Source organism: Allopusillimonas ginsengisoli, from assembly GCF_004153455.1.
Lineage (GTDB): Bacteria > Pseudomonadota > Gammaproteobacteria > Burkholderiales > Burkholderiaceae_B > Allopusillimonas > Allopusillimonas ginsengisoli.
The window spans coordinates 115,344-208,312 of sequence record NZ_SDQE01000007.1 but is presented as its reverse complement, the minus strand read 5'-3'; the positions used below and the strand labels follow the sequence as shown (position 1 = coordinate 208,312).

Annotated in this window: 88 protein-coding genes and 4 pseudogenes (1 of these 92 only partly in view); 63 read left to right on the top strand and 29 right to left on the bottom strand. The window is 56.6% G+C overall.

Annotated features, from left to right (window positions below; genetic code table 11):
- Positions 1-95: 95 nt before the first annotated feature.
- The 3 genes and pseudogenes from ERE07_RS14120 to ERE07_RS14110 form a co-directional block, all read right to left on the bottom strand.
- On the bottom strand, positions 96-857 hold the full coding sequence (locus tag ERE07_RS14120; RefSeq protein ID WP_130009664.1) for a hypothetical protein: 762 nt from the start codon (positions 855-857) through the stop codon (positions 96-98).
- Between the two features lie 83 nt (positions 858-940).
- A pseudogene (locus ERE07_RS14115) lies at positions 941-1,516 on the bottom strand (PIN domain-containing protein).
- Positions 1,513-1,980: a helix-turn-helix domain-containing protein gene (locus ERE07_RS14110; protein WP_130009663.1), complete on the bottom strand. Its 468-nt coding sequence runs from the start codon at positions 1,978-1,980 to the stop codon at positions 1,513-1,515. The pseudogene ERE07_RS14115 and the gene ERE07_RS14110 overlap by 4 nt, the downstream one beginning before the upstream one ends.
- 432 nt (positions 1,981-2,412) lie before the next feature.
- Here ERE07_RS14110 and ERE07_RS14105 point away from each other — a divergent pair, with 432 nt between their 5' ends.
- The 12 genes and pseudogenes from ERE07_RS14105 to ERE07_RS14050 all read left to right on the top strand — a co-directional run bounded on the left by ERE07_RS14105 (position 2,413) and on the right by ERE07_RS14050 (position 14,606).
- The gene (locus ERE07_RS14105; protein ID WP_425330981.1) at positions 2,413-2,769 is read left to right on the top strand and encodes an Arm DNA-binding domain-containing protein; all 357 of its coding nucleotides are present in this window, start codon (positions 2,413-2,415) and stop codon (positions 2,767-2,769) included.
- Between the two features lie 206 nt (positions 2,770-2,975).
- Positions 2,976-3,224 (top strand): FitA-like ribbon-helix-helix domain-containing protein, encoded by a 249-nt coding sequence (locus ERE07_RS14100; protein ID WP_130009662.1) that lies wholly within the window; start codon positions 2,976-2,978, stop codon positions 3,222-3,224.
- 123 nt (positions 3,225-3,347) lie between these two features.
- A pseudogene (locus ERE07_RS14095) lies at positions 3,348-3,470 on the top strand (DUF2274 domain-containing protein); the annotation flags it as partial.
- A gap of 329 nt (positions 3,471-3,799) precedes the next feature.
- Entirely contained in the window at positions 3,800-4,918 is a 1,119-nt protein-coding gene (gene fic, locus ERE07_RS14090) for a protein adenylyltransferase Fic (RefSeq protein ID WP_130009661.1), read from the top strand.
- Between the two features lie 992 nt (positions 4,919-5,910).
- Positions 5,911-6,807 carry a LysR family transcriptional regulator gene (locus tag ERE07_RS14085; protein ID WP_130009660.1) on the top strand — a complete coding sequence of 299 codons (897 nt, stop codon included), beginning with the start codon at positions 5,911-5,913 and terminating at the stop codon, positions 6,805-6,807.
- A 144-nt stretch (positions 6,808-6,951) separates the two neighbouring features.
- On the top strand, positions 6,952-7,971 hold the full coding sequence (locus tag ERE07_RS14080; RefSeq protein ID WP_130009659.1) for a succinylglutamate desuccinylase/aspartoacylase family protein: 1,020 nt from the start codon (positions 6,952-6,954) through the stop codon (positions 7,969-7,971).
- Between the two features lie 40 nt (positions 7,972-8,011).
- Positions 8,012-9,595 (top strand): ABC transporter substrate-binding protein, encoded by a 1,584-nt coding sequence (locus ERE07_RS14075; protein ID WP_130009658.1) that lies wholly within the window; start codon positions 8,012-8,014, stop codon positions 9,593-9,595.
- Between the two features lie 31 nt (positions 9,596-9,626).
- Positions 9,627-10,562, top strand: a complete 936-nt coding sequence (locus tag ERE07_RS14070; RefSeq protein WP_130009657.1) for an ABC transporter permease — start codon at positions 9,627-9,629, stop codon at positions 10,560-10,562.
- A 13-nt stretch (positions 10,563-10,575) separates the two neighbouring features.
- Positions 10,576-11,478, top strand: coding sequence for an ABC transporter permease (locus tag ERE07_RS14065; protein WP_245153717.1), 903 nt, complete (start codon positions 10,576-10,578; stop codon positions 11,476-11,478).
- 32 nt (positions 11,479-11,510) lie between these two features.
- Positions 11,511-12,533 carry an ABC transporter ATP-binding protein gene (locus ERE07_RS14060; protein WP_425330984.1) on the top strand — a complete coding sequence of 341 codons (1,023 nt, stop codon included), beginning with the start codon at positions 11,511-11,513 and terminating at the stop codon, positions 12,531-12,533.
- A complete protein-coding gene (locus tag ERE07_RS14055; protein WP_130009655.1) occupies positions 12,530-13,516 on the top strand; it encodes an ABC transporter ATP-binding protein in 987 nt (328 codons plus the stop codon). The genes ERE07_RS14060 and ERE07_RS14055 overlap by 4 nt, the downstream gene beginning before the upstream one ends.
- A 244-nt stretch (positions 13,517-13,760) precedes the next feature.
- A complete protein-coding gene (locus tag ERE07_RS14050) occupies positions 13,761-14,606 on the top strand; it encodes an MBL fold metallo-hydrolase (RefSeq protein ID WP_245153716.1) in 846 nt (281 codons plus the stop codon).
- 18 nt (positions 14,607-14,624) lie between these two features.
- Here ERE07_RS14050 and ERE07_RS14045 read toward each other — a convergent pair whose 3' ends face one another.
- Positions 14,625-16,991, bottom strand: a complete 2,367-nt coding sequence (locus ERE07_RS14045) for a phosphoketolase family protein (protein ID WP_130009653.1) — start codon at positions 16,989-16,991, stop codon at positions 14,625-14,627.
- A 446-nt stretch (positions 16,992-17,437) separates the two neighbouring features.
- Here ERE07_RS14045 and ERE07_RS14040 point away from each other — a divergent pair, with 446 nt between their 5' ends.
- Positions 17,438-18,619 (top strand): acetate/propionate family kinase, encoded by a 1,182-nt coding sequence (locus ERE07_RS14040; protein ID WP_130009652.1) that lies wholly within the window; start codon positions 17,438-17,440, stop codon positions 18,617-18,619.
- A gap of 141 nt (positions 18,620-18,760) precedes the next feature.
- Here ERE07_RS14040 and ERE07_RS14035 read toward each other — a convergent pair.
- The 3 genes and pseudogenes from ERE07_RS14035 to ERE07_RS14025 all read right to left on the bottom strand — a co-directional run.
- Positions 18,761-18,856, bottom strand: a pseudogene (locus tag ERE07_RS14035) (DUF1641 domain-containing protein); the annotation flags it as partial.
- Between the two features lie 26 nt (positions 18,857-18,882).
- Positions 18,883-19,731 carry a DJ-1/PfpI family protein gene (locus ERE07_RS14030; protein WP_130009651.1) on the bottom strand — a complete coding sequence of 283 codons (849 nt, stop codon included), beginning with the start codon at positions 19,729-19,731 and terminating at the stop codon, positions 18,883-18,885.
- Positions 19,728-21,839 carry a TonB-dependent siderophore receptor gene (locus tag ERE07_RS14025; RefSeq protein WP_130009650.1) on the bottom strand — a complete coding sequence of 704 codons (2,112 nt, stop codon included), beginning with the start codon at positions 21,837-21,839 and terminating at the stop codon, positions 19,728-19,730. Before ERE07_RS14025 ends, ERE07_RS14030 begins: the two co-directional genes overlap by 4 nt.
- Positions 21,840-22,030: 191 nt before the next feature.
- On the opposite strand from ERE07_RS14025, the gene ERE07_RS14020 reads away from it, so the two are divergent.
- From ERE07_RS14020 to ERE07_RS14000, 5 genes are all read left to right on the top strand, one after another.
- The gene (locus ERE07_RS14020; protein ID WP_130009649.1) at positions 22,031-23,008 is read left to right on the top strand and encodes a GlxA family transcriptional regulator; all 978 of its coding nucleotides are present in this window, start codon (positions 22,031-22,033) and stop codon (positions 23,006-23,008) included.
- A gap of 276 nt (positions 23,009-23,284) precedes the next feature.
- A complete protein-coding gene (locus tag ERE07_RS14015) occupies positions 23,285-23,878 on the top strand; it encodes a TetR/AcrR family transcriptional regulator (protein ID WP_130009648.1) in 594 nt (197 codons plus the stop codon).
- Positions 23,879-24,519: 641 nt separating this feature from the next.
- Positions 24,520-25,296, top strand: coding sequence for an MlaA family lipoprotein (locus ERE07_RS21720; RefSeq protein ID WP_167670906.1), 777 nt, complete (start codon positions 24,520-24,522; stop codon positions 25,294-25,296).
- Between the two features lie 348 nt (positions 25,297-25,644).
- Positions 25,645-26,124, top strand: coding sequence for a carboxymuconolactone decarboxylase family protein (locus ERE07_RS14005; protein WP_130009646.1), 480 nt, complete (start codon positions 25,645-25,647; stop codon positions 26,122-26,124).
- A 72-nt stretch (positions 26,125-26,196) separates the two neighbouring features.
- Positions 26,197-27,114: an MBL fold metallo-hydrolase gene (locus tag ERE07_RS14000; protein WP_130009645.1), complete on the top strand. Its 918-nt coding sequence runs from the start codon at positions 26,197-26,199 to the stop codon at positions 27,112-27,114.
- Positions 27,115-27,160: 46 nt separating this feature from the next.
- On the opposite strand, the gene ERE07_RS13995 is transcribed toward ERE07_RS14000, so the two are convergent.
- The gene (locus tag ERE07_RS13995) at positions 27,161-27,856 is read right to left on the bottom strand and encodes a sigma-70 family RNA polymerase sigma factor (protein ID WP_130009644.1); all 696 of its coding nucleotides are present in this window, start codon (positions 27,854-27,856) and stop codon (positions 27,161-27,163) included.
- Positions 27,857-27,952: 96 nt separating this feature from the next.
- Positions 27,953-28,648, bottom strand: a complete 696-nt coding sequence (locus ERE07_RS13990; RefSeq protein WP_245153714.1) for a TetR/AcrR family transcriptional regulator — start codon at positions 28,646-28,648, stop codon at positions 27,953-27,955.
- A gap of 158 nt (positions 28,649-28,806) precedes the next feature.
- Here ERE07_RS13990 and ERE07_RS13985 point away from each other — a divergent pair, with 158 nt between their 5' ends.
- The 7 genes from ERE07_RS13985 to ERE07_RS13955 all read left to right on the top strand — a co-directional run bounded on the left by ERE07_RS13985 (position 28,807) and on the right by ERE07_RS13955 (position 35,211).
- Positions 28,807-29,607, top strand: coding sequence for a DeoR/GlpR family DNA-binding transcription regulator (locus ERE07_RS13985; protein WP_167670905.1), 801 nt, complete (start codon positions 28,807-28,809; stop codon positions 29,605-29,607).
- Positions 29,608-29,935: 328 nt separating this feature from the next.
- Positions 29,936-30,658, top strand: a complete 723-nt coding sequence (locus tag ERE07_RS13980) for an HpcH/HpaI aldolase family protein (protein WP_167670903.1) — start codon at positions 29,936-29,938, stop codon at positions 30,656-30,658.
- Positions 30,659-30,672: 14 nt separating this feature from the next.
- Positions 30,673-32,130, top strand: a complete 1,458-nt coding sequence (locus ERE07_RS13975; RefSeq protein ID WP_130009641.1) for a xylulokinase — start codon at positions 30,673-30,675, stop codon at positions 32,128-32,130.
- On the top strand, positions 32,127-32,810 hold the full coding sequence (locus ERE07_RS13970) for an amino acid ABC transporter permease (protein ID WP_130009640.1): 684 nt from the start codon (positions 32,127-32,129) through the stop codon (positions 32,808-32,810). The genes ERE07_RS13975 and ERE07_RS13970 overlap by 4 nt, the downstream gene beginning before the upstream one ends.
- The gene (locus tag ERE07_RS13965; RefSeq protein WP_167670902.1) at positions 32,810-33,451 is read left to right on the top strand and encodes an amino acid ABC transporter permease; all 642 of its coding nucleotides are present in this window, start codon (positions 32,810-32,812) and stop codon (positions 33,449-33,451) included. The genes ERE07_RS13970 and ERE07_RS13965 overlap by 1 nt, the downstream gene beginning before the upstream one ends.
- Before the next feature lie 129 nt (positions 33,452-33,580).
- Entirely contained in the window at positions 33,581-34,381 is an 801-nt protein-coding gene (locus ERE07_RS13960; protein ID WP_130009638.1) for a transporter substrate-binding domain-containing protein, read from the top strand.
- A gap of 104 nt (positions 34,382-34,485) precedes the next feature.
- Positions 34,486-35,211, top strand: a complete 726-nt coding sequence (locus ERE07_RS13955; protein WP_134762183.1) for an amino acid ABC transporter ATP-binding protein — start codon at positions 34,486-34,488, stop codon at positions 35,209-35,211.
- 41 nt (positions 35,212-35,252) lie between these two features.
- Here the strand turns inward: ERE07_RS13955 and ERE07_RS13950 are convergent, their stop codons facing one another.
- Complete coding sequence (locus ERE07_RS13950) at positions 35,253-35,894, bottom strand: TetR/AcrR family transcriptional regulator (protein WP_130009636.1); 642 nt, start codon at positions 35,892-35,894, stop codon at positions 35,253-35,255.
- Positions 35,895-36,011: 117 nt separating this feature from the next.
- Between ERE07_RS13950 and ERE07_RS13945 the strand changes: the two are divergent.
- The 5 genes and pseudogenes from ERE07_RS13945 to ERE07_RS13925 form a co-directional block, all read left to right on the top strand.
- A pseudogene (locus ERE07_RS13945) lies at positions 36,012-36,398 on the top strand (O-methyltransferase); the annotation flags it as partial.
- A gap of 11 nt (positions 36,399-36,409) precedes the next feature.
- Positions 36,410-37,147 (top strand): GntR family transcriptional regulator, encoded by a 738-nt coding sequence (locus ERE07_RS13940; RefSeq protein ID WP_245153713.1) that lies wholly within the window; start codon positions 36,410-36,412, stop codon positions 37,145-37,147.
- Positions 37,148-37,273: 126 nt separating this feature from the next.
- The gene (locus ERE07_RS13935) at positions 37,274-38,605 is read left to right on the top strand and encodes an NTP/NDP exchange transporter (protein ID WP_130009634.1); all 1,332 of its coding nucleotides are present in this window, start codon (positions 37,274-37,276) and stop codon (positions 38,603-38,605) included.
- 22 nt (positions 38,606-38,627) lie between these two features.
- Positions 38,628-39,569, top strand: coding sequence for an aldo/keto reductase (locus tag ERE07_RS13930; protein WP_130009633.1), 942 nt, complete (start codon positions 38,628-38,630; stop codon positions 39,567-39,569).
- 143 nt (positions 39,570-39,712) lie between these two features.
- Positions 39,713-40,765 carry a ketopantoate reductase family protein gene (locus tag ERE07_RS13925; RefSeq protein ID WP_130009632.1) on the top strand — a complete coding sequence of 351 codons (1,053 nt, stop codon included), beginning with the start codon at positions 39,713-39,715 and terminating at the stop codon, positions 40,763-40,765.
- 122 nt (positions 40,766-40,887) lie between these two features.
- Here the strand turns inward: ERE07_RS13925 and ERE07_RS13920 are convergent, their stop codons facing one another.
- Positions 40,888-41,715, bottom strand: coding sequence for an AraC family transcriptional regulator (locus tag ERE07_RS13920; RefSeq protein WP_130009631.1), 828 nt, complete (start codon positions 41,713-41,715; stop codon positions 40,888-40,890).
- 142 nt (positions 41,716-41,857) lie between these two features.
- Here ERE07_RS13920 and ERE07_RS13915 point away from each other — a divergent pair, with 142 nt between their 5' ends.
- Entirely contained in the window at positions 41,858-42,802 is a 945-nt protein-coding gene (locus tag ERE07_RS13915; protein ID WP_130009677.1) for an alpha/beta fold hydrolase, read from the top strand.
- Between the two features lie 19 nt (positions 42,803-42,821).
- Here the strand turns inward: ERE07_RS13915 and ERE07_RS13910 are convergent, their stop codons facing one another.
- From ERE07_RS13910 to ERE07_RS13900, 3 genes are all read right to left on the bottom strand, one after another.
- Positions 42,822-43,622, bottom strand: a complete 801-nt coding sequence (locus tag ERE07_RS13910; RefSeq protein ID WP_130009630.1) for an outer membrane protein — start codon at positions 43,620-43,622, stop codon at positions 42,822-42,824.
- 93 nt (positions 43,623-43,715) lie between these two features.
- A complete protein-coding gene (locus ERE07_RS13905) occupies positions 43,716-45,884 on the bottom strand; it encodes a sulfatase-like hydrolase/transferase (RefSeq protein WP_130009629.1) in 2,169 nt (722 codons plus the stop codon).
- A 173-nt stretch (positions 45,885-46,057) separates the two neighbouring features.
- Positions 46,058-47,863, bottom strand: coding sequence for an ABC transporter ATP-binding protein/permease (locus ERE07_RS13900; protein ID WP_130009628.1), 1,806 nt, complete (start codon positions 47,861-47,863; stop codon positions 46,058-46,060).
- A 195-nt stretch (positions 47,864-48,058) separates the two neighbouring features.
- Between ERE07_RS13900 and ERE07_RS13895 the strand changes: the two genes are divergently transcribed.
- A complete protein-coding gene (locus tag ERE07_RS13895) occupies positions 48,059-48,688 on the top strand; it encodes a hypothetical protein (protein ID WP_130009627.1) in 630 nt (209 codons plus the stop codon).
- On the opposite strand, the gene ERE07_RS13890 is transcribed toward ERE07_RS13895, so the two are convergent.
- Positions 48,685-49,668, bottom strand: a complete 984-nt coding sequence (locus ERE07_RS13890; RefSeq protein ID WP_130009626.1) for a bile acid:sodium symporter family protein — start codon at positions 49,666-49,668, stop codon at positions 48,685-48,687. The genes ERE07_RS13895 and ERE07_RS13890 overlap by 4 nt on opposite strands.
- 93 nt (positions 49,669-49,761) lie before the next feature.
- Between ERE07_RS13890 and ERE07_RS13885 the strand changes: the two genes are divergently transcribed.
- The 7 genes from ERE07_RS13885 (at position 49,762) to ERE07_RS13855 (ending at position 55,328) form a co-directional block, all read left to right on the top strand.
- Complete coding sequence (locus ERE07_RS13885) at positions 49,762-50,577, top strand: AraC family transcriptional regulator (protein WP_209021150.1); 816 nt, start codon at positions 49,762-49,764, stop codon at positions 50,575-50,577.
- A gap of 50 nt (positions 50,578-50,627) precedes the next feature.
- Positions 50,628-50,831 carry a hypothetical protein gene (locus ERE07_RS13880; RefSeq protein WP_130009625.1) on the top strand — a complete coding sequence of 68 codons (204 nt, stop codon included), beginning with the start codon at positions 50,628-50,630 and terminating at the stop codon, positions 50,829-50,831.
- 28 nt (positions 50,832-50,859) lie between these two features.
- The gene (locus tag ERE07_RS13875; RefSeq protein ID WP_130009624.1) at positions 50,860-51,540 is read left to right on the top strand and encodes a DNA-3-methyladenine glycosylase family protein; all 681 of its coding nucleotides are present in this window, start codon (positions 50,860-50,862) and stop codon (positions 51,538-51,540) included.
- Positions 51,537-52,433, top strand: a complete 897-nt coding sequence (locus ERE07_RS13870; RefSeq protein WP_245153711.1) for a LysR family transcriptional regulator — start codon at positions 51,537-51,539, stop codon at positions 52,431-52,433. Before ERE07_RS13875 ends, ERE07_RS13870 begins: the two co-directional genes overlap by 4 nt.
- A gap of 206 nt (positions 52,434-52,639) precedes the next feature.
- Entirely contained in the window at positions 52,640-53,410 is a 771-nt protein-coding gene (locus ERE07_RS13865; protein WP_130009623.1) for an aldolase, read from the top strand.
- 216 nt (positions 53,411-53,626) lie between these two features.
- Positions 53,627-54,889, top strand: a complete 1,263-nt coding sequence (locus tag ERE07_RS13860) for an MFS transporter (RefSeq protein ID WP_130009675.1) — start codon at positions 53,627-53,629, stop codon at positions 54,887-54,889.
- Between the two features lie 145 nt (positions 54,890-55,034).
- Positions 55,035-55,328, top strand: coding sequence for an I78 family peptidase inhibitor (locus ERE07_RS13855; protein ID WP_130009622.1), 294 nt, complete (start codon positions 55,035-55,037; stop codon positions 55,326-55,328).
- Between the two features lie 87 nt (positions 55,329-55,415).
- On the opposite strand, the gene ERE07_RS13850 is transcribed toward ERE07_RS13855, so the two are convergent.
- Positions 55,416-55,865, bottom strand: coding sequence for an Lrp/AsnC family transcriptional regulator (locus ERE07_RS13850; RefSeq protein WP_130009621.1), 450 nt, complete (start codon positions 55,863-55,865; stop codon positions 55,416-55,418).
- A 140-nt stretch (positions 55,866-56,005) separates the two neighbouring features.
- Between ERE07_RS13850 and ERE07_RS13845 the strand changes: the two genes are divergently transcribed.
- Genes ERE07_RS13845 through ERE07_RS13835 form a run of 3 tightly spaced genes read left to right on the top strand, consistent with a single transcriptional unit; the run spans position 56,006 to position 59,140 of the window.
- A complete protein-coding gene (locus ERE07_RS13845; protein ID WP_130009620.1) occupies positions 56,006-56,911 on the top strand; it encodes a DMT family transporter in 906 nt (301 codons plus the stop codon).
- 59 nt (positions 56,912-56,970) lie between these two features.
- Positions 56,971-58,632: an acyl-CoA synthetase gene (locus ERE07_RS13840; RefSeq protein ID WP_130009619.1), complete on the top strand. Its 1,662-nt coding sequence runs from the start codon at positions 56,971-56,973 to the stop codon at positions 58,630-58,632.
- A gap of 25 nt (positions 58,633-58,657) precedes the next feature.
- A complete protein-coding gene (locus ERE07_RS13835) occupies positions 58,658-59,140 on the top strand; it encodes a YajQ family cyclic di-GMP-binding protein (RefSeq protein ID WP_130009618.1) in 483 nt (160 codons plus the stop codon).
- Here ERE07_RS13835 and ERE07_RS13830 read toward each other — a convergent pair.
- Both ERE07_RS13830 and ERE07_RS13825 read right to left on the bottom strand, forming a co-directional pair.
- Positions 59,137-59,898, bottom strand: a complete 762-nt coding sequence (locus ERE07_RS13830; protein WP_130009617.1) for an ABC transporter permease — start codon at positions 59,896-59,898, stop codon at positions 59,137-59,139. The two genes, ERE07_RS13835 and ERE07_RS13830, sit on opposite strands and share 4 nt — an antisense overlap.
- Positions 59,899-59,947: 49 nt before the next feature.
- Positions 59,948-60,874: an ABC transporter ATP-binding protein gene (locus tag ERE07_RS13825; RefSeq protein ID WP_130009616.1), complete on the bottom strand. Its 927-nt coding sequence runs from the start codon at positions 60,872-60,874 to the stop codon at positions 59,948-59,950.
- Positions 60,875-60,968: 94 nt separating this feature from the next.
- Between ERE07_RS13825 and ERE07_RS13820 the strand changes: the two genes are divergently transcribed.
- The 6 genes from ERE07_RS13820 to ERE07_RS13795 all read left to right on the top strand — a co-directional run bounded on the left by ERE07_RS13820 (position 60,969) and on the right by ERE07_RS13795 (position 67,572).
- Complete coding sequence (locus tag ERE07_RS13820; RefSeq protein ID WP_130009615.1) at positions 60,969-62,495, top strand: NAD(P)H-hydrate dehydratase; 1,527 nt, start codon at positions 60,969-60,971, stop codon at positions 62,493-62,495.
- A 91-nt stretch (positions 62,496-62,586) separates the two neighbouring features.
- The gene (locus ERE07_RS13815) at positions 62,587-63,438 is read left to right on the top strand and encodes an HAD family hydrolase (protein ID WP_130009614.1); all 852 of its coding nucleotides are present in this window, start codon (positions 62,587-62,589) and stop codon (positions 63,436-63,438) included.
- Entirely contained in the window at positions 63,438-63,977 is a 540-nt protein-coding gene (gene tadA, locus ERE07_RS13810; RefSeq protein ID WP_130009613.1) for a tRNA adenosine(34) deaminase TadA, read from the top strand. Before ERE07_RS13815 ends, tadA begins: the two co-directional genes overlap by 1 nt.
- Positions 63,978-64,256: 279 nt before the next feature.
- Complete coding sequence (locus ERE07_RS13805; protein ID WP_130009612.1) at positions 64,257-65,282, top strand: LD-carboxypeptidase; 1,026 nt, start codon at positions 64,257-64,259, stop codon at positions 65,280-65,282.
- Between the two features lie 78 nt (positions 65,283-65,360).
- Complete coding sequence (locus ERE07_RS13800; protein ID WP_130009611.1) at positions 65,361-66,962, top strand: ABC-F family ATPase; 1,602 nt, start codon at positions 65,361-65,363, stop codon at positions 66,960-66,962.
- Positions 66,963-66,972: 10 nt separating this feature from the next.
- The gene (locus ERE07_RS13795) at positions 66,973-67,572 is read left to right on the top strand and encodes an IMPACT family protein (RefSeq protein WP_245153710.1); all 600 of its coding nucleotides are present in this window, start codon (positions 66,973-66,975) and stop codon (positions 67,570-67,572) included.
- 114 nt (positions 67,573-67,686) lie between these two features.
- Here ERE07_RS13795 and trxA read toward each other — a convergent pair whose 3' ends face one another.
- Both trxA and ERE07_RS13785 read right to left on the bottom strand, forming a co-directional pair.
- Complete coding sequence (gene trxA, locus ERE07_RS13790; protein ID WP_130009610.1) at positions 67,687-68,070, bottom strand: thioredoxin; 384 nt, start codon at positions 68,068-68,070, stop codon at positions 67,687-67,689.
- Between the two features lie 114 nt (positions 68,071-68,184).
- A complete protein-coding gene (locus ERE07_RS13785) occupies positions 68,185-69,477 on the bottom strand; it encodes an NCS2 family permease (RefSeq protein ID WP_130009609.1) in 1,293 nt (430 codons plus the stop codon).
- Between the two features lie 101 nt (positions 69,478-69,578).
- Here ERE07_RS13785 and tsaD point away from each other — a divergent pair, with 101 nt between their 5' ends.
- Positions 69,579-70,643 (top strand): tRNA (adenosine(37)-N6)-threonylcarbamoyltransferase complex transferase subunit TsaD, encoded by a 1,065-nt coding sequence (gene tsaD / locus ERE07_RS13780; RefSeq protein WP_130009608.1) that lies wholly within the window; start codon positions 69,579-69,581, stop codon positions 70,641-70,643.
- A gap of 10 nt (positions 70,644-70,653) precedes the next feature.
- Here the strand turns inward: tsaD and plsY are convergent, their stop codons facing one another.
- Positions 70,654-71,334 (bottom strand): glycerol-3-phosphate 1-O-acyltransferase PlsY, encoded by a 681-nt coding sequence (gene plsY, locus ERE07_RS13775; protein WP_130009607.1) that lies wholly within the window; start codon positions 71,332-71,334, stop codon positions 70,654-70,656.
- A gap of 137 nt (positions 71,335-71,471) precedes the next feature.
- Between plsY and surE the strand changes: the two genes are divergently transcribed.
- From surE to rlmD, 6 genes are all read left to right on the top strand, one after another.
- A complete protein-coding gene (gene surE, locus ERE07_RS13770; RefSeq protein ID WP_130009606.1) occupies positions 71,472-72,230 on the top strand; it encodes a 5'/3'-nucleotidase SurE in 759 nt (252 codons plus the stop codon).
- Positions 72,231-72,460: 230 nt separating this feature from the next.
- Positions 72,461-73,153, top strand: a complete 693-nt coding sequence (locus tag ERE07_RS13760) for a protein-L-isoaspartate(D-aspartate) O-methyltransferase (protein WP_342366246.1) — start codon at positions 72,461-72,463, stop codon at positions 73,151-73,153.
- A 15-nt stretch (positions 73,154-73,168) separates the two neighbouring features.
- Positions 73,169-73,981, top strand: coding sequence for a peptidoglycan DD-metalloendopeptidase family protein (locus ERE07_RS13755; protein ID WP_130009605.1), 813 nt, complete (start codon positions 73,169-73,171; stop codon positions 73,979-73,981).
- Positions 73,978-74,775, top strand: coding sequence for a 3'-5' exonuclease (locus tag ERE07_RS13750; protein WP_130009604.1), 798 nt, complete (start codon positions 73,978-73,980; stop codon positions 74,773-74,775). The genes ERE07_RS13755 and ERE07_RS13750 overlap by 4 nt, the downstream gene beginning before the upstream one ends.
- Positions 74,776-74,859: 84 nt before the next feature.
- A complete protein-coding gene (locus ERE07_RS13745) occupies positions 74,860-75,534 on the top strand; it encodes a hypothetical protein (protein ID WP_130009603.1) in 675 nt (224 codons plus the stop codon).
- A 154-nt stretch (positions 75,535-75,688) separates the two neighbouring features.
- Positions 75,689-77,005 (top strand): 23S rRNA (uracil(1939)-C(5))-methyltransferase RlmD, encoded by a 1,317-nt coding sequence (gene rlmD, locus ERE07_RS13740; protein WP_130009602.1) that lies wholly within the window; start codon positions 75,689-75,691, stop codon positions 77,003-77,005.
- A gap of 52 nt (positions 77,006-77,057) precedes the next feature.
- On the opposite strand, the gene argH is transcribed toward rlmD, so the two are convergent.
- A complete protein-coding gene (gene argH / locus ERE07_RS13735) occupies positions 77,058-78,479 on the bottom strand; it encodes an argininosuccinate lyase (RefSeq protein WP_130009601.1) in 1,422 nt (473 codons plus the stop codon).
- 89 nt (positions 78,480-78,568) lie between these two features.
- On the opposite strand from argH, the gene ERE07_RS13730 reads away from it, so the two are divergent.
- From ERE07_RS13730 to ERE07_RS13720, 3 genes are read left to right on the top strand one after another with little or no spacing between them, the layout of a single operon-like run.
- Positions 78,569-79,852 carry a mechanosensitive ion channel family protein gene (locus ERE07_RS13730; RefSeq protein ID WP_130009600.1) on the top strand — a complete coding sequence of 428 codons (1,284 nt, stop codon included), beginning with the start codon at positions 78,569-78,571 and terminating at the stop codon, positions 79,850-79,852.
- Positions 79,853-79,900: 48 nt separating this feature from the next.
- Positions 79,901-80,239, top strand: coding sequence for a P-II family nitrogen regulator (locus tag ERE07_RS13725; protein ID WP_130009599.1), 339 nt, complete (start codon positions 79,901-79,903; stop codon positions 80,237-80,239).
- 10 nt (positions 80,240-80,249) lie between these two features.
- Positions 80,250-80,810: a YaeQ family protein gene (locus tag ERE07_RS13720; RefSeq protein ID WP_130009598.1), complete on the top strand. Its 561-nt coding sequence runs from the start codon at positions 80,250-80,252 to the stop codon at positions 80,808-80,810.
- Between the two features lie 74 nt (positions 80,811-80,884).
- Here the strand turns inward: ERE07_RS13720 and ERE07_RS13715 are convergent, their stop codons facing one another.
- On the bottom strand, positions 80,885-81,484 hold the full coding sequence (locus ERE07_RS13715) for a chorismate--pyruvate lyase family protein (protein ID WP_425330983.1): 600 nt from the start codon (positions 81,482-81,484) through the stop codon (positions 80,885-80,887).
- A gap of 142 nt (positions 81,485-81,626) precedes the next feature.
- On the opposite strand from ERE07_RS13715, the gene ERE07_RS13710 reads away from it, so the two are divergent.
- Positions 81,627-82,361, top strand: coding sequence for a pseudouridine synthase (locus tag ERE07_RS13710; protein WP_130009596.1), 735 nt, complete (start codon positions 81,627-81,629; stop codon positions 82,359-82,361).
- 7 nt (positions 82,362-82,368) lie between these two features.
- On the opposite strand, the gene ERE07_RS13705 is transcribed toward ERE07_RS13710, so the two are convergent.
- A complete protein-coding gene (locus ERE07_RS13705; protein ID WP_130009595.1) occupies positions 82,369-83,223 on the bottom strand; it encodes a 23S rRNA (adenine(2030)-N(6))-methyltransferase RlmJ in 855 nt (284 codons plus the stop codon).
- 12 nt (positions 83,224-83,235) lie between these two features.
- Complete coding sequence (gene ugpQ / locus ERE07_RS13700) at positions 83,236-83,994, bottom strand: glycerophosphodiester phosphodiesterase (protein WP_130009594.1); 759 nt, start codon at positions 83,992-83,994, stop codon at positions 83,236-83,238.
- Between the two features lie 171 nt (positions 83,995-84,165).
- Here ugpQ and ERE07_RS13695 point away from each other — a divergent pair, with 171 nt between their 5' ends.
- Positions 84,166-86,130 carry a SurA N-terminal domain-containing protein gene (locus tag ERE07_RS13695; protein ID WP_130009593.1) on the top strand — a complete coding sequence of 655 codons (1,965 nt, stop codon included), beginning with the start codon at positions 84,166-84,168 and terminating at the stop codon, positions 86,128-86,130.
- Between the two features lie 107 nt (positions 86,131-86,237).
- Here the strand turns inward: ERE07_RS13695 and ERE07_RS13690 are convergent, their stop codons facing one another.
- The 3 genes from ERE07_RS13690 to ERE07_RS13680 are packed head-to-tail and all read right to left on the bottom strand — an operon-like array spanning position 86,238 to position 89,016.
- Positions 86,238-87,539 carry a TRAP transporter large permease gene (locus tag ERE07_RS13690; RefSeq protein ID WP_130009592.1) on the bottom strand — a complete coding sequence of 434 codons (1,302 nt, stop codon included), beginning with the start codon at positions 87,537-87,539 and terminating at the stop codon, positions 86,238-86,240.
- Positions 87,532-88,035, bottom strand: a complete 504-nt coding sequence (locus tag ERE07_RS13685; protein ID WP_130009591.1) for a TRAP transporter small permease — start codon at positions 88,033-88,035, stop codon at positions 87,532-87,534. The genes ERE07_RS13690 and ERE07_RS13685 overlap by 8 nt, the downstream gene beginning before the upstream one ends.
- Positions 88,036-88,041: 6 nt before the next feature.
- Complete coding sequence (locus ERE07_RS13680) at positions 88,042-89,016, bottom strand: TRAP transporter substrate-binding protein (protein WP_130009590.1); 975 nt, start codon at positions 89,014-89,016, stop codon at positions 88,042-88,044.
- 352 nt (positions 89,017-89,368) lie between these two features.
- On the opposite strand from ERE07_RS13680, the gene ERE07_RS13675 reads away from it, so the two are divergent.
- Genes ERE07_RS13675 through ERE07_RS13665 form a run of 3 tightly spaced genes read left to right on the top strand, consistent with a single transcriptional unit; the run spans position 89,369 to position 91,354 of the window.
- Positions 89,369-90,232 (top strand): peptidoglycan DD-metalloendopeptidase family protein, encoded by an 864-nt coding sequence (locus tag ERE07_RS13675; protein ID WP_130009589.1) that lies wholly within the window; start codon positions 89,369-89,371, stop codon positions 90,230-90,232.
- Between the two features lie 16 nt (positions 90,233-90,248).
- Positions 90,249-90,986, top strand: a complete 738-nt coding sequence (locus ERE07_RS13670; RefSeq protein WP_130009588.1) for an AzlC family ABC transporter permease — start codon at positions 90,249-90,251, stop codon at positions 90,984-90,986.
- A gap of 8 nt (positions 90,987-90,994) precedes the next feature.
- Positions 90,995-91,354 (top strand): AzlD domain-containing protein, encoded by a 360-nt coding sequence (locus ERE07_RS13665; protein ID WP_245153708.1) that lies wholly within the window; start codon positions 90,995-90,997, stop codon positions 91,352-91,354.
- On the opposite strand, the gene ERE07_RS13660 is transcribed toward ERE07_RS13665, so the two are convergent.
- Positions 91,344-92,969, bottom strand: the 3' portion of a protein-coding gene (locus tag ERE07_RS13660; RefSeq protein ID WP_130009587.1) for a RelA/SpoT family protein. The gene runs 645 nt beyond the window's last position; 1,626 of the gene's 2,271 nt are visible here — the last part of the coding sequence; the start codon falls outside the window, past its right edge; the stop codon is at positions 91,344-91,346. The two genes, ERE07_RS13665 and ERE07_RS13660, sit on opposite strands and share 11 nt — an antisense overlap.

The following is a 92,969-nucleotide window of genomic DNA, read 5'->3' as shown; positions in this document are numbered from 1 at the left end:
TCTGCCCACGTACAAAGCGAGTCAGATCGACCAGCTCCTGCCGCACAACTGGCAACCCGCTACGGCCTGATCAACAACGCCTGCATCAGCAGGAGTCAAGGTGTGTTCGCCGGAACCTTACTCTCAACGAGATGATTAATCACGTCGTTTGCCGTTGGCTTTGTGGCAAGCAATTTAGCTGTATCTGAACTGTGATCATCTTTTGCTGGGATCATATCTTTGATGGAAAATTCAACGATATCTCGGAATTCATGGCTCGTTTTTAACGCTGCTTGCAAGCCGTCTTTTCTGAACTGGCCTTTGCCGTAGAGAGATTCAATCAACAGAAATGAGTAGCGAAAGGAGTTGATGAATTCCTGTGCCTCAAGAGCCTTCCGAGCGCTTCCTACAAGGGTCGCTTCAAACCTTGGACCGTCGCATTTCTCGGCGGCCATGATGGCGCGCGTGAACATATCGAAAGGGAGTGGCAACGCGGGATTATTTCGGCCCATCGAAAAGCTCTTTATCGTGATTCGGGCTTCTTCCTCAGGTGTTTCACCTTCATATTTAGCATTGATCTCGTCTGTGATGAGCTCAATGTCATAGATACACTCGAGAAATGTGGCAGCGTCGTCAAGTTGGCGCTTCACAAATATCATGCGGTGATCGCGTCCGGTTATTGTCGCCGCGACCTCGCCTTTGTTAGATCGCTGGAGCTGAGGTGCATATTCGAGAGGTTGTTTCTCAAACGTGAGTTCAAGGGCTTTGGCGTAACCAGTCTCGTCGATGATTCGGAGCTTCCCGCCCTGCACGGGGATTTCCCAATGGTCATCGATGATGATCTTGCGCTTGAATGGAACCGTATAGCGGATTCTCATAGGCTCTTAGCCTTCAGACTGTATCAAGCTGGCCCAGCGAAGAAAAGTCAGCGGAAAGGGATTAGTCATGCCGGGCTGCACCGTTAGAGGATTGAGCGGTAAGTGGCCAAGGCTTTGGTTGTCTGAACCAGTCCCTGCCGAAACAAAATTTCCAGATAGTGATCAACGTCGATAGGTGGAGTCTTGAGCTGAGCACGTTGACGTTGCGCAGCGGCCACTACCGCTGCAGCATCAAGATCGAAGAGATTCTCAACAAACTCGTCCGGATGCTGAGACTCCACTCCGTAGGAAGCGAGTACGTCCGTTGGAAAGTCCCGCTGGTTGAAGGTCACGATCACGCTGGCACTGCAGCGGATGGCCGCGGCCAGAACATGGCGGTCGTCGGGATCGGGCAGAGTCAGCCCGGCGATGAGATCTTCATACTCATCCACCAAGCCATCGGGGATTGCGCGATCCATCAAGTCTGAAGTGCGGTCTACCTGCGAACGTGTCAGATCGGACCTGTTGAGCAGTAGATTGCGTTTCTACTCCTCATGAATGTCGCGACTCCAGCGGGCACGGAATCGTCCCGACAGCCCTAGCCACATTAGAAAGTCGCGCAGCGGCGCAGGATAGAGAACGCAGGCATCGAAGATGGCAGTGAAGGGGGAGCGCCTCATTCGTACCCCATGCCTGATTCCTGAGCCTGGCGAGCGAGTTCGGCCATGGCTTCTTCGCTAGCGCGGTCACGTGCATCCTTGTACTGCATCAGGTCTGCAAACCGCACTCGGCGGTGTTTCCCTGTTCGATGGAACGGCAGCACACCATCCTCTAGTAGCTTGACCAGATGAGGGCGGGAGACGTTGAGCATGTCTGCGGCCTCCTGTGTCGTCAACTCCGCATGGACGGGCACGACTTTCACGGCATTGCCGTCGGCTAACTCAGCCAGGATATCGACGAGCAAACGCAGCGCGGAGGTGGGCAACTCCACCTGATGAGCTTGGTTTCGATCATCGAAGATCTGGATGTGTTGCGTTTCGAAGTGCGTTGCCAAGTAGGCCGCCAAGGCGCGCTGACCCTGCACAGCTGCCTGAACTTCCCGTTCGGCGGGCAGCGTTATCTTGGTTTGGGCGGTGGTGGTCATGGCTAGTTCCTGGGCTGTGAAGCAATCTGAGGAACTATCATATTCGAAATAAACGAAAAACGCAATAAACGAAAGGAGGCCGGGCTGTGGCTGAGTTAGATCGTTATGGCCTAGTTGCGTGAGCAAGCTTTTTCGACTCAATGGACGCTTACGGAAGGCAACCGATGCTGCTGCTCAACTGAGTCAATGACGAGAGAGCCGATTGGCTGTCCATGGTATTTTTCGTGGTATTGGTTGAAATGGCTATTTCAATTATTTGATTCAAAACATATTTTTATTCCTATTTATAATCGAGTGGGAGTGATACCGCGTCTGGCATAGCCAGGCACGACACGGCATAAAAAGCATCTAAGCCCGCGTAATTGCGGGCTTTTTTGTAATCTCGTCTGGCAGGGTCTGGCAACAGAAGGAAGCGCCAAGCACCGTTTGAGCATGGCATTAAAGCTGGTGGCCGTCACGCCTGCCGGGGCGGTGACGTTCCGCTACAACTACTCGCTCAACGGAAGGCAGGAAACCATCACCTTTGGTCGCTACGGCGTCGGTGGCATCACTTTGGCAGAAGCCCGAGAGCAGTTGGGTGACGCGAAGAGGATGGTTGCGGCGGGCAAGTCGTCAGCCAAGGAGAAGGCCCGCGACAAGACGCGTGTAAAAGATGCAGAGACGTTCGGTGCCTGGGCTAAAAGGTGGCTGCGCGGCTACCAGATGGCCGACTCCACCCGCGACATGCGCCGCTCAGTCTATGAGCGCGACGTGACGCGAAATTTGCCAATCAGAAGCTGCTGGAGATGAGCGGCGGTAGTTGCGCCGCAAAAACCAGCACCTGCACCGACGCTTGCGTCGAGTGAACTGGCACGTCGCAAAGCCAAGCTGCAAGTAGAGTTGAACACTAAGAAAGAAGAGCCGAATCAGCGTACGGAGCGTGGTGTTTAGGCCTTGATATACTTGAATGCAGTTTGCATAATTGATTTCACGGCAATCAAATAAAGCTTGTATACATGAGAACACTAACGATCAGGAATGTGCCGGAAGAGGTGTATCGAGCCATTCGGGTTAGGGCAGCGCAGAACGGCCGTACATTGCAAGCCGAGATGTGCGACATATTCACTACCGCCGTGAAACCGGAAGGCCGGGTAAAGCTGGGTGACTTGCTGGCAAGCTTCGGGCGCGAGGTGAAATTGACCGACGAAGAAATGGCGGTTTTTGACCCTTACCATTCACCCGCCCGCACAGCGAGTTTCGAATGATTTTGCTGGATACAAGCGTCATATCGGAGCAGTTTCGAGCTGTACCCGATGTGACAACATCGAACATCATGTGTTGCCGGTATTTACCGTTTCCGCTCACCGGACTACATCGTGGATCGACTGTTCGGCGCGGCTGTGGACGCGATGACGCTGATCCTACATATGCTCGATGCGTTCATGGCGGGGGATCGAGGGTTTAGGCGGGGTAGGGGAGTCGATGTCCGATCATATGCGCCGAAGGGGTGAGAGTTTGAAAAACTGTCCGTTGCCGTATCCAGACTACGACTGGTTGAATGACAGAGCGCTGGCTGACCGATACTCGCATACGGGTCATTCCAAAGGATTCGTTCGAAAAAGCTCTCGTCAGGATCCTTGTGTCGATTAAACGCTTCTACGGGAGTGCTTATCATGTTATTGAAAGCATGATTTAGTGACATGTTAGGGGTTCATGTCTTTGAGAGCGGCATACATTCAGCATGTGTCGCTATTTTATTAAATTGAGAACATGAGTCGTTGACGTGTCGCTGGCGACGACGTAAGCTGGAAACGTGTCGCTAAAATGGTATTTTTGCATCATGGATGATATTGCACTTGCTTGGCATCCCGAGCAACCCCACAATCAGTTGCCAGCATTGCCGCCAGTGCAGGAACTGGAGACCCGGCCCGTGCTCAAGGCCTGCATCGAGGCCCGTGCCGCGTTGGCCGAACTCAAGCAGGCGGCCGAGTTGATTCCCAACCAGGCGATGCTGATCAACACCATTCCGTTGCTGGAGGCTAAAGACAGCTCGGAAATCGAGAACATTGTCACCACAACCGACCAACTGTTCCAATATGCGCAGGGCCACGACAAAGCCGATCCGGCTACCAAAGAGGCGCTGCGTTACCGCACCGCATTGCATCAAGGCTTTCGGTCGCTCAAGACGCGGCCGTTGTGTACCGCTACCGCCGTGGATGTCTGTCGCACTCTCAAGGGGGTGGACATGGACATCCGTCGCACGCCGGGCACCCAGCTCGCGAACGACCGCACGGGCCAGGTGGTCTATACCCCGCCTGAAGGCGAGGCCCGTTTGCGTGAGATGCTGGCCAACTGGGAGCGCTTTCTACACAATCAGACCGACCTGGACCCGTTGATCCGCATGGCCGTGGGCCACTACCAGTTCGAGGCCATACACCCGTTTACCGACGGCAACGGTCGTACCGGTCGCGTGCTCAATATCCTTTATCTCATCCAGGAAGAGCTGTTGAATCTGCCGATCCTGTACCTTAGTCGCCATGTGATCGCCAACAAGGCCGACTACTATCGCATGCTGCTCGGTGTCACGCGAGATGGCGCCTGGGAACCCTGGCTGCTTTTCATGCTGCAGGCCGTCGCCGACACGTCCAAATGGACCACGGGCAAGATCGCAGCCATTCGCGGGCTGGCCGAACACACCACCGAGTACGTGCGCACACGCCTGCCCAAGATCTATACCCGCGAATTGGTGGATGTCATCTTTGAGCAACCCTATTGCCGCATCGGAAATCTGGTGGACAAAGGAATAGCCCAACGCCAGGCCGCTTCGCGCTACCTGCACGAGCTGGTCAGCCTGGGCGTGCTGCGCGAAATGCCGTTTGGCAAGGAAAAGCTCTTCATCCATCCGAAGCTGATGCAATTGCTCGGTCAGGACAACAACGACTTCCAGCCCTACGTCTGAAGGTTGCGGTACGGCAGTCGCTTTTGGTGAGCGGCCCAAGGTTTGAATTTATCCAGAAAAGGTCACTCTGGATGGTCTTTTAGACGGTCGTCAAACGCAACATCTTGCGAGGGTGCGTCGCCTGCGGTTGGCTGGTTTTGCCGCTGAGGGTTTGCATGGGCACCTGCGTGGAGTCTATGTCTAGGAAGAGTTGAGTGCATCACATCGAGAGGTACTCGGCCATGAAACGTGTCTGTTTTTTAGCGGGTAAAACCGCGCTTGGGACGTTTCGGGTGAGCCCGGCGGATAACTACTGAGCACTCTTGCGGCGGCAGTGCTGGTACTGACTGGCTGCGGTAAAAAAGGATGTCGGAACCAAACACTGCGACGTGTGTCCCGGCTGCGTTTCAGTCTGCATTGAACGAGATGCGTAGCGAAGCGAATCATCAACAACTAGGCTGCCACGTCACGCGTCCGCCGCTTGATTCTCACAGTCGACAAGCACGACTCAAGAGATCAACGCACGGATCAGTGGCTGTTCCCGGGAAACGAACTACAAGAACCGAAGGCTTCTCAAAGAAAAAGGTCCTCTGGCGCTAAAGCGCACATTTTGTTCTGATATACACCACAAAACCAGAACCGCTAAAAGCACGGAAGAGGTTGTAATCGCCTTTTCATCAGAGAGCCCGCATTTAGGCCAGGTACTGGTATCGGCTCAATTGAAAACAACTCACCTGCTTGAGATCGGTCCTGCCGGTGTGCAGCAGGTATGGCTAAGGAAAAAAAAGAACACGAGCGTTCTGAGAGGGCGCAGAGCAAAAGCATCTCTGGCCGCCGCATAACAATGCCTTGCCCATTGCTTAATGATCAAGTTGTCAGTACGCAGCTAGGACAAAGTCCTTTGGCAGTCCGCCAGCTTCACTTGGTAATTACGTCAGTTTAACGGACTACAATAGGGTCCACGAAGACTCAATTACACAATTTTAACGGTCACGTGTAGTACCTCACTAATCATGGAACTTCGACACCTACGCTACTTCATCGTCGTTGCCGAGCACGGGAGCGTTCGGGTTGCATCGAGCCATCTACATATCTCTCAGCCTGCAATTTCTCGTCAGATCCACGATCTGGAAGAAGAGCTTGGCGTGCAACTGTTTGATCGCACAACGCGAGGTCTGCGTTTGACGAAGGCTGGCGGGCACTATCTGATCGAAGCACGTCGCGCCTTGGCCATGATCGACGCCGCCGGTAAGTCCACGCAGATGGTCGCCCGCGGGCGGTTGGGAAGGCTAAGTATCGGGTTGGTTGAAATCGCGGCCTGGGAAGGTTTTGTACCGCTAGCCCTCGGCGAGTTCCAAAAGAACTATGGTCAAGTCTACCTGCAGTTGCACCCCGTAACGACCCCCGAACAACTGCTAATGATCGAGAACGGGACATTGGATGGAGGCTTTGTCTATGCCTTTGATCCGTTGCCGGAAGACTTCGAGTCTGTGATGCTGGCTCGGCATGATGTTGTGCTGGCAACACCTCTGAATTGGCGCGAAAGAGTATCTTCCCATCCGTCGATTCGCAGCCTGGTCAACGAGCCGTTCGTGACTTTCCAACGGCCAGTCTATCCAACCTATTATGATCGGCTGCTCAATGCATGTTCTCAGACGGGGCTGACGATGCGCATCGTACAGGAAGTGGGCAGTGAGGCTGCCGTACTTTCGCTGGTGTCAGCCGGTATCGGTATTGCCATCGTTAACTCGTGCAACCGATGGCGCGCGCCATCGCGTGTCCGTTTTCTGGAATTGGAGGATCTTTCGGTTCCATTGCCGTTGTCTTTCGTGTACCTGCGATCAAATTCCAATCCGGCATTGGTGCGTTTTGTGGAAACACTCAAAGAAGCCTTGCAGCCTCGCGGTTGATGGTTCTGAATCACCATTTTCCCGTGATGCCTCGGAGGCATCAGGTAATTCAGAAAACGGCATTGGCGGTTTAAGACTGCGTCGGATATCTTTGGCTATCGGTGCGCTTTACTGCGCGAAATCGAAATTCAAAAGGTGTTCCACATGTCGTCTATGTCTTCAAACTCGCTGATCACCACCGACGTTGACTACGATCAGGGGGGCTATCAGGCGGGATATTTGCGTCTGCCGTATTCACATGACCGTTCGGGTTATGGGTTCATACCTATTCCAATAGCTGTGCTTAAGCAGGGTGAAGGCCCGACTGTGTTGTTAACCGGCGGCAATCACGGCGATGAATATGAGGGGCCCGTGGCCCTGATGAAGCTAATCCGTAGAATGCCAGATCTGCAGATATCTGGAAGAATAATTGTCATTCCCGGGCTGAATTTTCCGGCGTTGCTCAACGGGTCAAGAACTTCGCCTATCGATAATGCTAATCTGAATCGCGTATTCCCTGGCAAGCGCAACGGCTCGCTTACCGAAATGATTGCTCATTACGCGGACACGGTCTTGTTTCCCATGGCCGATTTCGTATTCGACATACATGCGGGAGGCTTGTCCACAAATTATTTGCCAACGGTGCTCGCCTACCCGCCTCTCGACCCTGTGCGTCGCGAAACTTATCGGAAAATTGTGCAGGCGTTCGGGGCACCGCGCGTGATGATCATGGATATGCTCGGTGAAGATCGTACCTATGGTGCTGCGGTGGAGCGCCAGGACACCTACTTTTTGTGCGGCGAGTTTGGCGGTCATGCGACGTGTAGCGTCGAGGGCACGCGGATCGTCGAGCAAGGCCTGGAGCGCATGATGCATGCGCTCGGTGTACTTAACTCGAGGGCACCGCTTGCTCCAACACTAGGAAATCGTCTTTTGAAAGTCGAAGGTGCAGAGCACTATATCTTTGCTCCCGTGGCTGGCATCTTTGAGCCTGCTTTTACCCTGGGCGATGAGGTGGTAGCCGGCCAGCTCGCTGGTCGAATTCATGATCCGCGCCGTCCGCAAGCCGTGCCGGTGGAGATCTTCTTTAAAGCAGCCGGGCTAATTATCTGCACCCGTACTCTTGCTAGTGTCGAACCTGGCGATTGCCTGGGCCACTTGGCCTCGGATACTGATTGGCCCTGATTCAGCGGGCCGCAACCTTTTTTCTTTCCTGAGAGCTGACATGATCAAAACTATTATTACCGGACTTGTGTCGTTATTGGTCGCGGCTAACTGCGCTTTCGCAGCCTCTTCAAGTGTGTTGCCGGCCAAAATTCTGCGTTTCGTGCCGCAAGCCGATCTCAAGGTGCTGGATCCTATGTACACCACCAACTACGTAACTCGGAACTTCGGATATATGGTGTATGACACGCTGTTTTCCCAGGATGCCCAGGGCGTGCCACAGCCGCAGATGGTAGAGAAGTATGCAAAATCGCAGGATGGCCGGCGCTGGACTTTTACCCTGCGCCCCGGACTAGAATTTCAGGACGGCAGCGCTTTGACATCGGCGGACTGTATCGCGTCGCTCAAGCGCTGGGCGACGAAAGACAGCTATGGTGGTGCAATGATGGCAGCCGGAGCGAAATGGGAGTCGATCGATGATCATACCTTCACGCTTACACTGGACAAGCCGTTCGGACTGGTCCTGGAGGCGCTGTCCAAGGTTTCCAGTTATGCACCATTCATCATGTCGGAGAAGGCCATTACGGCCGCAGGTATCGGACCAGTAACCGACATCAACAGCAGTGGGCCTTACATTTTCAAACGTGATGAGTGGGCCCCTGGTAATAAGGTTGTATTCGTGCGCAATCCGCACTACGTTGGACGCAGCGATCCGCCCAGCTATCTCGCCGGTAATAAGTCTGCTTCCAACGACAGGGTGGAATGGCTAATTTTGCCTGATGCAAACTCTGCGTCAGCGGCGCTGATGAGTGGAGAAGTGGACGTGCTGGAGCTCGTGCCACCCGACAACGTTCCCTCGCTACGAACTGATCCCGATGTGAAGGTGGGCACCGGAGGTGCCTATCAAGCTAGCCTTATTGTCAATCAGCTACATCCGCCTTTCAATAATGCACAAGCTCGGCAGGCGATGCTCTACGCGGTCAATCAAGAAGCGTTCATGGCTGGGATGGGGTACGGAAAAGACATGCGGCTAAAGCATTGTTCGAGTTTCTTCATTTGCGGCGCGGCCAATGACACGAATGCGGGGTCTGAACCCTTCCAGAAGCCTAATATAGAAAAAGCCAGACAGTTACTAGTCGAATCGGGCTACAAGGGTGAAAAAGTAGTAGTCCTGGTACCTACTGACTATGCGAATCTCAATAGTGCGGCGCTGATTACCATTCAGACCATGAAACAGGTCGGATTCAAGGTCGATGCGCAGTCGATGGATTGGGCGACGATCGTATCGCGCCGTGTCAAAAAGGTCGCTCCTGAGGAAGGAGGATGGAGTGCCTACGCGACTTTTGCTGTGGCGTCGAGCGTAGACTCGCCCTTGAGTAATTTTATGTTAGGTGCTAGGTGTGGAAACAGCATGCCGGGCTGGCCCTGTGATGAAGAGCTGGATGCTTTGAGAGCGGCGTGGGTCCGCGCTACAGACTCGGTCACGCGCAAGGATGCGTTGGATAGGTTTCAGCGTCGTGCGTTCGAGGTGGTGCCCTATATACCCTTAGGTCAATATTCTGGTGTTTTTGCCGTGCGCAAGGTGATCAAGAATTACGACGCGTTGCATTACGACGTGCCGACACTCTGGCGGCTTGGTAAGTAACGGCCCACGCACTTGTAATCAGGACACTAGCATGAACTACGTATTGCGTCGCATATTGGCAACCATTCCTGTAATGGCCGTTGTAGCTATCCTAGTTTTTCTGCTTATTCATCTCTCGCCGGGGGACCCCGCGGCACAAATCGCGGGAGACACCGCTAGCGCTGCAGATATCGCGACGTTGCGCGCAGGGCTGGGGCTTGATCAACCGTTGTGGCAGCAGTTCTTTCAGTGGGCTTGGCATACGGCGACAGGAAATTTCGGTACGTCTCTTTTTACGAAAGTGCCAGTTAATGAGTTGTTGGCCTCCAGATTAGGGCCGACATTATCCATCACTGTAGTCACTACTTTCTTGGCGGTTGTCGTGGGCATTCCTCTGGGTGTCGTAGCCGCATATCGCGCTGGTACCTGGATTGATCGGATAGTTATGCTTTTTTCCGTATTGGCGTTTTCCGTTCCAGGCTTTCTGGTTGGTTATTTTTTAATCTACACCATGGCAGTCCATGTGCACTGGTTTCCCGTGCAGGGCTATGTGCCCTTTGATCAGAATCCCATGGCGTGGTTTCGCAGCCTGGTATTGCCGTGCGTCAATCTTGCTTTGATCTATGTGGCTCTCATTACCCGCATGACGCGAGCCACAGTGCTCGAAGTACTGAATGAGGACTACATACGCACGGCGCGCGCCAAGGGGCTGGGTGTGCTCGCGGTATTGAGTCATGCGCTGCGCAATGCGGCCGTACCTATCGCGACCACGGTGGGTGCCGGGATTGCGCTGCTGATCGGGGGAGTGGTGGTCACTGAGACGGTATTTGCCATTCCGGGTCTGGGCAGATTGGTGATTGATTCGGTACAGCGTCGTGACTATCCAGTGATCCAGAGCGTCCTGTTCATTTCAGCTGGTGTGTATGTCCTAATCAATCTGCTGATCGATTTGAGCTACGGCTTGTTTGATCCGCGTATCAAAAACTGAGTGGGTTTTCACAATGACCAACACTTCGTCGATTGCCCAAACCATGACACTAATAATACCCGAACCGGAAGATGAACCCTTTGTGCCGGCCCGTTGGCATTGGGCACGCAAGCGTCCGACGCTAATTATCGGTGTGCTTATTTTGGTCCTCATTGCGGCGCTGACAATCGCCGCGCCGTGGCTCTCCAACTACGATCCACGAGACATGGACCCGCTGGCACGCCTGCAACACCCGTCGACCGAACACTGGCTCGGTACAGACGCACTAGGCCGAGACGTGTTTAGCCGCGCCATCTGGGGCGGTCGTGTGTCAATGATCGTTGGGCTGTCGGTGGCTATCCTTACCACGGTACTGGGTGTACTGCTGGGATTACTCGCGAGCTTCGTGCGTTGTACCGACGTATTTGTAATGCGATTGATGGATGGATTGATGGCGATTCCCGGCATTCTGCTTGCAATCGCATTGATGGCAATCATGCAGCCCAATCTGACTACTGTTATAGCCGCCATCACCATTCCAGAAATTCCTCGTATGGTACGGCTGGTACGTTCGCTTGCACTAACGCTGCGCGAACAGCAGTATGTCGAGGCAGCTCATGCCGTCGGCACACGCTTGCCGATGATTCTGGCTCGCCATGTCTTGCCGAACATGATTGCGCCGTTGGTCGTTCAGGCTACTTTCGTGGCTGCGTCAGCGGTGCTGATCGAAGCAGCGCTATCGTTTCTCGGCGTTGGCGTCCCGGCACAGACACCAAGTTGGGGGAACATGATTGCCGAAGGCCGCAATTTCATAGCCGTGGACTTTCATCTCATTCTGTATCCGGGAATCTTGCTGGCTACGACGGTGCTGGCAATCAACCTGCTCGGTGACGGCATGCGCGATGCGCTTGATCCACGTTTATCACGTCAACTGTAAAGCTGGGAGCTTTCGTTATGACACTGTCCTTAATGCCTCGGCCTCCACTCGTTAACGGCGAACCGCTGCTCGAAGTTCTGAACCTGCACACGAGTTTCGATACATTGACCGGGCCCGCACGGGCGGTTGATGGAGTTTCCTACACTGTACGCTCAGGCCAAACGCTGGGCGTAGTCGGTGAGTCTGGATGCGGCAAGAGTGTTACAGCGATGTCCATTCTACGCCTGCTGGCCACACCCCCGGCCCGCATTCGCGGCGAAGTCCGACTGCGCGGCACCGAGTTGCTGAGTCTGAGCGAAAAAGAGATGCGCCGGATTCGCGGCAATCGTATCTCGATGATTTTTCAGGAGCCGATGACCTCATTGAATCCTGTTTTGTCGATCGGGCGGCAAATTGCCGAGACTGTGCAGGTACATCAGGGCGCAGGCCACGCCGAGGCGATCGGGCGCGCCATCGAGATGCTGCGTCTGGTACAGATCCCAGAACCGGAACGACGCGTCAATGAGTATCCCCATCAGCTCTCCGGTGGCATGCGTCAACGTGTGATGATCGCGCTGGCACTAGCCTGTAATCCAGAGGTGTTGATTGCGGACGAGCCGACTACCGCACTCGATGTGACGATCCAGGCACAGATCCTCGACTTGATCCGCAGGCTACGTCAGGAGCTTGGAATGGGGGTGGTGATGATCACCCACGATCTCGGGGTGGTCGCGGAAAACTGCGATCGTGTTGCCGTAATGTACGCTGGGCGCAAAGTTGAGGAGGCTTCAGTGTTCGACTTGTTCGACCGACCACTGCATCCTTATACCCGTGCTTTGATGAAGTCCATGCCTTCCATGAGTGTCAACAGCCGGCGCCTGACTGAGATTCCGGGCATGGTTCCTTCCCCACAAGAGCCACGGCATGGTTGTTCGTTTGCAGCCCGCTGCGCCTATGCGGATGATCTCTGTCGCAGTGCGATACCTCAACTCACGATGCCGGGCGACGACCATGCCGTAGCGTGCTTCGCGGTCGAGGATGGCCGCATTAATCTGAAAGAGAGCGTCACTGCATGACCACATCCAAACAACCATTGCTCAGAGTCGAGAACCTCAAGAAGCACTATCTCTTTCCTCGGCAGTGGCTGGGTAAATCGCGAGCTCCGATCCAAGCGGTGAGTGGCGTCTCATTCGACGTCGCCTCAGGTGAAACCTTGTCCCTCGTTGGCGAATCTGGTTGCGGCAAAACAACCACAGCTAAATGCGTGATGCGATTGGTCGAACCGACCTCGGGTTCGGTGCGACTGGCAGGTCAAGAGTTGCTGGTATTAAGCGACGAGGAAATGCGAGCACATCGACGCGATATACAGATCATTTTCCAGGATCCGTACGCGTCGCTCAGTCCTCGCCTTTCGGCGGGCAATATCGTTGCCGAGCCTTTGAAAAATTTTGGGCGAATGTCTCGTCCCGAGCAGCGCGAGCGGGTTGAATGGCTATTTAGCAAAGTCGGGCTGCGCCCTGAAGCGGTAACCAAGTATCCACATGAGTTTTCAGGCGGCCAGCGACAGCGCTTGGGTATTGCGCGTGCGCTTGCGGTGAATCCCAAGCTCATCGTTTGTGATGAGCCTGTGTCGGCGCTTGACGTGTCGGTTCAGGCTCAGGTTGTGAACCTGCTGATGGACCTTCAGGCTGAATTCGGGATTGCCTATCTGTTCGTGGCGCATGATCTTGCGGTGGTTCGGCACATCAGCCATCGCGTGGCGGTCATGTATCTTGGCCATATTGTGGAGACTACGGATCGCGATACTCTGTTTTCGGCTGCCCTGCATCCATATACAGAAGTTTTGCTTTCGGCCGCTCCTGTGCCAGATCCGCGTAAACCGGCCGTGCGCATATTGCTGAATGGCGATCCGCCGAGCCCCGCGAACCCGCCATCAGGTTGCTGTTTTCACACACGTTGCCCTCTGGCGAGGGATATCTGTAAGACAACAGTTCCTCCACTGACAAAGCGCCCTTCTTCTAACGGTGTAGAGCATCTGGTTGCTTGTCATTTCCGGTAGTTGATTCTGTGCGATGCTATATAAACTCTATTTTCAGTTGATACAGTCGTCAAAGTCCGCCACCATTTCTGCTGGCATTAGCCCGCAATTTATTAGTGAACGATAAATCATGAGATTCCGCCCGCTTTGCCTGTGTGCGTCTATCTTCGCAGCGGCATCTGAGCACTGCGTAGTACCCTCGGCGCCAACCATTGCTAACTCCGTAACACCATTGCTACGCACGCAGGCACCCGGTTTTTATCGGATGGCACTTGGCGATTTTGTCGTGACGGCGCTGTCCGACGGTACTGTTTCTCTTGCACTCGACAAAGTGCTGAATAACATCACGCAAGCGCAGATCCAAACCTTGATAACGCGCAATTTTCAATCGTTGCCGGTCGAGGTATCGATCAATGCCTTTCTCATCGATACCGGAACTCGCGTCGTGTTGGTAGATACCGGCGCTGGAGAGTTGTTCGCTTCACGAGGGGGAGGAGGGCAACTGCTTGCCAATCTTCGTGCTGCTGGTTATCAGCCAGGGCAAATCAACGATGTGTTATTAACCCATGTGCATGCCGATCACTCCGGCGGCTTGGTGATTGATGAAAAAATAGTATTTCCCAACGCGGTCGTTCACGTGCATCAGGCCGAGCTCGATCATTGGTCTGATGCTCAAGCCGAGGCAAATGCGCCAGCGTATCAGCAGCACTCTTTTCCACAGGGGCGCGCCTCGATGGCGCCCTATCATATTTCTGGCAAAGTGGCGCCCTTCAATGGTGCAACCGAACTTTTTCCCGGGATTCGGACTATTGAGGCACCGGGCCACACACCGGGCCATACCTTTTATTCGGTGGAGAGCAAAGGGCAAAGGCTGGTTATATGGGGCGACACGGTTCATTTCGCCCCGATCCAGCTTGCCGACCCGTCCGTTACCATTCAGTTCGACAGCGATGCCGAGCGCGCGCGGACGCAACGCGAATCGGCTTTGGCCGACGCGGCACGGCAAAGATATATGGTTGCCGCGGCGCACATTTCGTTCCCAGGACTCGGCCACATTCGGCATATGGGAACGGAGTATGAGTGGGTGCCGGTGAGTTATAGCGCCGCTTAGTTCTAGTGACGGTGGGGTTTATTTTCCCGCGTCCCATTTCCATTCTTGAATCTCGGGCATGTCTTCTCCATGCTGGCGAATGTATTGGGAGTGTGTGTTGAGTTTGTGCACCATCACCTCACGCAAGTTGTCAGCCTCGATGCCCAGGCCTGCAACGTAATCCAGGACATCGCACACCAGATGGAACCGATCCAGGCGATTTAGCACGGTCATGTCAAAGGGTGTCGTGGTGCTCCCTTCTTCCTGGTAGCCGCGTACGTGGATGTTGTCGTGGTTCGTGCTGCGGTAGGTCAGACGGTGAATCGTCCAGGGATAGCCGTGATAGGCGAAGACAACGGGACGATCCGCCGTGAACAACGCATCGAATTGCTCACGAGGCAGCCCGTGTGGGTGTACCTCGGCCGGCAGCAGCGTCATCAGATCGACCACGTTGATCACGCGAATTTTCAGCTTTGGAAGGTGTTCGCGCAGAATACCTACGGCAGCCAGCGTTTCAAGCGTTGGGACGTCACCTGCGCAGGCAAGAACAATATCGGGCTCGTCTGCCTCATCGTTGGAGGCCCATTCCCATTTTCCCAGACCCCGTGCGCAATGTGCCTGCGCGGCATCGAGCGACAGCCATTGATGAGAGGGTTGTTTGCCCGCGACGACGATATTGATGAGATTGCATGTGCTCAGGATGTGACGCGTGGTCCACAGCAGTGTGTTGGCGTCAGGCGGTAGATACACTCTTACGATGCCGGGTTTCTTGTTAAGCGCCACATCGATGAACCCTGGATCCTGATGGCTGAACCCGTTGTGGTCCTGCCGCCATACGTGGCTGGTCAGCAGGTAATTCAGAGAGGCAATAGGTTTACGCCAGGGCAAGTCGCTGCATGCATCCAGCCATTTCGCATGTTGGTTGAACATGGAATCGACGATATGAATAAAAGCCTCATAGCACGAGAACATGCCATGACGCCCAGTCAACAGATAGCCCTCCAGCCAACCCTGGCACGTGGTTTCTGACAAGACCTCGAGTACTCGGCCCTCGGGACTCAGGTCTGTGTCCTCGGGAAGCATCTGGGCCATCCAGGCGCGAGAACTTTCGGTAATGACCGCGTCAAGCCGGTTCGACGTGGTTTCGTCCGGACCCACCAGGCGAAAGTTGCGCTGGGAGGCATTGGCTCGAACCACGCCCGCAAGGTACTGCCCCATGATTCGCGTTGACTCGGCCGTCGCTTCGCCGGGCGAGGGTACCTTCAGCGCAAACTCATTCAGTTCAGGCAGAATCAGCGGTTTGTACAGCAGTCCTCCATTGGCGTGAGGATTGGCGCTCATGCGCCGGTTGCCCTTGGGCGCCAGGGCCCGTAATTCCGGCCGCAGACGTCCGGCCTCGTCGAATAGCTCTTCCGGACGATAGCTACGCATCCATTGTTCCAGCAGCCGCAAGTGATCCTTGGACTTGGCTAAGTTGGCCAAAGGCACCTGGTGAGAACGCCAGAAGCCTTCTGTTTTGAGTCCATCCACTTCCTTCGGCCCAGTCCAGCCTTTGGGGCTGCGCAGGATGATCATGGGCCATGCCGGGCGAGTTATCTCGGCCCTATTGCGTGCACTCTGCTGTATGGCCTGTATGCGCGCCAGGCTCTCGTCAAGGGCGGAAGCCATGTCTTGATGCATGGTCAGCGGATCGCTACCTTCTACGAAAATCGGATGGTAGCCATAGCCCTTGAACAGATTACCCAACTCGTCATGAGCGATGCGGGCCAAGATGGCAGGATTGGCAATCTTGTAACCGTTCAAGTGCAGAATGGGGAGCACCGCTCCATCATTGCGGGGGTTCAGAAACTTGTTTGAATGCCACGATGCCGCCAAGGCCCCGGTTTCGGCCTCGCCGTCACCCACTACGCAGGCAACGATGAGATCGGGATTGTCGAACGCGGCACCATAGGCGTGGCTAAGCGAATACCCCAGTTCTCCGCCCTCGTTGATCGAGCCGGGAACATCCGGCGCAACATGGCTGGGAATGCCGCCTGGAAACGAGAACTGGCGAAACAGGGCTAGCATTCCCGCCTCGTTCTGCGGCACGGCGGGATAGACTTCGCTGTATGTCCCTTCCAGCCAAGTGTTGGCGACGATGGCCGGGCCGCCATGTCCTGGGCCGCAGACGTAGATCATATCGATGTCATGCTTCTGAATGGCGCGATTCAGGTGTACATAGATGAAGTTCAGGCCGGGAGAGGTTCCCCAATGGCCAAGCAGCCTGGGCTTGACATGATCGATAGTCAGCGGTTGCCTGAGCAAGGGATTATCCAGGAGATAGATTTGACCTACCGAAAGGAAGTTCGCCGCCCTCCAGTAGGCATCCAGCAATTGCAGATCCTGACGCTTACTTGGTGAAGTCATGTCGATCTCTCCATTACGCTCAGGGAGTTGGGCGGTCCATGCAGACGAATCGTTGAGCGACGAAGGCGCTTGCATCAGAAAGGTCTTGTCAGCGTGAGTTCGCCAGGGCGCCCTGGTGGTAGTATGCAGTATCTCCCCCGGGCGTAGTTGAAATGCATGGGCTATCGGCAATCGCGCCCCACAAGTTTGATTCTTGCATATCGCAAAGCACTTTAAGAAGCGTTCTTTTGTAAACCTGACACAGATCAACTCATCACGCTATGCTGAGCCTCTGGAAAGAGGGGGGAGGGCAGCCGGGTATGTCTTGCGCATCAATGCAAACAGCTTAAAGATCATGCTGTCATCGGCATGTGTCATGTGGCGTCGGCATCGGAGCGCGCCGGCAAACCGTGAATTGCTAAGCGGCCAGCGGTCTCACTCGCGCTCGCCGCCTTCAAGGTGCGCACATGACGGACATATTGCTTGTGGTCAATGCCGGAAGCTCGAGCCTGAAGTTTCAGGTCTATCGACTTCCAACAGCAACCTCATTGGCGTTCGCCTATGGTGGGCAGATATCGGGAATTGGTGGTTTAGAGCCTACTTTTCGCGTGAAGGCCGAGAACGGGGCCATTCTGGTCGATGACGCGGTGCCCTCGATCGACGCGGCTGATCTGCGCCTGGCGCAGGACTTGTTGTTGAGTTGGTTGCGCCGCAAAATAGACCGTGCGCCGATTGCAGTGGGGCATCGAATCGTTCACGGTGGGCCGCGCTATGCTCAGAGCGTTATCCTCGATGACGAGGTTCTCGGGGAACTGGAGACACTGGCGCCTTTGGCGCCCCTGCATCAGCACAACAACCTCGCACCGGTCCGTGTCATCAGGGCGCTGTGGCCGCATGTCAGGCAGGTCGCGTGTTTCGACACGGCGTTTCACAAAGGACATAGCCAGGTTGTGCAGCGCTTTGCCATACCCCAGTATCTGCACGAGCAGGGTATACGCCGCTATGGTTTCCATGGGCTGTCCTATGACTATATCGCGCAGAGGCTACGGCACGATTGGCCCGAAGTCGCCCGCGGCAGGGTGATCGTGGCGCATTTGGGGGCTGGCGCATCGGCGTGCGCCATGATAGATGGCCGCAGTGTGGACAGCACAATGGGCTTCACTGCGCTGGATGGTCTGCCGATGAGCACGCGTCCCGGACGGCTGGACCCGGGCGTGGTGTTATGGATGCTGAAACAGGGATACACCCCTGAGCAAGTTCAGCATCTTCTCTATAACGAGTCAGGCCTCAAGGGCCTGTCGGGGCTGAGCGGTGATATCCGGGATCTGCTGGCCTCGGCGTCGGGCGCTGCAAAGCTCGCCGTGGACTATTTTATTTATCGCGTCGCGGAAAGCCTGGCAGGCCTGTGCGTGGCGAGCCGCGGTCTTGACGCGCTGGTTTTTACCGCAGGTATCGGGGAGAACTCGCCAGTGATCCGCGCCGGCATCTGTGAGCAGTTGAGCTGGATGGGAATCACAATCGACGCCGCAAGCAATGTCGCCGATGCGTGCTGTATTTCAGCCTCAAATAGCGCCATCGCCGTGTATGTGCTGGCGACAAACGAAGAGGTGGTCATTGCTCGCCAGACGCTCGACAGAATAACGGAATAGGCGTTTCCGGTTCGGACTGGCGTCTGGTTCGCCCTTTAACATCACGTGGGGAGGATGCGCCCGGACCTGAGCCGGCCCGTTGAATCACCGCCGGAATCTTCCGATGAGAACGGCAACACACTCATGCCAGGCACGCGCTATTCAGTCTTTGGTGTAGTCCAGGCCGTCATGCGCAAGCCCTTTCCCCAGCACTCCTGCCATAGCCAACATAAAAGCCAGGCCGCGCCTGACATCCGGTTCGCATTGTCCCTAATTTGTTGTTTTTACCCGATCCGCTGAATAGGAAGGCCCTTTTTAGCGGTTGCCGCCACCAATTCATCGACCTTGGTCGTGAAGTCCTCGAGCAGGTGGGTCATGTCAGCGACCACTTTTGCGGGAGCTGTCTTGACTGATCCAGCATTGAACGGCGGCTGGGGATCATACTCGGCCATGAGCTGGGTACATTCAGCATAAAAACGGCTGCGCAGTTCCGCCACCATGGCAAGAGCGAAGTCCAGTCCGGCGGTCACGCCAGCGCCTGTGAAGCGGTTGCGGTCTCGCACGACGCGGGCATCAATGGGGATAGCGCCGAATCCCGATAGGGCATCTCTGCATGACCAGTGCGAGGTCGCCTTATAGCCGTCCAACAATCCAGCCGCGCCGAGTACCAGCGACCCCGAGCATACACTTGTGATGTACTTCGCCCGCGCACCCCTGTCAGCCATGAAGGCGAGGGTGTCGGGATCGGACGCTGCGGCAAGTGTGCCGTCCGTGCCACCCGGCGTGAACAGTACGGTAAGGTCGCGGGGGCAGGTGTCGAAGGTCGCGGTCGGCAAGATTGTCACGTCTGCGTCGCTGGTCACCGGATCAAGCGACTTCGCGACGAGATAGATTTTTGCTCCCATGAGCGACGCAAACATGCTTTGTGGCCCGATGAGATCCATGATGGTCATCCCTGGGTAGATGAGCATCCCTATCTGTTCGTCCCCTGTCCAATGCGCCACGCTATCGGGCGCATACACATAGGGCTCGCCAGTAGCGGACGATATCGCCTTGGTATTAGCGGTGGCCGCCGCGGATAAAGGGCTAAGCAGCGCCATTAGAACCAGATTGCGACGGTCGGTATCAATCATATTTCTACCTTTAAGGTTAAATAGACAGAACGTGGTTGGATTGGCATCACAACCGGGAAGGAAAGGTATTGGTAGGGGGCGTAGGCGTGACGGTTTGCCAGGTTCACGCCAGAGAGCGTGATCGTGTATTTGTCGAAGGTATATGCCGCCTGTGCGTCAACGAGCGCGTAGCCCGGAGTGGTAACCGTGTTCGGCAGGGTGAGCCCGCGAGCGCTGAATGCGGTGATGCCCGCTCCGAACGATAGCCCTTGGGCAGGCCCGCTCAGCACGCGATACCTGGCAGCAATACGCCCGCTATGTTTTGGCACACGCGGCAGTGTGTCGCCCATCGGAATGGCATTGTTCTTGGTTACTTCGGCGCGAGTGTATGCATAATTCAGGAGCAGGGAGAAGGCCGGTACGGGTTCCCAGACCAGGTCCGTCTCAAAGCCACGCGCTCGCTGCTGGCCGCTCTGGATCGAATAGAGCAGATTGGTCGGATCAGGCGTGGCGACGTTATTGCGTGTTTGCTCGAATACCGCGATCGTGCCAGACACGCCGATGTCCTCGAGCGCCAGCTTCAGACCACCCTCGATATTGCGCGAGGTCTCCGGCTTTGGGGGCTCGAGCCCGATATAGCTGAATGCGCCCCGAAATCCGGTCGCATAAGCGGCATATGCCGCGACGCCAGGTACGAGGTCGAAGCTCGCTCCAATTCTTGGGGAGACGTGGTGATAGGTTTCGTTGGTTCCTTGCTCTCTTTCGCGGAGATGAAGTTGGGTGTAACGCAGCGAACCGGTCAGGTGCAGTCGACCGTAAGTCGCCTGGTCCTGCAAGTAGGCCGCGGTCGTCTGGTAGCGGTTGGTCTGGGTGAGGTTGACAGGCGTTGGTACACCGAACTTGAGGTCGTAGGCCGGACTGGCCAGGTCTATCGAACCGACGGGGACGCCATCGAATCTCATATCGCTCGCAAAGTTGGTGTGGTCATAGCTGGCGCCCGCAAGTATTTCGTGGTAACCCCCCAGCACGTCGACCTTCGCCAACACATTGACGTCAAGCGCGCTTTCCGACGTGGTGGTCAGTAAGTTGAGAGGAAGAATGGGATAAGTAGTCGGCGTAGCCGGATTGGGAGGGTAGAGTTCTGGATAGATGAAGCTGCCGTATTCAGGAACCCTGCTGTTGTAGTAGCGGCCCGTGGCAGCCAGCCGCAAACTATTGCTGAACTCGTGCCGGAGCTTGACGGTTGCCAGTTGACTGTCGTTTTGGGTGCGCGGTTGACCAACCGGCGCACCGGGAAAGGCGTAGCGGTCAAGCTCGCCAGCCAATGCTTGGGCAGCGGGCAAGCCTGAGTATTCAAGCTGGCTGCTGTGGTTGAACTGTCCCTGAACTTGCAGAACCGTTTTGGGAGCGAGCTGGAACGATAGGCTGGGCTGCACTGACCATCGCTCCCCCTTAACCTTATCGATCCAGCTTCCATTGCGTTGATACTCGCCCGCAATGCGCGCATTGGTCGTCGAGGTCAACGGTCCGGTCAGATCGAAGTAGGGGTTGACGGTTCCTTGGCTTCCGGTGCGGATCGCTACATACCCGCCAGCCTCATCCTCCGGTTTTTCGGACTCGATATTGATGAGACCTCCCAGAGGCGATCCCTGGCCGCCGCCATACAGGGTTGAGGTGGGTCCCTTGAGCACGTTGATCCGCTTGATGCCGACAAGACTTGTCGGGCTGTTGGCGGCGCCCGAGCTGTACATGGGCAATCCGTCCATATAGATCTCGGCGGGAAAGCCTCTCACGATAGGCGCGACAAAGAGATTCTCTTCTGGCTGGCTGGGAGTCACGCCTGACACATTCACGAGGGCGTCGGACAGGGTGCGGGCGTCCTGCGCCGCGATCAAGGCATGAGGAAGCACCTGCACCGACTGTGGCACTTCGATCAAGGGCGTATCGGTGCGCGTCGCGGAGCTGGAATCGAGCTCGGTGATCGAGGCCGAAAAGTGATATCTGGCGCCGGTGACTTTGATCGCCGACAGGGTCGTCGTATCGACAGCGGAGATAGTCTCCTGCGCATGCAGGGGAGCGCCCAATGCTGCGAACGAAGCGACAGCGACGGTCGCCAATCTATTCATCATGCGTGACTCGGCATCATGCATGCGCTGGGCACTTTCTCTGAACTTGCGAGGCCTGTCGGTGTCAAGTTGGAAAAAGGCGAGGAGTGAATGCACAAGGAAGAGTTCATGGCGCTTTACTTACTTTTAAAAACAGGTTCAGTTTAGCGATGCCTCTCTTGGCATAAATGACAATAGAAAGCTAATATCTGCCAATGTCAAAACCACACAATATTGCGATCCTTGTGTTTCCTGATTGTCAGGTGCTCGACGTTACCGGCCCGGCTGCAGTGTTCGAGGCGGGCAACTTTGCACTAGGCAACGCCTACTACAAAGTCCACATTCTTGCTGCGAAACGTGGTGCAATCCAGACCAGCAGTTCCGTCACGCTGATGGCGCACTCCATCACTGATCTGTCGCCGCATTCCGTTGACACTTTGCTGATTGCCGGCGGAAACGCCATCGGTCTCGAGTCCCTGGCGGCTGACGAACGGGTGCGTAAATGGGCGATGTTGGTCAGCAAGAAGGCACGCCGGTACGGCTCCGTCTGCACGGGTTCGTTCGCACTTGCACACTTTGGCCTTCTCGATGGAAAACGTGTCGCCACGCATTGGTCGGCCTGCGCCGATCTGGCGGCGCGATGGCCGGATGCCGATGTCGATCAGCAGTCACTCTTCGTTAACGATGGGCGGCTCTGGACCTCTGCAGGCGTCACCACTGGGATAGACATGAGTCTCGAAATGGTCGCGTCAGACCTCGGCAATGCTGTGGCCAATGCCGTCGCCAAGCGCCTCGTGCTTTACGCGCGCCGGCCCGGCTATCAGTCGCAGTTCAGCCCGGTGTTAAGCGCGCAATCCCACGCGGATGCGCCGTTCGCTGCGCTTGTCCACTGGATGCGGGAAAATCTCACGAAGCAGCTGGATGTACCGCGTCTGGCTGAAAAGGTCTTCATGTCCGAGCGCACATTCGTGCGTCACTTTATTAAAAGCATAGGCGAGACACCTGCGCGTTTTGTAGAAACGTTGAGGTTGGACGAGGCTCGCAGCCTGCTCGCGACGGGTATGACGATTAAGGAAATCGCGGCGCGAACTGGCTACTCCACCGGTGCGCAGCTCTCGAAAGCGTTCGACCGGCGTTTTGGCATGACCCCGCAGCTTTTCAGGCAGTTGCATTGTCACAGCGGTCGTGAATAGCTGGACGTTGTGGCTGGTCAGGGATTTTGTTAGAACGTTGTGACACTCGCGCCGAATCTATATACACATAGCACTTATCCAGCTTGAGTTTTGCGGACACTGCCGCCGTGCGTTCATCCCTGTCATCCTTATGCCGCGTGTGGAATTGGATAGGCAAATAAGGGTGCGATGACTGAATCAGCGTGGATAGCGATGTTGCGCTTAACTGGGCAGGTCAACCAGGAGTGCATTTCATCTGGCATACACTAAGGAAAAATTCCGTAGGAGTTCTCGTTGATGCAATCCTCCAGTTCGACAAAGACTCGCCGTCGCGGGCCTGAACTCGACGAGGCGATTATTGAAGCTGCCTGGGCCGAACTCGCGGAGCATGGGTATGCGGGTTTGACGATGGAAACCGTGGCGACGCGTGCTCGCACGAGTCGCTCTGTGCTTGCGCGACGTTGGAATGGAAAAGCGCTGCTGGCCATTGCGGCAATCCAGTGGCAGTTAGCCAAACACCCGCTCGATGTTCCGGATCGGGGCAGTGTGCGCAAGGAGCTCTTGGAATATCTCGATCGCCTCAGCGATCTTATACCGTTTCTTGACGTTGTTTTCTCAGTATCACTGAATAAGGCTTTTCGCGAGACGTACGCCTCGCCGCAGGCCCTGCGCAAGGCGTTGAATGAGGGCCGGCCCCCCGACTTAGGCGTGATCTTGAGCCGAGGCGTGGCGCGCGGTGAAATTGATCCAGCTAAGCTTATTGCGCCAATTGAATCGCTTTTAAGCGATCTCATCCGCCACCATGTGCTGATGAACCGATCAGCTCCGTCGAAGCGCTTGCGCGCCAACTGGGTCGACGCGATTTTCCTGCCACTTGTACGGACGGGCTGACGCATACGACAGTGATGATTTGGCGTACATGATGCGCAAATTCTCCGATGCACTCCAGAACAATCCCGCAGTGATATCGCCATGTCATCGGCCAGTCACAAATAAGACGCATATATGTATCTTGACGAATGACTGAATTACTCATTAAGATACGTCAATGTATCCTAATGTGGAGCTTCAGTATGAATCGATTGACCCTTGTACGCGCATGCTCAGGCCGCTCTACACAACCCAGTATTGTTCGGGTATTGCATGGCCTCGCGACCGGGACGGCGGTTCACGGCGCGGATAGTGATCGGTTCTCCACCGACTTGGCGGGAGCAGTACGGACGTCGTCCGTCATCCAGGCGATCACTGAAAGCGAACCGAGCCCGATTGCCAATGCTTACGGCAATTCCAGTGTTTTCCCGCCTTGGTTGAGTAGCTCCACTTCGAGATTGATCCAATTCCTCGTACTCGCTGCGATCGTTCTGGGTAACACTGCATGCGCTAGCAACGCCGTCAGGCATCAGACCCCAGCCGATTCATCGGTGACGCGATCCTCACCTGAATTGTCGCTTACCGATTCAGCAGACCACGCTTTGGCGCTCGTCACCTTTTCAACGAATAGCCTTGCGCCGCCAGATGAGGCTTCTGACGGCATGACGACCCCAGCAATGCGCGATGGCGGGCAGGCGCTCGATGCGAGCCAGGCCATCAGCAAAGCGGATTGGCCTCCACCAGCGATCAGCACATCGGGTGCGCCAGACGCCGCCTCGGCAGTGGCGGTTAATCTTGACGAAAGCGCTGAAATAGATGGTGATGACCGCTACGCCATGAGAGTCAATGACCCATGGGAGGGGTATAACCGTCGGATGTACAAGTTCAACTCGAAAGTCGACAAATACATCGCGCGCCCGGTTGGCGTGGCTTACGACACGGTGGTGCCGGATGTCGTGCAGCGACACGTAACGTCCGTATTCGCAAACCTGGAGGAGCCCCGGACCTTGATTAACCAGCTTCTGCAGGGTCGACCGATCGGCGCTGCCAGGACGCTTGGTCGCTTTGTTGTCAACACTACCGCGGGCGTTGGGGGCATCTTCGATCCGGCGAGCAAGCTGGAGCTTCATCGCGCCAACGAAGATCTGGGTCAGACACTGGCCGTCTGGGGGTGGAAGGACTCAAGGTTTTTCGTCGCGCCGCTTATGGGACCCAAGACAGTACGAGACGCCATTAGTGGATTTGGCGACTCTCCATTGAACCCTACGGGATACATCGACGATAAGGGGATCAGCATGGCCGTCACGATTATAAAGATAGGCAGCATGCGTTCCGCCGCTTTGCCGTTGGAAAAGATGCGCGCAGAGGCGTTGGATGAGTATTCGTTTGTGCGCGATGCGTGGATGCAAAGGCGCAGCCACCAGATTAACGAGAAGTGATCGGCGTGATTCAACTGAGTTCGTTGCCTGCAATCAATCTGGTTACTTTCCCGTGTCCCATTTTTATTCGTGAATCCCGGGCGTGTCGCCTCCATACTCGCCAATGAACGGAGAGTGTGCGTTGAGCGCGTGCACCATAGATCTACGCAAGATGTCTGTTTCGATGATCTGGCCTGATACGTAACGTTAAGCAAGTTCCCCGCTTTGGTGCGTATCAGGCAACACTGTGAGCCCGTCCGCAGGTCTACCGCCTCGCCCCCTTGCTGCCTACGATGACGACATGCGGCCTACTGCCGTGACCAGTTCCCTCCAACCAGGGTGCTGCCCTCATCATCATCAGGAGCAATCATGACACAGCGCATCAACTACATTCAACAATCCCCTGAGCTGTTCAAGAAGTTCATGGACTTCAGCAATACGCTGAAGAACAGCACTATCGAGACGTCAATCCGCGATCTGGTGTCCATTCGCGCTTCTCAATTGAACGGCTGCGGGTTTTGCCTCGACATGCACGTAAAAGAAGCACGCATTCACGGAGAACGGGAGCTACGTATTCATCACGTGGCAACGTGGCGCGAATCCTCGCTCTTTGCGCCACGCGAACGGGCTGCGCTGGCCTGGGCTGAGGTACTGACCAAGCTGCCTGAACATGGCGTAGCGGACGACCTCTACGAGCGCGTACGCACTCAATTGAGCGAAAAAGAACTGTCCGATCTGACTTTCGATGTCATGGCCATCAATGCCTGGAATCGTGCAAATGTTGCATTCAAGACCGTACCGGGATCGGCTGATAAGGCATTCGGCCTGGACAAAGCCAACCTCGCCTGACCGGCCATCTGCTGCCAGTTCGCAGGCTGGTTTGGCCCGTGCAATCGGGCCGTCTCTCTGGAGGATTTCATAATGTTAAACGTAGAAAACACCATACAAACCGTCGAATCGGAATATGACGAGCTGGTTCCCTCGCGTTACGCGGTGCGGATCGGCGAGATTGATGTGCTGGTGGTCAGCGATGGAGTGCTTTCGCTGCCGACCGCGACGATGGCCACCAATGCCGACCCGGCTGATCGGGCGACCTGGCTGGATGAAATGTTTCTGCCGCCCGATGCGTTTGGCTGGCCGCTGAATGTGCTTGTGGCGCGCAGCGGAGACCAGAACATACTCATCGACGCTGGACTGGGCGTGGAATACCCGGACTTCCCGCGGGCGGGGCAGTTGCCCTTGCGGCTAGCGGCTGCCGGCATTGATCTTGGGTCCATCACCGACATAGTGATTACCCATATGCACATGGACCATGTTGGCGGGCTGCTTGTCGACGGCGTGAAAGAACGCTTGCGTCCGGACTTGCGGATTCATGTGGCTGCCGCTGAGGTGAAGTTTTGGGCGTCGCCGGATTTTTCCCATACCTCCATGCCTTCTCCAGTGCCGAACGTGCTTCGGTCTGCCGCCAGGCGCTTCCTGGACGAATACCGCAGCCAACTGCGGGTGTTCGACCAGGAGTACGAAGTGGCGCCGGGAGTGGTTGTGTGTCGCACAGGCGGTCACACCCCGGGACACAGCGTCGTCCGCGTGGAGTCTGGTGGTGATCGATTGACGTTTGCAGGCGATGCCGTGTTCCCGGTCGGGTTTGACCACCCCGACTGGCATAACGGTTTCGAGCACGACCCCGAAGAAGCCGTACGTGTCCGGGTGAGCCTTTTACAGGAACTGGCTGCGACCGGCGGGCTCCTGGTGGCGACTCATCTGCCGTTTCCATCTGTAGGCCGGGTGGCAGTCGACGGCGCCGCTTTTCGTTGGGTGCCGGTCTTCTGGGAATACTGACCGCTGATGGGGCAGGGTAGAACAAAACAGCACGCCCGTATTCGTCCTATGAACCACCTTGTTCTGTGAAGGGCGCTGTCTGTTCGCCCCTGCCACCCATCAGCACAGCATCTTCGGCCAGGAACGCACTGATTTCATCGGGGCTTCCTCGATGGAGTGCCTGGACGAATAGACTAAGCAGATAGTGATAGGTTTCCTGAGACACAGTAAAGCGCGGCTGTTCGCCGCGCAACTGTATCTTTGCACGGCTTACCAGTTGCCGGCATGCCACTTGATTTTTATGCAGCGTTTTAGCTATCTGGTCGTAATCGGTATCAAAAATCTCGTGCATGAGAAAGGCCGCGCGTGCTTCGTGCGAGAGTCGTTCCAGCAAGGCCAGGTATGCCATTGACATATCATCCGCGCGCTCGTTGATTTCTTGGGGCGTTGCGGGCAATTCTGTCATCTGAGATCCGCGCCGCCATAATTCTGAACAGCATTCACGCTGGATCTTGAGGGTACGCAATCTATCAATGCACAACCTTCTGGTGACCGAGACCAGCCAAGCTTCCTCATTGTCGATCTTTGGCCCGGCAGCCTCGTTCCATCTGAGCCAGGCATCCTGAACGACGTCTTCGGCGTCGGCGAGTGATCCGAGCATGCGGCAGGCAATTTTTTCCAGTCGCCGGCGAAGTCGATTGAAAGTGTGGCTATCGGCGCCTGTAGCTCGCCTATTTGTGACACCTGAAGGGATGCTGGACATGGGGAGTTTTCCTTCAAAAATCAAACATAGGCACTGAGCTGTGCGACAAATATAAATGACCAGTCGTCTTTAAATGGAGTAAAAAAACTAGATAAATCACTCCAGAATGAGCGGTAATGTCGTGTTGAGAAAACGCTGAAACGAATTGCTATTGCGTTCTACCTTGGTCCGCAATGCCGCGCCTTCCCAGCTTTCTATGATGATCGCGGCCAGCTTGTGCGCGTCTCGCTGTTTGGAAACGCCCGTTTTGCTGGAGGCTTCTCCTATGCAAAAGGCTAACGCAGCTTCCCATTTTCCCAGAATATGCGCCAAGGTTGCTCGTACTTCGTTGCTGTTATTGGCCAGCTCCAGGGAGAGGTTCCCTATGAGACAGCCTATTGCGAACTGATTCAACGCGTGTTCGTCCACAAGTAGTTCAAAAAAACGTTTAATGCGCGCCAAGGGTTTTATGCGTGCGTCATACAGTACGGGACCCAGACGATTTTCAATATCAGTCCAATATGCTTGCAATATGGCAGATGCAAATGATTCCTTGCTATCGAAATAACTGTAGAAGGATCCCTTGGGAATGTTCGCCGCAGCCGCTATGTCTTGAACGCCACACGCATGGAACCCGACCTTATGCACCAGGCGCCCGCCGTCGGTGAGAAGGCGGTTGAGAATCTCTGGATTGGGACGTCTGGACATAGTGTAATCTGATGATTGGTAGTGATAAATATAAATGACCAGTCGATTATCGTCAATGATTTTTTTTTGTGAAATGGATGGCGATCGGAAAAGCCAGTAGCACAAGCTTGAATTTTACTTGTTCTTTGATGGGCTCGGTTTCAATCTACTTGCGTCCCAGTATTTGCGCCAGGTTGAGTTTCTTGCTGCCATATTGTGAGCCTACAGATGCCGCGCATATACTTTGCGGGACTACAAAAAGCAAAAGGTCAGGTAATTTGTTTATGAACCAATCAACGAGTTTCCCACCCGCCGCATCGGAACTGCTTCCGCGTCAGCTGGACATTGTGCAGTGCGCCAAGCAGCATGGTTTTGTGACAATCGATGCCTTGGCTGAACGCCTGGGAGTTACGACCCAGACGATCCGCAGGGATATCAATTATCTATGCAGCCAGGGCATTTTGTCGCGCTTTCATGGGGGGGCGGCCTTCCGTTCAAGCATTGTGAATTTGCCGTATGAAACCCGGCGCGACTCCCTTTCTCGCGAGAAGACACGAATAGCGATGGCGGTTGCAGCGGAAGTTCGTGATGAAACATCCGTCTTCATAGACATCGGCACGACCGCCGAGGCGGTGGCAATGCAGTTGGTGAAAAAGCGAAATATGAGGGTTGTCACCAACAATCTGAACGTGGTCGATATTATGCGCGCCAGTGAGGGTGTGGAAATCATCGTGAGTGGTGGAAGCGTACGGGTGGCTGATAGGGCATTGGCAGGGGTTGCTACCGCCGATTTCATCCGACAATTTCATCTTGATTATGCTGTTTTGGGTGTCGTGGCCATATCCCGATCCGGTGATATTCTGGATTTCACGATGGAGGAGGAGCCGGTTACTCAAGCGATTCTTGGCTGTGCACGTAATGCTTACGTAGTGGCTGACCACAGCAAATTCGATCGTAATGCCATGGTCAAAGTTGCGCATGTGTCTCAAGCTTCCGCTGTCGTTACGGACGCATTGCCTGATGAAGGGGAATGGCTGCGTTGCCTGTCTGATGCTGGGGCGCGGGTGATTGTGGCGCCGATGTGAGGATCTGCCTTTCGTTCATGTAGCCGACAGCTTTCCAATTTGTTGGCGGCAGCCCTTGCGGCCTTAGCTTAGCGCCGCAAGGGTTTTTTACTTTTCATGGTTGATGGGCAATTAAATGAATCAATTTGTCCATTGGTGACTACACCTAATTACACCATCTGAATGTTCATTTAAATTCATATATGTTCAGAAATGAATAAAAATATGACGTTCTCGTTGGTATTCGATCTTTTCGTCAATCAATAAGATAATTTGTGTACTTGAAGGTGACATGATGATGTGGATGCGTAGTGAGGTCCTGACTGGGGCGTTATACGGAGGTGCCTGGTTGAGTCTCGGGTCCGCCATAACTGCGGAGATCGCCGGACAGGCTGGATATGATTGGCTGCTGATTGACATGGAGCACGGCTGCGGCGACTACAGTGACTTGATGCATCAAATGCAGGCGCTGGGCGCCTCGTCCAGTGGGACCATCGTGCGTGTACCCAAGGCAGAAGCAAGCATTTTCAAGCGCGTGCTGGATATGGGGCCTGCTGGCTTGATGGTGCCTAACGTAACATCCCCGGAGTTGGCCAGGCAGATTGTGGATATGGCCCGGGTTCATCCCATGGGCAACCGAGGCGTTGCCCAGACCACCCGTGCAAGCGGTTATGGTGCGGTGTATGAGCAATACATCTCGAGTGTGAACGACGGTTTGCTCATCGTCGCGCAGATTGAGTCGCGACAGGCCATGGATCAGATCGAAGATATTGCGGCTGTTGATGGCATTGATGTCTTGTTTGTTGGACCTTTGGATCTGAGTATTGATTTGGGGGTGAGTCACGACAGTCCGGAATATCTGGCGGCGATCCACAAGGTTGCCGTGGTAGCTAAAAGTCACGGGAAGATTGCGGGGGTTCTGGTACGAAATGATCAGCAGGCAACCGCTTACCGCGATTTGGGTTATTCATTCATTGCGATGGGCTCGGACCGTGGCCAGGTGATCAGTGGCATGAAGCAAAATGCCAGTTTTTTCAACAGAATGCGAAGTGGCGCCAGCCACGCGGCCTGAAGGTAAGAGTACTTGTGAACGCGCTCTCTTTCTTGGCCATCGACCTAGGCACTCAAAGCCTACGCTTCAGCGTTATCGACAGCACGGGCGGGCGACTGTGGGAATGGTCGGCGCCGGTCGAGTCGTTCATCAAGGGTGATATTTTTGAACAGTCTTCTCAGCAATGGGCCGCTCTTTTGGATGAGGGGTTGTACAAGGCCGGACGTGAGGGGTTGAGGCCGGATGCGATAGCCGTTGCCGCGCCGTTGGCTGGTTATGTTGCATTGAGTCAGGACGGTCAGGCCTTGACGCCGGCAGCCATGTATCCGGATAAACGTAGTTCGTCCTATTTGGGTCAGGTTGAAGAAATCGTCGCTGGTCATTCCGGTGCGAATCCGTACGGCTTGCGCGCTTATATCCCGGATCCTCTGCCACATTATCTGCGTATACGAGATCAGTCGCCTGAAGTTTTTGCACGCATGCGGCATCTGCTGGACGCCACGGGATGGATCAATTGGTATTTGACAGGCTGCCATACTCTCAATTACTACACCGCACTCCGTCTCTATGACAATGCCGTACGCGAAACGCTAGGTGTGCGGGACGGAGTCTTCGGTGATTTGGTCGGGATAGGCGCGATCATTGGCCCACTGGGGGCCGATCTTTGCGAGCGATATAGATTGCCTCCGGCTCCTGTCGTTGCAGCGACGTTCGACAGCAAGACGGCCTATATCGGCAGCGGCATCAAGGATCCTGGCGACGCGCTGGATCTGTCTGGCACCGTCACATCATTCGGCGTTCTCTCCACCACACCGCTTTCCGATTCAAAGCGAAGAGTATATTCAGTGCCATTTTCTTCCGGTGCATTTCTGGCCCGAGGATCGACGGCGTCCTCTGGTGGAACCCTGGAATGGGCCCGCAAAGAGCTTTTCTCAGATAGCTTTGAAGTTATTGACGAAGAAATAAGCAAGACGCAAGCGAGGATAGACAGTCCGATTTTCCTGCCTTATCTCGCTGGTGAACGTACTCCTTTATGGAATCCGTATGCGCGTGGGGCTATGCTCGGCTTGTCGCTGGATGCCAGCAGCCGCGGCATGATGGCAAGAGCGGTTTATGAGGGCCTTGCATACTCTTTGTTGCACATTATTCGGTCGCTAAAAGATCAGCAGGTCGAGGTTAACCGCGCCATCGTTGCAGGCGGACTGGCTCGTAACGATGTTCTTTGCCAGATCAAGGCAAACGTACTGGGTTTGCCACTGACTCGTTTTCAGGACAACGAGCTGACGACGATAGGGCTGTGTGTCATTGCCGGCCTGGCGTTAGGTGCATGGCCGGATCGCGCCGCAGCGGCCCGTGCTTGTTCAACAAGCGACAGGATTTTCACACCTGAAATGTCTGAGCACGAAATCCATTGCGTTAATTTTCGCCGCTACCTCGAGTTTGCTTCTGCGCTGGAGCCTACGTTCATCCCTCAAGGCCGGGAGGGGGTATGAACTACAACTTTCAATACAGGGAGATTTGGCAAAACTGGGATCAGTTACTAAACGGCGTTGTGACGACGTTGCAGCTCTCTGCATCCGCCATGGTGATCGGGCTTGCGATTGCGATTATCTGCGCCGTACTGCGCATGACATCGTCCAGGTCATTAGGGTGGCTTGTGACGTTCTATGTCGAACTCATCCGAAATACCCCTTTGCTTGTTCAGGGATTTCTCATTTTCTTTGGACTGCCATGGCTTGGGCTGCGTCTGGATTCGAACACTGCTGCGTTGATCGCACTTTCGGTCAACGTAGGGGCCTATGCCACCGAGATCGTACGTGCGGGCCTGGAGTCGGTCTCGAAAGGTCAAATCGAGGCGGGCCAGGCCCTGGGCATGACTCGTTGGCAGATCTTTTTGAAGATTGAGTTGTTTCAAGCCCTCGCCGCTGTCTTTCCTTCGATAAGCAGCCAGTTCATTCTGTTGCTGTTGGCGTCTTCATTGATGTCGACTATAGGCGCCTCCGAGTTGACCGGCGCGGCGAATGACATCCAGTCACGCTCTTTCAGAAGCTTTGAAGTCTATATCGTGGCGACGGCGCTGTATTTTGTGATGGCCGTTGCGTTTTCAGGCCTTTTTTCGCTCATCGAAAGGTGGATCTTTCAGGCCCGTAACCTGTCCAGGAGCAAATCCTGATGCGCGCATTTGAATGGCTCGATATGGCATCGTTGGTACTGGCCTTGCGCTGGACGGTTTTGCTGTCTGTCATCGGCATCTTAGGGGGCGGCACGCTGGGCTTGATCGTTGCGCTTGGCAGGACCTCCAGCGGTCGAATGCTCCGCATAGTGTGCTTGTTATATATCCGCATATTTCAAAGTACTCCGCTGTTGATGCAGTTGTTCCTGGTTTACTTCGGCATCAGCATATTGGGCGTTTCCGTGGACCCCTTGACAGCTGCGGCGCTCGCCCTGTCACTGAATGCGGCGGCGTTTCTAGGAGAAATATGGAGGGGCTGCATCGAATCTGTTCCGCGTGGGCAAGATGAAGCCGCTCAGGCACTGGCGCTGAGATCCTGGCAACGGGTATTTCTGATTGTGCTTCCGCAAGCGGTGAGAATTGCAATTCCTCCCACCGTGGTTTATCTGGTGCAGCTGATCAAGAACACGTCATTGGCATCCATCATTGGCTTTGTTGAGTTGACGCGCACGGGCCAGATCATCAACAACGCGACATTTCAACCCTTTCTTGTGTTTTCGCTTGTGGCCTTGTTGTATTTTGTTTTGTGTTGGCCGATTTCCCGGTATAGCCGGAAGCTGGAGCTTCGCTTCGCGAAGTGATGGGACGCGGAGCCATATACGCTGAGTTTTTAGTATCGATGTCACATGAAACCAGGCGTCGATTCACGGTGCCCAGCAGCCCAAATCAACAAAATGGCAACTGGGATTTCAATTCTGGAGGAGCTAGCAATGAATCTGAGATTACTAAAAAAAGCCCTATCGGGCGTGGTTCTGATGATGGGTTTGGCGGTTGCCGCGCAGGCGCAGGCAGAGGTCACGGTGGATGATATTGTAAGTCGGGGCAAGCTGCGTGCCGGCATGTTGGTTGACCTTCCGCCATTTGGGGTCACAACGGCAGATGGGAAGCCGGATGGACTTGATGCGGATGTCGCACGGTTGATGGCCAAGTACCTGGGAGTTGAACTGGAAATTGTGCCGGTGACCGGGCCAAACAGAATCCCTTATCTGCTCACCAATAAAGTGGATGTGTTGACAGCGACCTTTGGCATCACGCCGGAACGCGCTAAGCAGGTAATGTTCTCAATTCCTTACAGCCAGCTTGAAATGATTGTCATGGGCCCAAAGAGCCTTGAGATGAATTCCTATGAGGATACCGCAGGACACACCATTGCGACTCCGCGTGCCAGTACATCCGACATTCCTTTGACTAAGTATGCGCCCAAGACAGCGAAAATTCTTCGCCTGGATGATGACGCGACCGCTGCACAAGCTTTATTGTCTGGACAGGCTGAGGCGTTGGGGACAAATCAGCTTATATTGGCGCAGCTTGCCAAAGACAACCCCAAGTTGGAACTCGAGAAGAAATTCACGCTCGCACGGCAGTTTCAAGGGGTGACGCTGAGACGAGGTGATTACGACCTGCTGCAATGGACGAACACCTTTATTTACGCCATCAAGAACAGTGGCGAGCTGGACACGATTACCCAAAAATGGCTTGACACCCCTCTACCCGAATTGCCGACATTCTGAGTGAATACTGGATAGCGGTGACATCGTGTCTCTGGATGTCATCCCATCAAGTACGGTTGCCATCCTGGGCGAATCGCCAACATGTAGAAACTCGAGGAGGCTGTATGGTCAGAATCAGTGGATTGCAAAAATGGTTCGGGAAGTATCAAGCACTGAGGAACATCAATCTGGATGTTGCGAAGGGTGAGCGCATTGTCATTTGTGGTCCATCCGGATCAGGGAAATCCACGCTGATTCGCTGTATCAATCGTCTGGAGTCCTGGAAGGAAGGCGAGATCACTGTCGACGGGGTTACGCTGAGCGATGAGCAGCATGTGATTGATGAGGTTCGTAAAGAGGTGGGAATGGTGTTTCAGCATTTCAATCTCTTTGCGCACTTGACCATCTTGCAGAATTGCATGTTGGCGCCCATGTGGGTCAAAAAAGTGCCGCGAAAGCAGGCACGTGAACTCGCCATGTATTACTTGGATAAGGTTCGAATCCCAGAACAGGCAGACAAGTATCCCAATCAGTTGTCAGGGGGGCAGCAACAGCGGGTAGCGATCGCGCGCGCCTTATGCATGCAGCCTCGCGTCATGCTATTTGACGAACCAACATCCGCCCTGGATCCAGAGATGGTAAAGGAGGTTCTGGATACCATGGTCGGCCTAGCGATGGAAGGAATGACCATGCTGTGCGTTACCCACGAAATGGGTTTCGCTAAACAGGTTGCAGACCGCGTAATATTTATGGACCGCGGGGAGATTGTCGAGATGAATAAGCCTGACGAATTCTTTTCGGCGCCACAGCATAGGCGTACCAGGGAGTTTCTGGGAAAGATCCTACATTGATTTTTTAGCATACTGGCTCTTCTGTCAGTGTGCTGGTACTTTTACCTGGCCGCCGCTTCCTCCAGCCCTTTCAGATAACCACAAAACATATCGGCCATGGCGTTGGAATAGGCCCGAATTTCCGCTGGGGTGCGGCGGCTTTCCGAAAAGTGCTTGCCGACTTTGCTGAGCGTTGTGGTGATCAGGTCGCCCGCCAATGCGCGGGTGCGTTTTGATGCGTGAGGCAGCACTTCCTGCATGAAAACAGTCATCGCCCGATCTGATGACGAACGTGCAGCCTGCGCTTCGGGGGCGTCGCGATAGAGCGGGGCAGCATCATTGAGCGCCACACGCATTTCGGCTTCATCGCACTCCGATTGAATAAAGGCGTGAACCAGTGAACGCAGCCTTTCGAATGGCGGCTTGCGCATATCCTCAAGAATGTCGCGCAACATATCAGCCGTCTGCTGCCACTCGTCGCTTTGTAGACGAAACAGAATGGCCGCCTTGTTCGGAAAGTACTGGTACACCGAGCCAACGCTGACGCCCGCTCTTTCCGCTACCCGTGCTGTGGTAAAGCGGTTTGCCCCTTCTTTCGCCAAAACCTGAGCAGCGGCTTGCAGAATTGCTGCGACGAGCTCGGTTGAACGCGCCTGTTGGGGCTGTTTTCGTGAAGCGATTTGCAGGCTTTGGCGATTGTTCATGACAGTGTGATGGCAGGAAGGTAAATGCGAATAGCGAATGCGACGATTTGATCGTATTCTTTTATTGTGATGAATTAATCGCATTTTAACTGTAAGGCCGAAAGACACACAACCATGACCCTGCACTTGGCCGCTGACCTGCGCGACAATGGTGGCGGACGGCTGATCACCAGTGAGTTTGAACCCTCAAAAGTGGCGCGTGTAGCGGCGCATCTGGTCGACGCTGGCCTCAGTGATCTCGTGGAAATCCGTGAAGGAGACGCACTCAAGACGCTGAGCGTCAATCTTCCCGAGACGATCGATTTTCTACTGCTTGATGGGGCCAAGGCACTCTACAACGATATCTTGAATCTACTGGAAAGCCATCTTAAACCGGGTGCCCTCATTGTGGCGGACAATGCCGACTACAGCCCCGATTATCTGGCGCGGGTGCGCACGCCCAACGGGGGCTATCTGTCAACACCATTTGCGGAAGATGTCGAGTTATCGTTGCGGGTCAAGTGAGATGGATATGCATGTTTTATTTGATTTGCCCGTTTTTTTACCAGACAATGCTCAAGAGTCGAATTACAGGCGATTGCGGGGGAGGGCCGATGGGGGTTGCTATGCGTGTGGCGCAAGACCAAACTTTGCTCAAGGAGCGCGCTGCGAATGCAATGCGTGAAGCCATCATGAGCGGCGTATTGGCACCAGGCCAGAAGCTGGTGGAGCGAGCGTTGTGCGAGCAGCTGGAAGTCAGTCGATCCTGTGTGCGTGAAGCATTGCAGCATTTGCAAAGCGAAGGGCTTATCAAGATCATCCCGCACAAGGGTCCGGAAGTGGCCGCTATCTCCAAAGAAGAGGTGATGCAGCTATATGCGGTTAGAAGGAAACTCGAGGGCCTGGTTGGGGCCAGCTTCTGCGACAACGCCACATCCGAAGAAAAAGATCAGTTACGAAATCATGTAAAAATGTTTTCCAGATATTTCGACCAGCCAGACAACCCCGATCTTCTCCGCTTGAAAAATGAGTTTTACGGCATCCTCATCAAAGGAGCCGGTAACGAGGTAGCTGGCGCCATGCTGCGTCAGCTCAATAACAGGGTAACGATGCTGCGTCGCATCTCCATGACTCAACCGGGCCGTCTTCGCAAGACCATTAAAGAATTGGAGGCCATTGTGGCCGCCATTGATCTGGGCGAGCCTAAAAAAGTCGAAAGGCTTTGTGAGCAACATGTGCACAATTCCGCCCAAAATCTCCTGCGCACTTTATGAGTGCGCGTCGATAGTTCAGGGGGAGCCACCATCCCCTGATTCTTGACGTACTACGAGTTAGATGCGCAAGGCCCTCATGCGGCGCCAATTCGGTTACGATTGACGTGAAACCTAATGGGGCGACGCATGGCTATAACATTCCAGCGCGTGTTCAATGTTCGTCGCGCAGAAGTGCTGCCGGTGGCCTTCGCGATTGCGTTCTTCTTTTGCGTTCTGACTGCGTTGATGATGCTCCGGCCTGCGCGTGAAGCGCTGGGTATGCGGGGTGGGCTGGATACTGTCCGATGGCTGTTTGTCGGTACCGCGATTGCAACACTGCTGGTCAACCCAGTATTTAGCACCCTGGTCAGCCGATTTCGGCGGATAGTATTTATTTCCGCTACCTATCTGTTTTTTGCAGCCAGCCTGGCCGTATTCTATCTGCTGATAGTGTTGACGCCTGAAGTTATCGGCCTGGTTACCGGGCAGGTTTTTTACGTCTGGTTCAGCGTCTTCAATTTGTTTTCGTCCATGGTTTTCTGGGCGCTCATGTCGGACAGGTTCTCCCTGGAGCAGAGCAAGAGGTTCTTCGCGTTGATTGCCGTGGGCGGAACCTTGGGCGCCATTTTCGGACCCTGGCTTGCTTCTGTGCTGGCAGCTCCGCTGGGTACTGCTTCCTTGCTGCTGGTCTCCAGCGGCTTTTTGATACTGGCGCTATGCATGGCCGGTGCGTTGGTACGAGTTCAACCTGCACAGGCAACGCAGGGCACAGATGGCCGTTCTTCCAGCGTATCCGTGGCCGACGATGGTGTTATTGGCGGTGGCGCATGGGATGGCATCAAGGCAGTATTCCAGTCAAGGTATTTGTTGGGTATTGCCGCCTACGTGGTAATTCTGGCCATCATGGCAACCTTTCTTTACTTTATACGTTTGCAAATGGTGGCTGCGCTGGGTGATGAAGTGGATCGGCGTACAACGCTGTTCGCTCAAATCGATTTGATCACGCAGGTTGCAACGTTGGTGATTCAGGTGTTGGTGTCAGGCCATTTAATGAAACGTCTGGGCGTTCATATTACCTTGGCATTGCTTCCGATCACCGCGCTTTTTGGTTTTGTGGGCCTTGCGCTAGTAGGCTCATTAGCCGCCTTGATCGTGTTCGAATCAGCCTTCAGGGCGGTTCAGCGCGCGATTATGCGTCCGGCTCGAGAAACCTTATTCACCGTAGTCAGTCCAGAGGAAAAGTACAAGGCCAAAGCGTTTGTTGACACCTTTGTTTATCGTGCCGGCGACGTCACAGGCGCTCAGTTGGAGGGCGCGTTGGGCCGCCTGGGCATAGGCCTGGCGGCAGTGGCTAGTGTTGCTGTACCTCTTGCAATGGTCTGGGCAGCGCTGGCGCTTTGGCTCGGTCGCACGCAGCAAAGAATGGCTGCTCCAGACCTTCCTTCGCAGATGGCCAGGGATTTACCTTCTTCACTTTGAACCAGGATAAAGGACTTCCATCATGATGACTCGTCGCAATTACTTAAAGCTATGTGTGGCGGTTGGCGCGGGATCCACGCTCGCGCCAGGCCTGCTGTGGGCGTCTCAAACGGGTGCTTTGATTACACGTCCCATCCCGTCCTCCGGTCAGCGGTTGCCGGTAGTAGGTTTGGGCAGTTCCGCGACATTCTCCAGCGCGGCGGGTGGCGAGGACGTTCAGGCGTTAACGCAGGTGTTTCGCGCTTTTGTCGAACAGGGTGGATCCGTCTTCGATACGGCGCCCAGTTACGGTGCGTCTGAAGCAGTGTCCGGAAAAATCGTCAATGAGCTCGGCATCAAAGACAAAATCTTCTGGGCTACCAAGCTGAACGTGGCTGGATTTGGAGGCGGGAAAGCGGATGTTGGGCACGCCCGGGCCCAGATCGAAGCGTCATTCAAAGCGATCGACAACCCTGTCATCGATTTGATTCAGGTGCACAATCTCGGCGATCTGGGCACCCAGTTGCCGGTTCTGAAGGCGCTGCGTGAAGAGCAACGAATTCGCTATATGGGCGTGACGACAACGTTTCCGCGTCAGTACGAACAGTTGGAAAAAGTGATGCGCGAAGAGCCCCTGGATTTTATTGGCGTGGATTATGCAATTGATAACCGCGTTATGGAAGAGCGTATTCTGCCGTTGGCGGCAGACCGCGGCATTGGGGTTTTGGTGTACGCGCCATTTGGCCGCACGCGGTTGTGGAGCCTGGTCAAAGGGCATGATGTGCCAGCCTGGGCCACCGAGTTGGGTATCCGTTCGTGGGCGCAATTTTTCCTCAAGTTCGTGATCTCTCACCCAGCGGTGACGTGCGCAACGCCTGCCACCAGCCGCCCCAGGAATGTGATCGACAATATGGGAGCCGCTTTTGGAGACTTGCCGGATGCGGCGACACGCGAACGCATGGCGGCGTATATACAGGCGCTTTGATCTTGTAAGGTTGCAAGGTGTGCAAGGCCATCGTCCTGGGCGCTTTCTGTCGTCAGGGCTCCCAACCATCCCAGTTATGGCATTATTGCGGCCAAAGCACTGTCTACTGCATTGTGGGTGAATGCTGAGTAGTGCTAAACGCTATGATCTACTGTTACGCGGGCGTTGGAGGCTGCATGGACAATATGGGTATACAGAATAAAACCAAAATTTGTGTGATTGGGGCAGGAGCTATAGGCGCCTACCTTGGCGTGCGATTGGCACACAGCGGCGCTCAGGTCAGCGTCGTGGCTCGCGGCAAAACTTTGGAATCCATTCTCGCGCGCGGCTGGGTGCTGGAGGATGGGGGAGAGCGGTTGGTGGCGAAGGTGCAGGCTGCATCGGATGCGCGTGAGTTTGGTCCGCAGGATATTGTCATTATCTCGGTCAAGGCATATGCGTTATCGGATATTGCATCGATGGTCCCGTCGCTTTGTCACGCCGATACGATTGTCATCCCGGCCATTAATGGCATCCCGTGGTGGTTCACGGACGGGCTCAGCAACAGCGAGCGGCTGCCTCGTCTTGAATCCCTTGATCCTCAAGGAGCCATTGCCAGCGCAATTGAAGCCAGCCGTATCATCGGCTGTGTGGTCTATGCGTCCTGCTACAGCCCGGAGCCAGGCGTTTCGCACCATAGTTCCGGCGAACGACTGGTATTTGGGGAAATCGGTCGGTGTCCGGATGCCTTGAACTCGAACAGATTGGACCGTGTGGTATCTCGGTTCAATGCAGCCGGCCTCAAAGCCGAAGGCACACAGGCCATTCGACAGGCGGTGTGGGAAAAGCTGCTGGGCAATGTCTGCTTCAACCCCATAAGTATGCTCACGGGTTCGCCGACAGATCTGATGATAGAAGATTCTGCGACTTATCATTTATTTGTTGCAATGATGGAAGAGGTCATAGCGGTAGGCGCGGCACTGGATATCCCTGTCGAGATGACTCCGCAGCAGCGTCTCGCCATCACACGCAAACTGGGTGGCATAAAAACCTCTATGCTGCAGGACACAGAAGCAGGCCGCCCGGTAGAAGTAGAAGCGATTGTCGGTGCCTTTGTTGAGCTGGCCGAAAGGCTGAAAATGCCTACGCCAATCGCCTCAACAATCTACGCGCTGGCACATATGCGTGCCAAGACACTAAAACTGCTCAAAGAATGAAAGGCCTCTTTGCCGAGAGTATGGGGCCTCGATACGGGTAGCCCGACTCGATAGCGTTGTGCATTGTGTATATAGCGCAGGGTGATTTGATCCCTGCGCTGACATCGGAGCTCAGGGCAGCTCTACTCACACTGCCCCAAACGCCACTGCCTTGGCGACATTCCCGTCTGCGCCTTGAATGCCCGCGATAGCGCAGCCTCGCTACTGTAGCCCACCTCTTGAAGAATGAGTTTCAACGGTTGGCCCTTGAGCAGGGACTGTTGAGCCAGCCCAATTCGCCATCGCTGCAGATACACACCTGGTGTGCAACCGACGCTGTCCCGGAACACATTGGCAAATACACTGCGTGACATGCCAGCGCGGGCGGCGAGGGCATCAAGCGACCATTCCCGTTCGGGGTTGTCGTGCATGGCCACCAAGGCGTTGCGCAGACGGGGATGCGACAAACCCGCCAGCATGCCGGCCTGAGTCTGCCCTTGCTCCATGAGATGCCTGAGCACCTGGATCAGCAGGACCTCGAAAAGGCGATCAAGCACTGCCTGGCGTCCGCAATTCTGCTTGAATGCCTCATCGAACAGCAGCGACAGCACGCCGTCAGCGCCCTCCAGTTCGTCCAGAGGCAGGCAACTGACGGGTGGAAGTGCTGCGCAGATGGGATTGGCGGCGCCGCCGCCGAAACTCAAATGCGCACAGGCAAAATCAGCACCGTGTTCGGAATCGGTGACGAAGCGATGCGCCATCGGTCGCGGATAAAGCAGCAGGCTGGGCCGAGTTACCTGCAGCGCCATGATGCCGCCGTGATGCACCTCCACTTTTCCGCGCTGAATCAAATGCAGTTGGCCTGTCGTACCATTACCGTCCAGTTCATTCACTCCGCATAAGGCGCCGGTATGAAAAACATGCGCACTGACTGAGAAGTGTTCCAGTAGTGCGGCAAGGCGGTCAGTCATGAAAATACTCAGGGTTAAGTTATTAGGACTAATTGATCCCAATCGTATCATGTTAGGGCGCATAGTTACTCCTGTCAGCCGCAATCACTTTTTTGTTTTTATGTCGGCTGCACCCCTCACAACTTTCAACAGGAGAATACTCATGAATGTCTTCAAACGCACGCTGGCGCTTCCCGTTCTTGCCTTGGGCGTTTCAGCGCCAGGCCAAGCTGCGCCATCGGATCCAGCCGTACTCAATACTCAGATCGTGATGACTGAAAGCACCATCACCACAAACGACGGTGTCCGGCTGTACTACAAGGATTGGGGCCCGCGTGACGGTCAGGTCGTCACGTTCAGCCACGGCTGGCCGCTGAACTCGGACAGTTGGGAATCGCAAATGATCTTTCTGGCCTCTCAGGGTTATCGCGTCGTGGCGCATGATCGACGTGGCCACGGCCGCTCCAGCCAACCCTGGCATGGCAACGACATGAATCATTATGCGGACGACCTGGACACGGTGATCAAGGCATTGGATTTGAAGGACGTGACTTTGGTTGGCTTTTCCACGGGTGGCGGCGAGGTTGCACGCTATATCGGTCGCCACGGTACGAGCCGTGTAAAAAAGGCTGTGCTCGTCAGTGCGGTGCCGCCGCTGATGCTGAAAACACCTGACAATCCTGGCGGACTTCCACTTGAAGTGTTTGATGGTTTGCGCAAGGCATCACTGGAGAATCGCTCTCAGCTGTATCTGGATCTGGCTTCAGGACCTTTCTTCGGCTTTAATCGCCCCGGTGCGAAGCCTTCTCAAGGTTTGATCCAATCGTTCTGGGTGCAGGGCATGCAGGCTGGTCACAAAAACACCTACGATTCCATTGCGGCTTTTTCAGCGACTGATTTTCGAGAGGATCTGAAGAAGTTTGATGTGCCCACGCTGGTAATTCACGGCGACGACGACCAGGTGGTGCCGATCGACGCTGCCGCGCGAGCATCAGCGCAACTGATCAAAGACGCTACGTTGATCGTTTATCCCAACGCACCTCATGGCCTGACGGATACGCACAAAGATAAGCTCAATCAGGATCTGCTTGACTTCCTGTCGCGCTGAGCAAATCTGGCCTGCAGACTTAAAACTTGTATTGCAGGCCCGCGACAAACAGATTGTATTTCTGGTGCCCAAGATCCACGTGCCACGGTGCAGTGGGCAGGTGCACACCGGGGTAGTCCGTTGCGCCAAATTTATAGTCTGTCGCGTTGATTGACAGATATCTGTATTCCGCAAACAGGCGGACGTTTTTGGATATCTGCCCCTTGAAACCCGCTTTCAGTTGCATGGCAAACGCCGTATCTGACGCGTCCGGATCGGAGTTGAAGTGGTTGATGCCGGGTTCCGAGGGGTTCGCAGAGTCTGATCCTTTGATGGACAGTCTGGCCATGCCGGCGCCTATACCGATATAGGGAAACACCTTGTCGGAGTAGGGCGTTTGAAAGGTCGCAATCGCGTTGGCCAAAAAGACGCCGGCCGTCATGGGGATGGTTACATACTGTGTGCCTAGGGCACGCGGCTTGACCGGCATCACGCCTGTGGGCGAATGCTTTCCGATGTAGATGCCTTCAAGCTCCGCGGCGGGTTTCAGGCCCCATGCCGAACCGCCAAAATCCCAGCGCTTCCATTCGTAACCTGCTTGAGCGCCGCCCAGTGAAACATGGGTGCTATTTCCGGTGGAGCCACTAGCATTGATGGGCAGCGACCGCGTGGCGTTAAGGTGAACCGCTCCTCTTTGCTGCAGGGTTGCGCCAAGCGAAGCGCCGACTCCGCCGAACACGCCCACGTAGATGCCCTGATCATTTATCGTTTCCGCTGCCAGGCTCGAACCAGCGACCGCTGAGCCTATGGCCAAGGACAAGATACTTTTCGAATTCCACATGTTTTTCCCCGCGAGTGCTTGTCGTGCGGCAATGATTTGCCTTTTATTGTGCTGAATAGATCAGGCGCAGGGGTGCTGCGCCTGACAGGCGTCTCAAGTGGCAGCCGGCCTGCAGTCTTTGCCCAGGTTCTGCTGGATTATTTTCAGATCGGCATTGTCCGTCATGCCATCGTGGTTAAAGTCGTACCAGCTGGAATGACCGCCGTTGGTGGTGTGAAAGTGCTTCCAGTTCTCGATATCAGTGTCATCGACGACGAGATCAAGATTGCCATCCCCTGGGCATTCTATGTTGCTGGCCAGCAGTGCGTCCAGGCTGGATACCAGCGCCGCGTAATGTCGCTGCTGTTCAGGCGTCAGGTGTTTGCGGCTCAAAAGATTGTTGGGCGCATTGTCCAGTTTGGGAAGTGGTGTAGCTTCATTGATTTCGTAGAACTCATCGGTGGATTCCAGTTGGCCGCTGGCGCAGTTCAGGCGCTCGATACGCACCAGCTTGAACTGATCATCGCGTAGCGCTTTCTGAGAGTCCGGGAGGATATCGACTGGGTCGTCTCCTTGCGATACCAGATACTCATTGACCTCGCAGCAGTTTTTCAGCCCCGTGCTGCCTGCGACTCCGTCAGGACCGTACCAGATTCCGCCCTGATCTGAGCACACGCCTTCCTGCGGAAATACCTGCACGCAAACATTGGACGATGGAATGACGCAGGGCGGGGCCGGTTCGGCGTTGATGGACGCAATATTGTTCCCCATTTCGGTGTAGTTGGTGCTGCGGATGCTTGCACGATCAGGTTCGGTCAGATAGGGCAAAACCGGCTGTGCGTCCAGCCCTCGTGCCTTGGGCACAGTCTGTTGGACATCGATGCCGGCAAGCTCTCCAAACAGGCTGAACATATCCGCGGAATTCACCATGTGGGGAATATCGCGGTTTGGCTCTCTCACCATGGGACCGGCAACGATCAAGGGCACCCATACGCCCGTCTGATAGGGGAAGCCTTTGGCGCGCGTGGGATTGAAGGGCGCTTTTACACTTGGCGCATAGGTGCCGTTGTCGCCGATGATAATGACGACGGTATTGGTGTCTTCGGGTCGATAATCCAGGGTGCCGTCGTCATTATGTCGCGCAAGACCTGTCTCCACGAGCAGGCGACCTATTTCTTTGTCCATTGCTTCGAGCATCTGGTTCGTCAGCACGCGCTGCTCCTGGGCATCGGTGCACGTATAAGTGCCCGTCTCGGTCGATCCAGCGGGCAGCAGTGAAACCGGAGGAGGTTGCACGGGGGTGTGGATGGCGGAGTAGCCGAGGCTGAGCATCCAGGGCTGGTCAGGTGCCTGCTGATTGATCCAGCGGACAGCCGCATTGGTTTCAGTCGTGGACCGATACCCGCGGCTGCGCGCATCGGCGACGGGCACAACCTCAACACTGCCATCAGGCTGGTTGATAATCAGCTCGCTGGTGTAATAGCCATTTTGGGTGCCAAACCCAAGATAGGAGGGCGGTGTCGCGTGACAGGACTGGCCAGGATCAAAGATGCCGCCGCCTTCCAGGCAAATACGTCCAGGCGTTGTGAATTTCGCTGTGGACATTGCTGTGCAAGTACCGTTGGGTTGGTAGCATGCGCCCGCATCGGCGCCGTTTGCAGGATCATCCTGGGTGTTGGGGACGAAGCCGCAGCCATAAACGCCGGGGGCGCCCACGCCGCCAGCTGTCGTGTCGATGGGGTATGGGCCGCCGTCCAGATAGCCTTCAAAATAATCCCATCCCAATGCGTGCATGACACCGTCGCCCAATGGGTTGTTGTCAGCGTTGAGATTCGAACCAGAAAGATGCATCTTGCCAATCACTGCATTGGCGTATCCTTTTTCTTTCAGGACATTTGGGGTCGTGATTTCGTAGGGAGATACCTGGGAATTCGCGAGATCAAGCGCAACAATCGCGTTTTTTATATTTGTCCGGAAGGGATAGCGCCCCTGAAAGTACGTGGCCCTGCCCGGCGAGCATGTGGGCATGGACCAGGCATTGCGAAAACGCACGCCCGCATGGGCAATGGCATCAATATTCGGCGTTTGGGCGGGCGTAATCCCGCCATACCCAAACACAGGCAATTGATCAACGCCCAAATCATCCAGCACAACAAAGAGAATATTGGGCCGTTGAGGATCCGGCTGCGGATCGTTCGACGCAGTATGGTGACTGCTGTCGCATGCGCTTAGGGTGAGCGCGGCAAAGGTGACAGCGAGCGCAGTTGAGAGCGTCTTGTACACAGGAGTCTCCAGTGGCGCTTTCAACAGTCTGTACCGCTGTCGAGGCACTGCTGCATCGAAACAGTGCCTACCCAGCTAGCGTGTGCGCCTGATTTTAATTGTAAGTTTCGGAGAAAATCGTAACATAAGTTTTACAACAGGTGCCAGCTATTTTGCCCTTTCGGCGTTTGCACTCACGGCGAAAATTCCCAACGTCCAGTCTTGTCGCCGGCCAATACCAGCTGGTTCGTGTGGTGTTTGAGCAACGTGCTGCGGTGTCCGACGCTGGCCAGCATCAGTTGGGGCAAGCGTAGCAGCACGAGTCGATACATCGCTGCTTCCAGGCCTTCGTCCAGCGCTGAGGTGGCTTCGTCCAGCAAGGCGGCTTTGGGCTGCAAGAGCAGCAGGCGTCCAAATGCAAGGCGTTGCTGTTCTCCCAGTGAGAGTATGCGGCTCCAATCGGCGATTTCGTCCAAACGCTCAGCCAGGTGTCCCAACTGAATGTCATTGAGTATTTCGTAGACGGAGCCATCGCTATCCGTTGGCGTATTTTGCACGTTCGATGATAGTTGCGGGTAATACAAGGCGCTGCGCAGGGTGCCCAGGGGCAGATAGGGTTTCTGGGCAAGGAACAAGGTGTCGTGTTCGGGGCGGTAGATATCACCCGTGCAGTAAGGCCACAATCCGGCGATCGATCGCAACAGGGTTGTCTTGCCTGCGCCAGAGGGTCCGCGTATCAGCAGTGGTGCGCCCGGGACAATCTCCAGATTCAATCCTTGCAGAATCAAATCACCGTTAGGCGTCGTCACCGTCAGGTTGCGAGCGGCAAGTCGATCCCCGTGTTCGTGCAGATTTGGGCTCGGCAGTTGCTGGACCTGTCCGATTGCGCGAGTAAAGCCGCTCAGTCGATTGAGGGTTGCGCGGTAGGTAGCGAACGCATCATAAGCGTTACGAAAAAATGAAAGATTGTCCTGAAGTTGGCCAAAAGCCTGTGCCGTCTGCATCAGATCTCCCAGGCTGATTTGCCTGGAAAAGAAGCGCGGTGCTTGAAGAATGAATGGGAAAACCACTGCAGCCTGAGTAATCGAAAAGTTGAACCCAAGAAACTTGAGGGATCGGTGCACGATGGCCCAGGCATTGCTGATGACATGAGCAAAGCGAGTACGAAGTATCGCGCCTTCTACTTTCTCTCCGGCGTAGAACGCGATGCTCTCTGCGTATTCACGAAGCCGCACCAGTGCGTATCGATAGTCGGCATTGAAGCGTTCGTTCAGGAAATTCAGCTGGATCAGCGGCCGGCCTATCCAGATCGCAAAAACCGTTGCGGTGATCACATAGATAAACACCAGGAACACCATGCCGCGAGGAATTTCAATGCTGCCGATGGCGACGGGGCCGGATAGCGTCCAAAGTATCAATGTGAAGGCGAAGGTGGATACCAGGGCATTGACAACGCCTAGCGACAACGTCAACGAGCCTTGCACGAAGTCGGAGACATCCTGCTGTATGCGCTGGTCAGGATTGTCTACCGGGGAGGGGAGATACTGCGTACGGTAATAGGATTGCCCGTCAATCCATTGGGTCAGCAGTTTTTCGTTAAGCCACACCCGCCAGCGAATGATGAAAGCCTGCTGAAGATAGAAGTCGAGCAAGGAACGCAGCACATGAGTTACTGCCAGCAGTCCGAATAACGCCATGGCAGTCCAGAATTCATGCTCATCCAGACGCTGTAGAGCGGTGTACATGGTGTTGTACCAATTTGAAAACAACACCTGCAGTCGCACTGCGCACAGCGTAAGTAACAGCATGAGCGCCAGTACGGCGAGTGGGCGCCAGTCGCGCCGAGGAGAAAAGTACCCGGCGGACAAACGCCAGAATTGTCGGCCCCATGCCGTAAAACGTGTCAGTATCCATACAACAGGTATCGCGACCGCCAGGGTAATACCATATGCCTGGGCTACCCATATGCCGCTTTCGGTCAACGTATTGTTCCAGTTCATCACATTTACTTGCTGTCTTTTTGTTAAAAGCTCTAAAGACAGAATGCTATGGAAAATAGTTCAAAGAAATGATTGGTTTTTTTCCTCAGTCTGCGGTGTCGTCCGGCACCAGTCCAGGCGTAGAATGATTGCTGGCGCGTCACAGGATTAGCGCGCCTCAGCATGTCGCTCCAGACGTATATAGGCGGGATCAATATGAAAAAATATTTCAAGGCGATGAGAGCACTTTGCCTGATGGCTGCTGGAGCAGGGCTAGCGGTGTTGTCAGGCTGCACGCCGATGATGGCTGGTCAAGTGGCCGAGGCGGGCTATACCGCCGCAAAAAACACCTTAGGCGTGGGCGATCTGTCGTCAAGGGGGGCCGAAGAAAGGCAAGGACGATTGCAGGCCATCATGAACGCCATCGACATCGGCCAGGATGTGAAACCCGTGCTGGAACAAATGGGAGAGCCACCCAAGATCAAGTCGGGCAATGCCTACGGCTATACATGCTACGAGTATCCGTCCGTGTATTCGGCGGAAGAGGCTGCGGTCATTGTCGCTCAACAGGACAAAGTCGTTTTCTATGGCAGCTCGCGATGCAGCAATGAAATGCAAGATGCCAATTTCAGGAGAGACGGCAAGTATATGGAGAGCAAACTCCCGCAGGCCGTCGAGCGTACAGACACAGCGTCGCCACAGCCGGAGGCGAGCACCAAGGTCGCGCCGTCGCAGCCAGAAGACCACAATCGGGCCGAGCCGCCTAAGGCAAGCGGATCTGGGCTGCCGCAGTTGGGTGAGCAGACGGAGACTGAATACCCGGGTAGCGAGCCGGCTGCAGATTAAGCCGCGCTTGTGGCGCTCGCTCTGCGCCTGAGATAGTTTTGAGCCAGCACGACACAGACCATAAGTTGGATCTGATGAAAGATGATCAATGGCAACAAGGCCGGGCCGATGGCGCTGCTGTTGAACAGCACCTGCGCCATGGGCACGCCGGTCGCCATGCTTTTCTTGGAACCGCAAAAGACAATTGTGATTTCATCTTCGGTGTTGAATTGAAAGTGGCGGGCCAGCGAGGTCGTGGCGTAAAGCACCAGCGCCAGCAGTGCGCAGCATACGACTGTCAGGATGAGCAGCGACGTTACCGGTACTGTTTGCCATAGACCACCGGTCACTGACGCGCTGAACGCCGTGTAGACGACCAGAAGTATCGAGGTCTGATCTACGTTTGCCAGGCGGAAACGGTTGCGGTCCACCCAGTTTCCAATCCAAGGCCGCAAGAAGTGGCCTGCCAGGAAAGGCAGCAGAATCTGAACACTGATGTTCGCAATGGCATCGACGGTGGACGCAGCGCCCGCATCGGTTTTCAGGAACAAGCTCAAGAGTAGGGGCGTGAGTCCGATCCCGATCAGACTGGACGCGGATGCGCTGCAGACCGCGGCTGGAATGTTGCCGCGCGCGATGGCGGTAAAGGCGATGGCCGACTGGACTGTTCCGGGCAGTACGCACAGGTAGATGACGCCCACGTACAGCGGCTCACCCAGCAAAGGCTCCAGCACGGGTTTGAGTGCATAAGCAATGCAGGGGAACATGATGAAGGTGGAGGCAAACACCATCAGATGCAGGCGCCAGTGGGTGGCGCCTGCAACGATGGCTGGCCGGGACAGCTTGGCGCCATGCAAGAAGAACAGCAAGGCAATCGCCAGGCTGGTGATCCGTTCGAAGATGAATGCGCCCTGGCCGTGTGCAGGGAACAAGGTCGCTGCGACGACGATGGCAATAAGAATCAAAGTGAAATTGTCGAAGAGCAGGCGCAGGCGACTCATTAGGGCTGAACTCACAGAGTGTGGAAGAGCGGTTGTGGGAAGAGCGGGCAAAGGTTAACCTATGGTCGTGCGGTTGTTTAGCGCTGAACGGAAATGAAATATCGCCAAAAGGACACGAAACTGGATGCGTTTGCGCAATTGAAGGCGCTCAAGAGCTTGCCCAGGCCACTATATGGGCAAGCTTTGGCCTTGCCCAATACTGCGATCGGCCGCCGCCATAGCCATCCGTGGGAGCAATTGTCCTATGCAACCCAGGGGGTCATCGAGGTGATTACTGCAGCGGGGCGGTTTGTCGCGCCCCCTCACCGCGCCATATGGATTCCAGCCGGTGTGCCGCATGGCGTTAAATGCTACAAGGGCACTGAAATCCGCAGCCTGTATATCGACAGCAATCTGATGCCAGCCTCGTCGACCGGCTGCCGGGTAGTGGTGGTCAGCCCCTTGCTTCGTGAGCTGATACGCGCGTTCAGCGCAGCACCGATAGCGTACGATGAACATGGGCCGGATGGGAGGTTGGCCCGTGTGCTGCTGGATCAATTGGCAATCGCGCATGACGCCAAATTGGCGCTGCCCTGGCCCAAGGATTCCCGGTTGCGAAAATTGTGCAGCAGCCTGCAGGCGCAGCCGGCCAACCGCAAATCGTTGTTGAAATTCAGTACTGAGCTGGGTGCGTCCGCCAAGACGCTGAGTCGGCTGTTCCAGCAGCAAACTGGCTTGAGCTTCCGGCAGTGGCGACAGCGTTTGCGTATGCTCAGCGCGTTGCCGATGCTCGAGCGCGGAGATCGGGTTACCGATGTTGCGTTGGCGTGCGGCTACGAAAGCATGTCTGCGTTTGTCGCCGCGTTTGGCGAGCAGATGGGAGTTACGCCCGGCGAGTTTTTTTCAGAGTACCGTTCCTTGCCCGAGTGAGGCGTGGCTTTGCGTTATGATGCCTGAGTCACGCATAGAGGAGCGACGTCATGGCAAAAAAGAATAGTCAGGAACCGGATCCGGACGAAGTCGCACTGATTCAATGGTGTACAGAAGTCGAGGAGTTATTCGTTCAGGCAGGCGCAACACGCAAAGAGGCCCAGCAACATATCGAAGACGAAGCCGACTGGTTTACTGATATGTTTTATGAGGGGCTGACGCCCGCCGAGGTGGCAAAAGCCGCACTGAACTGAACTGCAATCAGCGAGGCTTATGGAACGCATGCGGACGAGAATACTGGCCGACCTATCCGCCGATGCCTATTGCCGTGCCGCGGCATTTCTCGCGGCGCAGGATGAAGACTGGGCACGACATATCGCGGCTATTGGCCCCTGTCGTCATGAGTCCCGACCGGGTAGAGAGCCCTACGAAGCGCTTGTACGCGCTGTTGTCTACCAGCAATTGCATGCTAAAGCGGCCGAGGCCATTCTCGGGAGATTGCTTTCCTTGTACCCCGGCGATACATTCCCGGCTCCGCGACAATTGCTGGCAAGCGATCCTGAGCAGCAGCGCGCCTGCGGCTTGTCCAATGCGAAACTGGCCGCTGTACGTGGTATTGCACAGGCGGCAGAAGAAGGCATAGTGCCGTCGCTGGTCCAGGCCTTGGCCATGACGGATGACACGCTCATCGAGCGCTTGGTTTCTTTGCGTGGCGTCGGACGCTGGACGGTGGAGATGTTCCTGATTTATTCGCTGGAGCGCTCGGATATTTTGCCGGTTGGCGATCTGGGCGTGCGCGAAGGATACCGTCGGCTCAAAGGGTTGGATAAGGCGCCCGCGCCTAAGCAGATGCAGGAAATAGGCCGGGCCTGGAGTCCGCATCGAACCGTAGCCGCCTGGTATTTGTGGCGGCTGCCTGTGTCGACAGGAACGACTGCCCCCATGCCTGGGCAGCGTCGATGACTGGACGAGGTGGCGATATGGACAGCCTGGATAGGCAGCTCAGATATTTTCTCAAGATTGCACAGTTTTCTTCGCTTTCCAAAGCGGCGGAGGAGCTCGACGTAAGCCAGTCAGGGCTGAGCCGTCAGTTGTCCGTGCTCGAAGCGTATCTGGGAAAGCCGATTTTCGCGCGCACGGGGCGCGGGGTTGCACTGACCGGGGCGGGAGAGAAACTGGCCGAAGTTGTAGGGCCGGCATACGACAGCATCGATCAGATTCTGGATACTCTCAGGGAAAGAGAGGGCATTACCGAGGGCAGTCTGCGGATAGCGACTATTCATACACTGAGCTATTACTTTGTCTCAGACCTTCTGGCGCGCTTTATCACGCAGCATGAACGCGTCAATCTGTCAGTCATGGCGCGCAGCTCCCCAGATGTGGTGGACCTTGTGGAAAAAGGCAAAGCCGACATCGGGTTTGTCTACGATTCTGCTGTTGCGTCTGACATGCTGGATTCGGTGGTTCTGCTCGAGGATGAGATGTGCCTTATGGTGCAGGCGGGTCGTTTGTCCGAGGATCTGGTGTTGAATCTTGACGCCTGTCCTTTGCAGCTGGTGGGTTTTCCTGAGCACTATGCGCTGCGGCGCATGCTGAAAAACGCGGGGTTGGACGACAGGGTCGTGGCCGAGGCTGAAACCATTGATTCCATGTTGCGCCTGGTGTCGCTCGGTGTCGGTGCCTGCATCCTGCCGGTATCGATGCCGTCGCGCCTGCTGGCTGATTATGGTTTGGTCAAGGTAGGTCTGGCATCCCCAGGATTGCGCCGCCGCGTCGTTGCGATTGTGCGGTGCGACACGCCAACACCATCGTTGGCACGTGAACTCCTAGAGATGGCTGTGACGCACCGACCCTAAGCAGGGTCGGGTACAGGCTCCGTTTCCGGTACCGAGCCATTTTTTGGCCAGATGGCTGTTTGCCCTCCGGCCTGCATACCTGTTATCACTTTTGCTTCATGGTTCTTTCCGTGGACGCTTCCTAGAATTGACGCATGTCAAGAAAATACCGCCATCCGGCTTTTCGGTCGACGTCGGAGGCTGTTTTTTAAATAGGAAGCCATCAGATGAATGCACCATTGCGATCCAAAGATTATTTCGACAACCGAGCAACCGCGGAGATGCGCCAGCACCTTCGTCCGGTACAGCGCACCGTTCAGGAGACGCTGGCCTATACCTGTAGGATTCTAGCCGCAACAGGCCAGGAAGCGGGTCTTGCTGGCCAGATCAGTGCGAGGTCGGACACGCCCGGCGCCTATTGGACGCTGCGCTTTGGTCTTGGGTTCGATGAGGCGTCAGCAGCGGACTTTATAGAGGTGGGCCCGGACCTCGAGACGTTGCAAGGCGAGGGCATGGCCAACCCGGCAACACGATTTCACCTGTGGGTTTATAAAGAGCGCCCAGACGTTAACGCCATTATTCATGCGCATTCCCCCTGGGTATCCGCATTGGTTGCTGCGCGACAGCCGCTTGTCATCGCTCAGATGGACATGACCCCGTTTCATGACGACTGCGCATTTCTCGCGGATTGGCCGGGCGTTCCCATTGCAGACCAAGAGGGCGTGCTGATCTCAGAGGCATTGGGTCGAAAGCGTTCCATCATTCTTGCGCATCATGGTTATCTGACTACCGGAACCACCGTTGAGGAAGCCACCTATCTGTCTGTTTACCTTGAACGCGCCGCTCGCATGCAAACACGTGCGCGAGTGTATGGCGAACTGACACCCGTGCCGGATGACCTGGCTAAAGAGGCGCATGACTATCTGCTTAAGCCTTCCATCGTCAAAGGGACCTTTGACTATTGGTGCCGCCAGATCGACAGGGATCAACGCCTGTAAATGATCGCAGCATAAGCCACCATGCGGCCAGATTGCATGGTGCAGGGAGCAGGCTGCGCACCGGAAAAGATCATTGGTGAGCGGCCTTCCAGCAATAAGAAAACCAGTCTACGGACCGAGGAGACAGTAGTGAAAACGCAATCCAACAAGCAGGGTGCTGGGACGGGACGCGAACGTTCATCCCCAAAACATTATGTGACGGCCGGTGTTGCCAGCATGATGGGCACGACAATCGAATGGTATGACTTTTTCCTGTATGGCACTGCCGCCGCGCTTATTTTCAACAAGATATTTTTTCCAGCCTTCGATCCACTTACAGGCACGCTGGCTGCATTCGCAACTTATTCCGTAGGGTTTTTTGCTCGTCCTTTGGGCGGGATTGTCTTCGGGCATTTCGGCGATAGGGTAGGACGAAAATCCATGTTGCTGATCACCTTGATGCTGATGGGCATTCCCACCATATTGATAGGCTTGATTCCCTCTTATGACAGCATTGGGTATTGGGCGGCGGTGCTGCTCGTGCTCTGCAGGCTGCTTCAGGGCATCGCGGTGGGCGGAGAGTGGGGAGGCGCTGTATTGATGGCTGTCGAGCATGCGCCGGAGGGCAAAAAGGGATTCTTTGGTAGCCTGCCTCAAGCGGGGGTCGCGCCTGGCCTGATCCTGTCCTCACTGGCCATGGCAGCCGTTGCGGCGCTCCCCGAGGAGGATATGCTGACCTGGGGGTGGAGGATTCCTTTCCTGGCCAGTGTTGTGCTCTTGCTGATCGGATGGTTCATCCGCGTGAAGGTTGCCGAGTCTCCGGACTTCGAAGCGATGCAGCATGCGGGCAAGAAGGCCGACGTACCTTTGAAGGTCGTGCTTACACAGCATCCGCGCAGCGTCTTTGTTGTGATTGGCGCCCGTCTGGCGGAAGTGACATGGTTCTATACAGTGGTGACGTTTGCACTGGCCTACGCAACAGGTACGCTGGGTATTCCCAAAACAGTCGTGCTGGACGCCATTATTTGGGGTGCCTGTGTGGCATTCATTACTATGCCACTTTGCGGGATGCTGGGCGATCGAATCGGACATAAATGGGTGTTCATGATAGGCACAATCGGAATAGGTGTGTTCAGTACCTATTTCTTTGATCTGCTCGCAACCGGAAACGCTTCCATGATTACGCTGGCCATGGTAATTGCCATTGGCGGTGTGTATGCGTCACTGTACGGCCCCGAGGGCAGTCTGTTCTCCCAGCAATTTCCGCCCGAGATCCGTTACAGTGGAATATCACTGGCGGTGCAAGTGTCCGGCGCAATCGGAGGCGGTCTGGCTCCGCTGGTTGCGACGTGGCTGCTGGCTGTTGGGGACGGCAGCCCGCGATATGTTGTCTGGTATCTTTCGGGGCTTGGTATTGTGGCCATGTTCAGCGCCTGGCGCATGCGCTCAAATGACATCGCGGTGAGCGCTCCCGCAACCTTATCCGGTAGCCGTGTATAAAACATCGACTTTCCCCTTCTGCAGTGCGCCGCCAACCGTCAGGCCTATCAGGAAATCGAATTGAGGAATGATTTTTGCTGAACACTTGCCAGAAGAACGCTTTCTGTTGCGGTTATTGCACGCATTTTTACAAGAGGGGATCATCATGTTCAAGCGTAGTTTGTTGGCGGTCGTGGTATCTGGCAGCCTGGCCGCCTGTGTGGCTCCCACGCAGTCCTCAGCCCCCACCACCCCCGGTGTTTGCTCGACCGAGCGCACCAGTTCGATTCAGGGGCATCATATTTCCCCGGAGCTGGAGCAGAAGGCCGAGCAGTTGAGCGGTGCTAGTACCGTTCGCGTCTTGCGGCCTGGGCAGGTGATTACGCGCGAATATCGTGCTGATCGGCTGAATCTGCAGCTTGATTCATACGATGTGGTGGTGCGGGTGCACTGCGGATAAACACGTTCGACATCGCCGGGACGGGCAGCAAACACACTGTGAGCGCCGTCTACAAAATCAGCGGGCGGCTCAGCCGCCCACGATTATTCATTGTCTTCCGGGTGTCAAAGGCGGCAGCCGCCGTGACACCGTTGTCGCCTTGACGATGGCGGTATTGGTCTGCGCGCGATCTGTCAGGGTGTCCAGGATCGCGTCCAGCTGCTCCATGGATTTGACAGCCAGGCGCGCCACGAAGCAGTCTTCTCCTGTCACTTTGTCGCACTCCGTAAATTGCGGTGTTTCTGCGATAAGGCGTTCGACGGCGTGCAACTGACCGGGGAGCGGGCGAATCCGGACGATAGCCTGGAGCAAATAGTTGAAGGCGCGCGGATCAATGGTTACGGTGTATCCCGTGAGCACACCGCGCTCTTCCAGGCGCTTGAGCCGTTCTGCCACGCTGGGCGATGAAAGGCCCGACAGGCGTGACAACGCCTTGAGCGACAGCCGAGCGTCTTTCATTAGCGCGGTTATTAAAACCTGATCGATGTCGTCTGTCATGAATGTCCTTTTATCTGACTAATGAATGTGCTAGGTTGCCTTCGTTAAAAAAGAAAATAGCTGATCCGGCCTAATAATAGCGCTGGAGTGATTGTCGTGAAAGAGCCAAAATACACGCTCTGAAACAGGAGCGATACATCATGGATTACGAAATCCGTAGAGGTTCTTTCGACATGGCGGCTGCCATGTTGGTGTCGGGCACCATAGGCTGGTTCGTACTGATGTCGGGGCAGCCCGTGCTGGATGTCGTATTCTGGCGCTGCGTTTTCGGTGCGCTCACCTTGCTGGCCATTTGCGCGGTCATGGGCATGCTGCGCGCAGATGCCATCAGCTTGGCGGGCTTTGGGTTGGCTGTTGTCAGCGGTGTCGCCATCGTCGGCAACTGGGTGTTGTTGTTCGCGGCCTATTCGCGCGCATCCATCGGCATCGCCACAGCGGTATACAACACGCAGCCTTTCATGCTGGTGGCGCTGGGCGCGCTTTTTTTGGGCGAACGCATTAGTTTGACGAAAATGGCCTGGCTCGCCTTGGCTTTTCTGGGCATGCTTGCCATTACCCAAGATCATGGCTCGCCAGTATACGGCGAGGGTAATTATCTCTTTGGTGTTGTGCTTTCCCTGGGCGCGGCATTCCTGTATGCCGTCGCGGCATTGCTGGTCAAGCGTTTGTCGGGCACGCCTCCCCATCTGATCGCATTGATCCAGGTATGTACCGGCATACTGCTGTTGGCGCCGTTCGCCCACCTCGGCGCTGGCCTGACCTTGCCGGTATCGGCATGGCTGAGTCTCGTCACCCTGGGCGTGCTACATACGGGGCTCATGTATGTCCTTCTTTATAGTGCCATACAGCGCCTGCCCACAGCGCTCACAGGTGCCTTGTCATTCATCTATCCTATCGTCGCTATTCTGGTTGATTGGGCAGCCTTCGGGCAACGGCTGGAATGGTTGCAGTGGCTGGGTGTCGCCCTGATTCTGCTCGCCGCAGGCGCCATGCGGCAGGGTTGGACTTTCTCTTGGTTCAGTCGTCTGACTCGTGCGGCCAGATAGTGTGGCTAGCGGATTTGTTGAGGGGAGGCTATTATTTTCCAAACAATCAGGAGACCACTATGTCCGGCATTTTCGACCAGGATCTACCCCAGACCCCTGCCAACTACGCTGCAATTTCCCCGTTGTCGTTTATCGAGCGCAGCGCCCAAGTCTATCCCGACGCGCTGGCGGTCATCCATGGCCAGGGCCCGTCGGCGCTGCGTCGCAGTTGGTCGGAAGTCTATGGCCGCTGCCGCCGTCTGGCCAGCGCCTTGGCGCAAGAAGGCATAGGAAAAGGCGATACCGTCGCGGTCATGCTGCCCAACACGCCACCCATGGTGGAGGCGCATTTCGGCATCCCTATGCTCGGGGCGGTGCTCAACGCACTGAATACCCGGCTGGATGCCGAAATGATCGCTTTCATGCTGGATCATGGAGAATCCAAGGCGGTTATTGTGGACACAGAGTTTGCGCCGGTCATGCGCAAGGCGCTTGAGCTGCGCAAATCGCCGCATCCCATCATGGTCATTGACGTGGTCGATGCGCTGTATGAAGGAGAGAACGAGTCCATCGGCAGCATTGAGTATGAACAGTTTCTTGCTGCCGGCGATCCCGAGTTCGCCTGGCGTCTGCCCGACGATGAATGGGATGCCATTACACTGAACTACACTAGCGGCACGACCGGCAACCCCAAGGGCGTTGTGTACCACCATCGCGGCGCAGCGACCGCGGCAATTTCCAATATCCTCGAGTGGGACATGCCCAAGCATGCGGTCTACCTGTGGACACTGCCCATGTTTCATTGCAATGGCTGGTGCTTTCCATGGGCTGTGGCGGCCCGCGCCGGTGTCAATGTATGTTTGCGCAAGGTAGAGGCCAAAGCCATTCTTGACGCCATTCGTGTCCACGGCGTCACGCACTACTGTGGCGCGCCCATTGTCCATAGCCTGTTGGTCAATGCGCCCGAATCCATGAAGCAAGGTATCGCGCCCGGCGTAAAAGCGATGGTCGCGGGCGCGGCGCCGCCGGCATCCATGATAGAAGGCATGGAGCGCATGGGTTTCGACCTGTTGCATGTATATGGGCTAACCGAGGTCTATGGCCCGGCGACTGTGTGTGCCAAGCACGCGGCCTGGGACGATCTGGATATTGGCGAGCGCGCCCGCCTCAATTCCCGCCAGGGGGTCACCTATCATCTGGAACGTGGCATCAGCGTCATGAACCCCGAAACAATGCTGCCTGTTCCTGCCGATGGCGAAACGATGGGCGAGATCATGTTCCGTGGCAATATCACCATGAAGGGATACCTGAAAAACCCCAAGGCGACTCAGGAAGCCTTGAGTGGTGGCTGGTTTCACAGCGGTGATCTGGCTGTGATGGATCCTGATGGCTATGTCAAGATCAAGGATCGCAGCAAGGATATTATTATTTCCGGCGGAGAGAACATTTCGTCTATCGAGGTCGAAGACGTGCTGTACCGGCATCCTCACGTCCTGGCTGCGGCCGTTGTGGCGCGGCCGGATGCGCGTTGGGGCGAAACGCCTTGTGCCTTTATCGAACTCAAAGAGGGCTCCCACGCGAGTCCCGAAGAAATCATCGCGCATTGCAAGAAACACCTGGCCAGCTTCAAGGCGCCCAAGACTGTCGTGTTTTGCGAATTGCCCAAGACGTCAACCGGAAAGATCCAGAAGTTCGCCTTGCGCAAGCAGGCCGAGGCGCTGGCAGAGGCTTCGACGCAGTAAATTTTTTTAACTATCTGGAGGATACATGCCCTCGTTTGACGTTGTTTCCGAAGTCGATAAGCATGAGCTCAGCAATGCTGTGGATCAAGCGAATCGTGAGCTTTCTACCCGTTTCGACTTTAAAGGCACGCAGGCCAGCTTCGAGCTCGAAGGTTATGTCGTAACGCAGTCCGCACCCAGCGTATTTCAGCTTAATCAAATGCTGGACATACTGCGGGGGCGCTTGTCTGCGCGCAGCATCGATGTGCGCTGTCTGGACGTCGGGGAGCCGCTGGAGAATCTGTCGGGAGCGCGCCGCAAGGTTACCGTGCGCCAGGGGATAGAGCAGGCAGTTTCCAAAAAACTGATTGCTGCGCTCAAGGCTGACAAACTCAAGGTCGAAGCACAGATAAACGGAGACAAGCTGCGCGTCAGCGGCAAGAAACGCGATGATCTGCAATCGGCGATGGCATTGCTGCGCAAGACAGATGTTGAACTGCCCCTGCAGTTCAACAACTTCAGGGATTAAGCTTTGAGCTTGTAGCCTGTCTTGAATATCCAGCCGACCAATACCACACAGGCCGCCAGGAAAAACAATGTCATTGCCAGGCTTACCATCAGGCTTACGTCGGCAACGCCAAAAAAGCTCCAGCGAAATCCGCTGATCAGATACACGACCGGATTGAGCAGCGTGACTTTTTGCCAGAACGGGGGCAGCATATCTATCGAGTAGAAGCTGCCACCCAGGAAGGTAAGAGGGGTCACGATAAGCAGCGGGACCAGCTGCAGCTTTTCAAAGCCATCGGCCCAGATGCCGATAATGAAGCCGAACAAGCTGAATGTCAGGGCCGTGAGAATAAGGAAGGCCAGCATCCAAACTGGGTGATCTATGCGCAGCGGCACAAAGAACTCGGCCGTAATCAGGATGATGGCTGCAAGGATCAGCGATTTGGTGGCTGCGGCTCCCACATACGCAATAGTGATTTCCAGATAGGACAGCGGTGCGGAGAGAATTTCGTAGATGGTGCCGGTGAATTTCGGAAAATAAATGCCGAAAGAGGCATTGGAAATACTTTGCGTCAGCAGCGACAGCATGACAAGGCCGGGTACGATAAACGCGCCGTAGCTGATGCCGCCGATTTCGGTGATGCGATTGCCAATGGCCGCGCCGAACACGACAAAATACAGCGATGTTGAGATGACCGGCGCAATAATGCTTTGGAGCAGTGTGCGCCAGGTGCGGGCCATTTCGAATACATAGATTGCGCGCATGGCATGAAAGTTCATCTGTCGCTCCGAGAAAGGCCGGTGTTGCTGAGTGCGGTGAAGATGGGATTCAAGATGGGTCTCGCAGGAGGTTGACGAAAATATCTTCCAGCGAACTCTGCGTGGTATGTAGATCGCAAAAGGGCACGTTGGACCGCTCCAGCGCCTGGAATAGCGCGGCAATGTCGTTATGCTCCTGCCGTGCATCGTAGGTAAATGTGATTTCCTTGCCGCCAGGGGCAAGCGTCAACTGGTAGCTGCTCAGCGTATCGGGCAAGGCATCCAGCGGCTGGCGCAATTGCAGGATGAGCTGTTTTTTGCCCAATTTGTGCATGAGCTCGGCCTTGTTTTCGACCAGAATGATTTCCCCGTGGTTGATCACCCCCACGCGATCAGCCATTTCTTCGGCCTCTTCGATGTAGTGGGTGGTCAGGATGATGGTGACGCCGGTTTCGCGAAGCTTGCGAACCAATCCCCACATGTCCTTGCGCAGCGATACATCCACGCCGGCAGTGGGTTCGTCCAGAAACAGTATCTGCGGCTCGTGGGCCAGTGCCTTGGCGATCAGCACACGCCGCTTCATGCCGCCCGACAGGGTGATGAGCTTGTTGTTGCGCTTGTCCCATAGCGAAAGCGAACGCAATACCTTTTCGATATGGGCGGGATTTGGCGATTTGCCAAACAGGCCGCGGCTAAAGCTGACCGTGGCCCAAACGGATTCAAAAGCGTCTGTGGTGAGTTCTTGGGGCACCAGGCCAATTTTGGCTCGTGCGGCCCTGTAGTCCCGGATGATATCGTGCCCATCGGCCACCACTGTGCCCCCCGTGGGGTTGACCAGCCCACAGATGATGCTGATAAGTGTGGTCTTCCCAGCCCCGTTGGGGCCGAGCAATGCAAAGATTTCGCCTCGCTGGATTTCAAGATTGATATTACGAAGCGCCTGGAACCCGGACGCGTAGGTTTTATCCAGGCCGTTGACGGAGATGACTGGCTGCATGGGTGATTTTCCTGTGGCTCTGCGGCACAATAGCATATTCACCATCAGCCATGAAGGCCGCCGTTCCCGCCCGGGGGCCGCGGGGCGTACTACCATGACCACAGCAGCAGGCTTGCGCCACGCAACCCGTGGCGCGCCGAATGAACTCTCTCACGATGCAAACCTTGATGCACTGCTTACGCCGCAACAAATGTCAGCGGCGGATCAGGCCGCCATCGCCGCTGGCCTGAGCGGCGGCGCCTTGATGGAGGCCGCCGGCGCGGCCGTTGCCAACGAGGTTGCGCGCAATTGGCCCCGGTCCTCGGTGTTGATCCTATGTGGTCCAGGCAACAACGGGGGAGACGGCTTCGTCGCGGCCAGGCATTTAAAGGCTGCTGGCTGGTCAGTGCGGCTCGCCTTGTTGGGCGATCGCAATATGCTTTCGGGCGACGCCGCAGAACAGGCTGGACGCTGGCAGGGGCCGATAGAGCCGATATCTGACGCCTTGCTCAAGGGCGTTGATATTGTCATTGATGCCCTGTTCGGGGCAGGGTTGTCGCGCCCGGTTCAAGGAGTCGTAGCAGAGTTGCTCAATGCTGTTGCAAGCCAGGGGCTGCCGGTTTGCGCCATCGATCTACCCAGCGGCGTGAACGGGGCATCCGGCGAGGTCATGGGCGCAGCCTTGCCCGCCCAGCTAACGGTTACTTTTTTTCGCAAGAAACCTGGTCATGTCCTGGAGCCGGGACGCAGTCTTTGCGGGCGGGTATTTGTCGCTCAGATCGGCATCTCGGCGTCAGTCCTGACAGGCATCAAGCCCCTGGTGTACGAAAACAAGCCGCGGCTCTGGCTGCATGCCTATCCGTGGTTACCCGTCGACACACACAAATACAAAAGAGGACACGCGCTGGTCGTAGGGGGCCGTCTCATGACAGGCGCCGCCAGGCTGGCGGCGGTGGCCTGCGCCCGCACAGGCGCAGGGCTGGTCACGATTGCCGCGCCCATGGCCACTTGGGCGGTGTATGCATCCGCCCTTACCAGCGTCATGGTTCATCCCATCAAGGAGAACGGCTCGCTCGAGGACATCCTTGCCGATCCCCGCATCAATGTCGTGGCCATTGGTCCGGGTGCGGGAATATCCGATCTTACTCGCAAGCATGTCTTGCAGGCGCTTGCTGGCGACCGGTCGGTGGTGCTGGATGCAGACGCCATCAGCGTGTTTTCCACGGATGCACAGTCGCTGTTTGGCGCCATTCAGGGGCCTTGCGTGCTCACACCCCACGAAGGCGAGTTCAACCGCATCTTTCCTTCAGAAGGCAGCAAGCTGGACCGTGCGCGCAGCGCTGCTCGTCAGAGCGGGGCGGTCGTTGTGCTCAAGGGGCCTGACACCGTCATTGCCTGCCCGGATGGGCGTGCCGTGATCAATACCAATGCGCCTCCCGAGCTCGCAACGGGCGGAACGGGCGACGTCCTGGCCGGCATGGTTGCGGGTTTGCTGGCGCAGGGCATGGATGCATTTCTGGCTGCTTGCGCAGCCGTGTGGATGCACGGCGAAGCCGCGCGCCTGTTCGGGCCGGGGCTCATTTCCCAAGACCTTCCGCAGATCATTCCGCGCGTGCTTAGGCGCCTGAAACGGCACGCCTGAGGCGGCCACGCGGATACACGCGTTACACTCCTGTTGTTTACCCTATCCTGGCCGGATGCCAGCGAGCGCCGGCCTATCCAGAGATATACACATGTCCGATGTTATTGCACTAGTATTTGATTTCGACGATACGCTCGCCCCAGACAGCACGTCCGGTTTTCTGGCCGATATTGGCGTGGACGTGGAACAATTCTGGGCAAATGATGTAGGCCCCTTGCTGAACGAGCACGACTGGGATCCCGTTCCCGCTTATCTCTACCAGATGATAGAACTCTCGCGCGCGGGAACTCACGGGCCGATCACTCAGGAGCGTTTGCAGGATTGGGGGCGGCGCCTGCCGCTTCATTCAGGGGTAGAAAGCCTTTTCAACCGGTTGCGCACGATGGTTCGCGAACACCACCCGCAGGTCCAGCTTGAGTTTTACCTGATTACAAGCGGCATTGGTGATGTTGCGCGCAGTACTCCGATCGCCCGGGAGTTCACGGACATCTGGGCCTCCGAGTTTGTCTACGAGCCTCGTCAAGGCGGCATCCATTTCCCGCGACGGATCGTCAGCTTTACCGACAAAACCCGTTATCTGTTCCACATCCAGAAGGGCATTATTGGTGTTCATTCGCGCAGCAAGCCTTTCGAGGTCAATCGCAAGGTTCCTCCCGAAAAGCTGCGCGTTCCCTTCGAACAGATGATATTCGTGGGCGATGGCTATACCGATATTCCTTGTTTTTCATTGATACGGCGCTCGGGTGGCGTAGCCTTCGGTGTGTGGGATCCTCGCCACCGCGACAAGCGTAGCAGGGCCTGGGGCTTCATCCAGGAAGGTAGGGTTTCCAACCTGAATCAGGCTCGCTACGATGACGAGGCCGAACTGTATCAATGGCTGGAAGAGGCCGTGGAAAGTCTGGCGGGCCGCATTGCGCTGAACAGTCGGATCTATCGTGGTTGATGGCCGTGTCGCAGCAGAACTTTCCTGATCCACACCCGGCAGAAGGGCAGGGCGGCGAATCGGCGGCTTTTACCGAGAAAGATGCCGCCTTCATGCGACTTGCGCTGGCCCAGGCTGAGCGCGCCCGCGAAGCTGGCGAGGTGCCTGTGGGCGCAGTCATCGTCGACGTGGCTGGCCAAGTAATCGGTCAAGGATATAACCGCACCATTACCGATAACGATCCTACCGCGCACGCGGAGATCGTGGCCTTGCGCCAGGCTGCGGCCGCTGCCGGTAATTATCGGCTTCCCGGCGCTCGCTTGTACGTGACGCTGGAGCCTTGCGTGATGTGTTTGGGGGCCATGATGCACGCAAGGCTGGAGCACGTGATCTTTGGCGCGCAGGATCCCAAAACCGGGGCCTGTGGCGGCGTGGTCAGTCTGCATCACGAGCAGCGGTTGAACCACCATACGCAGGTTGCAGGCGGACTGCTGGCTCAACCGTGCGGCGATATCCTGCGACAGTTCTTTCGCGCGCGCCGCCAGCAGTCGCAAGGCTAGCAGGCACACAAGGCAGGCAAGGCAGGCAAGACAGGCAAGACAGGCAAGACAGGCAAGACAGGCAAGACAGGCAAGACAGGCAAGACAGGGCAAGACAGGCAAGACAGGGCAAGGCAATGCAATGCAAGGCAAGGCAGGCCAGGGCAAGGCAGGCAAGCCAGGCGCCGGCTTTTCCTGCCCACGGCCATAGACATGAAGGGCAGGCCGATTGGTCTTTCCAGGCCTTGTATTACTATACGTCTGTTTTTTTCATTACATTCATTTCAATTGAATCGGGCCATGGCAAGAGCACAGCGCAGTAAACGAGCACAACACGTCGATGAGCATTCTCATGACCATGGCGATGGTATCGATGACGGTAGCGGGCATGTGTCGACGCCCCATGGCGCCCGTCATGCGCATCGTCACACGGCGCCGTCCGGCATTTACCTGATCTCGCCCTCTGGCGCTGTGGCCGATCCCAAAACGCTGGACAAGGCGCGGCTGCGGCTGGCCAAACAGGGGTTTCGCACAGCTGTGGATCGTACCGCGCTGGCCGTACATGAGCGTTTTGCGGGAACAGACAAACAACGGCTTGCTGCCATCACCCGCGCACTCAAGCAGAAGCATCCCATCGTCATGGCCACGCGCGGAGGCTATGGCTTGAGCCGTCTGCTGCCGCTCATAGACTGGGATGCGGTTGCCGAAAGCGGCAAGATTTTTATCGGCCAAAGCGATTTCACTGCCTTCAATCTGGCACTGCTGGCTCGTACCGGCGCCTCCAGTTATGCGGGGCCAACGGCCGTATTTGATTTCGGTGGATCGAAAATGGACGAACTCACCGCTGCGCTGTTTGGCGAAGCGATGCGAGGCGAACTGGAGGTTCTTGGGTTCGAATCGCCGGATTCCGACCCCGTAGACGCGCGCGGCGTGTTGTGGGGGGGCAACCTGGCCATGGTGGCGTCGCTGATCGGCACGCCCTATATGCCTAAGGTGCGTGGTGGTATTTTATTCCTGGAAGATGTCGCGGAGCACCCTTTTCGCGTGGAGCGCATGCTGCTTCAACTGTTCCACGCCGGCATTTTGCAGCGCCAAAAGGCCATTGTGCTTGGCCGCTTTACCGAATACCGTCTCGGCCAGAATGACAATGGCTACGACATGCCTTCGGTCGTCGCGTGGCTGAGAGCCAATGTCGGTGTTCCGGTTGTGACGGGACTGCCATATGGGCATGTCAAGGTCAAGGCCACGCTGCCAGTGGGGCGCAAAGTCGGGATTGCCACGGAACAGGGCATGGCGCATTTGGTGCTGGACGAACACCCCCATTGAACTGCAGGTGCCAGCAGGGTTGCGCGCGGCTTGTTAAACTTATCTGTTTAACTGACTACTTAACGCGAATACATCCCTGTGATCTCCACTGCGAACCTAACCATACAATTCGGTCCCAAACCGCTCTTCGAGAACGTCAGTGTCAAGTTCGGCGAAGGCAATCGCTATGGCTTGATCGGCGCCAACGGATCGGGCAAGTCCACCTTCATGAAAATCATCGGTGGCGACCTGGAGCCCAGTGCAGGCAACGTCTCACTGGAACCAGGTGTGCGTCTGGGCAAGCTGCGCCAGGACCAATTCGCATATGAAGACGAGCGGGTGCTTGATGTCGTGATGATGGGCCACGAGGAAATGTGGCAGGTCATGGCCGAACGGGACGCCATCTACGCCAATCCCGATGCCTCGGAAGAAGACTACATGCGGGCGGCCGACCTTGAGGCCAAGTTTGCCGAATACGACGGCTATACGGCCGAGGCCCGGGCCGGGGAGCTGTTGCTTGGGCTGGAGTTTCCGGTGGAGCAGCACAGCCTGCCCATGAGCGAGATCGCGCCGGGCTGGAAGCTGCGTGTATTGCTGGCACAGGCGCTATTTTCCAATCCGGATGTGCTGCTGCTCGACGAGCCCACCAATAACCTCGATATCAATACGATACGCTGGCTGGAAGACGTGCTCAACGGCTACCAGAGCACAATGATCATCATCAGCCATGATCGGCACTTCCTGAATCAGGTGTGCACACATATGGCCGATCTCGACTATCGGGAACTGCGCATCTATCCCGGCAATTACGACGACTATATGCTGGCGTCGACACAGGCCAGGGAGAGACTGAGCGCCGCCAATGCCAAGGCCAAGGAACGCGTTGCGGAACTGCAGGATTTCGTGCGCCGGTTCTCTGCCAATAAATCCAAGGCGCGCCAGGCTACCTCGCGCCTCAAGCAGATTGATCGCATCAAGGCCGAAGCAGTTGAGGTCAAGCCTTCGTCCCGCCAGAATCCCTATATTCGTTTCGAACAGTCCAAGGTATTGCACCGCCTGGCTGTCACGGTAGAAGCCATTTCCAAGTCTTACGACAAGCCCGTCATCAAGTCTTTCTCCGCCATGATAGAGGCTGGGCAGAAGGTCGCCATTATTGGCGCCAATGGCGTTGGCAAGACTACCTTGCTGCGCATGCTGGCACTTGATCTCCAGCCCGACAGCGGCAGTGTCAAATGGTCCGAGAGCGCCGATCTGGGCTACATGGCGCAAGATGTCTCGGATCAATTCGAGTCCAGCAAAAACCTGTTCGATTGGCTTGCCGATTACCGGCAGGCGGGCGATGATGACCAGGCTATGCGCTCCGTCATGGGCAGGCTGCTGTTTTCAGGCGATGAAATCAGCAAAGAGGTGCGCGTGCTTTCGGGCGGCGAAAAAAACCGCCTGAGTTTCGGGCGCCTGATGCTGGGCCGGCACAACATCATGCTGCTGGACGAACCTACAAACCACCTGGACATGGAGTCGATAGAGTCGCTGCAATTCGCGCTTGAGCTGTACAAGGGTACCTTGGTGTTTGTATCGCACGACCGTGAATTTGTATCAGGGCTGGCTACGCGTGTGATTGAAATCATGCCCGATGGACAAATCCTGGATTACCAAGGCAGCTACGACGACTATCTCTCTTCCAGGGGCATAGCGGCCTGAGGCCGGTGGTGTGACGGGGCTCTATACGCTCGCAGGCCTGGCAACGCACCAGGAGGACATCCGCAAGAGCCGTTTTGTGGCCATGGCGGATGGCGTGCAAACCCCCGAGGATGCCTTGCGGTTCATTGCCACGTATGGTGTCCCAGACGCCACGCACAACTGCTGGGCCTATCGCATAGGGCAGGCGTACCGTTTCAACGATGATGGTGAACCAGGCGGAACGGCGGGGCGGCCCATCCTGCAGGCAATAGAAGGCCTGCAGTGCGATCGGATTGTGGTGTTGGTCGTGCGCTGGTTCGGCGGCATCAAGCTCGGTGCCGGTGGGCTGGTTCGCGCTTATGGCGGTACCGCGGCCCAGTGCCTGCGCCGCGCCGACAAGATAGCAATTGTGGATGAAGTCCTGGTGGATTGCCATTGCGGCTTTGCCGACATGGCCGTGGCGCGTACACGTCTGCTGACACGGGGCGCGCGCCTGGTCGGTGAAACCTTTGATGAGGCTGGCGTCCGGTGGCAGCTCGCTATCGTACGCGATCAGGAACCCGAACTGGCCAGGCTATTCACCAATCTGACGCGGGGTCAGGGCCGGTGGCAGTGCAAGCCGCAAGACTGAGCGATGGTGTCCTGGTCCTGAAAATCTGTACAGGTTTATGCCGACGCCTGGCCAGGGCGTTGATGCGCCATTTGGCTCCGCGCCCGCAGTGAGCGCGTGCATCTACCCGGGTAATTATTGCGGTGGTTGCTCGTCTTCGTCCTTTTGCGCGGCGATTTCTGCATGTACCTTGGCCATGTCCAGGCCTTTGACCTGGGCAATCAATTCGTCCAGCTGGGATGACGAAAGCGCGCCAGCCTGGGAAAACAGCAGTACCTGTTCGCGAAACACCATCAGTGTCGGGATGGAGCGTATGTTCAAGGCAGCGGCGAGTTCCTGCTGCTCCTCGGTATTGACCTTGGCGAAGGTAATATCGCCGTGTTGTTCCGCCGCACTGTCGAAGACTGGCGCAAAGTTGCGGCATGGGCCGCACCAGGGCGCCCAAAAGTCGATGATCAGAGGCTGACCATCTTCTATTGCGGACTGAAAACTGTCTTTGTCGAGATCAATGGTACTCATATATGCCCCTAAAAATAGAAAAAGCGGCCCGCATTAGCCGCTTGTTCTTGATAGTTTGAAACACCAGTGTAGCGTCTTTGAGCAGCTTGTGCAGGCGCCGGGGCGCCTGCCCGATCAATCGGGAAAGAAGGCATATTTGATGACAAACAGCACCGCAACCAGCAGCGTGGCAGAGTGAATTTGACGAAAACGCCCTGTCACCGCCTTGAGCACGACGTAACTGATGAAACCGAAAGCCAAGCCGTTGGCAATGGAATAGGTAAATGGCATGGCAATGGCCGTCAAGGCTGCCGGGGTCGACTCGGTGACGTCGTCCCAGTCGATATGCGTGATTTCGCGCAGCATCAGGCCAGCAACATAGAGGAGGGCTGGCGCAGTGGCGTAGGCAGGTACTGCGCCAGCCAGCGGGGCCAGAAACAGCGACAGCAGAAACAAGATGGCGATGGTCAGCGCGGTCAGCCCGGTGCGTCCGCCGGCCTGGACGCCGGAGGCGCTTTCCACATAAGCGGTTGTGCTGCTGGTACCCAGAAAGGAACCGGCCACGATGGCGGAACTGTCTGCCAGCAGCGCGCGGCCCAGGCGATTGGGCTTGCCTTCCTGGATCAGTCCGGCGCGGGTTGCAACGCCTATCATGGTGCCGGTCGCATCGAAGACCTCGACCAGTACAAACACCAGAATGACATGAACAAAACCCGTGTTCAAGGCGCCCATGATATCGAGCTGCAGAAACGTTGGGGCAAGGCTGGGGGGCGCAGAAAAGATGCCGTAGAATTCGCTGTTGCCGGTAAGAATGGAGAGCACTGTGACGACCAGAATGCCGATAAGTATGGCGCCCCGTATTTTCAGCGCATCCAGCCCCGCGATAATGAAAAAGCCCAGCATGGCAAACAGGGCCGGCGCGGAGGTGAGATCGCCCAGCCCGATTTTGGTGGCTGGATTGGCGACAACAATGCCCGAGCTACCCAAGGCAATGATAGCCAGGAACAGACCAATCCCCGCAGCGATGGCCGAACGCAAGGACTTGGGTATGCCGGCAATCAGCCAGGCACGGATTCCGGTAACCGTCAGAATCACAAATATCACGCCCGAAATAAAGACCGCGCCCAACGCTTGCTGCCAGCTGTAACCCATGCTGCCCACCACCGTGAAGGCAAAGAATGCGTTCAGCCCCATGCCCGGCGCCATGCCAATGGGCCAGTTGGCGAGAAAGGCCATGATCAGCGTGCCCAGCGCCGCGGCAAGGCAGGTGGCGACAAACACGGCGCTCTTGTCCATGCCTGTTGTCGACAGGATGTCAGGATTGACGAAAATAATGTAGGACATGGTCAGGAACGTCGTCAGGCCGGCCAGTATTTCCGTTCTCACAGTCGTTCCGTGCGCTTGCAGCTGGAATAGGCGCTCTAGCATAGGTCTTCCCCGATATTGCATTGATTTTTTCTTGTGTACGTCCGGATAGGGACGCACAGTGGATTCTAAGACGGTTTCGCGGCTGGTTGTAAACTGTGGCAATGAATATTATTGGTTTTGAAAGCTCCTGCGACGAGACCGGTGTCGCCCTGGTCAGTACAGAAAAAGGTCTTCTGTCGCATGCACTGCATACGCAAATCGCCATGCACCGTGAATATGGCGGCGTGGTGCCCGAACTCGCCTCGCGCGATCACATCAGGCGTGTGTTGCCGCTCACCCGGCAGGTGCTGGATGAAGCTGGCCTGACGATGGATCAGATTGATGCCGTTGCCTATACGGCCGGGCCAGGCCTGGCCGGGGCCTTGCTGGTTGGCGCGAGTGTGGCCCAGTCTTTTGCGTGGGCGCGTGACCTGCCGGCCATTCCCATCCACCATCTTGAGGGCCATCTCCTATCGCCGCTGCTGGCGGAGCCCAGGCCACAGTTTCCCTTTGTTGCCTTGCTGGTGTCGGGCGGCCATACACAACTGATGCGGGTCGACGGAGTGGGTGCCTATGAGTTGTTGGGCGAAACGCTCGACGATGCGGCGGGCGAAGCCTTCGACAAAACAGCGAAACTGATGGGGTTGGGCTATCCTGGCGGCCCTGCCTTGTCCAAGTTGGCCGAGCGGGGTGACGCGGCCAGCTTCGATTTGCCTCGTCCCATGCTGCATAGCGGTGATCTGGATTTCAGCTTCAGCGGTCTGAAAACTGCGGTATTGACGCGCCTGAAATCGATCGAGAAGCGCTCGGGTCATCTGGAGCCACAACAACAGGCCGATCTGGCTGCGGCAACCCAAGCCGCCATTGTCGATGTGCTGGCAGAAAAATCACTCAAGGCGATGAAGCGGACTGGCTTCAAGCGCTTGGTCGTGGCGGGGGGCGTCGGCGCGAATCGTCTGTTGCGCGATCGCCTGGTCCTGGCCATGAAGAAAATGGGTGGCGAGGTGTTTTTTCCGCCTCTTGATTTATGTACAGACAATGGCGCGATGATTGCCTATGCGGCGGCTTGTCGGGTGCAGGCTGGCCTGGTGGATCTGGCCAGCGGGGACCACGCCTTTACCGTGCGGCCACGGTGGGATCTGCAGGAGATAAGCCAGGGCAGGGCAGAAGGCGAGGCTCACGCCTGAGCGTGCGACCTTATTTGTGGCGTTCACGCCGGATGGGTTTGGTTTTTTGGGGCGGTGTGTGCTTGTCAGCGGCGCCGCCGATACGGCTTTCTTTTCCTTGCAACAGGCGGCTGATATTGGCTTTGTGGCGGAACAGCAGGATGATGCTGATGGCGGTGATGGCAATCATCAGCGATGGCTCGAGCGGCCATGCCACGTTGCCGCCGAGTACATAGAACAGCGGGGCGAAAATCGCGGCGCAGATGGACGACAACGATGAGTAGCGCATAGCGTACGCGACGATCGCCCAGGTTGCCGCGGTAGCCAGGGCGAGCCACACGTTGATGCCCACCAAGACCCCCAGTGCCGTGGCGACGCCTTTTCCGCCCTTGAAGCCCAGAAATAGCGGGAAAACATGCCCCAGGAAAACAGCGACGGCGCAGAGTGCGACAACCGCCATCGGCAGTTGAGCTTGCTCGCTCAGGCGGTTGGCCAGAAACACCGCCAGCCAGCCTTTTGCAGCGTCGCCCAGCAAAGTAAGCGCTGCGGCTGTTTTGTTGCCTGTCCGCAACACATTGGTGGCGCCCGGGTTGCGTGACCCAAAGCTGCGGGGATCGGCCAGACCCATGGCTCGGCTTACGACCACAGCAAACGGGATAGAGCCGATCAGGTAAGAGGCGGCGATAAGTGCAAGCGCGATGATGATGGACATATTCGAAGTTTTATGAGAGCGTCAATGGGAACTGCGAGTTCCTGGAGGGTGCAGCAGGATTCTAACCAGTGCAACCCAAAATACCAAAACGACCGGGTACAATTCGCTACGTTCGGTTGAGTTTTCCTGGAAGGGCAATGCGCATACTGGTATCCAATGATGATGGCTATAACGCCCCGGGGCTCGAAGCCCTGGTGGGTGCCCTGAAAGGGCTGGGCGATGTCACGGTGGTCGCGCCCGAAACCAATTGCAGCGGGTCTTCGAATTCACTGACGCTGAATAGGCCTTTGTGGGTGAGGCAGGCCAGCAATGGCTTTTACTACGTCAACGGTACGCCGTCCGACTGCGTGCATATCGCACTGACGGGGTTGCTCGATTTTCGCCCGGATCTGGTCGTATCAGGCATCAACAATGGAGCCAACATGGGCGAGGATACCCTGTACTCCGGCACAGTCGCTGCGGCAACCGAAGGCTATCTGTTCGGCATTCCGTCGATTGCGTTTTCGCTGGTACGCAAGGGCTGGGAGCATATCGAATCCGCCGCCGAGATCGCCCGCAAGGTGGTTGAGCGTCAAACCAGCGAACCCCTCACCGGCCATTTTTTGCTGAACGTCAATATTCCCGCCGTACCTGTCCAGGCCATCCAGGAAATTCGCGTAACGCGTCTGGGCAAGCGGCACCCTTCCGAGCCTGTGGTCAAAACCAAAACGCCGTACGGCGATCCTGTCTATTGGATCGGGCCAGTGGGCAGCGTGTCCGATTCGTCGGCCGACACCGATTTTGGTGCCATTGAACAGAACGCGGTTTCCATCACTCCGCTGCGCTTCGATCTTACCCATTACGATCAGCTGGACTTGGTGCGCGACTGGGCGGAGCCCCTATGCGCAAACCCGTAGCACCTTCGCCTTTTGCCACTGGCACTCGCAACCGTTTCGGACATTCCAGGCTGGGCGGCGGCGTGTCTGCAAGCAACAGCAATACACGCATCGTCAAGGCGGGGCAGCTGGAAACAGAAAACAGCAATATTGCGCAGCGCAGCAAACCGACGCGGACAGTGGATGCCGCTTCAGGTGCCCGTCATATCGGTGCAGTCCCGGGAGCGCATCCCCGTCACGGCGCCAGCGCGGTGCGCCAGGCGGTTCAAGGCGTTACAAGCCGCGCCGCTGGCAATCTCGGGCTCAATTCCGACCGCCTGCGCGCCAGCATGATCGAGCGGCTGCGCAGGCAAGGCATTCAGGATGAGCGCGTGCTCAACGCCATGCAGGCGGTTCCACGTCACATTTTTGTAGACGAAGGGCTTGCCAGCCGCGCCTACGAAGATGCCGCATTGCCTATCGGGCATGGCCAGACGATCTCCCAACCGTGGGTGGTGGCGCGCATGATCGCCGCCGTGTGCGAAAATCGAGTTCCGGTTAAAGTACTGGAAGTGGGTGCGGGTTGCGGCTACCAAACAGCCGTACTCGCCCAGTTTGTCAAAGAGGTCCATGCTATCGAACGTATTCGGGGGCTCTACGAACCAGCTCGCGATCGTCTCAGGGCGCTCAGGCTCATGGCGCGTGTGCGGCTGATATACGGAGATGGCATGGCAGGATTACCCGGCGTGGCACCTTTCGACGCGATCGTCGTTGCTGCTGCTGGTATTAAAATTCCCCAAGGATTGCTGGAACAGCTTGCCATTGGGGGCCGTTTGATTGCTCCAGAAGGCACGACGGCACAACGATTGATTCTTATCGAGCGTACGGGCGCTGCCAATTGGCGCCGTGTTGAGCTCGAGTCAGTGCGTTTTGTGCCGCTGCGCTCTGGGGTACAGCCGTACTAAGAACAGGAGAGCCTTATGCACGCGGAGACTGCAACGTCTGACGTGACTTTGACATTAAATAACAATTCCAGGCCGGCATTACGCAGTCTTGCGCTGGTCGTTTTGGTTTCTGCGGCGCTGCTGGCAGGATGCGCCTCCAAGACGCGTGCACCGATCACCGACCTGTCTGACGGCCAAGCCGGCGCTTCGCAGGCGGCCACGGGCGCCATGTATACCGTACAGCCGGGCGATACGCTGTACAAGATCGCTACCGCCAACAACATGGACGTTGGCGAGCTGGCTCGGTTGAACAATATCGGCAATAGCAACGTGCTGCGTGTCGGTCAGCAGCTTCGTCTGGACAGCGCTGGCCCTGCGCCCACCGCCCCGGCCCCCGCGCCGGATAGTGGCACCGCCACGCCGCTGCCGGTCACCCCTGTGACGCCGGCCGAACCGACCGCGACCGCCCGGGCCAGCGACTCCAATCTGATCAGTTGGGGTTGGCCTGCGTCCGGAGATATCATCCAAAGTTTCAACACCAACACCAAAGGCATAGATATTTCAGGGACTATCGGCAATCCGGTCTATGCCGCTGCCGATGGCAATGTGATGTATGCCGGCAACGGTGTTCGTGGCTTGGGCAATCTCATTCTGCTCGGCCATGGCGACGGGTTCGTAACCGCCTACGCGCACAATGACCAGTTGCTGGTCAAAACGGGGCAACAGGTCAAGAAAGGCGACAAGATCGCAGCCCTGGGGCAAACGGACACCAGTTCCCCACGATTGCACTTCGAGATTCGCCGTCGCGGTACGCCGGTCAACCCGCTTTCCTACCTGCCTACCCGATGACGCCGGTTCTGGTCTTTGATCTCGAAACCATACCTGACGCAGACGGCCTGCGCCGGTTGAACCCCCAATGGGGGCCGGACATGTCCGATACCGAGATTATCGAGGCGGCGATTGCTGCGCGCCTCGAATCGCATGGGAACGACTTTTTGCCCTTGCATCTGCATAAGGTCGCGGTCGTCGGCTGTGTTTTTCGCGACGATCAGGGGTTTCGGGTCAAGACACTGGGCAGCGCGGATGATCCCGAACCTGTACTGCTTTCGGGTTTTTTCAAGACCATAGAGCGCTACACGCCCAGGCTCGTCAGCTGGAATGGATCCGGCTTCGACCTGCCTGTGTTGCATTATCGCAGTCTCATTCACGGCATTCCCGCGCCCCGGTATTGGGATATGGGTGAAGATGACCGCGACTTCAAGTTCAACAACTACATCAGCCGATACCATAATCGCCATGTCGATCTGATGGATGTACTAGCCAAATACAACGGGCGCGCCAACGCACCGATGGACGATCTGGCCAAACTGTGTGGCTTTCCGGGCAAGCTTGGCATGGATGGAGGCCAGGTGTGGCGGGCCTGGTCAGAAGGCAAGGCAGACGAGGTCCGGGCGTATTGCGAAACCGATGTGGTCAATACGTGGTTGGTCTATTGCCGGTTCCGCCTGTTGCGCGGTGAGCTCGATCGTGTTGCCTACGAGTCCGAGGTCGCTTTGGTGCGGGACACGCTGCGGGATAGCGATGCGGCGCATTGGCAAGAATACCTGGCGGCGTGGGATAACCTCCCTTCTGCAATCAGCTGAAAGAAATCGCGTGCGCATTGAAACAAGACCGAAATGGCTTGGCTTGCATACTGAAGGCTCCTTAAACAAGCAAAGGATCTCCTCATGCAAGCCAACCGTTTTTCTTCCTCCGCAAAAATTGCCGTACTGACCGCGGCGCTGGCGTTTGGCGGATCCGCCTTCGCCGCCTCGAATCAGGCTGCCGGCGCGTCCGCGGCCTCGACAGCATCCGCCACTTCGGCCGCCGCAGCTGGCCAGGCTTCTTCCACGGATGCAACCCCCCATGTCCGTCATAAGCAGGATCGTCATCATCGCGGCATGCACAAGCGTATGCGTGATGTTGGCATGTGGGTGCCTGGCTATGGCCCGCTCGACAAGCCATTTGTCGCGTCATTGTCGTTGACCGATTCGCAGAATAAGCTCATTGACGACGCGCGCGCCGCGCAGGACGAGGCCCGCAAGTCGCGTCGCGAGGGCATGAAGGAAGGCCACAAGTCACGGATAGATCAGGCTAAAGCTGGCAAGATAGACCCCAAGGCCGCGCTCGCCAAACGGGAATCCGCACAGGAGCAAGCGCAGGCCCAGCGTACCAAGCTGGACGAAAAGTGGCTGGCTGTCTGGGATGCGCTAGACGACACACAGCAGGATAAGGTCGCGCAATATTTTGCGGAACGCGCGGAAAAATTCGCAAAGCGCGCTGAAGCACGCAAGCAGCATCGCGCCGAACGCAAGGCGGGCGAGGCCAAAACACCTGAAGCCGCTGCGTCGGTAGCGTCATGAGTTACTTCTGAAACACGTGTAGCGGTCCGGGTGCCCGCTATACTGGGCCCATGCTTGGCAGCATGGGTTTTTTTTCGTCGCAGGCCCGTGCAGAACGAGGCGAGGGCGAGTGCGGGGTTAAAATTCGGGCCTGCCTGATTTGGACACCTGACTCATGACACTGGAAGTACTGGATATAGAATCTCTGGATCTCGAAGCGCGAGGGATAGCGCGTCGAGAAGGAAAAGTCGTTTTTGTCGACGGGGCCTTGCCCGGAGAGCGCGTGCTGGCGCGTATGGGGCGCAGCAAACCTTCCTACGATACCGCCAGGGTGGAACGCATCTTGCGGACCTCCTCGCAGCGGGTGGATCCTCCCTGCCCATACTTCGGCGTATGCGGCGGCTGCGCGATGCAACACTTGGAACCTGCTGCACAGGTGGCCGTCAAACAGCGCGTGCTCGAAGATGCATTGGCGCACATTGGCAAGCTGCGTTCTCAGCGCATATTGCCCCCCATGCATGGCCCGGCCTTAGGATATCGTTATCGCGCCCGCTTGTCCGTGCGTCTGGTCAGAAAGAAGGGTGGTGTGCTGGTGGGTTTCAGAGAGCGTCGTGGCAGTTATGTGGCCGACATGGCCAGTTGCCTCGTATTGCCGCCCCATGTGTCAGACATGTTGATGCCTTTGCGGCACTTGATCGCTACATTGTCCAAACCAGACCGCATCCCCCAAATAGAACTTGCTGTGGGTGATACGGTCACTGCTTTGCTGATGCGGCATATGGAGCCCCTGCTCGACAGCGATATTGATTTGCTGCGCGATTTTGCCCAGGCCCACAACGTCTGTTGGTGGCTGCAGCCCAAAGGCCCCGACACCGTTCACCCGCTCGATCCGGAGGATGTGGACAGGCTGGCGTATGCCTTGCCTGAATTCGGCCTGCGCATGCCGTATCGTCCCACGGATTTTACGCAAGTCAACCACGCAATCAATCAGGTGCTTGTGTCCAAGGCCTTGAGCTTGCTGGACGTCCAGCCTCAGGATCGCGTGGCAGACCTGTTTTGCGGTCTGGGTAACTTCACCTTGCCGCTCGCAACCCGTGCTGCGCAGGTCACTGGCGTGGAGGGCAGCGCAGCCCTGACCGACAGGGCATCGGACGCGGCAAAACGACACGGCCTGCAAGACAAGACGCGCTTTGCCACCCTGAATCTGTTTGAGGTGGACGTCGCATGGCTGCGCGGTCTTGGGCATTTTGACCGCATGCTGATTGATCCCCCCAGGGAAGGGGCCGAAGCCGTCGCGCGCGCGCTGGTGGCCTTGACGCCCGATGAGCGTCCGCGCCGCATCGTCTATGTTTCCTGTAGCCCCGGCACGTTGGCGCGGGATGCAGGCATACTGGTCAACGAAGGCAGCTACAGTCTGGCGGGTGCAGGCGTGGTCAACATGTTCCCGCACACGGGCCATGTCGAGTCAATAGCGGTGTTCGAAGCCGTTTAATGCGCGGCAATGCAATGTGGCCGTGGCGAGGCCGCCACGGCCGCACTGCGGTTTAGCCGCCGGTTTTCGCCAGCACCTGTTCGGCTTCTATCCGAACGCGCTCCGGTGCGGTGCCGCCGATATGGCGCCTGGCGGCAACGGAACCTTCAAGGGTAAGCACCTGGTGAATGTCTGCTTCGATGGAAGGGTGGAATTCCTGGAGTTCAGCCACGGACAGGTCTGCCAGATCGCAGCCTTTGTCTTCGCAGGCCCGCACTGCATGGGCCACGGTTTCGTGTGCATCGCGAAAGGGCACGCCTTTCTTGACAAGATAGTCGGCCAGGTCGGTGGCGGTTGCAAAGCCTTGCAGCGCCGCTGATCGCATGGCATCGGCATTGACCCGGATGCCGCCAATCATGTCGACAAAGATGGTGAGCGTGTCGCGGATGGTGTCCGCCGAATCGAACAACCCTTCCTTGTCTTCCTGGTTGTCTTTGTTGTAGGCCAATGGCTGGCCTTTCATGAGCGTGAGCAAGGCGATCAGATGTCCATTGACCCGCCCTGTCTTGCCACGGGCGAGCTCAGGAACGTCTGGGTTTTTCTTTTGCGGCATGATCGAGCTACCGGTACAGAAACGGTCGGCCAGGTCGATGAATCCGACACGTGGGCTCATCCAGAGCACGAGTTCTTCCGACAGGCGGGAGATATGTGTCATGATGAGTGCGGCCGCTGCGCAGAACTCAATCGCGAAGTCGCGATCGGAAACCGCATCCAGCGAGTTGCGGCAGACTTCGTCAAACCCCAGGGACGCGGCGACGCGTTCACGGTCGATAGGATAGGAAGTGCCCGCCAGCGCGGCTGCGCCCAGGGGCAGGCGGTTGGTGCGCTTGCGGCAATCGGCAAGTCGCTCGGCGTCACGGCCGAACATTTCGGCATAGGCAAGCAGGTGATGGCCGAAAGTCACCGGCTGTGCAACCTGCAGGTGTGTAAAGCCGGGAAGAATCGTATCGGCATGTTCCAGCGCGAGCGTGGCCAGGCGATGGCGCAGTTGGCGCAGCAGATCCAGCGCGATATCGATCTCGCTGCGCAGCCACAAGCGTATGTCTGTTGCAACCTGATCGTTACGCGAACGACCCGTGTGAAGTCGCTTGCCGGCGTCGCCGATGAGCTCCACCAGCCTTTTTTCAATGTTCAGGTGCACATCTTCAAGGTCGAGCGACCACTGAAAATCGCCTTGGTTGATCTCGTCGAGGATGGCGGCCATGCCTTCTTCGATGGCCGCTTTGTCATCGGCACTGATAATGCCGATGGCAGCCAGCATATCGGCATGAGCCAGGGAGCCCTGAATGTCGAATACCGCGAGGCGTTTGTCGAAGTCGACAGAGGCGGTATAGCGTTTGACCAGGTCGGACACTGGCTCTGAAAAGCGGGCGGACCAGGCCTGCGCCTTGTTTGCAAACTGGTTATGCAAGTCGGAAGTTGTGTTTTTTGCCATAGTGCGTGAATTATAAGGGACGAGGCTACGTTATATTAGGGGCCGTCCAATCAGATTACAGCCGGTCCCTCGCGTAGGGGCGTTAACCCATGGAACAACCCACCTTGCTGGCCCAGTGGCTGGCCAACGAACGGATCGCCGCCTATATTCCCGAATCGCTGTGGGCCCAGATCGCCGTCGGCTTGCTGGGGCTTGCGCTGTTGATGCTGCTGGCGGGCTGGCTTACGTCCAGCGTGGTAACCACCATTGCGCGCCGAACGCTGGTTGCCATGGGCCATCAGGATTGGTCTGTGTCGTTGTCCCGGCGGCGGGTGTTTCGCAGCATCAGTTACGCGGCGCCCCTGCTGGTTGTGGCGGGCAATATAGGCCTGCTCCCCATCGAAGAAAAATACCTCAGCTTTATTGCGCGGATGTTTCTATCTGTGGGCCTGGTGTTCGTGTTCATGGCTGTCAGCGGCGCGCTGTCGGCCTGGCAAGATGTTTATGCATCCAGTACCCGGGCGCAAACGCGCTCCATCAAGGGATACCTCGAGATCGGCAAGATTGTCCTCTGGGCCATATGTCTGATATCAATTGTTTCCATCCTGATAGATCGTTCCCCGCTACTGATGCTCTCGGGGCTGGGTGCACTGTCGGCGGTGTTGCTGCTGGTGTTCAAGGACACCCTGCTGTCGCTGGTCGCCAGCACGCAAATGACGCACAACGACATGCTGCGCATTGGCGACTGGATAGAAATGCCGCAGGCGGGCGCTGACGGCTTCGTCATTGACATCGCCCTGCATACCGTCAAGGTGCAAAACTGGGACAAAACCGTCACGACTGTGCCCACGTACAAACTGTTCGCCGAAAGCTACCGGAACTGGCGGTATATGTTCGAATCGGGCGGCCGGCGGATAAAGCGCACCTTGCGCGTGGATGCCAGCACCATTCGTTTCCTCGATGAGGACGAGATCATCGCTCTGGGGCGTTTTGCGCTGCTGAAGGACTACCTGGCCGGCAAACAGCACGAGCTCGAAGAAAGCAATCTCGCTCTGGGCGATTTGGCAACGATACAGGGCAATCGCCGTCGCCTGACCAATATCGGTACCTTCCGGGCTTATGCGCTTGCCTATCTGCGGCAGCACCGGGAACTCAGGCAGGACATGCTCATGATTGTGCGCATGATGGAGCCGGATTCCCAGGGCGTGCCAGTGGAGGTCTATTGCTTTTCGGACAAGACTGCCTGGGTCGAGTACGAACGCATTCAGGGCGATATTTTCGACCATCTGCTCTCCATCCTGCCCGAAATGTCGCTGCGCCTGTATCAGGCACCGTCTGGCACGGATCTGGCGCTGGCGTGGCGGAAGGGGCCCAATTCGTTAGACGCAAACTGAAACGAGGCTGGCATCGTGCGATAATTCCCCTTTACGCGGAGCTAATACATGAAACAGATTGCGGCAATCATCAAGCCGTTCAAGCTGGACGAGGTGCGTGAAGCGCTGGCTGATGTCGGCGTCAGCGGCCTGACGGTTACCGAAGTCAAGGGGTTTGGCCGCCAGAAAGGCCACACCGAGCTGTATCGCGGGGCGGAATATGTGGTCGATTTTCTGCCCAAAATCAAAATAGAAGTCGTGCTGCCTGAAACCATGCTTGAAACAGCGATCGATGCCATCATCAAGGCTGCTTTTACCGGAAAAATAGGCGATGGCAAGATTTTCGTGATGCCTGTCGAGCAGGCCATCCGGATACGCACTGGCGAAAGCGGGGCAGACGCACTGTAGCGTTTCTTTTATGGCATTGCGAGCAACCATTTTCAAGCTGGCGCTGCATATCGCGGATATGCAGCGCGGCTACTATGCCAGCCATACCCTCACGTTGGCCCGGCATCCCTCTGAAACCGACGAGCGCATGATGCTGCGAGTGCTCGCCTTTGCGCTGCTGGCAGATGAAGGTCTGGCGTTCACGCGGGGGTTGAGCACGACGGAAGAACCATCCTTGTGGCAAAAAGACCTCACAGGCGCCATTCTGAAATGGGTGGAACTGGGCCATCCGGATGAACGCCGCCTCCTGCAGGCAGCAGGCAAGGCCGAAGAGGTCGTAGTGCTCTGCTACGGCGGGCCGGCCAGCAAGGTGTGGTGGCGTGGTGTTCAGACGGGGGTCGGCCGGTTGAAGAACCTCAGGGTGTTGGCTGTTGATCCCGCAGACGCCCGGGCGCTCGGCACGTACGCTGCACGCTCCATGACGCTGCATGTCAGTGTCGATGAAGACGCGGTGCTTGTGTCGTCGGACAGCAACAGCATGTCGTTGCACATCGAGGATTGGAGCCCGGACCGCCACGGCGCGGTCGCCTAGCCAGCAAACAGCGGACAAGTCAATGCTGTTCCTCAGGCGTCGGGACCCTGGTTTCGCAGGCAGTAAACTGCTAATCAAACCGATGCAGGGGACAATCCACGGTCATAGGCTGCCTTGGCGGCCACGCCCCAGAAGGCTGGCAAAAAACCTTCGGCAACGAGCAACGGTTGCCCTTGTCGCCAGAAAACGGAACACCGCGCCAGAATTTTTTGCGCGGGCGGGCAGTTTTCAGCTAGTATGGCGGCCGCTGTTCGGTACAGCGGATTCTGTTCGCGCAGTCTGCACGAAAAAAACGGCGATCGAATAATCTGCGGATTGTGATAAAGCATGTCGGCCAAAGGGCGCGTGCGCAGCCGGCGCATACCCTGCCACCAGCTATGAGAGGCAATAAGCGGCGTGAAGCTGCGGGCAAAGACGCTGTCTGTGCCATTGATCGCCATGATGATTTCCCGCACCCATACGGGGCTGTGTGCGGGTCGACCCAGCATCCAGGATTCCGCCGGCAATAAGCCTTGGGCATATTCCTGCGCGACGCGAAGTTGTACATCCCCCAACTGCCTGAGTCCCGACGTCAGGGCGCCGGGGCGAAACAACCAGTATTTTTGTTGGCGGTTAAAGGAAGGTGAGGGCGCTGCGTGCCAGTCGCTATGGCGGGGCGGAATCGGTTGCATAATGCGTATTATCGCAAATCACTCGGGGAGGCGAATCGGCATTTTATATGCGCCGGGCAGTCTCCCGTCTTAAAATCAATCATTCGCCAGGCGCCGTGCGAGTCGGCCCAGGTTATTTTCAAGCAGGATTCGACCCTTAAAGGTTATGGAAGAAAAAATACGCATTTCTAAACTTATGGCCGAGCGCGGCATGTGTTCACGCCGTGAGGCAGACGCTTACATAGAGCGCGGCTGGGTACGGGTCGATGGCCAGGTCGTGTCTGAGCTTGGCAGCAAGGCATGGCCGCATCAAAAGATTACGCTGGAAAGGCAGGCGCAGCGCCGCCAGACCTCCAGGGTGACGATACTGCTCAATAAACCGGTTGGGTATGTGTCGGGTCAGGCGGAGGGCGGGTATCGAACCGCAGCCTCGCTGATTTCAGCCGCTACCCGTTATCGCGGCGATCATTCTCCGCTTCGTTTCGATCCCGCTCATCTGCGCGGCCTCGCACCCGCGGGGCGCCTCGATATTGATTCGCAGGGTTTGCTCGTGCTGACGCAAGACGGCAGGATCGCGCGCCAGTTGGTCGGTGAGGATTCCGACATCGAAAAAGAGTACCTCGTGCGCGTGCAGGGCCGGATCGCCGGCAATGGCCTGGCCCTGCTCAATCACGGACTATCACTGGATGGCAAGCTCTTGAGGCCTGCTCATGTCGAGTGGCAGAACGAAGATCAGTTGCGGTTCTTGTTGCACGAAGGCAAAAAACGTCAGATTCGCCGTATGTGCGAGCTCGTCGGGCTGAAAGTGGTCGGCCTGAAGCGCGTTCGCATGGGAAATGTTGTGCTGGGCGACCTTCCGCCCGGTAAGTGGCGTTACATGAAGGAGAGCGAGCGGTTCTGATGCCGCCTTAGTTGCCGTATTGCTTCAGGGTGAATGCAGATCGATCATCCTGTTTCAGGTGTTCTGCCAACCAGGGCATTGCCGATTCCAGGGCTTGATAGAGCGTCCAGGGCGGGTTGACCACAAACATTCCGCTGCCGTGCAAGCCATAACCGTCCGCGGCCGGCTTGCGTACAGTGAGGGTTGCGTGGACCCACGACACCTTCAGGCGTTCGAGTGTGCGAGCCATTTCGTTGGCCTCGCGTCGTTGCACCAGGGGATGCCAGATCGCAAAGCAGCCCGTCGCAAAGCGTTTGAGCCCTTCGTTCAGGGCCTGCAGTGTTTTGCGGTAATCCAGCTTGTCCTCATAAGATGGATCGATGATGGTGATCCCGCGGCGAGGTGCGGGCGGCAGCTGGCCTTTGAGCCCATTGAATCCGTCGGCCTCGTATACCGTGGCCAGGCGCAGGGCGGTTCCTCCCAGCGTCTGAAGATTGTGGCGCAGCGCATCGGCTTCGGACGGATGCATCTCGAACAGGCGCAGCCTGTCATGCTCGCGCAGCAAGTTCAAGGCCAGCCAGGGCGAGCCGGGGTAAAAGTTGGCAATGCCGTCTGGGTTGAAGTGCGCCACTTCTTCCAGGTAGCGTTGCAGTATTGCTGGCAGATTGTCGACGCCCAGCAGGCGATCCAGTCCCTCGGTGAATTCGCCGTTTTTCAGGGCCCAGTCGCTGCGCAGGTCGTAGATGCCCGCGCCTGCGTGGGTGTCAATCACCCAGTAAGGGTTGTCCTTGCGGTTGAAGTAGTCGAGGATGTGCACCAGAACGGCATGCTTGAGGACATCCGCATGGTTGCCTGCGTGAAAGGCGTGTCGATAGCTGAACAAGGATGACCTCCGTCAGATGGGATGGCGAGGCGAGATTGCCTCGATTTCGTCGGTGACGATGGCGTCGCAGCCCCATTCAAGCAGTTCCCGAGCGCGGTCAACATCATTGACTGTCCAGACCACCACGGTATAGCCGGCATTGCGAAGCTGCTCGACACTGCTGCGGTCGGTATGTTTATCGTTGAGGTTGGCACCGCAACATTGCAATCGTTGGAGGCGTTCCTGCCAGTCGGCAGGCAGCGCTTTTTCAAGCAGCAGCGCCCGTGGCAGCTCAGGCGCTGCCTGTTGGGCGGCCAGCAGTGCGGTTTCCGAGAACGACGACAGCAGTGGGGGTAGGCTGGCATCGCGCCACAGCGCCTGCGCCAGTAACGCAACCTGTCGCCCTGTTTCCGCTTCGCTGCCGGTAGTGGGCTTGATTTCGATGTTGCTGTGTATGCCATTGGCAATTGTGTAGGCGGCAATGGCGTGCAAGGATGGGATCGGCTCGCCCGCATAACTGGGCGAGTGCCAGGCGCCAAAATCAAATCGCGTCAGTTCGGCGAATGTCTGGTCGCTTGCGCGCCCGCTTCCGTTGGAGGTGCGATCCATGGTGTCGTCGTGCAGCAGCACGGCAACGCCGTCACGGCTGAGCTTGACATCATATTCCATCATCAGGAAGCCGTGGCCGGCGCCCAGGCGCATGGAGGCCAGGGTGTTTTCGGGCGCCTGGCGGCCCGCGCCGCGGTGGGCAATGAGACGGGGATAGGGCCAGTTAGGGCAGGTGGTGGGCATCTTGGCAGGATCCGGGAAGATAAGGGCTGAGGCAAACCGCCTATTTTATCCCGCCGGCGTGTTAAATGCGGCAGGGATATGCCGGGGGTAATGGTAAACTTCGAAGAATCTTTCGAAACAACTGTTGCGCGCGTCCGGTCCTGCACAGGGCGCGTTGTCTGTGAGTGATTCATGTTCGATTTCATTCGTTCGCATCAACGCCTGATGCAACTTGTCCTGTTGGTGCTGATCCTGCCTTCCTTCGCGTTGATCGGGGTCAGTGGCTATACCAACTATGTTTCGGGCGATCACGATCTGGTCAAGGTCGGGTCGGGCGCGGTAACGCAACAGGAGTTCGACCAGGCTCGCAGCAATCAGTTGCGTCAGCTGCAGCAGAGCAGCCAGGGCGGCTTTGATCCGGCCCTGGTCGATAATCCCCAGGCACGCCGCCAGTTGCTTGATTCGTTGGTCGACCGGCGCGTGCTCATCGACACCGCTACGGTAGAACGGTTCAGCGTGTCCGATACCATGCTGCGTCAGGCCATTGCCTCCATGCCAGAATTGCAGGCAGACGGCCATTTTTCTCCGGAACGCTATAACCAGATACTCGCTTCCAGCGGAATGAGCACGCGAGACTTCGAAGAAAGCCAGCGCGCGGAGCTTGCCCTGCGGCGCGTACTGGGCCCGGTCAGCGGCACGGTGATGTTGCCCGCCCCAGTGACCGAACGTCTTGAGCGCGTGCTCACCGAGCAGCGCACCGTTAGCCTGAAAACCTTCCCTGCGTCCGATTTTGAAAAAGACATCGTCATCAGCGACGACGATATTCAGGCGTGGTACGACAAGAACAAGCAGAGCCTGGAATTGCCGGAACAGGTTACTGCGCAGTATCTCGTTCTGGACGAGCAGGCGGCCATGAGCAACCTGCCGTCTGTCAGCGACAGTGATCTGCAAGCTTATTACGATCAGAACAAAGCCCGCTACGTCCTGCCGGCGCGGGTCAACGTCAGCCATATACAGATTACCGTGCCCGCCGGCGCGACGGGTGAGCAACGCCAGAAAGCGCGCGATCAGGCAGCCGCGATCGCCAAGGAGCTCAAGGCCGACCCGGCTTCCTTTGCCCAGGTTGCCAAAGAAAAGTCGCAAGACGCCGGTACTGCCTCCAACGGCGGCCAGTTGGGCTGGATCACCAAGGGATCCTGGCCCGCCAATCTCGAAGACGTGGTCTTTGCGCTTAAAAAAGGAGATATCTCCAGCGTTATCGACGGTCCCGGCGGTTTTCATATCTTTTCCATCAACGACGTACAACCTGAGCACGGCGAGTCTTTCGAAGAGGCCAAAACCAAGGTTCAGGCCGAGGTGCGTCGCCAGATGGGCGCAGACCATTTTGCTGAAATGGCCACGCAACTCACCAGCCTGGTCTATGACAACCCCGATAGTCTGGAACCCGCCGCCCAGGCGCTGGGGCTGAAGCTGCGCACTGCTGCGGGCATCGCCCGCGATCGCCTGCTTGCCTCCGACGAAGTACCAGAGAACGCGGCCTCGGCGAGCGAAGATGCCGCCTTGCTCGACGATGTGCGCGTGCGACGGGCGCTGTTCACGTCCCAGGCACTCAAAGACAAGCAGAATTCAGGCGTCATCGAAATCTCCCCTGATACGATGCTGGTTGTGCGCGTGCAGGAAATCCTTCCGGCGCACGTGCCCGAGTTGGCGCAAGTTACCGATCACATTCGCAGCACATTGCTGGCCGAACGTTCCCTTCAGGCCGCTACCAAGGCCGGAGAGCAAGTCTTGGCGGCTTTGCAGAAAGATGACGGCACGCAGGAGTCCGAAGGGTTTGGTTCACCGCTATCCGTGAGCCGTATCGATCCGCAGGGATTGCCCAAAGAGGTTACTGACGCGGCGTTTGCGGCATCCACCAGCGACTTGCCTCGCTACGAAGGCGTGACAGGTCCGCAAGGATATGTCGTGGTTCGCGTCCAAGACGCCAAGGCGGGCACCACAAACAATCCCGAACTGGCCGGTCTTCAGCAAAACCTTGCGCGCTTGTGGGGCGAAGCTGAAGAGCAGGCCGTGCTGGCAACCATGCGCGTTCAGGCCGGCGTCAAAGTCCTGCCCGAGGCCGAGCAAGCCATACAAGGCGATAACGAAGACAGTTGACCTCCAGGCTGCGCGATCAAGCGTAGAACCCGGTCCAATGAAAAGCCCTCAAGCCCGAATACTGTTTCGGACTTGAGGGCTTTTTCATCCACTTGCGACGTTCCGCTTTACATGGTCATGTTGCGAGGCAGCCAGGTTGCCAGCTCTGGGGCAAAATAAATGATCAGCAAGCCCAGGATCATAAGCCCAAACATGGGTAGTGACACGCGGGCAAGATAGGGCAGTTCCTTTTTGGTCATGCCCGAAAGCACAAACAGATTGAAACCTACCGGGGGCGTAATCTGTGCCATTTCGATGACAAAGACCAGGAAGATGCCGAACCAAATCAGATCTATGCCTGCAGCCGTCACGGTGGGCAGCAGCACGCCCATGGTCAGTACGACAATGGAAATGCCATCCAGAAAACATCCCAATACGATGAAGAACACCGTCAGCGCGCAGATCAGGCCAAACTGGGACAAGCCCAAAGAACTAATCCATTCTGCGAGCGCCCGGGGCAAACCGATATAGCCCATGGACAAGGTCAGAAACTGAGCGCCAGCCAGTATAAGTGCGATCATGCAATATAAACGTGTCGCGCCCATCAGCGATTCTTTGAATACTGGCCATGTGAGCGAGCCCTGAACGGCCGACAGAATCAGCGCGCCGATCACGCCCACCACAGCGGCTTCTGTCGCCGTGGCAAAACCGGTGTAGATTGTGCCCAGTACAACGCCAATCAGGACAATGACGGGAATCAGGTGGCGCGACTGATAAAGTTTCTGAGAAAAACTCATTGCGCGGTCGGCCTGCGGGATCTTGTCCGGATTGAATAAAGCCCAGATGGCGATATAGCCCATGAACAGGCCGGCGAGCAACATGCCCGGCAGGATGCCTGCTATGAACAGTTTGGAAATGGACACGTCTGCCGCCACGCCATAGACAATCATGATGATGGACGGAGGGATGAGCAAGCCCAGAGTGCCGGCACCCGCCAGCGTGCCAATGATCTGGTCCTGGGGATAACCTCGGCGAGTAAGCTCAGGGATGGTCATCTTGCCGATCGTTGCGCACGTAGCCGCCGAGGAGCCCGATACCGCCGCAAAAATCGCGCAGCCTACGATATTGGTATGCAACAGCCGGCCAGGAATGCGATCCAGCCAGGGGGCCAGGCCTTTGAACAGATCTTGCGATAGACGCGAGCGAAACAGAATTTCGCCCATCCAAAGAAAAAGCGGCAGGGCAGTCAGTGTCCAACTGGACGCCGCGCCCCATATCGTGATCGCCATGGCATCGCCTGCGGGACGGCTGGAAAACAGTTCCATGCCCAGCCATGCGGCTCCCGCCAGCGTCAGGCCTACCCAGACACCGCAGGCAAGAAACCCGAATATCGACAGCACCAGCAGAGAGATGACGAGTACTTCATTCATGATGGGTGTCTTCCTGTACGGTTTCCGGGATGCCTTTGAGACGCCGCAATGTTTCATCGACGACGGCAATCAGGAAGATAATGGTGCCTACGGCCATGGTGATCTGCGGTATCCAGAGCGGCGTGGCATCGTCCCCGGTCGAGATGTCCTGATAGGAATAGGAATCCAATACCAGCTTGGTGCTGAACCATGCGAGGCTGGCCGCAATGAGGCAGGCCACGGTCAGCGCAAAAATATCGAGCCTCAGCCGCCCTTTGGACGGCAGGGCGGCCAGCAGCAGTGTCACTCGTATATGCTCACCCTTCTTGAAAGTATGGGCAAGGGACAGAAAGCCTGCCGCTGCCATGGAATAGCCGGCGTAGGCATCCAGCCCGCCAATGTGCACGCCCAGCTGGCGGGTGGCGATCGAAAGGGTAATCGCCACCAGCACGCCTATCATGAACACCGCGGCCAGCCCGCCGGACAGTGTGTACAGACTGTCCAGGAGTTTACGCATAATGGTCTACTTGTCTGCGCGGTATGCGTCGATGACCTGTTTCCCGTCCGCGCCTGCGCGCTCAAGCCATTCGCTGAGCATGGTTTCGCCGACTTTATCCATGCCCTGCATCAACGCATCGGAGGGCTTGATGATGTCCATGCCGTTTTTTGCCAGGTTATCCAGATACCATTGCGTTTTTTCGCGAGACAGTTCCCAGCCGCGCTTTTCCGCGGCCGCACCGGCGTCAAGCAACGCTTTTTTGTTGCTGTCGCTCAGTTGGTCAAAGGCCTTCTTGTTGACGATCACTGCATTCTTGGGCAGCCAGGCCTGGGTATCGTAGAACTTTTTGATGTACTCGTAGGTTTTGGTGTCCCAGCCTGTAGAGCCCGACGTCATGAATGCTTCGACGACGCCAGTGGCCATGGCTTGCGCAAGCTCGGACTGCTGGATGGTAACGGGCTGTGCGCCGACCAATTCAGCGATGCGGGCCGTGACCGGACTATAGGCACGCCATTTCAACCCTTTGAGATCCGCGACCGATTGAATATCCTTGTTGGCGAAAATGCCTTGCGGTGGCCAGGCAACGGTGTAGAGCAGCGTCATGCCTTGCGACGCAAGCTTTTTCTCCAGCACGGCTTTCTGCGCCTGATACAGTTTCCAGGCGGCATCATAGCCCGTGGCCAGGAAAGGCAAGCCATCCAGGGCGTAGATGGGATCTTCGTTCGCGAAATTTGTCAGCAAAATCTCGCCGGCCTGAGCCTGATTTCCTTGGACGGCGCGCTTGATTTCCGGCGCCTTGTACAGAGAGGCATTGCTGTGCAAGGTGATTTTGAAGTCGCCCTCTGACAGTTTGTCGACATCGCTGACAAACTGTTCCAGATTCTGGGTGTGCAGATTGGAAGCAGGGTAGGCACTGGGCAAATCCCATTTCGTGGCCGCCTGTGCGTTCAAGCTTAAAGCAGCGCCTGTCGCAGCAAGCAGAGCGAGCGTCTTGTTCATTGAGTATCCTCTTTTATTGTATGCAGCATGAATTCCCGCTACGGGAACACGCTGGGGCTGAGTAGGACGCCGACGCCAAGGCAGTTGGTGGGACCTGTCCCTGGCGCGATGTGGCCGCTTGATTGTAGTTCCAGTGTTTTCCATTCCAGCCAACCGAGTCTTAATTTAAGGGTAAATCCTAGTCGCCATGCAGGGATGGCCAAGAGCGCCGACAGCCGTTTGCGCGTCCATCATTACCTGGGTTCTAATCTTCTTGGTTGCGGTCGGAGTGCTTGGTCGGCAGGGCGGCCTGCTTAGGGTGTTCGCCCTTGTGCCGCAGAGTGGACAACTTTGTTTCAGGAGATAAATTTCGATGCTGGCTTTACGACGATTGCCGCAGGCCATAACAGGCGTGGCTGTCGCGCTGTTGCTGATACCTGCACTTGCGAGCGCACAGGGCTTCATTGCCCGCATGCTGCACCACCCTGTACCCGGAGGGATTGCGGTGGTGAGCTTGGGGAGCGATGCGGCGGGTTCATCCGCGACCTATATGGGTAGCCCCGTCATGATATTGCGCGATAGCGATGAGCAGTGGATTGCGGTGGTTGGACTTGGCCTGGAAACGCGTGTCGGGGATGCCGGCTTGCAGGTGCGCGGGCGGCAGGGTGAACGCACGCTGAGTTTTGCTGTTCAAAGTCGTGAGTATCCTGCTCAGCACATACGCCTCAAGAACAAAAGCCACGTCAATCCCGATCCAGCGCAGGTAAAGCGCTTCGAGCGTGAGTACAAGGAGCAGGTCGACGCCTATGCGAGTTTCAGGCCGCAGGGGCCCAGCAACATCTCGCTGGACAGGCCGGTTGATGGCGGGCGGCTGTCCAGCAGGTTTGGCTTGCGGCGTTTCTTTAATGGCGAAGAGCGCAATCCGCATTCAGGCCTCGATTTTGCCGTACCCACCGGTACACCGGTGAAAGCGCCGGCTGATGGCGTGGTAACCATCGTCGCCGATTATTTTTTCAACGGCAAGACGGTCTTTATCGATCATGGACAAGGCCTGGTCACCATGTATTGCCATCTGTCTGCATTTGAGGTTCACAAGGGCCAGCAGGTTACCCGCGGCCAGGTGATTGCAAAAGTCGGTGCAACCGGCAGAGCGACGGGACCGCATCTACATTGGAATGTCAGCCTGAATAATGCAAGGATAGATCCGGCCATTTTTATTAATGCCTATCAACCATGATGATGCGAAAGCCGACATGAGCCGAGCATTTTTCAGCGGCCTTCGCGACAGCATGTCGATTGCGGTCGGTTATCTGCCCGTTGCGGTTTCGTTCGGCCTGGCAGCGATGTACGCAGGCATGACGCCCTGGTTGGCACTGTTCACTTCGCTGCTGGTCTACGCGGGCGCGAGCCAGTTCATACTGGTCAGCCTGATTGCGGCAGGCGGTGCGCCCATCAGCGTGATAGGTATTGTGCTGTTGATGAATTTGCGCCATCTGTTTTATGGCCCCGCTGTCTTGGGCCGTTTCGACATGACCCAGCGGCGGCTACCCTTGCCTTTGCTCGCTGCCGGCCTGACCGACGAGGTATTTGCCACGGCCATGGCCAGAGCGCAGACACAGCCGGCGCAGGGCAGGGAATACTGGTATGCGGGCTTGCAACTGGGCGCCTATGCGTCTTGGGTAGGCGGTACTGCCATCGGCGTGTGGTTTGGCAGGGATTGGCTTGCGCAGTCGCCGCTGTTGGCGCAAACGCTGGGGTTTGTGCTGCCTGCGCTGTTTTTTGCTTTGCTGCTGGAAGTACGGAAACTGGTGGCCAGCCGGGTACTTGTTGCGGCGATGGCCGCAACAGCCATCCTGCTGTACTTATTGCCTTCGTATATTGCCATCATCGCGGCCATGGCTGTCGGGGCACTGGTGAGCAGCCGCTTTCCTGCCGGGCCACCGCTTTCGTCGGCCCGTCACGCTGCACGCGATCAGGCAGACGTCAAATGACCAGCGGCATGAGTTCAACACTGGTTTTGTGGGTGATCGTCGTATGTGGCGCGGGCACATTCCTGATTCGCTGGCTGCCCATGATCTGGCACACAAGGGGAGCGGGTCGCGCTGCGCAGGCAGGCGTGTGGCGCAGAGCGCTCGATGCCATAGGCCCATCGGCAATCGTAGCCTTGCTCACTGTTTCGCTATGGGGATTGGTGGATATACAGGCGCTGGTCAGCAGCGCAGCACCAGTGCTGTTGGGCCTGCTGGGGGTTGTGTTGGGGCACAGGTATTTGCATGGCATTGCGTGGGCAACGCTGGCCGGCGTGCTGGCTTACGGGATAAGCGTCTGGTTGCTGGCGACGCCAGCCGTCAGCCCTTGACCCGAACGATCTTCTGTACTTGCGGTACGTGTCGCATGGCGCGTATAACCTGTGCGAGATGCTTGCGGCTATCTACCTGTACGGTCAGGTGAAGCACACCTGTTGCGCTGGCGTCATCCTGCATGGTCAGATGCATGATGTTTGAGTCTGCCTCGGTGATTTCGGCGGCCAGCCTTCCCAGCACACCCCGTTCATTGATGACGGTGACATCCAGACGCGTGGACAGATGGCGGGCGGTATTGGTGTCCCACACCACAGGAATCCATCGCTCGGGCTCGCGTGCGCGCGCGCGTTGTGCGACGGCGCATTCTTCCATGTGTACGACCAGGCCATGTCCGAGCCGGATGCCGCCTATGATGGCATCGCCGGGCAGGGGACCGCAGCATGGCGCCAACTGTACCGCCTGGCCTTCGTTGCCGTGAATCACAATAGGCGATCCTGCGGACGACGTGAATTCGTCCACTGCCGCGGCGGTTGTGGCAAGCAGTTTGTTCTCGGGCGCAAAACGGCGCGCCACCACTGCGGCCAGGCGTTTTCCCAGCCCGATATCGGCGAGGATCTCGTCGCGGGAGCTTGCTCCCGAGCCCTTGGCGAGCTTTTCCCATTCCGGGTCGTCGCTGTCGGGATGGGGGAGCTTGAGCTGATCAAAGGCCTGATTGAGCAGACGCTGTCCGAAAGCCACCGACTCTTCGTATTTGACAGTGCGCAGGTAGTGGCGAATTTCGGACCGCGCCCTGCCGGTACGTACATAATTCAGCCATTGCGCGCTGGGCCGCGACGCCGGAGAGGTAACGATTTCGACCGAGTCACCGCTTTTCAGCTCCGTACGCAAAGGCGCAAACTCGCCGTTGATCTTTGACGCCACAGTTTGGTTGCCCACATCGGTATGAATGGCATAGGCAAAATCCACCGGCGTCGCACCACGGGGCAGCGAAAGTATTTTGCCCTGGGGGGTAAAGACATACACAGCGTCGGGGAAAAGGTCGACCTTGACGTGTTCGAGAAACTCGCCGGAGTCCCCCGTCTGGCTTTGGATGTCGAGCAGGGACTGCAGCCACTGATGCGTACGTTTTTGAAGGTCGTTCAGCGTGACATCGTCGTCTTTGTATAGCCAATGCGAGGCGACGCCTTCTTCGGCGATATGGTCCATTTCGCGGGTGCGGAACTGGAACTCTACAGGCGTGCCGTAAGGGCCCACCACGGTAGTGTGCAGGGACTGATAGCCATTGAGCTTGGGAATCGCCACATAGTCCTTGAATTTGCCGGGTACGGGGCGATACAGCTGATGCAGTGTGCCAAGGGCTAGATAGCATTCCGGCAATGTATGCACGATCACACGGAAACCATAGATATCCAGGACTTCCGAGAAGGATTTTTTCTGCTCCAGCATCTTGTTGTAGATACTGTAGAGTGATTTTTCGCGGCCTGTGATTTCGGCCTCGATCCCGGCCGCGGGCAGCGCGACACGCACAGCGTCGGAAATTTTGCCCAATACTTCGCGGCGATTGCCGCGCGCCGCCATCAGCGCTTTTTTCAGTACCTCGTGGCGATCGGGATAAATGGCCTGGAAACAGAGATCCTGCAGTTCGCGAAACAGCGCGTTCAAGCCAAGACG

Excerpts from the sequence above, each read along its gene's own strand:
- ERE07_RS14120 (WP_130009664.1), bottom strand. The coding sequence starts at position 857 with ATGAGAATCCGCTATACGGTTCCATTCAAGCGCAAGATCATCATCGAT.
- ERE07_RS14110 (WP_130009663.1), bottom strand. The coding sequence starts at position 1,980 with ATGACCACCACCGCCCAAACCAAGATAACGCTGCCCGCCGAACGGGAA.
- ERE07_RS14105 (WP_425330981.1), top strand. The coding sequence starts at position 2,413 with ATGGCATTAAAGCTGGTGGCCGTCACGCCTGCCGGGGCGGTGACGTTC.
- ERE07_RS14100 (WP_130009662.1), top strand. The coding sequence starts at position 2,976 with ATGAGAACACTAACGATCAGGAATGTGCCGGAAGAGGTGTATCGAGCC.
- fic (WP_130009661.1), top strand. The coding sequence starts at position 3,800 with ATGGATGATATTGCACTTGCTTGGCATCCCGAGCAACCCCACAATCAG.
- ERE07_RS14085 (WP_130009660.1), top strand. The coding sequence starts at position 5,911 with ATGGAACTTCGACACCTACGCTACTTCATCGTCGTTGCCGAGCACGGG.
- ERE07_RS14080 (WP_130009659.1), top strand. The coding sequence starts at position 6,952 with ATGTCGTCTATGTCTTCAAACTCGCTGATCACCACCGACGTTGACTAC.
- ERE07_RS14075 (WP_130009658.1), top strand. The coding sequence starts at position 8,012 with ATGATCAAAACTATTATTACCGGACTTGTGTCGTTATTGGTCGCGGCT.
- ERE07_RS14070 (WP_130009657.1), top strand. The coding sequence starts at position 9,627 with ATGAACTACGTATTGCGTCGCATATTGGCAACCATTCCTGTAATGGCC.
- ERE07_RS14065 (WP_245153717.1), top strand. The coding sequence starts at position 10,576 with ATGACCAACACTTCGTCGATTGCCCAAACCATGACACTAATAATACCC.
- ERE07_RS14060 (WP_425330984.1), top strand. The coding sequence starts at position 11,511 with ATGCCTCGGCCTCCACTCGTTAACGGCGAACCGCTGCTCGAAGTTCTG.
- ERE07_RS14055 (WP_130009655.1), top strand. The coding sequence starts at position 12,530 with ATGACCACATCCAAACAACCATTGCTCAGAGTCGAGAACCTCAAGAAG.
- ERE07_RS14050 (WP_245153716.1), top strand. The coding sequence starts at position 13,761 with ATGGCACTTGGCGATTTTGTCGTGACGGCGCTGTCCGACGGTACTGTT.
- ERE07_RS14045 (WP_130009653.1), bottom strand. The coding sequence starts at position 16,991 with ATGACTTCACCAAGTAAGCGTCAGGATCTGCAATTGCTGGATGCCTAC.
- ERE07_RS14040 (WP_130009652.1), top strand. The coding sequence starts at position 17,438 with ATGACGGACATATTGCTTGTGGTCAATGCCGGAAGCTCGAGCCTGAAG.
- ERE07_RS14030 (WP_130009651.1), bottom strand. The coding sequence starts at position 19,731 with ATGATTGATACCGACCGTCGCAATCTGGTTCTAATGGCGCTGCTTAGC.
- ERE07_RS14025 (WP_130009650.1), bottom strand. The coding sequence starts at position 21,839 with ATGATGAATAGATTGGCGACCGTCGCTGTCGCTTCGTTCGCAGCATTG.
- ERE07_RS14020 (WP_130009649.1), top strand. The coding sequence starts at position 22,031 with ATGTCAAAACCACACAATATTGCGATCCTTGTGTTTCCTGATTGTCAG.
- ERE07_RS14015 (WP_130009648.1), top strand. The coding sequence starts at position 23,285 with ATGCAATCCTCCAGTTCGACAAAGACTCGCCGTCGCGGGCCTGAACTC.
- ERE07_RS21720 (WP_167670906.1), top strand. The coding sequence starts at position 24,520 with ATGACGACCCCAGCAATGCGCGATGGCGGGCAGGCGCTCGATGCGAGC.
- ERE07_RS14005 (WP_130009646.1), top strand. The coding sequence starts at position 25,645 with ATGACACAGCGCATCAACTACATTCAACAATCCCCTGAGCTGTTCAAG.
- ERE07_RS14000 (WP_130009645.1), top strand. The coding sequence starts at position 26,197 with ATGTTAAACGTAGAAAACACCATACAAACCGTCGAATCGGAATATGAC.
- ERE07_RS13995 (WP_130009644.1), bottom strand. The coding sequence starts at position 27,856 with ATGTCCAGCATCCCTTCAGGTGTCACAAATAGGCGAGCTACAGGCGCC.
- ERE07_RS13985 (WP_167670905.1), top strand. The coding sequence starts at position 28,807 with ATGAACCAATCAACGAGTTTCCCACCCGCCGCATCGGAACTGCTTCCG.
- ERE07_RS13970 (WP_130009640.1), top strand. The coding sequence starts at position 32,127 with ATGAACTACAACTTTCAATACAGGGAGATTTGGCAAAACTGGGATCAG.
- ERE07_RS13965 (WP_167670902.1), top strand. The coding sequence starts at position 32,810 with ATGCGCGCATTTGAATGGCTCGATATGGCATCGTTGGTACTGGCCTTG.
- ERE07_RS13960 (WP_130009638.1), top strand. The coding sequence starts at position 33,581 with ATGAATCTGAGATTACTAAAAAAAGCCCTATCGGGCGTGGTTCTGATG.
- ERE07_RS13955 (WP_134762183.1), top strand. The coding sequence starts at position 34,486 with ATGGTCAGAATCAGTGGATTGCAAAAATGGTTCGGGAAGTATCAAGCA.
- ERE07_RS13950 (WP_130009636.1), bottom strand. The coding sequence starts at position 35,894 with ATGAACAATCGCCAAAGCCTGCAAATCGCTTCACGAAAACAGCCCCAA.
- ERE07_RS13940 (WP_245153713.1), top strand. The coding sequence starts at position 36,410 with ATGTTTTATTTGATTTGCCCGTTTTTTTACCAGACAATGCTCAAGAGT.
- ERE07_RS13935 (WP_130009634.1), top strand. The coding sequence starts at position 37,274 with ATGGCTATAACATTCCAGCGCGTGTTCAATGTTCGTCGCGCAGAAGTG.
- ERE07_RS13930 (WP_130009633.1), top strand. The coding sequence starts at position 38,628 with ATGATGACTCGTCGCAATTACTTAAAGCTATGTGTGGCGGTTGGCGCG.
- ERE07_RS13925 (WP_130009632.1), top strand. The coding sequence starts at position 39,713 with ATGATCTACTGTTACGCGGGCGTTGGAGGCTGCATGGACAATATGGGT.
- ERE07_RS13920 (WP_130009631.1), bottom strand. The coding sequence starts at position 41,715 with ATGACTGACCGCCTTGCCGCACTACTGGAACACTTCTCAGTCAGTGCG.
- ERE07_RS13915 (WP_130009677.1), top strand. The coding sequence starts at position 41,858 with ATGAATGTCTTCAAACGCACGCTGGCGCTTCCCGTTCTTGCCTTGGGC.
- ERE07_RS13910 (WP_130009630.1), bottom strand. The coding sequence starts at position 43,622 with ATGTGGAATTCGAAAAGTATCTTGTCCTTGGCCATAGGCTCAGCGGTC.
- ERE07_RS13900 (WP_130009628.1), bottom strand. The coding sequence starts at position 47,863 with ATGAACTGGAACAATACGTTGACCGAAAGCGGCATATGGGTAGCCCAG.
- ERE07_RS13895 (WP_130009627.1), top strand. The coding sequence starts at position 48,059 with ATGAAAAAATATTTCAAGGCGATGAGAGCACTTTGCCTGATGGCTGCT.
- ERE07_RS13890 (WP_130009626.1), bottom strand. The coding sequence starts at position 49,668 with ATGAGTCGCCTGCGCCTGCTCTTCGACAATTTCACTTTGATTCTTATT.
- ERE07_RS13885 (WP_209021150.1), top strand. The coding sequence starts at position 49,762 with ATGAAATATCGCCAAAAGGACACGAAACTGGATGCGTTTGCGCAATTG.
- ERE07_RS13880 (WP_130009625.1), top strand. The coding sequence starts at position 50,628 with ATGGCAAAAAAGAATAGTCAGGAACCGGATCCGGACGAAGTCGCACTG.
- ERE07_RS13875 (WP_130009624.1), top strand. The coding sequence starts at position 50,860 with ATGCGGACGAGAATACTGGCCGACCTATCCGCCGATGCCTATTGCCGT.
- ERE07_RS13870 (WP_245153711.1), top strand. The coding sequence starts at position 51,537 with ATGACTGGACGAGGTGGCGATATGGACAGCCTGGATAGGCAGCTCAGA.
- ERE07_RS13865 (WP_130009623.1), top strand. The coding sequence starts at position 52,640 with ATGAATGCACCATTGCGATCCAAAGATTATTTCGACAACCGAGCAACC.
- ERE07_RS13860 (WP_130009675.1), top strand. The coding sequence starts at position 53,627 with ATGATGGGCACGACAATCGAATGGTATGACTTTTTCCTGTATGGCACT.
- ERE07_RS13855 (WP_130009622.1), top strand. The coding sequence starts at position 55,035 with ATGTTCAAGCGTAGTTTGTTGGCGGTCGTGGTATCTGGCAGCCTGGCC.
- ERE07_RS13850 (WP_130009621.1), bottom strand. The coding sequence starts at position 55,865 with ATGACAGACGACATCGATCAGGTTTTAATAACCGCGCTAATGAAAGAC.
- ERE07_RS13845 (WP_130009620.1), top strand. The coding sequence starts at position 56,006 with ATGGATTACGAAATCCGTAGAGGTTCTTTCGACATGGCGGCTGCCATG.
- ERE07_RS13840 (WP_130009619.1), top strand. The coding sequence starts at position 56,971 with ATGTCCGGCATTTTCGACCAGGATCTACCCCAGACCCCTGCCAACTAC.
- ERE07_RS13835 (WP_130009618.1), top strand. The coding sequence starts at position 58,658 with ATGCCCTCGTTTGACGTTGTTTCCGAAGTCGATAAGCATGAGCTCAGC.
- ERE07_RS13830 (WP_130009617.1), bottom strand. The coding sequence starts at position 59,898 with ATGAACTTTCATGCCATGCGCGCAATCTATGTATTCGAAATGGCCCGC.
- ERE07_RS13825 (WP_130009616.1), bottom strand. The coding sequence starts at position 60,874 with ATGCAGCCAGTCATCTCCGTCAACGGCCTGGATAAAACCTACGCGTCC.
- ERE07_RS13820 (WP_130009615.1), top strand. The coding sequence starts at position 60,969 with ATGACCACAGCAGCAGGCTTGCGCCACGCAACCCGTGGCGCGCCGAAT.
- ERE07_RS13815 (WP_130009614.1), top strand. The coding sequence starts at position 62,587 with ATGTCCGATGTTATTGCACTAGTATTTGATTTCGACGATACGCTCGCC.
- tadA (WP_130009613.1), top strand. The coding sequence starts at position 63,438 with ATGGCCGTGTCGCAGCAGAACTTTCCTGATCCACACCCGGCAGAAGGG.
- ERE07_RS13805 (WP_130009612.1), top strand. The coding sequence starts at position 64,257 with ATGGCAAGAGCACAGCGCAGTAAACGAGCACAACACGTCGATGAGCAT.
- trxA (WP_130009610.1), bottom strand. The coding sequence starts at position 68,070 with ATGAGTACCATTGATCTCGACAAAGACAGTTTTCAGTCCGCAATAGAA.
- ERE07_RS13785 (WP_130009609.1), bottom strand. The coding sequence starts at position 69,477 with ATGCTAGAGCGCCTATTCCAGCTGCAAGCGCACGGAACGACTGTGAGA.
- tsaD (WP_130009608.1), top strand. The coding sequence starts at position 69,579 with ATGAATATTATTGGTTTTGAAAGCTCCTGCGACGAGACCGGTGTCGCC.
- plsY (WP_130009607.1), bottom strand. The coding sequence starts at position 71,334 with ATGTCCATCATCATCGCGCTTGCACTTATCGCCGCCTCTTACCTGATC.
- surE (WP_130009606.1), top strand. The coding sequence starts at position 71,472 with ATGCGCATACTGGTATCCAATGATGATGGCTATAACGCCCCGGGGCTC.
- ERE07_RS13755 (WP_130009605.1), top strand. The coding sequence starts at position 73,169 with ATGCACGCGGAGACTGCAACGTCTGACGTGACTTTGACATTAAATAAC.
- ERE07_RS13750 (WP_130009604.1), top strand. The coding sequence starts at position 73,978 with ATGACGCCGGTTCTGGTCTTTGATCTCGAAACCATACCTGACGCAGAC.
- ERE07_RS13745 (WP_130009603.1), top strand. The coding sequence starts at position 74,860 with ATGCAAGCCAACCGTTTTTCTTCCTCCGCAAAAATTGCCGTACTGACC.
- rlmD (WP_130009602.1), top strand. The coding sequence starts at position 75,689 with ATGACACTGGAAGTACTGGATATAGAATCTCTGGATCTCGAAGCGCGA.
- argH (WP_130009601.1), bottom strand. The coding sequence starts at position 78,479 with ATGGCAAAAAACACAACTTCCGACTTGCATAACCAGTTTGCAAACAAG.
- ERE07_RS13730 (WP_130009600.1), top strand. The coding sequence starts at position 78,569 with ATGGAACAACCCACCTTGCTGGCCCAGTGGCTGGCCAACGAACGGATC.
- ERE07_RS13725 (WP_130009599.1), top strand. The coding sequence starts at position 79,901 with ATGAAACAGATTGCGGCAATCATCAAGCCGTTCAAGCTGGACGAGGTG.
- ERE07_RS13720 (WP_130009598.1), top strand. The coding sequence starts at position 80,250 with ATGGCATTGCGAGCAACCATTTTCAAGCTGGCGCTGCATATCGCGGAT.
- ERE07_RS13710 (WP_130009596.1), top strand. The coding sequence starts at position 81,627 with ATGGAAGAAAAAATACGCATTTCTAAACTTATGGCCGAGCGCGGCATG.
- ugpQ (WP_130009594.1), bottom strand. The coding sequence starts at position 83,994 with ATGCCCACCACCTGCCCTAACTGGCCCTATCCCCGTCTCATTGCCCAC.
- ERE07_RS13695 (WP_130009593.1), top strand. The coding sequence starts at position 84,166 with ATGTTCGATTTCATTCGTTCGCATCAACGCCTGATGCAACTTGTCCTG.
- ERE07_RS13690 (WP_130009592.1), bottom strand. The coding sequence starts at position 87,539 with ATGAATGAAGTACTCGTCATCTCTCTGCTGGTGCTGTCGATATTCGGG.
- ERE07_RS13685 (WP_130009591.1), bottom strand. The coding sequence starts at position 88,035 with ATGCGTAAACTCCTGGACAGTCTGTACACACTGTCCGGCGGGCTGGCC.
- ERE07_RS13680 (WP_130009590.1), bottom strand. The coding sequence starts at position 89,016 with ATGAACAAGACGCTCGCTCTGCTTGCTGCGACAGGCGCTGCTTTAAGC.
- ERE07_RS13675 (WP_130009589.1), top strand. The coding sequence starts at position 89,369 with ATGCTGGCTTTACGACGATTGCCGCAGGCCATAACAGGCGTGGCTGTC.
- ERE07_RS13670 (WP_130009588.1), top strand. The coding sequence starts at position 90,249 with ATGAGCCGAGCATTTTTCAGCGGCCTTCGCGACAGCATGTCGATTGCG.
- ERE07_RS13665 (WP_245153708.1), top strand. The coding sequence starts at position 90,995 with ATGAGTTCAACACTGGTTTTGTGGGTGATCGTCGTATGTGGCGCGGGC.